This is a genomic window from Colwellia psychrerythraea 34H (assembly GCF_000012325.1).
Lineage (GTDB): Bacteria > Pseudomonadota > Gammaproteobacteria > Enterobacterales > Alteromonadaceae > Colwellia > Colwellia psychrerythraea_A.
Genome location: NC_003910.7, coordinates 2,076,173 through 2,191,515, shown reverse-complemented (window position 1 = coordinate 2,191,515; position 115,343 = coordinate 2,076,173). Strand labels below are relative to the sequence as shown.

Annotated in this window: 93 protein-coding genes and 8 pseudogenes (2 of these 101 running past the window's edge); 40 read left to right on the top strand and 61 right to left on the bottom strand. The window is 36.9% G+C overall.

The features are described 5' to 3' along the window. The 19 genes and pseudogenes from galU to CPS_RS09260 all read right to left on the bottom strand — a co-directional run. Positions 1-16 carry the start of a UTP--glucose-1-phosphate uridylyltransferase GalU gene (galU, locus tag CPS_RS09350; RefSeq protein ID WP_011042927.1) on the bottom strand. The gene continues 884 nt to the left of window position 1, outside the view, so 16 of the gene's 900 nt are visible here — the first part of the coding sequence; the start codon lies at positions 14-16; its stop codon lies off the left edge, out of view. Between the two features lie 32 nt (positions 17-48). Then, positions 49-1,082 (bottom strand): annotated as a pseudogene (locus CPS_RS09345) (nucleotide sugar dehydrogenase); the annotation flags it as partial. Between the two features lie 24 nt (positions 1,083-1,106). Then, on the bottom strand, positions 1,107-1,871 hold the full coding sequence (locus CPS_RS09340; RefSeq protein ID WP_011042926.1) for a glycosyltransferase: 765 nt from the start codon (positions 1,869-1,871) through the stop codon (positions 1,107-1,109). A gap of 40 nt (positions 1,872-1,911) precedes the next feature. Further along, positions 1,912-2,985 carry a glycosyltransferase gene (locus CPS_RS09335; protein WP_011042925.1) on the bottom strand — a complete coding sequence of 358 codons (1,074 nt, stop codon included), beginning with the start codon at positions 2,983-2,985 and terminating at the stop codon, positions 1,912-1,914. After that, entirely contained in the window at positions 2,982-4,217 is a 1,236-nt protein-coding gene (locus CPS_RS09330; protein WP_011042924.1) for a hypothetical protein, read from the bottom strand. Before CPS_RS09330 ends, CPS_RS09335 begins: the two co-directional genes overlap by 4 nt. Continuing rightward, positions 4,201-5,019 carry a glycosyltransferase family 2 protein gene (locus CPS_RS09325; RefSeq protein WP_011042923.1) on the bottom strand — a complete coding sequence of 273 codons (819 nt, stop codon included), beginning with the start codon at positions 5,017-5,019 and terminating at the stop codon, positions 4,201-4,203. Before CPS_RS09325 ends, CPS_RS09330 begins: the two co-directional genes overlap by 17 nt. A 60-nt stretch (positions 5,020-5,079) precedes the next feature. After that, positions 5,080-6,078 (bottom strand): hypothetical protein, encoded by a 999-nt coding sequence (locus CPS_RS09320; protein ID WP_011042922.1) that lies wholly within the window; start codon positions 6,076-6,078, stop codon positions 5,080-5,082. Beyond that, positions 6,068-7,315, bottom strand: coding sequence for an oligosaccharide flippase family protein (locus CPS_RS09315; RefSeq protein WP_011042921.1), 1,248 nt, complete (start codon positions 7,313-7,315; stop codon positions 6,068-6,070). Before CPS_RS09315 ends, CPS_RS09320 begins: the two co-directional genes overlap by 11 nt. A 23-nt stretch (positions 7,316-7,338) precedes the next feature. Further along, positions 7,339-8,862: a hypothetical protein gene (locus tag CPS_RS09310; protein ID WP_011042920.1), complete on the bottom strand. Its 1,524-nt coding sequence runs from the start codon at positions 8,860-8,862 to the stop codon at positions 7,339-7,341. Between the two features lie 390 nt (positions 8,863-9,252). Further along, entirely contained in the window at positions 9,253-10,311 is a 1,059-nt protein-coding gene (gene pseI, locus CPS_RS09305) for a pseudaminic acid synthase (protein WP_011042918.1), read from the bottom strand. After that, a complete protein-coding gene (locus tag CPS_RS09300; protein ID WP_011042917.1) occupies positions 10,301-10,960 on the bottom strand; it encodes a formyltransferase family protein in 660 nt (219 codons plus the stop codon). The genes pseI and CPS_RS09300 overlap by 11 nt, the downstream gene beginning before the upstream one ends. Position 10,961: 1 nt before the next feature. Then, the gene (gene pseG, locus CPS_RS09295; protein WP_011042916.1) at positions 10,962-12,065 is read right to left on the bottom strand and encodes a UDP-2,4-diacetamido-2,4,6-trideoxy-beta-L-altropyranose hydrolase; all 1,104 of its coding nucleotides are present in this window, start codon (positions 12,063-12,065) and stop codon (positions 10,962-10,964) included. Further along, entirely contained in the window at positions 12,058-12,753 is a 696-nt protein-coding gene (gene pseF, locus CPS_RS09290) for a pseudaminic acid cytidylyltransferase (RefSeq protein WP_011042915.1), read from the bottom strand. The genes pseG and pseF overlap by 8 nt, the downstream gene beginning before the upstream one ends. Beyond that, the gene (gene pseC / locus CPS_RS09285; protein ID WP_011042914.1) at positions 12,750-13,919 is read right to left on the bottom strand and encodes a UDP-4-amino-4,6-dideoxy-N-acetyl-beta-L-altrosamine transaminase; all 1,170 of its coding nucleotides are present in this window, start codon (positions 13,917-13,919) and stop codon (positions 12,750-12,752) included. Before pseC ends, pseF begins: the two co-directional genes overlap by 4 nt. A 23-nt stretch (positions 13,920-13,942) precedes the next feature. Continuing rightward, positions 13,943-14,956, bottom strand: coding sequence for a UDP-N-acetylglucosamine 4,6-dehydratase (inverting) (gene pseB, locus CPS_RS09280; protein ID WP_011042913.1), 1,014 nt, complete (start codon positions 14,954-14,956; stop codon positions 13,943-13,945). A gap of 205 nt (positions 14,957-15,161) precedes the next feature. Continuing rightward, positions 15,162-16,211 carry a UDP-N-acetylglucosamine--undecaprenyl-phosphate N-acetylglucosaminephosphotransferase gene (gene wecA / locus CPS_RS09275; RefSeq protein ID WP_011042912.1) on the bottom strand — a complete coding sequence of 350 codons (1,050 nt, stop codon included), beginning with the start codon at positions 16,209-16,211 and terminating at the stop codon, positions 15,162-15,164. A gap of 278 nt (positions 16,212-16,489) precedes the next feature. Beyond that, complete coding sequence (locus tag CPS_RS09270) at positions 16,490-17,458, bottom strand: Wzz/FepE/Etk N-terminal domain-containing protein (RefSeq protein WP_011042911.1); 969 nt, start codon at positions 17,456-17,458, stop codon at positions 16,490-16,492. 591 nt (positions 17,459-18,049) lie between these two features. Continuing rightward, entirely contained in the window at positions 18,050-18,610 is a 561-nt protein-coding gene (locus tag CPS_RS09265; protein ID WP_011042910.1) for a DUF6942 family protein, read from the bottom strand. A 757-nt stretch (positions 18,611-19,367) separates the two neighbouring features. Further along, positions 19,368-21,662, bottom strand: coding sequence for a TonB-dependent receptor (locus CPS_RS09260; protein ID WP_011042909.1), 2,295 nt, complete (start codon positions 21,660-21,662; stop codon positions 19,368-19,370). Between the two features lie 572 nt (positions 21,663-22,234). Between CPS_RS09260 and CPS_RS09255 the strand changes: the two genes are divergently transcribed. Together CPS_RS09255 and CPS_RS09250 are read left to right on the top strand one after the other, a co-directional pair. Further along, complete coding sequence (locus CPS_RS09255; protein WP_011042907.1) at positions 22,235-23,500, top strand: serine hydrolase domain-containing protein; 1,266 nt, start codon at positions 22,235-22,237, stop codon at positions 23,498-23,500. A 196-nt stretch (positions 23,501-23,696) separates the two neighbouring features. Further along, positions 23,697-24,413: a Crp/Fnr family transcriptional regulator gene (locus CPS_RS09250; RefSeq protein ID WP_011042906.1), complete on the top strand. Its 717-nt coding sequence runs from the start codon at positions 23,697-23,699 to the stop codon at positions 24,411-24,413. Between the two features lie 24 nt (positions 24,414-24,437). On the opposite strand, the gene CPS_RS09245 is transcribed toward CPS_RS09250, so the two are convergent. Continuing rightward, positions 24,438-25,247, bottom strand: coding sequence for a helix-turn-helix transcriptional regulator (locus tag CPS_RS09245; protein ID WP_011042905.1), 810 nt, complete (start codon positions 25,245-25,247; stop codon positions 24,438-24,440). Positions 25,248-25,346: 99 nt separating this feature from the next. Further along, the gene (locus tag CPS_RS09240; RefSeq protein ID WP_011042904.1) at positions 25,347-26,492 is read right to left on the bottom strand and encodes an alpha-hydroxy acid oxidase; all 1,146 of its coding nucleotides are present in this window, start codon (positions 26,490-26,492) and stop codon (positions 25,347-25,349) included. A 189-nt stretch (positions 26,493-26,681) separates the two neighbouring features. On the opposite strand from CPS_RS09240, the gene CPS_RS09235 reads away from it, so the two are divergent. From CPS_RS09235 to CPS_RS09220, 4 genes are all read left to right on the top strand, one after another. Beyond that, a complete protein-coding gene (locus tag CPS_RS09235; RefSeq protein ID WP_011042903.1) occupies positions 26,682-27,617 on the top strand; it encodes a 2-hydroxyacid dehydrogenase in 936 nt (311 codons plus the stop codon). A gap of 44 nt (positions 27,618-27,661) precedes the next feature. After that, on the top strand, positions 27,662-29,056 hold the full coding sequence (locus tag CPS_RS09230; RefSeq protein WP_011042902.1) for a GntP family permease: 1,395 nt from the start codon (positions 27,662-27,664) through the stop codon (positions 29,054-29,056). Positions 29,057-29,336: 280 nt separating this feature from the next. Next, positions 29,337-30,983: a dihydroxy-acid dehydratase gene (locus CPS_RS09225; protein WP_011042901.1), complete on the top strand. Its 1,647-nt coding sequence runs from the start codon at positions 29,337-29,339 to the stop codon at positions 30,981-30,983. A 73-nt stretch (positions 30,984-31,056) separates the two neighbouring features. Next, positions 31,057-34,530, top strand: coding sequence for an indolepyruvate ferredoxin oxidoreductase family protein (locus CPS_RS09220; protein WP_011042900.1), 3,474 nt, complete (start codon positions 31,057-31,059; stop codon positions 34,528-34,530). Between the two features lie 162 nt (positions 34,531-34,692). Here the strand turns inward: CPS_RS09220 and CPS_RS09215 are convergent, their stop codons facing one another. Together CPS_RS09215 and CPS_RS09210 are read right to left on the bottom strand one after the other, a co-directional pair. Next, positions 34,693-36,423, bottom strand: coding sequence for an amidohydrolase (locus CPS_RS09215; RefSeq protein WP_011042899.1), 1,731 nt, complete (start codon positions 36,421-36,423; stop codon positions 34,693-34,695). Positions 36,424-36,541: 118 nt separating this feature from the next. Beyond that, the gene (locus CPS_RS09210; protein WP_011042898.1) at positions 36,542-37,399 is read right to left on the bottom strand and encodes a hypothetical protein; all 858 of its coding nucleotides are present in this window, start codon (positions 37,397-37,399) and stop codon (positions 36,542-36,544) included. A gap of 687 nt (positions 37,400-38,086) precedes the next feature. Here CPS_RS09210 and CPS_RS09205 point away from each other — a divergent pair. From CPS_RS09205 to CPS_RS09195, 3 genes are all read left to right on the top strand, one after another. Then, the gene (locus CPS_RS09205; protein WP_011042896.1) at positions 38,087-39,844 is read left to right on the top strand and encodes an amidohydrolase; all 1,758 of its coding nucleotides are present in this window, start codon (positions 38,087-38,089) and stop codon (positions 39,842-39,844) included. 177 nt (positions 39,845-40,021) lie between these two features. Continuing rightward, positions 40,022-41,365 carry a metal-dependent hydrolase family protein gene (locus tag CPS_RS09200; RefSeq protein ID WP_041736869.1) on the top strand — a complete coding sequence of 448 codons (1,344 nt, stop codon included), beginning with the start codon at positions 40,022-40,024 and terminating at the stop codon, positions 41,363-41,365. Between the two features lie 481 nt (positions 41,366-41,846). Then, complete coding sequence (locus CPS_RS09195; RefSeq protein ID WP_011042892.1) at positions 41,847-42,734, top strand: PEP-CTERM sorting domain-containing protein; 888 nt, start codon at positions 41,847-41,849, stop codon at positions 42,732-42,734. 399 nt (positions 42,735-43,133) lie between these two features. On the opposite strand, the gene CPS_RS09190 is transcribed toward CPS_RS09195, so the two are convergent. Beyond that, complete coding sequence (locus CPS_RS09190; protein ID WP_011042891.1) at positions 43,134-43,553, bottom strand: hypothetical protein; 420 nt, start codon at positions 43,551-43,553, stop codon at positions 43,134-43,136. 141 nt (positions 43,554-43,694) lie between these two features. Between CPS_RS09190 and CPS_RS23280 the strand changes: the two are divergent. Together CPS_RS23280 and CPS_RS09185 are read left to right on the top strand one after the other, a co-directional pair. After that, positions 43,695-43,853, top strand: a pseudogene (locus CPS_RS23280) (transposase); the annotation flags it as partial. A 461-nt stretch (positions 43,854-44,314) separates the two neighbouring features. Further along, positions 44,315-44,863 (top strand): hypothetical protein, encoded by a 549-nt coding sequence (locus CPS_RS09185; RefSeq protein ID WP_011042890.1) that lies wholly within the window; start codon positions 44,315-44,317, stop codon positions 44,861-44,863. A 50-nt stretch (positions 44,864-44,913) separates the two neighbouring features. Here CPS_RS09185 and CPS_RS23275 read toward each other — a convergent pair. The 3 genes and pseudogenes from CPS_RS23275 to CPS_RS09175 all read right to left on the bottom strand — a co-directional run. Further along, positions 44,914-45,039 (bottom strand): annotated as a pseudogene (locus CPS_RS23275) (transposase); the annotation flags it as partial. 135 nt (positions 45,040-45,174) lie between these two features. Then, positions 45,175-45,720 carry a hypothetical protein gene (locus CPS_RS09180; RefSeq protein WP_238383601.1) on the bottom strand — a complete coding sequence of 182 codons (546 nt, stop codon included), beginning with the start codon at positions 45,718-45,720 and terminating at the stop codon, positions 45,175-45,177. A 166-nt stretch (positions 45,721-45,886) separates the two neighbouring features. Further along, positions 45,887-46,306, bottom strand: coding sequence for a hypothetical protein (locus CPS_RS09175; protein ID WP_011042887.1), 420 nt, complete (start codon positions 46,304-46,306; stop codon positions 45,887-45,889). Positions 46,307-46,482: 176 nt separating this feature from the next. Here CPS_RS09175 and CPS_RS23875 point away from each other — a divergent pair, with 176 nt between their 5' ends. The 4 genes and pseudogenes from CPS_RS23875 to CPS_RS24355 form a co-directional block, all read left to right on the top strand. Then, a complete protein-coding gene (locus tag CPS_RS23875; RefSeq protein ID WP_011042886.1) occupies positions 46,483-46,653 on the top strand; it encodes a hypothetical protein in 171 nt (56 codons plus the stop codon). 80 nt (positions 46,654-46,733) lie between these two features. Further along, complete coding sequence (locus tag CPS_RS09170) at positions 46,734-47,009, top strand: HU family DNA-binding protein (protein ID WP_011042885.1); 276 nt, start codon at positions 46,734-46,736, stop codon at positions 47,007-47,009. A gap of 226 nt (positions 47,010-47,235) precedes the next feature. After that, the gene (locus CPS_RS09165) at positions 47,236-47,832 is read left to right on the top strand and encodes a tyrosine-type recombinase/integrase (protein WP_011042884.1); all 597 of its coding nucleotides are present in this window, start codon (positions 47,236-47,238) and stop codon (positions 47,830-47,832) included. A 95-nt stretch (positions 47,833-47,927) separates the two neighbouring features. Next, positions 47,928-48,051, top strand: a pseudogene (locus CPS_RS24355) (IS982 family transposase); the annotation flags it as partial. 37 nt (positions 48,052-48,088) lie between these two features. On the opposite strand, the gene hisD reads toward CPS_RS24355, so the two are convergent. From hisD to CPS_RS09130, 7 genes are all read right to left on the bottom strand, one after another. Next, on the bottom strand, positions 48,089-49,429 hold the full coding sequence (gene hisD / locus CPS_RS09160) for a histidinol dehydrogenase (protein ID WP_011042883.1): 1,341 nt from the start codon (positions 49,427-49,429) through the stop codon (positions 48,089-48,091). 160 nt (positions 49,430-49,589) lie between these two features. Then, positions 49,590-49,829, bottom strand: a complete 240-nt coding sequence (locus CPS_RS09155) for a formate dehydrogenase subunit delta (protein ID WP_011042882.1) — start codon at positions 49,827-49,829, stop codon at positions 49,590-49,592. A gap of 33 nt (positions 49,830-49,862) precedes the next feature. Next, positions 49,863-50,723 (bottom strand): formate dehydrogenase accessory sulfurtransferase FdhD, encoded by an 861-nt coding sequence (gene fdhD / locus CPS_RS09150; RefSeq protein ID WP_202944306.1) that lies wholly within the window; start codon positions 50,721-50,723, stop codon positions 49,863-49,865. Continuing rightward, a complete protein-coding gene (gene fdhF / locus CPS_RS09145) occupies positions 50,710-53,613 on the bottom strand; it encodes a formate dehydrogenase subunit alpha (protein WP_011042880.1) in 2,904 nt (967 codons plus the stop codon). The genes fdhD and fdhF overlap by 14 nt, the downstream gene beginning before the upstream one ends. 2 nt (positions 53,614-53,615) lie before the next feature. Further along, the gene (locus tag CPS_RS09140; protein ID WP_011042879.1) at positions 53,616-55,220 is read right to left on the bottom strand and encodes a formate dehydrogenase beta subunit; all 1,605 of its coding nucleotides are present in this window, start codon (positions 55,218-55,220) and stop codon (positions 53,616-53,618) included. Between the two features lies 1 nt (position 55,221). Beyond that, positions 55,222-55,728, bottom strand: coding sequence for a formate dehydrogenase subunit gamma (locus CPS_RS09135; RefSeq protein ID WP_011042878.1), 507 nt, complete (start codon positions 55,726-55,728; stop codon positions 55,222-55,224). Positions 55,729-55,850: 122 nt separating this feature from the next. Further along, the gene (locus CPS_RS09130; protein WP_011042877.1) at positions 55,851-56,759 is read right to left on the bottom strand and encodes a LysR family transcriptional regulator; all 909 of its coding nucleotides are present in this window, start codon (positions 56,757-56,759) and stop codon (positions 55,851-55,853) included. Positions 56,760-56,989: 230 nt separating this feature from the next. On the opposite strand from CPS_RS09130, the gene CPS_RS09125 reads away from it, so the two are divergent. The 3 genes from CPS_RS09125 to aspA all read left to right on the top strand — a co-directional run bounded on the left by CPS_RS09125 (position 56,990) and on the right by aspA (position 61,791). Then, positions 56,990-58,393, top strand: a complete 1,404-nt coding sequence (locus CPS_RS09125) for an aminotransferase (RefSeq protein ID WP_011042876.1) — start codon at positions 56,990-56,992, stop codon at positions 58,391-58,393. Between the two features lie 98 nt (positions 58,394-58,491). Continuing rightward, positions 58,492-59,991, top strand: coding sequence for an aldehyde dehydrogenase (locus CPS_RS09120; protein WP_011042875.1), 1,500 nt, complete (start codon positions 58,492-58,494; stop codon positions 59,989-59,991). Between the two features lie 342 nt (positions 59,992-60,333). After that, positions 60,334-61,791: an aspartate ammonia-lyase gene (gene aspA, locus CPS_RS09115; protein ID WP_011042874.1), complete on the top strand. Its 1,458-nt coding sequence runs from the start codon at positions 60,334-60,336 to the stop codon at positions 61,789-61,791. 151 nt (positions 61,792-61,942) lie between these two features. Here aspA and CPS_RS24075 read toward each other — a convergent pair. Then, positions 61,943-62,125 (bottom strand): annotated as a pseudogene (locus CPS_RS24075) (IS982 family transposase); the annotation flags it as partial. A gap of 136 nt (positions 62,126-62,261) precedes the next feature. On the opposite strand from CPS_RS24075, the gene CPS_RS09110 reads away from it, so the two are divergent. The 3 genes from CPS_RS09110 to CPS_RS09100 all read left to right on the top strand — a co-directional run bounded on the left by CPS_RS09110 (position 62,262) and on the right by CPS_RS09100 (position 67,442). Then, a complete protein-coding gene (locus tag CPS_RS09110) occupies positions 62,262-63,503 on the top strand; it encodes a malic enzyme-like NAD(P)-binding protein (protein ID WP_011042873.1) in 1,242 nt (413 codons plus the stop codon). A 262-nt stretch (positions 63,504-63,765) separates the two neighbouring features. Then, positions 63,766-65,880: a methyl-accepting chemotaxis protein gene (locus CPS_RS09105; protein WP_011042872.1), complete on the top strand. Its 2,115-nt coding sequence runs from the start codon at positions 63,766-63,768 to the stop codon at positions 65,878-65,880. A 215-nt stretch (positions 65,881-66,095) separates the two neighbouring features. Continuing rightward, positions 66,096-67,442 carry a DUF3422 family protein gene (locus tag CPS_RS09100; protein ID WP_138140264.1) on the top strand — a complete coding sequence of 449 codons (1,347 nt, stop codon included), beginning with the start codon at positions 66,096-66,098 and terminating at the stop codon, positions 67,440-67,442. Between the two features lie 191 nt (positions 67,443-67,633). On the opposite strand, the gene CPS_RS09095 is transcribed toward CPS_RS09100, so the two are convergent. Then, positions 67,634-68,893: a flavin-containing monooxygenase gene (locus tag CPS_RS09095; RefSeq protein WP_011042870.1), complete on the bottom strand. Its 1,260-nt coding sequence runs from the start codon at positions 68,891-68,893 to the stop codon at positions 67,634-67,636. 582 nt (positions 68,894-69,475) lie between these two features. On the opposite strand from CPS_RS09095, the gene CPS_RS09090 reads away from it, so the two are divergent. The 5 genes from CPS_RS09090 to CPS_RS09070 are packed head-to-tail and all read left to right on the top strand — an operon-like array spanning position 69,476 to position 74,547. Next, complete coding sequence (locus tag CPS_RS09090; RefSeq protein ID WP_011042869.1) at positions 69,476-71,005, top strand: 4-hydroxyphenylacetate 3-hydroxylase family protein; 1,530 nt, start codon at positions 69,476-69,478, stop codon at positions 71,003-71,005. Beyond that, positions 71,005-71,415, top strand: a complete 411-nt coding sequence (locus tag CPS_RS09085; protein ID WP_011042868.1) for a RidA family protein — start codon at positions 71,005-71,007, stop codon at positions 71,413-71,415. Before CPS_RS09090 ends, CPS_RS09085 begins: the two co-directional genes overlap by 1 nt. Positions 71,416-71,458: 43 nt before the next feature. Then, positions 71,459-72,139 (top strand): DUF1028 domain-containing protein, encoded by a 681-nt coding sequence (locus CPS_RS09080; RefSeq protein WP_011042867.1) that lies wholly within the window; start codon positions 71,459-71,461, stop codon positions 72,137-72,139. Continuing rightward, a complete protein-coding gene (gene argE / locus CPS_RS09075; RefSeq protein ID WP_011042866.1) occupies positions 72,139-73,317 on the top strand; it encodes an acetylornithine deacetylase in 1,179 nt (392 codons plus the stop codon). The genes CPS_RS09080 and argE overlap by 1 nt, the downstream gene beginning before the upstream one ends. A 24-nt stretch (positions 73,318-73,341) precedes the next feature. Then, positions 73,342-74,547 (top strand): MFS transporter, encoded by a 1,206-nt coding sequence (locus CPS_RS09070; protein ID WP_049757826.1) that lies wholly within the window; start codon positions 73,342-73,344, stop codon positions 74,545-74,547. A gap of 105 nt (positions 74,548-74,652) precedes the next feature. On the opposite strand, the gene CPS_RS09065 is transcribed toward CPS_RS09070, so the two are convergent. Further along, entirely contained in the window at positions 74,653-75,249 is a 597-nt protein-coding gene (locus CPS_RS09065; RefSeq protein WP_011042864.1) for a GNAT family N-acetyltransferase, read from the bottom strand. A 640-nt stretch (positions 75,250-75,889) separates the two neighbouring features. Between CPS_RS09065 and CPS_RS09060 the strand changes: the two genes are divergently transcribed. Both CPS_RS09060 and CPS_RS09055 read left to right on the top strand, forming a co-directional pair. Next, the gene (locus tag CPS_RS09060; protein ID WP_011042863.1) at positions 75,890-76,585 is read left to right on the top strand and encodes a TorF family putative porin; all 696 of its coding nucleotides are present in this window, start codon (positions 75,890-75,892) and stop codon (positions 76,583-76,585) included. Between the two features lie 158 nt (positions 76,586-76,743). Next, entirely contained in the window at positions 76,744-78,183 is a 1,440-nt protein-coding gene (locus CPS_RS09055) for an APC family permease (protein WP_011042862.1), read from the top strand. 101 nt (positions 78,184-78,284) lie between these two features. Here the strand turns inward: CPS_RS09055 and CPS_RS24350 are convergent. Further along, positions 78,285-78,451, bottom strand: a pseudogene (locus tag CPS_RS24350) (IS5/IS1182 family transposase); the annotation flags it as partial. Between the two features lie 478 nt (positions 78,452-78,929). On the opposite strand from CPS_RS24350, the gene CPS_RS09050 reads away from it, so the two are divergent. The 5 genes from CPS_RS09050 (at position 78,930) to CPS_RS22860 (ending at position 84,736) form a co-directional block, all read left to right on the top strand. Further along, positions 78,930-80,000, top strand: a complete 1,071-nt coding sequence (locus CPS_RS09050) for an ABC transporter ATP-binding protein (RefSeq protein WP_011042861.1) — start codon at positions 78,930-78,932, stop codon at positions 79,998-80,000. Further along, on the top strand, positions 79,997-80,875 hold the full coding sequence (locus CPS_RS09045) for an ABC transporter permease (protein WP_011042860.1): 879 nt from the start codon (positions 79,997-79,999) through the stop codon (positions 80,873-80,875). Before CPS_RS09050 ends, CPS_RS09045 begins: the two co-directional genes overlap by 4 nt. Then, positions 80,872-81,681, top strand: coding sequence for an ABC transporter permease (locus CPS_RS09040; protein WP_011042859.1), 810 nt, complete (start codon positions 80,872-80,874; stop codon positions 81,679-81,681). Before CPS_RS09045 ends, CPS_RS09040 begins: the two co-directional genes overlap by 4 nt. A gap of 62 nt (positions 81,682-81,743) precedes the next feature. Then, positions 81,744-82,772, top strand: a complete 1,029-nt coding sequence (locus CPS_RS09035; protein ID WP_011042858.1) for an extracellular solute-binding protein — start codon at positions 81,744-81,746, stop codon at positions 82,770-82,772. Between the two features lie 200 nt (positions 82,773-82,972). Beyond that, a complete protein-coding gene (locus tag CPS_RS22860) occupies positions 82,973-84,736 on the top strand; it encodes an MOSC domain-containing protein (RefSeq protein WP_011042857.1) in 1,764 nt (587 codons plus the stop codon). 257 nt (positions 84,737-84,993) lie between these two features. Here CPS_RS22860 and CPS_RS24345 read toward each other — a convergent pair whose 3' ends face one another. From CPS_RS24345 to CPS_RS09010, 4 genes are read right to left on the bottom strand one after another with little or no spacing between them, the layout of a single operon-like run. Beyond that, complete coding sequence (locus tag CPS_RS24345; protein WP_011042856.1) at positions 84,994-85,272, bottom strand: DUF1214 domain-containing protein; 279 nt, start codon at positions 85,270-85,272, stop codon at positions 84,994-84,996. A 46-nt stretch (positions 85,273-85,318) separates the two neighbouring features. After that, entirely contained in the window at positions 85,319-85,945 is a 627-nt protein-coding gene (locus CPS_RS09020) for a response regulator (protein WP_011042855.1), read from the bottom strand. Further along, on the bottom strand, positions 85,938-87,767 hold the full coding sequence (locus CPS_RS09015; RefSeq protein ID WP_011042854.1) for a sensor histidine kinase: 1,830 nt from the start codon (positions 87,765-87,767) through the stop codon (positions 85,938-85,940). Before CPS_RS09015 ends, CPS_RS09020 begins: the two co-directional genes overlap by 8 nt. A 20-nt stretch (positions 87,768-87,787) precedes the next feature. Then, complete coding sequence (locus CPS_RS09010) at positions 87,788-88,984, bottom strand: ABC transporter substrate-binding protein (protein ID WP_011042853.1); 1,197 nt, start codon at positions 88,982-88,984, stop codon at positions 87,788-87,790. 181 nt (positions 88,985-89,165) lie between these two features. On the opposite strand from CPS_RS09010, the gene CPS_RS09005 reads away from it, so the two are divergent. The 3 genes from CPS_RS09005 to CPS_RS08995 all read left to right on the top strand — a co-directional run bounded on the left by CPS_RS09005 (position 89,166) and on the right by CPS_RS08995 (position 92,063). Next, positions 89,166-89,912 carry a carbon-nitrogen hydrolase family protein gene (locus tag CPS_RS09005; RefSeq protein WP_011042852.1) on the top strand — a complete coding sequence of 249 codons (747 nt, stop codon included), beginning with the start codon at positions 89,166-89,168 and terminating at the stop codon, positions 89,910-89,912. A gap of 13 nt (positions 89,913-89,925) precedes the next feature. Further along, a complete protein-coding gene (locus tag CPS_RS09000) occupies positions 89,926-91,254 on the top strand; it encodes an APC family permease (RefSeq protein ID WP_011042851.1) in 1,329 nt (442 codons plus the stop codon). Between the two features lie 104 nt (positions 91,255-91,358). Further along, the gene (locus CPS_RS08995) at positions 91,359-92,063 is read left to right on the top strand and encodes a TorF family putative porin (protein WP_011042850.1); all 705 of its coding nucleotides are present in this window, start codon (positions 91,359-91,361) and stop codon (positions 92,061-92,063) included. Positions 92,064-92,220: 157 nt separating this feature from the next. On the opposite strand, the gene CPS_RS24340 is transcribed toward CPS_RS08995, so the two are convergent. The 13 genes and pseudogenes from CPS_RS24340 to CPS_RS08940 form a co-directional block, all read right to left on the bottom strand. Further along, complete coding sequence (locus CPS_RS24340; protein ID WP_011042849.1) at positions 92,221-92,394, bottom strand: DUF3422 family protein; 174 nt, start codon at positions 92,392-92,394, stop codon at positions 92,221-92,223. Between the two features lie 236 nt (positions 92,395-92,630). Next, positions 92,631-93,986 (bottom strand): aminotransferase, encoded by a 1,356-nt coding sequence (locus CPS_RS08990; RefSeq protein WP_238383600.1) that lies wholly within the window; start codon positions 93,984-93,986, stop codon positions 92,631-92,633. Between the two features lie 185 nt (positions 93,987-94,171). Continuing rightward, a pseudogene (gabT, locus tag CPS_RS08985) lies at positions 94,172-95,451 on the bottom strand (4-aminobutyrate--2-oxoglutarate transaminase). Positions 95,452-95,509: 58 nt separating this feature from the next. After that, positions 95,510-96,982, bottom strand: coding sequence for an NAD-dependent succinate-semialdehyde dehydrogenase (locus tag CPS_RS08980; protein WP_011042846.1), 1,473 nt, complete (start codon positions 96,980-96,982; stop codon positions 95,510-95,512). Between the two features lie 568 nt (positions 96,983-97,550). Then, positions 97,551-97,676: a hypothetical protein gene (locus CPS_RS23270; RefSeq protein WP_238383610.1), complete on the bottom strand. Its 126-nt coding sequence runs from the start codon at positions 97,674-97,676 to the stop codon at positions 97,551-97,553. A gap of 241 nt (positions 97,677-97,917) precedes the next feature. Then, a pseudogene (locus CPS_RS22855) lies at positions 97,918-98,521 on the bottom strand (IS66 family transposase). Positions 98,522-98,651: 130 nt separating this feature from the next. Further along, positions 98,652-99,236: a hypothetical protein gene (locus CPS_RS08970; protein ID WP_011042845.1), complete on the bottom strand. Its 585-nt coding sequence runs from the start codon at positions 99,234-99,236 to the stop codon at positions 98,652-98,654. Positions 99,237-99,377: 141 nt separating this feature from the next. Next, the gene (locus CPS_RS08965; RefSeq protein WP_011042843.1) at positions 99,378-99,704 is read right to left on the bottom strand and encodes a hypothetical protein; all 327 of its coding nucleotides are present in this window, start codon (positions 99,702-99,704) and stop codon (positions 99,378-99,380) included. 45 nt (positions 99,705-99,749) lie between these two features. After that, positions 99,750-100,574: a YagK/YfjJ domain-containing protein gene (locus tag CPS_RS08960; RefSeq protein WP_011042842.1), complete on the bottom strand. Its 825-nt coding sequence runs from the start codon at positions 100,572-100,574 to the stop codon at positions 99,750-99,752. A 222-nt stretch (positions 100,575-100,796) separates the two neighbouring features. Beyond that, positions 100,797-101,015: a helix-turn-helix transcriptional regulator gene (locus CPS_RS08955; RefSeq protein WP_041736865.1), complete on the bottom strand. Its 219-nt coding sequence runs from the start codon at positions 101,013-101,015 to the stop codon at positions 100,797-100,799. Beyond that, complete coding sequence (locus CPS_RS08950) at positions 101,012-101,272, bottom strand: helix-turn-helix transcriptional regulator (RefSeq protein ID WP_011042841.1); 261 nt, start codon at positions 101,270-101,272, stop codon at positions 101,012-101,014. The genes CPS_RS08955 and CPS_RS08950 overlap by 4 nt, the downstream gene beginning before the upstream one ends. Before the next feature lie 74 nt (positions 101,273-101,346). Beyond that, a complete protein-coding gene (locus CPS_RS08945; RefSeq protein ID WP_011042840.1) occupies positions 101,347-102,153 on the bottom strand; it encodes a hypothetical protein in 807 nt (268 codons plus the stop codon). Between the two features lie 18 nt (positions 102,154-102,171). After that, positions 102,172-103,344 carry a tyrosine-type recombinase/integrase gene (locus CPS_RS08940; protein ID WP_011042839.1) on the bottom strand — a complete coding sequence of 391 codons (1,173 nt, stop codon included), beginning with the start codon at positions 103,342-103,344 and terminating at the stop codon, positions 102,172-102,174. Between the two features lie 132 nt (positions 103,345-103,476). Here CPS_RS08940 and sbcB point away from each other — a divergent pair, with 132 nt between their 5' ends. Next, a complete protein-coding gene (gene sbcB, locus CPS_RS08935; protein ID WP_011042838.1) occupies positions 103,477-104,940 on the top strand; it encodes an exodeoxyribonuclease I in 1,464 nt (487 codons plus the stop codon). 137 nt (positions 104,941-105,077) lie between these two features. Here the strand turns inward: sbcB and CPS_RS08930 are convergent, their stop codons facing one another. The 3 genes from CPS_RS08930 to CPS_RS08920 all read right to left on the bottom strand — a co-directional run bounded on the left by CPS_RS08930 (position 105,078) and on the right by CPS_RS08920 (position 109,802). Then, a complete protein-coding gene (locus CPS_RS08930; RefSeq protein ID WP_011042837.1) occupies positions 105,078-106,439 on the bottom strand; it encodes a sigma-54-dependent transcriptional regulator in 1,362 nt (453 codons plus the stop codon). Between the two features lie 175 nt (positions 106,440-106,614). Continuing rightward, positions 106,615-108,450: an ATP-binding protein gene (locus tag CPS_RS08925; RefSeq protein ID WP_011042836.1), complete on the bottom strand. Its 1,836-nt coding sequence runs from the start codon at positions 108,448-108,450 to the stop codon at positions 106,615-106,617. 308 nt (positions 108,451-108,758) lie between these two features. Further along, positions 108,759-109,802 (bottom strand): porin, encoded by a 1,044-nt coding sequence (locus CPS_RS08920; RefSeq protein WP_011042834.1) that lies wholly within the window; start codon positions 109,800-109,802, stop codon positions 108,759-108,761. Positions 109,803-110,324: 522 nt separating this feature from the next. Between CPS_RS08920 and CPS_RS08915 the strand changes: the two genes are divergently transcribed. Then, positions 110,325-111,776, top strand: coding sequence for an SLC13 family permease (locus CPS_RS08915; RefSeq protein WP_011042833.1), 1,452 nt, complete (start codon positions 110,325-110,327; stop codon positions 111,774-111,776). Positions 111,777-112,053: 277 nt separating this feature from the next. Here the strand turns inward: CPS_RS08915 and CPS_RS08910 are convergent, their stop codons facing one another. Next, positions 112,054-112,857 carry a hypothetical protein gene (locus tag CPS_RS08910; RefSeq protein ID WP_011042832.1) on the bottom strand — a complete coding sequence of 268 codons (804 nt, stop codon included), beginning with the start codon at positions 112,855-112,857 and terminating at the stop codon, positions 112,054-112,056. Positions 112,858-112,955: 98 nt separating this feature from the next. After that, on the bottom strand, positions 112,956-113,819 hold the full coding sequence (locus CPS_RS08905) for an NAD(P)-dependent oxidoreductase (protein ID WP_011042831.1): 864 nt from the start codon (positions 113,817-113,819) through the stop codon (positions 112,956-112,958). Positions 113,820-114,016: 197 nt separating this feature from the next. Here CPS_RS08905 and CPS_RS08900 point away from each other — a divergent pair, with 197 nt between their 5' ends. Next, entirely contained in the window at positions 114,017-114,499 is a 483-nt protein-coding gene (locus CPS_RS08900; RefSeq protein ID WP_011042830.1) for a glutathione peroxidase, read from the top strand. Between the two features lie 3 nt (positions 114,500-114,502). Further along, the gene (locus CPS_RS08895; protein WP_011042829.1) at positions 114,503-114,934 is read left to right on the top strand and encodes a MarR family winged helix-turn-helix transcriptional regulator; all 432 of its coding nucleotides are present in this window, start codon (positions 114,503-114,505) and stop codon (positions 114,932-114,934) included. Between the two features lie 151 nt (positions 114,935-115,085). Here the strand turns inward: CPS_RS08895 and lysC are convergent, their stop codons facing one another. Then, a protein-coding gene (gene lysC / locus CPS_RS08890; RefSeq protein WP_011042828.1) for a lysine-sensitive aspartokinase 3 crosses the window boundary here: on the bottom strand, positions 115,086-115,343 show its final stretch. Its footprint extends 1,113 nt past the window's final position; only the last 258 of its 1,371 coding nucleotides appear in the window; its start codon lies beyond the right edge, outside the window; its stop codon occupies positions 115,086-115,088.

Here is a 115,343-nt window from a genome sequence, read left to right as displayed (position 1 = left end):
TTATTTTGTTATTCATTAACTTTCCATATTAAAATATATTATGAGATTCTAATCACTACCGAACAAATCACGTGTATAAACTTTATCAGCTACATCACTTAGTTCATCAGCCATACGATTAGATACAATTACATCAGATGTTTTTTTAAACTCAGCCAAATCAGTAATCACACGAGAATGAAAAAATTCAGCCTCATTCAATTCAGGCTCATAAACAACAACTTCAATACCCTTGGCTTTAATGCGTTTCATGATGCCTTGAATACTAGATGCTCGGAAGTTGTCTGAACCGCTTTTCAAAATTAAACGGTACACACCAACAATTTTAGTATTTCGTTTAACGATAGAAGACGCCACATGATCTTTACGGGTAGTATTAGCATCAACAATGGCGCAAATCAATGAGTTAGGAACATCTTTATAGTTAGCACGTAATTGCTTAGTATCTTTAGGTAAACAATAGCCGCCGTAACCAAAAGAAGGGTTATTATAATGACCACCAATACAGAGATCTAACCCTACACCTTCAATAATATGCCTGCTATCCAATCCATGTGCTTCAGCATAAGTATCTAACTCATTAAAGTACGCAACACATATAGCTAAATAGGTATTTGAAAATAATTTAACAGCTTCATCTTCTGTTGAATCAGTGAACAAAATATCTATATCTTGCTTTATTACACCTTTTGCGAATAGATTAGCAAACACTTCAGCTCGCTCTGACTGCTCATCGACGATTATTCTTGAAGGATGTAAATTATCATAAAGCGCCTTATCTTCACGTAAAAATTAAGGGGAAACATTAGGTTATTACAACCCAGCTCTTCTTTAATACGTTCTGTATAACCAAAAGGCACTGTTGACTTTATAACCATTACTGCTGAAGGATTGATCTCTATTACGTCTTTAATTACAGTTTCTACAGATGAGGTATTAAAATAATTCGTTTCAGGGTCATAATCGGTAGATGTTGCTATTATTACATAATCAGCATCCCCATAAGCAGCAACTTTATCAAGCGTAGCTTTTAGGCTTAATTTCTTATTCAATAAATAATATTTAATTTCTACATCAGCAACGGATAAATTTATTATTAATTAAATTTATTTACGAAACACTGCTCGCCATGCATAAAAACAAAAACAAACAATAGACTCATAAAATGGTAATTTTTCAACTTCTCTATAAATTTGCCACTGCCTTTTAGCTTTCTTGAATTTATTTCTAGAGATAGAGTTTTTACAAACGCGATATTTAGTTAAAACTTTAGGGAAGTGGTGTGCAACCTCAACTTTTTTAAGTAATAACAACCAAGTGGCATAATCCTGACCAGTCCGAAGAAGAGGCATTTTAAATTCACCTACTAACTTAGAAGATAGAATAACTGTAGAACAGCCAATAGTGGCTTTCTTACGCAACATATCGTTATACGTTAATACTGGGGGTATATTGGCATCGACATACTTGCCTAAAGGAATTCCATTTTCGTTCATAAGCTCATAAGAAGTAAATGAAATTGCACTGTTATGCTCCGCAATGAAGTGTATGTGCTTTTCTAACTTGTTGTGTGCCCAAAGATCATCAGAGTCAATAAAAGCAATATACATCCCCTTAGCTTGTGAAATACATTTATTACGGCTAATAGCCGCTCCTTGATTAACTTCATTAATACTGTAAAAAATATTATTATACCTTTCAGAATAATCTCTTAAAATATCACTTGTATTATCGGTAGATGAATCATCCGTTATTATTAACTCCCAATTACCGTATGTTTGACAGCAAATAGAGTCTAAGGTTTCCCGAAGAAACTTTTCTGAATTATATGTTGCCATGATAATAGATACAGAAGGTTCATTTATATTCATTTATATTTCCAATTTGTACGATAGTTAATTAGAGTTAGTCTTACAGATCAAAATATTTCAAATAAACTTCATTATATTTATTTGCAATAACTTTAATATTATACGTTTTACTGTGTAAGATTAATGTCTGACTTTCAATCAATTTCAAGGCATTGATTTCAGCTGATTCAATATTCTCATAATAAAAGCTGATATCAAATTCGTTAGTATCTTTAGGTAATAAACTTTTTGATAAAAGGTCATCATCTCGAACAATTGGAGTTATATTAAATGATATTGCTTCGAGTAGGACATTTGGCATCCCTTCACTTTTTGAAAGAAAAATAATAAACCTTGAAATTTTATATATTACATTTAACTGTTCGGTTGTTAAATTTCCTAGAAAAGAAATATGCTCGCAATTGTTAATACTTTCCATACATTCCCTAGAGTAAAATTCATCCCCTTCTGAATTCTGAGTATTTAATGGTCCAATAATAAATAATTTATAGCCCCGAGATAAAAAAACATCCTTAAAAAACTGAATACCTAAAAGTGTGTTTTTTCTTGGTATTACAGCACCAACAATAATGATTATTCGTTGCTTTTCTTCCATTAGTTCGTTTGAGGTTGGACAATGTATCCCATTAGGTATTTTATCAATAGGAACAGTTAAACTATGCTGGATATTTTTATTATGTATTTGTGTAGTTAGAGAATTATTAAAAGTAATCTTTGATAAAAGAAAGCGATTGATAAATTTAGATTTACCATTCAAAAGTGTGTCGAAATCATCTTTCCCGTCTAATGTCGACTTTAATAGTATCTTCTTTTTCAATAAATATGCGGATATTAATGCATCCCTATGAAATCCATGTAAATGAACCAATTTGACTTTGTAACGAAGAAAAAAGTATATAAACTGTAACAGCCTTATTATTCCTCCCCCCCTAATATTTATTACTGAAAAATTTAAACGGTCATCCTTTACATGAATTTTACTAAACTTAAATTTAGAATTAGTGATTACGTTAAAAAATATGATGTTATGACGACCCAAAGATGATGCGAGTTTTTTTGCTTGGGAGGCTGCTCCACTATAAGAAAAATAATTATACACAATATAAGAAATCATAAAGTTCTCTTTTGATAAAAGGAAAATGGAAAATATAAAAACATCCAAAAGTATAATGAAAAAGGGAAGTTACGATGTAAATCATTCCCTAACGACATAAATAACATAGATAAAATAGAAAAAAAGATGAATTTATTTTCAGGAATAGATATTCGGTATACAGTTATATTCTTTTTCAACCTAACTAAAGAAAATAAAATAATCATTACCAATAAAAGCAAACCAATAACACCAAAATCAATCATAAAAGATATTAATGTATTCTCAACTAAAATCCCGCCCATACTTAGCGTAGGATTTGAGCTACCCACCCCTAAACCAAATAAAATCACACCTTGATTATTTAGGGTGTTAATTGCAACTTTCCAATGTTCAATTCTAGAGTTTTCAGTAAAAGCACTCAAGGAGGATAAGCCAGATACGCGATCAAGAAAAAAACCAAAAGAGTAAAGTATTTCATCGATATAAATTGTAAATATTACTGAGATCACGAGTATAAAAAAAATAAAATAATTTTTAAAATAATTAAATCGATTAATAAGCAAAAGTAAAAAAACCAAAATAAAGCATATTATTGACAAACGGCTCAAAGTAAGGGCACAACAAAAAAAATACAAACTAATTAACAAAAAAAATATTTGTTTATTCACTTTATGGGTTTCATTCATGTAATTGAGAGTAATTAAACCTAAGCAACATAGAACACCAAAATTAATGGGATTTAAAGCTAAGGAGATCAACCTACTACCAACAGCTAGTTGGTTATTACCTATTAATTGTTTCTCAATTCCATAAAATAATGTGATAACCCTTTCATCAAAAAACTCAACCACACCTACTATGGCAAACAAAAAGACTTGAATAGTAATTATTTTGATGAGAGTAGTGACATTTATAGTGTACATATGCCTTGCATTATATAAAAGTAATGCTATTAACATATAACCTAATTGATACCTAGCACCATCTAATATCAAAGAAGAGGATAGCAGGTTGTAAAAATGAAATGATATATAAATAAATGCAAGAGCTAATACTGCCCCCCACTTATAAATACGACCACTTTTAACAATTAGTAACAATAAAGAAACAATAATTGTAACTTGCGTTACTTCTTTTACTGCTGATATAAAAGGAAATCTAAATGCTAAAAAACTTATAAAAGGAGCTATTATAAATAAAATAAAAAAAAGAAAATCAATAATGTTAGCTAGCTTAATCTTTTCTAACATTTATGAATCCATTATATAAACTTACCAATTTTTTAAATTTGTTCTTTTTATTTTTAAACAAGAAATTTTTAACCCAAAATGCGAGTACAAAAACAAAACCAAAATGAAATACCTTATTAAAAGCTGCACCACGTGCTGCTAATTCCTTATCATTTACCATAAGCTTGCCTGATGAATCCTCAGGGTGAACAACTAGATACTCGGGGAAATACACTATTTTCTTTTTTAAATCTAAAAGGGCTGAAATAAATAATAACTCTTCGCAAGCAGGAAGGTTCGTGCCTAAACCAAAAGACTCATCAAATCTATAACTAAGATCTGAATCTTTTTCTCTTTTAAGTATTATCTCAACAGAGCTTACCGATATAGCAGCAATTTTTGATAGTAACTCTTGTTTGTTTGAGTACTTTTTATGCGGTTTTCCTCCAGGGCTTCTTACCCTAGAGATAATTACATCTGAATCAGGATTCCTTTCAATAAAAGAAAGTAGATTCAAAAAACAGTTTTTATCATAATAGATGTCATCATCTGCAATTATCAAATATTTTGACGTTGAGTGCTTTATAGCGATATTTCTACTTCTCGTCAACCCTATACCATCATCAACAATAACCTTTAATTTGGATTGGTTAATTTTTAATAAATTGTTTCGTTGCTCAACTAACTCAGGAGTATCTCCGAGATCTAAAAGCTGTTGAACAACAATAAAAGAGACACATTCAATTCCATTTAAACTGTCAATTATTTTTTGAACACCTTGAATCCTGTCTCGTACAGTAGACACTAGGATTTGAAATTCCATAACTTCCCCCAAGCTAACTTATTTAATTAACTTTACACACGATAACTCAAACTAATGATATTATAAAAAATCACATACTGATTTAGCATATATCCACTCCAACGGTCTACTTACCCAAGGTAAGGTCTTCCAGCCTCCTTCGCACTCCTTATAGACAACCTGTGCTGTTTGATATGTATATGGACCAAAATGTGCACACTGGAACTCAATTACAAATGCCTTTCCTTTAGATATAACTATATCTAAAGACGCATACGGAGTATTTAGCGATGTAAAAAAATTTTTTGATTTATCCAGTATTTCGAATGGACACTCTGAAACAGCCTCAAATAAGGAGGAACCACTTGCTCTAAAATCACCCTTTTTAACACCTCTTTTCAATACAAAAAAAAGTTCACCAAAAATCAATACCTTATAATCACATTCCAAATCAGGAACAAAATCTTGTAAAACTAATGGGGTACTGTTATACGCATACTTCGCCATCGAAGTATTAAAACGCCAACCATTTAATAAATTTTGTTTAATCCAAAGTTTTGACGATTTAATTAGACGATTTAATTGGGAGTTCATCAATTCAACTTTTTGTTTTTTTTTGTAGAATCCTTTACTATCCTTTGATATAAAAACTCCGTGACTTCCTGCCCCTGCTGACTCTTTATATACAGTGTTTTTGTCAAAAGAGGCTGCATCAGAAGATAAGTATTGTTCATTTAAGTCATCACACCCTAGCCGCTTTTTCATTAATGACTGAAACCCTTTATTTTCATGAGCCAGCAACAACTCATACCTTGGAATAATTGTAGCCCCCTGACTCTCAATAAAATAGGCTTTATCTTCTAGGATTTTTTTCAAACATGAATTTTGAAAACTACCTGTAAAAAAAACACTTTCAGTCGATATGTCAGTACACTCTAGCTCATCTAAACAAACAAAAACCGCATCAACATCAAAATCATAAAAGTATTTAATTATCAATCCCTTATCTAAGCTATCCCATGGATAAAGGCCTTGACCAACAAACCCCTCATGCTCAATAATATTTACTTTACGATTCATTTAATTTCCTTAAAACGTCTAATTTTTTTACCTTAAAAGATAACCACGTAGCGACAATCAACTTAAATAGCATTGCAAATACAGTTCCATACAACACTCCGAAAATGCCAAAGTAGTGTATAGAAATCAAACTTATAACAGCATTTAACATTAATGATCCCATTGATATCTTAGATAGAATCTTTGTTTTCTTTGAATAACCTAAATGGACTGAGAATATCATGTATAAACAGTGGAACAATTGGGAAAGTATTAGCAATTCAACATATACTGATGCATTTTTAAAGTTTTCTCCTACAAAATACTCAAAAAATAAATCTGTGAATAAATATAAAACAATTGCAACTGCTATAAGTAATAAAGAATATATAGTAGCCTTAGTCCTATTTCCTAAATCGAATGGGTCACTATAATATGCGCGTGACCATTCTTTAGATATGGCAATTCCCAAAATAGATAAAATGGAACTGTACTGAAGAGCTATTGCAAACTCCCCAACATCACTTAAAGTCATAAAAGTTGAAATGATTAGTCGGTCAGAAGCAGTTATTAATGTTGATATAATTACATGGGGGATCAACCCTAGACCGAAAGATAAAAAGTCACGCTCTCTATTTATTTTAACTTCCAAACTAGACTTTTCTTCAGAGCCATTATTAATCAAGAATTTTTTAAATATATATCGCCATGACCAGTATGAAAAAGCTAGATTTGCCGATAATAATCCTATAATCCTAGAAATCCAACCTAACTCAAGAAAAACCAAACATAATATTGTTGATGAGAATAAAATTACAGTAAAAGTGATTTCAACGACCGCATAATTAATACTGTTACTTTTACTAAGTAAACATTGCATATAAGTTTGATATAAAACCGCAAGAACCGCCGCTAAGTATAAACAAAACACAGCAATAATAAATTCACCACCAAGGTACCAGTATGAAACAATACAACTTCCAGCAATCAAAATTCCAACAAATAAACACCAACGAAAAACAATAGATAGAAGATTGTGTACATCATCAGTTAACATTTTCTCGTTTTCGAAAGTCCAACGAAAGAAATAGTTTGGGAAGCCGATAGATAAAATTGGTATTAATAGGTTATATGCAACAACATACAAGCTAACTATCCCGTAATCTTCTGGAGACAAATACAGTGTTAATATTGGTATAAATAAAAGTGGTAATGATTTATTAATCCCTGTTGAAAAAATATAAATAAATAGGTTCAATATGGCCAACTATCTGATTGAAATTAAGGAACAAGTTTTTTTAAGAAACGTGAAATACCACGAGTCAAATTAACAACTGACTCAGCTTTAGATGATATATTTTTACCTTCAAAAGCCTTATAATGAATAGAAGAAATTAATAAATTGTCCAGTAGACAATGGTATTTATAGACCTTATCATCATTTACCTCGTAACCTCCCAGAATCTTGGTAACAGCATCTAATAAGTTTTTCTTAGACTTTATTTTAAATATACCTGGCATATCTTCATACCAAGCACGACCAAAAATAAGAGTAGGAGTTCCCCTTAAAACACTTTCCCAACCTATTGTTCCACTTATAGTTATAGTTGCAGATGCAAAATCTATCAGCTCAAATGTATCAAGACTTGGTGAAACAAAAAAAACTCTATTAGATATTTTTTCTATATCTTTATAAAAACTTAGACTTCGTCCTGCTTCGCCTTCAAAATCAGGATGAAATTGAGTCGTATGCTCTTTAACTAAAATATTTACATTTTCTGGAAAAATTTCAGCTAAATTCTTAATTATCTGTCTCTGCTCTGCATACGCCCCCCCCGTTGGGCAACTTGTTTCCTCTGGTTGGTAGTGCAATGCTACTAAAATATAAGGGGATTTATCATTATATGGTTTAACCCTCTGTAAATAAGCTTTTTTTAGTTGTTTTTTATATTTCCCCCCCCGAATTTTTTCAAGCTTTAATTGAATTTGATTATAGGTACTATCTTCTGGTGACATATACCTTTTCACTCTATATGTATTGGCTACTGTGAAACTTTTATAGATCAAAAGTGTTTTTCGAAAGGTACTGTAAAATTTATGAGGTATTGAGTTCAATGATTTTATTCTTTCATTCTGCTTAACCATATAGTCAGGTATAGCGTCATCATAACTCCCTCTAACCAATTCTATTTTAGTTTTCATACTTTTAGGCAAAGTATCATCACATTTAACTTTATCCTCAATTTGAGAGTTAATAAATTGCTTCATATAATTGGAAGTAGATTTTACATCATCAATAATAAAACTTTTATCTCCAAAAGGGGTCATTTGAAACATTAAAAACTTACAATTACTGATGTGAGAAGCTATATATAGAGCATAATCAAATACCCTATGTGGCACTGATGGAGATATTATTAAATCCAAATTATAATGGTCGATAATTCCAACCCAAGTTTCAATTAAGGAAATAAACCAATAGTTTCGGTCGGTAAAAGGGAAATGAGATCCAAGAGGATCAAGGCGATCAATCATTCTAATACCATTATTGATTTCAAATGAATACTTTTTTATCGTTTCTTCATCGAGTGAATAAGGTTGTACATTACGAGGAAAACCGATCCCTTTCCAGGCATCTTCAACAGTTTGTATAAAAGTGTCAGGAGTAATATTAACTGAATTTAACTTCTTAATATCTTCTTCCCATGCTATAAAATATGATGGGTTTATATCACAATCTATTTGGAGATTTTTAGATACGTCGATCCAAACATCAGTGATACAACAGCAATACAATGCATTCATAATGAAAAACCTTAACTAACTCAATGATAAAACTGAGACTTTTTATGATTGGTGGAAAATTAAACATCTATATTTAATTTTTACTCTAACTCTTTCTCTTTCTTATTATCCCTTAAACAAATGAACAGAGAGCCTATCCATTAGAAAATGTATTGTTTGTTAGGGATTAATACAGTATTTAAAAATAACGATTTCCATTATTTATCCATTATAAGTTCTACTTTGAATACTTCGGCTAATGGTTGATCATATAGGCCAATATCAATGACAGAAAAATATTTAACTAGCAATAGTGCTAGAACATATTTATTCCCTATATTTAGCATTTATGCTATGAGTTGATCAGGCTTTCCGGTACCGGTTTATTCACTATTTTGATTTTCTTAGGCATTAGGTTATAAATATATTGCTTAGTGGAGTGCCTTTCGTTAAATGTTTAACTGCTAACTTCCCAATTACTGAAGAAAGGTGTTTAGGTGGTAATCCATACCCGGGGCGAATACTTTTAACATTATCGTGAGTAAATTCCTCACCCGCCTTAATATCCTTTACAACATACAAAGAGCGCCTGAAAACCAAGTTACCTTTTTCACTTTCCTTTCGCTCATAATTAATTTTACCTAAAGCTTGCCATGCGGTTCTACTGTCTTTACAAAGTTGCGTTAACTCAGGTTTTTCGAGAGAAAAGCTGTCATCAGGACCACCACCATTTCTATCAAGTGTGACATGTTTTTCGATTAAACATGCACCTAAAACAACAGACGTTATTGCTGTTGTATTATCGATAGTATGGTCAGACAATCCGGTCAATACATCAAAACGTCCAGCCATATCAGGGATAGTAGCCAAGTTGTAATCCTGCGCGGGAGCAGGATAGCCACTAACACAATGCAGAACTACCAATTCCGTACAACCTGCATTTTTTGCAGTAGTAACTGCTTCTTGAATTTCTTCTTTATTGGCCATACCGGTTGAAATAATCATCGGTTTACCTGTTTTAGCAACATACTCGATTAAAGGTAAATCTATCGCTTCAAACGAAGCTATTTTATATGCAGGGGCACCAAGCTCTTCTAGCAAATCAACGGCTGTAGTATCAAAGGGTGAGCTAAAAATAGTTATACCCAATTCTTTAGCTTTGGCAAATAACGGTTTATGCCATTCCCACGGCATATGTGCCTCGGTATATAAATCATAAAGCGTTCGACCGTTCCATAAACCACCTTCAATTTTGAAGTCAGGTTTATCACAATCTATGGTTAACGTATCTTGTGTGTACGTTTGCAGCTTAATAGCATCAGCACCACATTTTTTAGCCATTTCAAGTATTTCAAATGCCCTATTAATATCGCCGTTATGGTTAGCCGATAATTCTGCAATAATATAAGGAGGAAAATCTGGTCCTATCTTTTGGCCAGCTATTTCAATATATTTATTATTATTTTTCATTGCTTGGTTTTACCTTTTCTAATTTAATTGCATAACGCTGTCCATTTAATTCAAAAAATGCTGGAAAGCGTTCACTATCACATACTCTGAGCAAATTAAATTGACTAGCTATCGAGTCATTAGGGTTTATCCTGCTATCTTCTGGTAGACGTTTAGGAAAGTAATAAGACTCTACTTTCGTGTCTTGCTCATAAGGAGTAATTGAGTCGTGTCCATAAACTGCCTGTTGTATTAATTGAATTTCGGCAGTAAATAGCTTTTGGTTTATTTCATCAAACAGCTCGGTTCCATCTAAGTGTATTTGTGTCTTCAACCAAATACGACCAGAATCTACCTTATCTTCAGCTTCGAGTAAGCTTAGCGTCAATACGTTATTGCAGTAAACTATTTCCCAAATATGAGGACTCCATCCTCTGCCTTTCGGCAAGTCACTAGCATGTAATACTAAGCAGTGATCAAATCGACTACGAATTTCTTGATTAATAATATCGGTACAGGACACGAGAAACAAAAACTCTCCTGAGTTTCGTAACTCTTTAGTACTATTTACTATTTCAATATCAATGTCAGATTGGTTATCACACCATCCCTTCATAACTGAATAAACAGGATGATTTTTATTACTTACTATAATAGAGACTTTAAGCACTTTAATTTATCACTTCTTCTATAATTCTTTGACAGCCTAGACCATCACATAAAGTTTTGGATTTTTTGCTAATCGAGTTATACAATTCTACGTTATTAATTAATGAATTAAACAGTTCAAAAAAACGTGCCCTAGTTATATCCGCCACTAATCCTAAATCTAATATAGCTCCAACTTCTGCTAAATTTTTTGAAATTGTCTTTTGATTTTCTGCAAGTACGATCGATAAAGTAGGTAACGACATGACACAACGTTCCCAGGAAGTAGAGCCTGCTGCACCGATACATACATCATGATTGGCCATTAGCTCTGCCATATTATTTACATCGACAAGTAAAGAAGTGTTGTGCATATGTGAAATTGTTACTTTCAAATATTCTAAATTAGGGTTCGAGTTACTTGTAACGACCGTTATCACTATTTTTTTCTTGTATATGTTCCTGCTATTTTCAAGAAATGAGAGTAGTCTCGATGTAACGTTATTCTTATCAACACCACCTAGCGACAGCAATACCTTAATATCAGCTTTTGGCAAACTTCTTTGAAATGACGCTGGGGCTTCAGTAAATTCTTTACGTATTAAAGCATATTGTGGCCCGATCAATAATTGAGCCTCGTCGGGTACCAGTGATAGATAATCCACTTCTGTTTTACCAAAAGTTTGATCAACTAACCAAGTGCATGCATGCGGACGATCACTTAAATCATCTACCACTAAAGTTTTAGCATATTGTGATAATTGTTTTTCCCATGGCGCAGCAAGAGCATAATGGTCAACAAGTATGAATAAAGGTGATTTACCTATTTTTTGTATTTCTTGTTCAATAGCAGCTCGGCATAATTTAGCGTCATCATCTTCCGAACCATCAAGCCATTTTGAATGTAAATAGCTATTATCAGGTGGCGATGATGATTCAGGTAAATAAATCACCTTACCTTTCAACTGATTTATTTTCAGTTCAATCAGTTCATTAGGGAATTTAGTTAGCAACAATGAGCTAACATTATTAAAATATAGCCATTCAGCTAAAGCTAAACAGCGCATTACGTGTCCAATGCCTATTTCTTTACTAGCATCAGCCCTAATAACAAACCAATCAGTCATCACTTTCCTGCATGAGTACTTCAAATAGCAACTCTGCTCTCTTCCAGTCTTCTAATGTATCAATATCTTGTACACGGTATGTTGGTAGTAGAAAAGGCATTGATTTTGAGCTGTGAAAGAATGGTTTATTTTGTTTGAATGCACAAACATGCCCAAAATAGAATTGACCTGCGTCGTGATACGCTTTTTCCAAGTCTTGAGAGCGAGTATTTTCATGTTCACGTTTAAACATATTACATAAACCATTCTCATCTATTTTGATTGCTCTTTGAATGGGAAATGAAAATTCAGTTGCACTGAAAACGTAATCGATATTAATTGAAGAGAGTATATTAGAAGCCTGAATCAGATCGTGAACTTGCACGAAAGGCGCTGTCGCATATAAACAACAAAGCTGACAATCATCAGTCAAAGAAAGCTCATTAATTGAGTGCTTAATAACATCCATCGTAGTAGCAAAATCATCTGATACACTTTCTGGACGCAAAAATGGAACCTCAGCACCATATTTTTTGGCAACTTCAGCAATCTCACTATCGTCAGTTGAAACAATGACACGATCAAAACATTCTGATTTTAATGCCGCTTCAATTGAATAAGCAATTAATGGCTTACCGTGAAAATTTTTGATGTTTTTTCGTGGTATACGCTTACTTCCACCACGTGCAGGTATTATTGCAATTTTCATAATAATTTATTAAGTACTACGGTCAAAACTGCTACAACTTTATCTTGTTGCTCTTGAGTCATGGTATGAAACAAAGGAATACTTATTGCGTCAGTATAATAATTTTCAGACTCTATAAATTGACCTTCGACAAAACCAAGCTCTTTATAATACGGCTGTGTATGAACGGGTATATAATGCAAATTAACCCCAATACCTCTTAGACGTAATTGTTCAAAAACTTCTTTATGTGATAAAGCTATTTCATTTAATTTCAATCGAATAACATATAAATGACGACCTGAATATGAGTCATCACTTTGTTTAGGTGTAATTAAAGGAAGATCTTTAAGTAGTTGATCATAATTAGCGGCAAGCGTGTTACGCGTTGCAACAAAGTCGTGCAAACGTGACATTTGGCTTACACCTAATGCTGCTTGCATTTCTGTCATGCGGTAGTTAAAACCTAGTGCTATCTGTTCGTAGTACCAACCGCCATGACTTTGCTCTGTCATTAACGAAGCATCACGGGTGATACCATGGCTTCTTAATAACTCCATTTTCTGTGCTAAAGCTGGGTTATTGGTAGTGGCAACACCACCTTCAGCGGTAGTGACTATTTTAACCGGATGAAAACTAAAAATGGTAATGTCGCTATATTCACAATTACCGATTGGATTACTTTTATATTTGCCACCAATAGCATGTGATGCATCTTCGATGATCGAAAAACCATATTCTTTACCAAGTTTATGAATTTTATCCATTTCACAAGGTTGCCCACATAAGTGAACGGGAATTACAACTTTAGGTAATAGTAAATCATTAGCTTTAGCATGAATAAGTTTCTGCTCAAGCTTATCGGTGCACAAGTTATATGTATCACTATTGATATCAACAAAATCGATATTCGCACCACAATATAAGGCACAATTTGCCGAGGCAACAAAGGTAATAGGAGTAGTCCAAACAACATCCCCTAAACCAACGCCTAACGCTAAACAGGCAATATGTAATGCTGAAGTCGCAGAATTCACCGCTAAAGCATATTCAGCATTCACGGCTTTCTTTATTGATTCTTCAAATAAAGGCACTTGTGGGCCTTGTGTTAAAAAATCAGATTTTAACACATCAACAACAGCGTCAATGTCTTGCTGTGTAATTTCTTGCTTTCCGTAAGGGATCATACTCTTATCAACGCTCTAGTAACTTATACAGTAAAGTTTGGATCAACATGCTCAATAATTAAATTGCGTAATGATTCGACCGTTTCCCATTCTGTATTAGTACCAGAATTATACTTAAAACCAAACGGTACTTTCACTGCTTTATGATGCGTAATAAAATCATCGACCGAATGTGTAAATGAAACAGAAGGTAAAATGGCATAATACTTACCAAGATCGATGGTATTCAAAGAATCTGTATCAGTGATCATTTCTTCATGAAGTTTTTCACCTGGACGGATCCCAACATCGCGAGTTTCACAATCAGGGGCTATTGCCGTTGCGATATCTGTTATTTTATAAGAAGGTATTTTAGGAATGAAAATCTCACCACCCAAATGATGTTCAATTGCGTACATCACCATATTTACACCATCTTGCAATGAGATATTAAAGCGTGTCATTTCCATATGAGTGATAGGTAAAATCCCTTCTTTTTTCTTGTCTATAAAGAAAGGAATAACTGAACCACGTGAGCCCATAACGTTACCGTATCGAACTGCACTAAATTTTATATCTTTAGAGCCGCGTATATTATTAGCAGCGGCAAATAACTTATCTGATACTAACTTAGTTGCGCCATACAAATTAATAGGCGCACATGCTTTATCGGTTGATAACGCAACAACATCTTTAACTCCACACGCTAATGCCGCATGAATCACGTTTTCAGCACCATCAACATTTGTACGGATACATTCAGTTGGGTTATATTCAGCCGTATCAACTTGCTTAATAGCGGCAGCATGAATAATGACGTCTACACCCTCACAAGCTTGCGTGATCCGAGATCTGTCACGTACATCACCAATGAAAAAGCGAAGCTGGGGAAAGTCATATTCAGGGTATTTTTGCTTTATTATTGATTGCTTTAATTCATCTCGAGAAAAAATAATTATTTTTTTAACATCAGGATACCGGTCTAAAATGGTCTCAATAAATTTTTTACCAAAAGAGCCTGTGCCACCGGTAATTAATACTACTTTGTTATTTAACATAAAACATCCAATCTTTTTCGAGTAATTTAAATTAAGTTTTGTTGAATATTTTCAACAGATACACTCAGATAATTTCATCACCTGAGACAAATTTTGTCGTGATTGAGACACACTTTAGTTCGCCTAAAAACTATCTCAACCCTTTGTAACCAAAGAGACGCCAGCCTTCGCCAGTGCCTCGATATCTTTCTGCCAATAGGTTTATCTATTGCACTTTTTCAAATTTAGTTATTCTTCTTATAACCATTACATAACAAGCAAAGGTAACAATAAAACCTGTCAGCATAATAACATCCGGTATAGAAAAATATTCGCCAGCTAAACCTATTACCGACATAGCAGCGGCAGCTGATGATATAGCAACTAAAGCTTGCTTAGAGCTTAGTCCAGCACGCTGTACTATATGATGTAAGTGATCTCTGTCTGGTTTAAACGGTGATTTACCGTTTTTATATCTGCGAACAACAATTGCTAGCATGTCCATAAGGGGAATAGCACAAATCCATAATGCGGTTACTGGGCGAAATGAAGCTTGTTCACCTTGAGTAGCCATGGTTAATAACCAAATAACACTCAGGCCGACAAACATGCTGCCCGCGTCACCCATAAATATTTTTTTGCATTCTTTATTAAAGAACTTTTCAAAAAAACCTAAGTTATACATTAAATAAGGTACAGTGGCAGTCGCTAGTATTAAAGGGTAGCTTAGGTAATTTGTCTGACCACTCATGATAAATAAAATAGCAATTGAAGTGAAAGTATTAATACTTAAACTGCCAATCAGGCCATCAATACCGTCAATCATGTTGTAAGCATTTATAACTACGATAATACCTACATAAGTAAATACAATTCCTACTGGGCCTAACGTAACATCACCAAAGCCGAATAAGTTGCCTAAGTTTGAAATATAGCCACCAACACCGTATATCATTAAACTGGCAATTATAATTTGTCCAACAATACGTACTCGTACGCGCAGATCAAACTTGTCATCGAGAGCGCCAATAAACACCATCATTGCTGAAGCAATAAGGTACATACGAAGTTCTAGGGTATTAGGTAACCATAAAAGGCTGGCAGCAAGTACTGCTAAGAAGATTGAAATACCGCCAATAAGGGGAATGTGTCCGGCGTGCTGTTTACGCTCACAAGGTTTATCAACTAAGCCAATTTCTATTGCTACCGGATTGAAAAATTTAATGGCTAAGAATGCAAAGAAAAATGCAGTAACGGCTGTAGCAATGATGTACATATTAAATTCCGATGATTTTCGCTAAATTTGCTCTCGAAGAGCCTAAAGGTAATATTAGAATTAGATACAAGAAATGAAAATGTAAACATGTTCATTATAAATGTAATAATTTTAACGCCAAGATTATACTTGAATTTATGCCTTATTGCAGTAAAATATTGTTATCTATTTAATCGTTGGTAGAACTTCGAGAAATAACTATTGGATGTTTTTAGTCAGTACGGAGAAGTTTCCTCTGTACTGACTATTTGTACTTTGTATTTTCAGTGCCTTCACAACTACTTCTTTGCGAAGTAGCGAATTAATACAATCAATACTGATAATATACCACCAAGCATAGTACCTAAAACAGCTATTAATGCACGTTTTGGCTTATCTTTGAGATCAGGTACTTGAGCGGGATCTATGGTTTTCAGTATATATTCTTTTTTAACCATCGTCAGCATCATGTTTTTAGTTTGCTCTTCAATTAACTGGTAAAATACCGTTTCCATGGTGGAAACTTTAATATTAGCTAACTGTTTAGTTAAATAATCTATCGATGCTTTCGCTTCAATTTGATCTTGTTCACGCATAAATTCATTAATATCTTGAATTAACCACGTTAGCCATTGCTGTGCTATTTTTGGTGAATAAAATTCAATATCAATATTTACCATTGATGTAACTTTGTCTTGAGAAACTGTTAATAATTCAGACAACTTCTTATATGCTTCCCATGGAGAGGGCTCTGGCTTCTTCGGAACTTTTACTGCTCGTATCCACTTGTTATTAGCTTTATCATATAACTCTTCATTTAAGATTAAGGTATCACTTTCCATATCCCAGTTTTTTGATGCCATCAACGGTACTAATAAATTATGCTTGGTAATGAAGTTTTCGATAAACGAGCGAGATTTAATAATCTCCAGTGCAAGTGCAGTTTTATCACCACCGCCACCGCCAAGGTTAATACCAGCCATGCTAGCTAAACCGCCAAATTGTCCAGCAAGTGCGCCAAGGCCACCTGCACCACCTTTACTTGATGCAGGGGCTAATATTGCAGACGCTTTATAGATGTTGGGTTTAGATAGAGCAAAGAAAACAGAAGCTATGGCAAATGTCATGCTTATAATGATAATGGTAAATTTACCTGCCCAAATTGCGCGCCAAAGTTCGGCTAAGTCAATTTCATCATCTTGGTTTTGAGTGTTTTGTAGAAGTAATTGTTGTTGAAGTAATTGCTGTTGTAACAATTGTGCATTCACATCACTTGGTATCGCTTGAGTATTTTCTACTGATTTTGACACTTTTCACCATATCCGATTGGCATATGTTGACCGTATAGACTCAACGAACAACAAAAAATTTTCCGCATTATACGAATAATCGTAACAGAATTAAAGGGGGGAAGTAGCTCAGTTACCTTTTATTTTGGCTTCTTAGGCTGAGATGAAGGCTTGGTAGATTTAGTTCGTAAAACAAGCCTAAAATAATTAAAAAATGAGAATAATATAACTACCCCTGAGAATACCCTCGCTTCACTTCACTGAGAAGGTAAAAATATTTAAATTATGTGAATAAAGAATGGATTCCTGATCAAAAACTTCGGGAATGACGACTGTTTAATTTTTTACCCGTGATGTACATAAAAAATAGTTCAGAAAAAAAATCCGATCTGGCGAGAAACTCTTCCATAATCTTTATCTTAATTCAGGATTAGGTGATTATTGGATTGACAAGGTTATAAAGTTCATCAAATAACTAAATCTTTGACCTCTATTCTATTTGCCAGGAAAGAATATTCGCTGATTCACTACTCATAATGACCATATTTACTTTTAATCAATCTGTATTTTCTACTCAATGCCTTCTCTGATCCCACCTAAGTCACTTAATAATCCGGCCAAGCGTTCAATTTTGATATTACTCAGTTGGCGATAATCAAAATATGGACAGACGATAAGTCTGTTTTCTTTATCGATAGCAAATTCATCATCTAGCCAAATTAAATTAGCAACGAGGTTACTGCTATTGATTAATGCTTTAGCGTGGCCTTTACCACAAACAATATGCACTATTTTTTTATTTGGCATTTCTATATTCGACATTAATTGCGGCGGTGAGAATAACAAGGCTGTTTTACTTTGTGATTGTAATAAATATTTATCTCGATAATTTTGCCAAGTAGGTGTGTTTTCTGAATAGTCGAAATGTTTTTTATCTAAAGCGTAAAGTAACTTAGCATATACATTAAAAACTTTTCGCCAGCCATTACCACACGCTTGGTTAATCACGTTAATCTCACCTTCAACAAGTGAGGTAACTTCACACAAACTTTGATATTCAAGCATGTTAGGTTTATTTGCTATATAAACAGCAAAGCTGAAGTCTTTGTCACCAAAACCTATATTATTCATTATTTTCCCATTTTTTATCAATTTTGGTTATGTTCTATTGACTGATCTGTTTTGACCTATGTTCTCGTCTTTTTATTTAAAAGTCTCTATGGCGACTAAGTTTTGTTAGATTAGAGGGGTATTCACTCATCATCTTAATCAACTTCTAACAGTTGACCAATGCATGTACTTATTTCACAGAACAATATAGGCTATAATTATCCAATAGAAAGCTAGACTAATCATACAAATATATAAGTAATCTGAACATTATGGACATAAATACACAACCCACGATCCTTTGGCACGATTAATTGCAAAAACACATATCCAGCTGTTTTTATTCAATAAAAAAAAGACCCGTAATTATTTGATGCACTTTTTGATGCACGATATCAAAGCGGAAGGTTATATTGGAACAATATTGTTGAGTTTAATAATGGATGACAGCTCAATACACTTCATAATATTCTGAAAGTGTCATATCACCTGTACGAGATTGACTTTTTTCAAATTGTAAACTTTCATCTAAAATAGAATAAAAACCCTAAGACGCTAACGCCCCCAGAGTGAGATAGAAAAATTAAATAGCGCTTCAATCAATAAAAAGTAGGTGTTTTCCTATAGTAATTATGGATATTTAGATTAAACGTGAGCCGACACGTAAGTCAGCGTCACTAAATAATTAAGTAATAACGTTAAGTTTTTAGGTAAGAAGTAGTGATAGTTTTGAAAACTATCACTACTAAAAGTTTATTCAGTGGAAAGTTTGCTCGGTTTAGAAATTAAACTTGGCCTCAATACCATAAGTTCTAGGTTTTGCGTAGGCGCCAATGATACCACCAAAGAATTCTTTAAAACTATTTGTTAAGTGATCGCTATCCGTTAGGTTTCTGCCCCAAAGTGATACTTCCCAATCACCACTGTCGGTCAGTAAACTAATGCGCGCATTAACCATACTAAAACTTTCAGCTTTATCAAAGTCAACAGTTTCGCCTGTACTTGGAACAGTATAACCGTCATCATTGTTCACTAAGAAATATTGCTCGCCCGTGTAGTTGTAATCAACACGGTACATAATGCTTGACGATAATGCTGCAACTTCTTGATAATATTGAAGGCTAAGCGATGCTGCAACTTTTGGTGCATTCGGCAATTGATTACCTGATGCATCTGATCCATTTGCGCCACCACCAATAAAGCTGTCAAATGTCGCATCAAGCAAACCTAATGAACCGCTAATGTTGAAATTGTCAGTCATTTGGTAGTCAACTTCAAGCTCAAAACCTTGTGTAAGTACTTCTGCTGCATTGGTAATACTTAATGCAGTAGTACCGCCAACTAATTCAATATATTGGTTTACTTGGTAATCTTCATAGGCTGCATAAAATAATGACGCATTTAATCGTAAACTGTAATCCATTAATTCCGCTTTATAACCCAGCTCATAGCTCGTTACCGTTTCTTTATCAAAATCAATACCGTCTTCTATGACTTCATTTGACACGAAATCTAAGTTATAACCACCACTTTTAAAGCCCGTCGATACACGTGCATAAGTTTGGCTATTTTCTGACAATGAATAATTAATATTCAATGACGGAGATAAATGAGTATCAGTACGTTCATCAACTAAATGGGCTGTTCCCATTTTAAAACCGCCAGAATTATCACCATCAATTGACCAGTCAACTGCTTTCGTTTCTGATGAGTAACGCACACCAAAACCTAATACTAAGTCTTCGCTTAGATCATAACTGCCGTTAGAAAAAAGTGCGTAACTACTTGTGTCGACTTTACCATCAATAGAAACGACAGGAGAACTTGGGTCAATACCAGCCCAAGCGATTTCCGGACCGCCAATCGCAGCACGAACAGTAGTACTGTCTAAACTAAATAAATACGCACCCAAAATATATTTAAAGTCTCTACCGTCTGGTGAAATCAACTGAAATTCTTGGCTCGTTTGTTGATAAGCATCGGTATAAGGCGTATGCAACCAATCTACATATGAATGATCAGAGTCTATCGCTGTATCTATATTCGTATCACGGTAGGCGGTGATTGATTTAAATGCAAAGTCATTATCCATATCATAATCTAAGGTTAACGAGCTCCCCCAAATGGTGATGTCTTCAAAAACATCTCTATCTTGATAATTTTCATACTTACTATCTGCCGTACCACCTAACACATCGCCATAAATAGCTTCAAGCATGCCATCAAAAGGGTGACCTGTACCACCAAAGATAGGTGTCATGCCCATGTCTGAAAAAGCTGTAAGGTCTTGTTTTGAGTAATCGCCACTGAAACTTAACCGTAAGTTATCTGATAATTCAGAAATAAGGTTAACGCGACCAGCTAAGCTGTCTTGTCCGCCTGGCTTAGTATTAAGGTAAGTATTCTTCATATAGCCGTCTTCTTCTGACTTATTTAAGAATACTTTGGCTGCGGTTGTATCACTAAGCGGCAGATTCAATTTCAGGTTATATTCACGTAGATTATTGCTGCCTGCATTAATATTGACAGAGCCTTCAAATTCATCGGTAGGCTCTTGAGAAATCAAGTTAATGGCGCCAGCAATGGTATTTTTACCAAATAATGTTCCCTGAGGACCACGTAATACTTCAACGCGTTCTAAATCAACCAAGCCTTGGTTAACTGCTGGTGATTGACCTAAATAAACGCCATCAATATAAACACCAACACGGCTGTCGAAACCGATGTTTCTACTATTAGCACCAACACCACGAATTGTGATTTTTGCGTTAAAGTTTTTTCCGCCGGTCATGCTGATATTAGGCGCTATTTCACTAACGTCTTGAAGTTTTTTAACACCACGTTGTTTTAGCTCTTCATGACCAACATTGGTAACAGAAATAGGCACATCAATTAACCGCTCGATTCTTTTTTGCGATGTTATCGTGATTGTTTCTACTTTTTGCTTCTTTTTTACTTGCTCTACAACTTCTTCTTGTTCTACAACTTCTTCTTGTGCGAAGGCACTTTGAGATTGCAACGCCACTAATACCGCAGCGCTAAGCAATGAAAGCTTTATTGTATTGTTTTTCATAGTATTCCCCATTTTTTTAATTAAATCATTAATGATTTTTTATAATATTGTTTTCTAAATTGAATAAGTTGCAATGGTAATTTGTCTGTAACAATAACCGGAATGACTAGGAGCATCATGGCTATATATTCATATTCCCATTTCATATGAGCCAACAATGACTAACATTGTGTTGACAGAAATAAAAATTGAAAATAGTGAACTAAAATTAACTTAGCACGGCAATATAATTATGATTGTTAACTAGGTAACAATCACTCGCACTTTATTACACTTAATAAAGGTAATATTTATTAAAGGTGAACGAAAACACAAAACATTACCTTTAACTAAAGTTAAAAAATCACTTTAAGACCTGGAGTATAGGGTGGGATAAAAATTAAACTTATCGTTTTATTACATGTATTTTGTGGGATAAGTTAAGTTTGTGAATGTCACTGATATTCAATTGTTATTCAATTAACAATCTTATTTGAGCTTTTATGGGACAATCAAAATTAACTTAATAAAATAAAGGTAGGCCTGCTTTGCAAAATACTAAACATAAAAATTCAATAATTAAGTGTGCTTTGATGTCCGTTATAACAGTTTATATTTCACTTTCTGCTCCACTTCATGCAACAGAATTTGTCACTGAACTTAAGCATGGCTATTCAGCAGAAAAGGCCTATGCCCTACACAACGAATGGAGTTTACCAAAATTCCTAGTTCCTACGGAAACAGGAGCCTATTCTTACCTTCATCTGGGTGAATTTTTACCGCAAGCAATTATTTATAGAGAGGGTAAAGTTAGCTTACTAGAGCAAAAAACAGATAAAAAAGTTGGCCAAATCACCCTACCAAACAAAGAGGGTAAAAGCTTAACGTTAGAAAGTATGATTAATGATAAAGCATCACCCGTACAAGGTGTCATGGTTTTACACAAGGGAAAAGTAGTTTTTGAGCAATACTCTGGCATGCGAAAAAACGATAACCATGTATGGATGTCTAATGCTAAACCTGTCGCTAGTTTACTGATTGCTCAACTAGAAGAGGAAGGAAAAATAGACGTTAGTAAGCCGCTTTCAACTTATATGAAAAAAACAGTAGGAACCGCTTGGGAAAATATTAAGATTATTGACATTCTAAACATGCAAACTGGTTTAGATTTAGCAGAAAGCTATAAAAATCGTAAAAACCCCAACTCAAGTATCATGCAATTTTTTGCGGCTGAATTGGGTGCTCCTAATAGTAAAGGTATTAAACAAACACACAACCAAGCATTATTTTCTATAAAAGCGTTAAAAGAGCCCGGTCAGGCATTCGAATATTCATCTGCTAACACACAAATGTTAGGGTTGTTAATTGAGGCGGTTACAGGCAGAAAAATAGTTGATTTAATCTCTGAACGTATTTGGAGCCTTGCTGGGATGACAGGAGATGCAACAATAGCGCTATCCCCTCAAGGGAATGCAATCATTCATGGGCTCATTAGCTCAAGATTGGTCGACATGGCTCGATTTGGCTTACTGTATACGCCAAGCTGGAGTAAAACGGCTTCTGAGCAGGTGGTATCTAAAAGCGCTATAATCAAGATACAACAAGGTGGCAAAGCAGAAAATTATATAAAAGATCCTAGTGTAGCTAACATGCTAACTAAAAGGTTTGGAGAAAAACCTTTATTTAATAGTTATCAATGGGATGCTGTATTTTCCGATGGCGATTTCTATAAAGGTGGCATGAATGGACAAGGTATCTATGTTTCACCTGAAAAAGATGTGGTAGTCGCTTGGTTTGCTACCGGGTTTGCCGAAATTTCAATGGAATCTTTTGCCCGTAAAATCGCTTTATCTTATTAATATATATCAATAGGCTGTAAGCTGTTTCATTTGTGAATGTAGCTAAAGCCAATGAAAAAAGACATTATAAATAGTCCGAACTATTTCTTACCCCATAGAAATAGTTCGGATTACACACTAATATGATATTTTGCCCAAAATAACCTTATAATTCTACAAATGACATTTTCTTAATATATTCCAAAGGTATCAATCAATGCTTGTTATTCCTGATTTACATAATTGGCGTAAAAACCTACCTCCAATAGCCCTTGAGGAGATTCAGCAAACTTTAACATTGAAATCATATAAAACTAACGAATTTATCTATTCTGCGGGTGATGATTCGAATAAATGTTTTCAAGTAGTGTCGGGAGAGATTAAAGTTTGTAATTACTCTTTAGAAGGCAATGAATTGATTATTTCAAGTTTACATGCAAATGACTGTTTTGGTGAAATGGGGCTAATTACAGGTCAAAAAAGAATTAATTATGCAATAGCGATTAAAGATGTCACGGTAAATGTTATCAACAGTAGTGATTTTGATACCATTTGTTTGAAACACCCTCAAATTTTGATGTCGTTAAATAAATTCTTGTGCAACCGCCTACAAATGGCATTTGAAATGATGGAGGATGCATACTTATTACCTTTATATCAAAGGCTTGCAAAACTTTTAATCAAATTAGCGCTTAGTAATGGTGAGTCGAACCCTGATGGTCATATTATAATTAAAAATGTATCTCAAGAATCATTAGGGCTTATGATAGGTGCAACTAGGCAAAGTATTAGCCGAGAGCTAAAGAAGATGGAAGAGGAGGGAATGATCAGTTTCAAATACACTCAACTAATAATTCCTAATATAAAAGAAATGATTAATCAGTTCGAAAACATTTTAACTCACGAGCCGCTTGTTTCTTCATATTCAAAATGAATCATCAACTCTTAAATGTTTCCGTTATCTATTATCGGTTTTTGGGTGGGATATACCTATATCAAGCAAACCAAACTCTATCGCTTTGACTACTGCTTGAGTTTTACTACGTGCATTTAAACGCTTCATAACATTTTTAATATATTTTCTGATTGTTTCAGTTTTTAATCCTAAAATATCCGCAATCTCATTCGCAGTTTTACCTTGTGCCGACCAGTATAAGCAATCTTTTTCTCTTGCCGTTAGTTTTACAATAGAATATTTCATGCCATCTTCTCGCCACTGTAAATTATCAATACAGTGATAAACCAATTGATGAGCAAAAAGCATTAACCGAGCCTTATCGCTTGATTCAAGTTGATACCGAGTATTCTTCGAGAAAAAAGAAAGGCTCCAATATTCAGAAGGAGGTAATTGCACAGGAATAGAAATAAGATTTACAACATTATTTTTAATTAATGAATTTATCCACCTTTTTTCTACCAAGGTATATTCGTTTTTGTTTTCTTTTATAATATCCGTTAATAAAAACTGGTGCGGTATAGTTTGCTGTACCATAAATCGGCGAATGGGGTCAAACCGCCGATTAACATCGCTGTCTTTGCGGCTTGCCCTGTCAAAAGGCGCTAACCATGCTTTAAGTGATTTTTTATCTATGCCTTTCGATAGCCAACGTTGTATTTCTCCAGGCTCTCCTGAAGGTAACCAACCATTAATGGCATAAGCAAATAAAAAACCATCAAGTCCCAATGACTCCACAACATTGTCCATTAATAAGAGTAGATCGCCCTCATTTTGAATAGCGCTAAAATCATTAAATAACACACTATCCATCATCATTACTCTAGGTTATATTTTTCAGTTGTAGTCATTCATGCCCCCCATTTCAAACACTATATATCCGTTAGTTCTACTGGAGAAACAATACATTTTTTAGCTAAGTCGATCCCGGATCATGCTTGGATTTAACTGAGATAATTCAGTACAACCGAGTAAGGCCATGTCCCGTTCAACCTCAGATTTTAACAAGGTGATGGCATGCTCAACACCTGCTTGTCCACCTGCAGCTAAGCCGTAAACATAAGCACGTCCAATAGAACATACATTTGCGCCTAACGCTATCGCTTTGATAATATCGGAACCTCGACGAATACCACCATCAACAATAATTTCAATGTCATCACCAACGGCGGCTCTTATTTCTTGAATGATATCAATAGGTGCTGGCGCAGAGTCTAGTTGTCTGCCACCATGGTTTGATATAATAATACTGGTTGCGCCAATTTCAACGGCTCGTTTTGCATCATCAACTGAAATAATACCTTTAATAGCGAACTTCCCCCCCCAGTATTCAATCATATCTTTGGCATGTTGCCATGTTAGGTTTGGCTCAAGGAGCCCTTTCATGTACTGAAGAAATTGGGCAGTATCTTTCATCGGAGGGACACTTTCTAAATTGGCTAAATCACGCCCTTTATCTGTTACATAATTGAAAACCCAGCGTGGTTTACAAGCAAAATCTACTGCGCTCGACAAACTGAGTTTAGGAGGAATAGTTAAACCATTCACTAAATCTCGCTCTCTATTTCCTGCCACTATGGTATCTACTGTTAATACCAAAGCTTTATAACCTGCTTTTTTACAGCGATCGAGTAAACGCTTATTTTGTTCTTTATCTGTTAATACATAAACTTGAAATGCTTTATCTGACGTTGTAGCCTGCGCAACCTCTTCTAACGGCTTCCCTGAAAAAGTTGACAAGGTAAATAGCGTTTTCATTTTAGCCGCTGCCTTAACGCCAGCAATATCAGAATCAGGGTGAAAAAATCGAGACTGCCCTATCGGTGAAATATAAAAAGGCATCTCAATTTCACAACCAAAGACCTTACTTTTGATATTTATATCTCTAACATCTCTGAGCACATTAGGTATTAACTGATATCGGTCAAAAGCTGAGGTATTATTTGCGAGCGCTTTCTCATCATCAGACCCTCCAGCCATATAGTCAAAAATAGCTTTAGGAAGTCTTTTTTTAGCTAATTGGTGTAAGTTTTCAATATTAAAACATTTAGTAATCATTTGGTCATTCGCACAGTAGAATTATGGAACCAATAATATCTTAGCACCATAATCAGACAACCCCCCCATATAGGGGTGTAGTATTGTCGTTGTCATCCTTTAATATTAACCAGAATATCTAACGCACTTATTCAATATATGTACTTAACCTAATCAAGTGTTTAAAAAATAAATTAAAGAGGCTTTATAATGAAACCAATTTTAGTAATGACCCGGCCACTACCTTTTCCTGAATTAAAGGCAAATGGAGAAAGTATTGAAACTCGACTTTTTGAAGGCGATTTCAGCGTTTTTGCACAGGCGCAAGTAATTTGTTCAACGTCACTCGATGCTTTAGATCATAACTTTATCACCCAACTTCCTGAATCAATCAAACTTATCGCTAACATTGGCGTTGGTTATGACAATATTGATTTAGCTGCCGCTACCGCAAAGGGTATTGCCGTTACAAATACCCCTGTTGTTACCGAAGATACTGCCGATTTAGCTTTTTCATTAATTTTAGCCGCGAGCCGTCAGTTAACTGCCAATGAAAAATTTCTTCGTAATGGGCAATGGTCAGCCACCAACCCTATTGGTTGCTTAGGTAAGACAGTGCACGGTGCTAAACTTGGTATCATTGGTTTTGGTGAAATCGGTCAAGCGGTAGCCCGTCGTGCCAAGGCTTTCAATATGGAAATATTCTATCACGGACCACGTCGTAAAATAGATGCTGAAGTCTCGCTAGAAGCCGTCTACTTTGAGAACTTAACAGACATGTTAGCAGCGTCTGATATTATTTCTATCAATTGCCCGCTTAACGAAAATACGCATCACCTCATTAATGCAGATACTATAGCAACAATGAGACCAGACGCCATTTTGGTTAACACCGGGCGTGGACCTTTAATTGATGAATCAGCACTTGTGGGTGCCATGAAAAAGGGTCATTTATTTGCCGCGGGATTAGATGTTTTTGAACACGAACCAGAAATACATGACCAATTATTAACATTACCTAATGTAACACTGACTCCCCATATTGGTAGTGCCACAAGCCAGTGTCGTGGAGCTATGGCAGCCTGTGCTATTGGAAATATTTTAGCTCAAATGGAAGGTAGGATACTTTTAACCTCAGTCAATTAAGCTATAAGACATCATAAATATAATTAGAATAAAAAGGTTAATTCATGATAGAAAATTTAGGTTTGTTTGGTGCATTATTTTTACTCATTGTTCTTGCTTTACGTGGTGGAAATATTGTTTTTTCAGCATTACTTGCTTCACTAGTAGTTATTGTCACCAACCCGATTGCTTTAGCTGATAGCTTAAATCAATACTTTACTTTTGGTAAACTCGGCGCTTTTAGTTTTGCAGGCAAATTTTTTCTTTTATTTGCTTGTGGGGCCATGTTTGGTCGAGTCATGGGAGAAAGCAAAGCTGCCGCGAGCATTGCTTTCGCCTTAGCTGAAAAACTAGGCGCACAACGTACCCTTTGGATTGTTACTTTAGCTTGCGCCTTACTCACCTATAGTGGTGTAGTGGTATTTGTAGTTATTTTTGCTATTTACCCATTAGGTTTAAAATTAATAGAACAAGCAAATATTCCTAAAAGGTTACTTGTTGGCGCTATCGCATTAGGTAGTGGTACTTTTACCCTAACGGCTTTACCCGGTACTCCGTCAATACAAAATGTTATCGCCTCTTCGGCTTTAGGCACTGATTTATTTGCCGCACCATTGCTTGGTATCATTGCCACTATTATTATGTTCGGCGCTGGTATGTGGTATTTGGAAAAACAGCGTAAAATTGCGCAGGCTAATAATGAAGTATTCATTGATAACCAATCGCGTAATAACTCACCAGCCAATAAAGCTAAAGAGATAAATTCCGAAGACTTACCCCATTGGACATTAGCTCTCATACCTTTATTTTTTGTCATCGTTAGCATCCTTGCTCCGCGTATATTAATCGCTATATACGGTACAGAACTTACTCTAGGTCATGACACCTTTAATCAACTGATTAAATTTGCAACCACGCAACTTATTTTATGGCCAAGTATTTCACTGTTTATTGGTAGTCTTGTTGGTTTAATTATTTTCAAATCAGTACGAACTCAAGCTTTAAAAGTACTAGGCGATGGTACTCAAGATTCAATTTTACCCTTAATAAATACCGCAGCGGTTATTGGTTTTGGTGGCGTTGTTACTCAAACACAAGGCTTTGGTGATTTTGTCCAGTATTTACTGACAATTGATCTTCCTCCGTTGATGTCTATGTTTGTTTCAGTAAGTTTAAGCTCTGCCGTTGTTGGCTCATCTACAGGTGGGTTACAAATATTCTTACAAACCATGGCGCCTGCCTATTTAGAGATGGGTATCCCTGTCGACATATTGCATCGCATAGCCACGATTGCTAGCGGAGGAGTGGATTCGCTACCACATTGTGGTGCTGTAGTTGCGATGTTAACCATTACCGGTATGACACATAAGCAAGCTTATAAAGATATTTTTGTCCTTACGGTGATGATCCCTGTGGCTGCAACATTGGTCATTATTGGCTGTGCGGCTATCTATTTTTAGCCGCACAGCCTTGTTATTTTAACCATTACGGGTATGGCACATAATTACGCTTATAAAGATATTTTGTACTTACCCTTACGGTATTTTTTGTTGCCACAATGACCATTATTGGATGTGCTGCTTTCTCTTATCAGCATATCCTCCCTGCTTAGCTTATCACTCCCCTTATATAATGCGAGTTGTTACAAGATTCTTACTAATTGTTACGTAAGTTACGTTCTTCAACATAAAAAGATATTAAATTAAACTTAATCCAAATAATAATTTTAATAGGACCCTCATGACTAGCAAAAAGAATAGTGACGTTATTTATAAAAGTTCAAGTAATATCCTTAACGAAATGCGTGCAGGCCTTATTAAAGGCGCTGGGCAAGATATGGAACGCATTAAAAAGCGCCCTCTTATCGCTATCGCTAACTCACACAGTGAATTAACTACCGGTCATGCCCACTTAGCAGGACTAGGTGCAAAGGTAAAACAAGGAATTATTGCCGCTGGGGGTGAGTTTGCTGAATTTAATGTACCTGCACCTTGTGATGGTATCGCCATGGCGCATGATGGTATGCGCTACGTTTTAGCGCAACGCGATCTAATTGCTGATATTGTAGAAACCCATGTCCGCTCTCAGGCTTTTGATGCCGTAGTTTTTATCGCGGGTTGTGACAAAATCAACCCTGGCATGATGATGGCTATGGGTCGTTTAGATTTGCCGTCATTATTTTTAGCCGGTGGCCCTGGGCAAATGAATATTCGAAATACCCCTACATTCAATGGCAACATAGATCATGGTAACTATTTTAATAGCCCATTAGAGTTTAAAGAAACCTTTAATTGTGCGAGTTGTGGTGCTTGTGAGTTTATGGGAACCGCCAATACTTTCCAATGTTTAGCCGAAGCTTTAGGTATATGTTTACCGGGCAGCGCTAATATCCCTGCATGGCATTCAGATAAATTAGCGGCAGCACGTGCAACCGGTGAACATATTGTTCATTTGTTTAAGGAAGGTATCACGGCAAGACAGATCATGACAAAAGAGGCATTTAATAACGCTTTAGTCATGAATATGGCCATTGGCGGTTCAACTAATGCAGCACTTCATTTACCCGCAATTGCGCATTCCGCGGGTATAGAGATGGACATAAAAGCGTTTGAAACCGTTGATCATATACCAACACTTTTAGCGATTAGTCCAAATGGCCCTTACGGCGTACAAGACTTATGGGCTGCAGGCGGAATGCCAGCAGTAATGAAAGTGATGCAAAGCGATTTAGATACAAGCTGTCTCACGGTTACCGGTCTACCGCTTCAAGCAACCATTGATAATGCGACCATACTTAACCCAAAAGTTATTCCTGAGCGCTCGAAACCTAATCGTCAAGAGCCAGGCATTACCGTGTTACGCGGAAATTTAGCACCTGAAGGTTGTGTCATTAAACAGGCAGGTGTTAAACCTGAATTAATGTACACCTCTGGTCCAGCAATATGTTTTGACAGTGAAGATGATGCCATTAACATGATCCAAGACGGTAAGTTGAAAGAAGGTCAAGTCATCGTATTACGTTACATGGGACCAAAAGGTGCACCGGGCATGCCAGAAATGTTAGGAGCGACTTTAGCACTTAAAGTGGCCGGACTAAGTAGCGCGTCATTAATTACCGACGGCCGATTCTCAGGTGCAACGTCTGGGCCTTGTGTAGGTCACATAACTCCTGAAGCGTCTAACGGTGGATTTATCGCTTTTATTGAAGACGGTGACATAATTACAGTTGATATAAAAAATCGTTCTATTCACTGTGATGTTTCAGATGAAGAAATTGAAAAACGTAAACAAAACTGGGCTCCTACCATTAAACCTGTCGCTTTTGGTTTTATGGAGAGATACCGCAAACACGTTAAAACAGCTTCCGAAGGCGCAATCCTAGATTAAGACACAAGTAGCAAATTAACGCTGTACGCTAATAATAATATTATCATTAAACAATAATTTTAAAGGCAAAAAAATGAAAGATGTCAAGCTAACCGATAAGTTTATCATTAACAAAGGTCGTATTCTGATTTCGGGGACACAAGCATTAATCAAATTACCCACACTACAGAAAGAGCTCGATAAAAAAAGTGGCTTAAATACCGCGGGCTTTATCTCAGGTTATAGAGGTTCACCTCTAGGAAATTTTGATGCTCAGCTATATTCAAGCAAAAAATTATTGGATAAATATAATATTGTTTTCCAACCGGGCCTCAATGAAGATCTAGCTGCCACAGCAATTTGGGGGACTCAGCAACTCGATAACTTCGAAAACGATACTACTGTAGATGGCGTTTTCTCTCTTTGGTACGGCAAAGGTCCTGGTACTGACCGTTGTGGTGATGTTTTTAAACACGGTAATTTTTCTGGTACGCATAAAAATGGCGGTGTATTACTGGTTGCTGGAGATGATTCACCAGGCAAGTCATCTACTGTTGCTAACCAATCAGAATTAGCAATGATGGCAGGTTCTATTCCTGTTATTTATCCTTCAAATGTTGCCGAGTTTTTTGAATTTGGTTTATTTGGCTGGGCCTTATCTCGTTATACCGGCTTATGGTGTGGCTTTAAATCAGTCAATGAAACGGTAGAACAAACAGCTACCATTGATATTGATATTGACAGTTATAACTTTGTCACACCAGAAGGTGTCGATACACCTGATAGAGGTGTGCATTACAAACCTCGCGTTTATTCTCCTATGTTAGATGAAATGGACGTTGCTCGTTATAAATTACCGATGGCCAAAGCCTTTGCTTATGCCAATAGAATCGATAAAACCCCTTTCGCGGCGACGACTAAAAAGCTAGGACTTGTTACTGCGGGTAAATCTTACATGGACGTATTACGTGCCATTGAACTATTAGGTTTATCAAAAATTCAGGCGGAAGATTTAGGCTTAAGTATTTATAAAGTGGGCATGATTTACCCGTTAGAACCGCAGGGTTTCACTCAATTTGCTGAAAATCATCAACAGCTTTTCTTTATCGAAGAAAAAAAAGCGGTTATGGAAGCTCAGGCAACATCGATTCTTTATAACTTTGAAAACAGACCGAGTGTTGTCGGAAAACAAGATTTATCAGGTAACCAATTATTACCCGGTGATGTGCAATTAGAGCCAATTTCATTAGCATTATCTATTGCCGATCGCATGACTGAATTAGGCATGATCACGGATAAAGTTGAGGCCATTAGTAAAAATTTACAAATTTCACTTGGTCAAGCACCAAGTATGAACCCTGCAACAGCTCGTTCGCCTTATTTTTGTTCTGGCTGCCCGCATAGTCGTTCAACTAAACTGCCAGAAGGTAGTAAAGCCATGTCAGGGATCGGCTGTCATGCCATGGTACTTTGGACTGATCCAAACACACTTTCTAGCGCGCATATGGGTGGTGAAGGCGCTAGTTGGTATGGTTTGTCTCAATTTACTAAAACCAAACATATATTTCAAAATCTAGGTGATGGTACCTACTATCATTCGGGATTATTAGCCATACGTGGTGCAGTAGCCTCTAATGTTAACATCACCTATAAAATTCTTTACAACGATGCCGTTGCAATGACTGGTGGCCAACCTCACGATGGCCCTAACACCGTTGCTAGCATAGCAAAACAGACATTAGCTGAAGGTGCAAAAAAAGTTGTCATCGTTACCGATAAGCCAGAAGTACATAAAGCTGATTGTGAAATTCCTAAAAATGTAGAGATTAAGCATCGTAGTTTACTGAGTGAAGTACAGCTTGAATTTCGAGAGATTGAAGGAACATCGATTATTATCTACGAACAAACGTGTGCAACCGAAAAACGTCGTCGTCGAAAACGTGGTTTAATGGAAGATATTGCTAAACGTTCATTTATTAATAGTGCCGTCTGTGAAGGCTGTGGTGACTGTTCTGTAAAATCTAGTTGTATCAGTATATTACCTAACGAAACAGAGTTAGGACGCAAGCGTAAAATTGACCAATCTAATTGTAATAAGGATTTCACTTGTACTGAAGGATTTTGTCCATCATTTGTCACTGTATATGGCGGTGCACCAAGAAAACCTCAAGGTATCACCATCAGTGATGAATTATTTACTCACTTACCAACACCTAGCATTAACCCGCTAGAACAAGCCTATAACGTTATGGTAACAGGTATTGGCGGTACTGGTGTTATTACCATTGGCGCTATTTTATCAATGGCTGCACATATGGAAGGCCGTGCGGCATCCGTTTACGATATGACTGGTTTAGCGCAAAAAGGTGGCGCTGTTTACAGTCATTTAAAAATTGCTGACAACATAGAAGATCTCAATGCACAACGTATCGGTAAATGTGAATCAAATCTAGTCATTGGTTGTGATTTACTGGCCACTACAGGTCAAGATGCGATTCAAAGTATTGATAAAAGCCGCACGATAATACTTGCCAATAGCAACGTGAATCCTACGGTTCAGTTCCAATTCATGCCAGATATTGATTTTAATAGCCAGTTAGCAGAGAAAACCTTAAAAGACATTTCAGGTGTAGAGAACTATAACGGAATTAATGCCACAGATATTGCCTTCAATATATTAGGAGACACTATCGCGACCAACATGATGATGGTTGGTTACGCTTTCCAGAAAGGTTTAATTCCAGTATCAGCCCCTGCTATTGAAAAAGCGGTACATTTAAATGGTATTGCCATTCAACTTAATCTCAATGCATTTAATATCGGACGTTTATTAGCGAATAATCCGGAAAAAATTACCGAGTTATTAACCAAGGCAGGTAAAATTGCAAGTGAATTTATTCCGCTAGAAGATATCAACGAAATAAAAGCGCATCGTGTTAATTTGCTAACCGACTATCAAGACGCATCTTATTCACAACGCTATATTAGCTTAGTAGATAAAGTGATTGCAGCCGACAAAGCACAAAAGAATAGCGGTGAGTTATCTAAGGCCGTTGCCCGTGGTTTCTCTCGATTAATGGCTTATAAAGATGAATACGAAGTCGCCCGCTTATACACGAATGGGGGATTTGCTGAGCAACTTAAAAATCAATTTGAAGGAGACATTAACGTTAAGTTTAATTTAGCTCCACCTCTTTTCTCTAAACGTGACCCTATTACCGGTCATTTAAAGAAGAAAGAATTTGGTAGTTACATGATGAGCGCTTTTGGCTTACTGGCTAAATTTAAAGGTTTACGTGGTGGTACTTTCGATATATTTGGCTATACCGAAGAGCGAAAAATGGAGCGTCAATTAATCAGCGAATATGAGACTATGATTGAAGGTTTACTTAGTAAACTTAATGATAAGAACTATGATACCGCTGTTGAAATGGCACAAACTGCACAAAAAATGCGTGGTTATGGTCATGTGAAAGAAAATAACGTTGAGCAAACCAAACAAGCTTGGACTGCATTACAACAACAATTTAATAAACCTGAAGACGTTATTTTTAAACAGGCAGTGTGATAATAATTGATGTGCAGCTGAATAGGCTATTCAGCTGCGGAGTGACCAAACTCAATAGCGATTTTATTACTAGTCCATACTAAAATGATGAAGTAACACTAAAGGCAAGCGCACTCACTGAAGCACGTTTGTCTTTATTGAATACTGCAAGTTGTAGTATTACTAGTGTAAAGGCTTAGAGAGGGTTCCCCTAAATACCGTGGTGATGATGTCGATATCTTTGAGGGCTATGGGCTCTACTTTAAAAGGGTTTTCTGCAAGAATTGTGAAGTTTGCAGTTTTACCTTTCTTAATTGAACCTATCTTATGTTCTTGACTTAGCACCCGAGCGGCACCAATGGTAATAGCTTTCATGGCGGTATACATATCAAGTCGTTGTGCTTGAGAGAACTTACTTCCTTGAGAGGTAATGCGATTTACCGCTGTCCAAGCCAATGTTAAGGGCTCCATAGGAGCCATAGAAAAATCTGAATGAAAAGATAAATGAACACCTCTATCGGTTAATGATTTCATTCTCACTAAATTTTCACCACGTTCTTTGCCGAGTCCATGTTCAGCATATTTGTCTGCTAATGCCCATAAATAATAAGGGTTAACAGAGGCATCTATTTGTAAGTCTGCTACTTGTTGAGCTTGAGTGTCGTCAAAGTAGCCCATGTGATGCAAGGTGAATCGATGGTCTTTTCTTGGCGTTCTCTTTTGTGCTTTTGACACAAACCCCATTACCTCTTGTATGCCTAGGTCTCCATTAGCATGAGTATGGATTTTAAAATCACGATCCCAATAAAAATCGAGCTGTTGCTGAAATAAAGCTAATGGTGTGATCCATTCACCTTTATGACCATCGATGTAACCATCTTTCATTTGCATTAATTGAGAGTAAATGGCGCCATCCGCAAATAATTTCACTTGTTTAGGTAAAAATTGAATGTTGCTCGTATTGTATTTTTCGGGCAGTGAATTCATAAAAGTAAGCGCATTTTCATTGCTTCCTTTCATTCCATAAAGCTGAGTACCATTGGGAATTAAGAAGATATCAAAGGGAGGCTTGGTATCCATTTCTTGCTTTAAAAGGGTGTATTCTGTATCAAAACTTGAACTGGGAAAGCCAGGCTCTCCAATAGTTGTAATACCATTTTTTTCAACTAGCTCACTCATCATTGCTAGCCCCTGAAGGTATTTTTTTGGCGCTAATAGTTCAGATGCCATCATAGGGACAAGTGCAAACCATCCGCCTTCATAGAAATGTCCTTTCTCCCAATATACTTGGGGATTATTGGCAAAATCACTTTTTTTGATACCAAGTTTGCTAATGGCTGCATCGTTAAGAAAAATTTCGTGGAAGGAGCGATGAATTATCGCAATGGGTTTGTCTTTTGAAATATTATTCAGTATGTCGCGATTAAGCTCACCGTGCCAGAGTTGGTGATAACCCCAAATAAAATAAACCTCGTCTTTGTTGGCATTCTCATTTACTGACTTAGTTACTGCTTTTAAATATGAATCATGATCTTGAACCCCTTTCTTAACAGTATGTGGCAGTACCCAGTCATAGGGAGCAATAATCTCGTTAGGTAACATGATTGATGCAATAAGAGGGTGAACATGGGGTTCAACAAACCCTGGCATCATAGTTTTCCCTTTTAAATCGATAACCTTACTGGTGTCATTGGCATAAGTGAGTGCCTTTTCTTTATCACCAACATAGACTATTTTATCTTGATGGGTAACGACCGCCTCTGCGTAATTAAGCTGTTTACCCTCCATAGTGATAATGTCTCCACCATAGTAAATGTTGTTAGTAACAGGTTTATTATTTGTTTCAGCATATGTGTTGGCAGCAAATAAACATAATGACAAACTGACCCCATAAATATAGTGCTTAATCGACATTTGAGAATCCTTCTTATATTAAAGTAAGTCACCTTGTAGAGACGACAAGTTATAGCTACATTTCGGTAATCATTAATATTCCATAACAGTAGGCTATATAGTTTTTATTACTAATACCTTATTTCGGAAATAACATAGTGAAAATTAATCGAAAGCCAACACCTTCTGGACCATTGTCTGTGCTCTTTGCCCAATACCGGACACCACCACCAACACTGATTAATTGATCTCCTAATGAAATCACTTTGGTGATGGTCATGTTAATTGGTAGGGCTAGTTGCTTTGATTCCCAGTCATAAGTCGACTCAGTATTTAAAGCGAAGGTTGTTGCGGTAGGAGTTGTGTAACTCAAGAACGGTTGAAAGAAAGTAGCGTTCACATCAGCCTTATTATCAGAGCCTCCAACAGACCAGATATGGTTACCTAGGGCCCCATAAGTCCAAGGACCTTGTTGCTTTAATACAACAGCAGTAGGGCCTAAACCAAATTTATCCGCGGTTAACAAATCATCAGAGCCTGTGGGTAGTAGTAAAACAGGACCAGCCCCCCAAACCCAACCATTACTTGTCAAAGCTTTAGGTGAAAAGAAAACGCTTTGTACAATATCTCCAATGCCAGATTGACTACCTGCTCCAGAGTAAATATCACTTTGTTCAATCACAGGTAAAATAGTACGTGAAATAATATTCCAATCATCATGTATTGAAAATGGCACAACAGGCTGAATATTAAGAGTTGTGCGGCTGCCCTTGTCATCAATGCCTATGTTCTCATCATAATTTAATTGAAGTGGCATGCTAATTAAGGCGGCTACAGGATTACTTAATTCTTTTGCCAGAGATTCTTTATCTTGCTCTTCAACCACCGCAGAATAAGAAAAGGCACTATAAAGTACAGAAGTACAACTGATATAACTTAAGAGCATTAACTTGTATGTTTTATTTAGTACAGACTTAGTTGTGAAAGAGGAAAACATATTCATATCCTTGAAGGTTTATATAATTTAGACGATAAAAACTATTTAATTATAACCGTTACAGTCATCTTAACTTCTAGTGACTGCATGAAACAGTAGCGATAATAATAACGTTTGATTTACTGACTATTCTATCCATTTTTTGATTTTAATTTATCTTGCAATACATCAACAACGACTTTACACCTTGCTATTTGACACGTTTCTTATAGAGAAGGTACAACTAATCTCGATGCGTCTTACTTATTTTCACGCCTCACAATATGCATGCTCTGATCCTAAAATCACATTGTAGTTTGCTTTCGCCAGCGCTTGGTTTTCAATATTCCCTACACCTAGTATCAAAAGATAGTAACTAACCTCATTACCTAACTCAAGCCTAATGATGATCCAATAACTACGCTAACCTCCTAATTTTAGATAGAATTAATTTTAATTTAACATAAAAGCCTAATCAGTGTTTTTTAATTTATTGTAATCAAGGTTATACAATTCATTAACATTCGTATCGAAAGAATATATTATGAAAAGGTAGGTATATTTACTATTGATTTTATCTATGCAAAAAAAGTTTGGGAAGTTATAGGAGTAAGAAGATTAAGTCAGCAATATTTAGAAGGCTTACAAATAAAGTAAGGCATATTTTTAAAAATATCCTTATAGGAAAAACAATAAAGGAATTCACGAATGAAACTTTCACAAAAAATTAATAAGATATTTTATACCTTATTTCTAGCTGTTTTTATGTTCTCTTGCTCTGTAGATGAGAGTAAAGAGACACTTCCAAAGACACAAACTAGCCAATCAATTAGTTCGATTTATTATGGTGGCGATATTTTAACAATGGTAGGCGATAGTCCACACTATGTTGAAGCCGTTGTTGAAAGTGAAGGTCGTATTGTCTTTACAGGTGATAAATCTAAGGCTTTGAACTTTACAAAAAACACACTTAACCATGTAAATTTACAAGGTAAAACGATGTTACCTGGTTTTATTGATGGCCATGGGCATGTAGTAAATACCGGATTACAAAGTCTTTTAGCTAATTTATTACCTGCACCTGATGGCGGAGCGCAAAGCCATGCTGATATTGTTGATATAATGACAGCATGGTCGAATGATTCAAACAATCAAGAAGTCATAAATTCATTAGGTTGGATTATGGGATTAGGTTATGACGATGGGCAATTAGCAGAAAAAGCACATCCGAGCGCTGAAGTGTTAGATAAAATAAGTACAGAAATTCCTATTTTATTAATACATCAATCAGGCCATTTTGGGGCCATGAACTCAAAAGCTATCGAGTTATTAGGATTAACTGCGGCTTCTAAAGATCCCCAAGGCGGTGTTTATCGCAGAAACCCAGATGGAACGCCTAATGGCGTATTAGAAGAAAATGCTTTTTTCAATAGTTTTTATCCTATTCTGGGTAAAATGACACAAGAACTAAAAGATAAATCATTTATTGCTGGTCAGCTGTCATATGCTTCATTCGGTTATACAACAGCCCAAGATGGACGTAGCATGGCTGATGAAAGTGCAACCATGGCAAGAGCTTCACAAGCCAATAAGTTATTAATTGATGTTGTTTCTTATCCCGATATTATTGTTAACCGTAAATCATTAACAACTCAATATAATAGTGCGCAATATACCAATAAATATAGAATTGCTGGTGCAAAGTTAACATTAGATGGTTCGCCACAAGGTAAGACCGCATGGTTGTCAGAGCCTTACCATGCTCCTCCTTTTGGACAAAATGCACATTATGCCGGTTATGGAGTAATAACTAACGATGAAGCGGCAAAATATTTATCGGATGCTTTTGAAAATAATTGGCAAATTATTACCCATGCAAATGGTGATAAAGCAATTGATCAACTGGTGTATGCCATTAATATTGCCGCTAAGCAGCACGGTAACGAAGATCGTCGTCCAGTGCTTATACACGGTCAAACATTAAGAGCTGATCAAATTCAAAGTTTAGTAAAACTAAAAATCTTTCCATCACTGTTCCCTATGCATACCTTTTACTGGGGTGATTGGCATGTTGAATCTGTTTTAGGACATCCGAGGGCTGATTTTATATCACCTACTAAATCTGTACTTGAGGCAGGTTTAAAGTTTACATCTCATCATGATTCTCCTGTGACGAAACCAAGTTCATTACGAGTTTTAGATGCAACTGTGAATAGAACAACTCGCTCAGGTGTAATATTAGGGCCAAGTGAACGAGTATCACCTTATATTGCTTTAAAAGCTTTAACGGACTGGGCTGCTTACCAACATTTTGAAGAAAAAAATAAAGGTACGATAACGGTCGGTAAACAAGCTGATTTTGTTATTTTAGATAAAAACCCGCTCAAAATAGAGAAGGTAAACCTTGGTAAATTAAAGATATTACAAACGATTAGCTATGGTGAAACTGTGTATCAATCTGAATAAAATATTAGCAAGCTTCTGATTGCTAACCTGCTAATATCGGAATCATGGTTGCCGAATAATATGTATTATTCGGCAACTATTTAAATTGTAAAATAATGACCCGTTATGTTTGAATAATAGCTATATCAACAGGTTTTAAAATATCTCATAAATAACTTCATCAGAAAGGCATAAAAAATGAAAAGAAACATAATAATTACGATGAGTTTTTTATTGTTAATGGGAGTGATAACGCCCATTTCTGCAAGTGAAAAGCAATCTACTATATTACTCAAAAACGTTCATGTCTTTGATGGTATGAATGAAAAGCGCATGATGAATGCCAATGTACTAATCGAAAATAATATTATCAAGGAAATCACCCAGAAAAATATTAATGCTCCCGAGGCAACTCAAATTGATGGTAAAGGCCGAACGTTAATACCTGGATTGATTGATATGCATTGGCATTCCGCCTACTCCAGTATTCCTATGCAAAAAGGCCTTACCCTTGACCACGCATATCATTTGCTGATTGGTGCAAAAGCAAATGAAAAAGCACTTTTACGTGGCTTTACTACGGTGAGAGATGTTGGCGGTAATGTTTTTTCTTTAGCTAAACTGACTGATGAAGGGGTCTATAACGGCCCTCGTATCTTTCCGTCTGGGCCGGCAATAAGTCAAACTTCTGGGCATACAGACTTTAGACCAGGTACGGCAGTACCTGCTGAAACTAATGCCCCGCTGGTGTATATGGAGTCAATCGGCCATGTAATGGTGGCAGATGGCGTTCCTGAAGTATTAAAACGTACTCGAGAGGCACTTCGAATGGGTGCGACACAAATCAAAATTAATTCAGGTGGTGGAGTCTCATCTTCGTTCGATCCCCTTGATGTTACTCAATTTACGTTAGAGGAGACTAAAGCCGCAGTAGCTGCCGCTTCTGATTGGAATACGTATGTGGCCACACACACATTTACCGATGCTGCTACTCAACGAGCTTTAGAGGCTGGTGTAATAAGTATAGAGCACGGTCACTTATTGAGTGAAAAAACGCTACGTTTGATGAAGAAAAAAGGGGCTTACCTTAGCATTCAACCTATATTGGATGACGAAGATGCCATCGCATTTCCAGAAGGATCATTTAGTCGTCAGAAATATGTCGAAGTCACTAAAGGTACTGATCGTGTTTATCGTTTGGCTAAGAAAGTGGGCGTTAAAACAGTGTTCGGCACAGATACACTATTTGACCCTTTACTTGCAGAGAAGCAAGGAAAACAGTTAGCCAAATTATCAAAATGGCATTCACCTGTTGAAGCATTACGTCAGGCTACGTCAACGGCTGGGGAATTATTAGCTTTATCAGGCCAACGCAGCCCTTATCCTCAAGGTGCATTGGGAGTCATTAAAGTAGGTGCTTATGCAGACTTAATTTTAGTTGATGGTAATCCGTTGAAAAACCTTAATTTAGTTTCGAATCCAAAGGATAATTTTGATTTAATTATGAAAGATGGAAAAATATATAAGAATACTCTTAATTGATAACGATCAAAAATCGAATATCAACGACAGCAATGAGCTTAAACAAGCCCCACAAGTGAGCGAAAAACTTGGCTAATATCACCCTGAATATGCTCCTGAATATGCTCCTGAATATGCTCCTGAATTTGCAAAAGCTTAATGTCAGCTTTTGGCTAGTTGAAGAAGTCACTGGCTAAATGTTAACTAAGATACGAAAGCCGACAATTCAGATTTTTAATGTACTCATAGCTTTCTAGTCCAGATTAGAAGAATCACAAATTATAGTTTTTTGTTATCTATTTCAAATAAATTCGTCAATAAAAGTGTCATATTATTTTACATAAAAATAATCACTTACTCATAATAAAAACACAACCGATTAATTAATCGGCACTTTATGCTTTCGGTCTGATTGATGCATCCTGTATACCGTCAACTATGGAATGTAGTTATTAGACGTTACGTTCATAATTCAAAATAAGTGAGAAAAAAGGGACATTATATGAAATTCAAGATATTAAGAATTGCTATGGTAGGTGTCATTTTGTTTGCAAGTAGTTTGGTTAATTATGCAAGTGCAGGGGTAATGTACTGGAGCCTTTTCAACGTTGAGGAAGAAACCAGCATCTCATCTGCTTATGTGACATACAGTAATTTGGATGACATGTTAAACGATGCTAATAGAATTGACACCTTCTTACCTGACGATACCTTTGGTGGTTCTTTTGCAGCTAACGTTGTGGGGTCGGGTTCAGATGGTAATCTATTTTGGAGTCTTTTCAACGTAGAGGAAGAAACCAGCATCTCATCTGCTTATGTGACATACAGTAATTTGGATGACATGTTAAACGATGCTAATAGAGTTGACACCTTCTTACCTGACGATACCTTTGGTGGTTCTTTTGCAGCTAACGTTGTAGGGTCGGGTTCAGATGGTAATCTATTTTGGAGTCTTTTCAACGTTGAGGAAGAAACTAGCATCTCAGCTGCTTATGTGACATACAGTAATTTGCATGACATGTTAAACGATGCTAATAGAATTGACACCTTCTTACCTGACGATACCTTTGGTGGTTCTTTTGCAGCTAACGTTGTGGGGTCGGGTTCAGATGGTAATCTATTTTGGAGTCTTTTCAACGTAGAGGAAGAAACCAGCATCTCATCTGCTTATGTGACATACAGTAATTTGGATGACATGTTAAACGATGCTAATAGAATTGACACCTTCTTACCTGACGATACCTTTGGTGGCTCTTTTGCAGCTAACGTTGTGGGGTCGGGAGCATTCATGGTTCCAGATCCTAACCCTAATCCAATACCCGAGCCATCAGCGTTTGCACTTTTTCTTTCAGCTATTATTACGGTTAGCATTGTGAGAAGAAAACGATGAGTTATCTAAAATCAAAATGATGAGCATGGGAGCATCAGGAAATAATCTCAGAATGGTTCGGACGCCTAACAATCATTAAAAACGGACAGCTGAAGTGGCAGTGCAGGTTAATTAGAACGTTAGCGATTAGCTGCTTCTAGCACTTTGAAGTCATGCCAAAGCAATTATGTGAACGACCGCTGTGGCGGCTAACTCGCCAGTCCAGGGGGTCATAATCAGGATTGGTGGTTAGTGCCTCCTGTAAGCTCTTTATAGACGGTGGCGTTTAATTTATAAACGGCAACTTGGAGGAGCCGCCTGTTCTATAAATTCTGACATAATTCAAAAAATTTTAGTTTAGGTTATACCCTAACTTTAAATTTGTAAGATCTAATGCTGACTAATCCAACTAAGGTGTTTCTAATCTTTTAGTAACTGTAATTTTTTTAAAATTGCAGTATCGTATTGATTAGTATGCTTTTCAAATTCTCGGTTTAATTGTGTTACTACATGTTGAATATTATGTAGTGATAATTCTTTTTTCAATCGAGCTAAGTTTTCATCTAAAAGCGCAAGCTCACTTTGGTGCTGCTCTATATGTTGATCTACTATCTGGACAGGGAGATATTGACGTAATAACTGCTCCTCCTTAATCACATGTTCTAAGAATTGGCTAATAAATCTTTCTAGGATATTGATGACATGCAAATGACTTTCAGGATGTAGGGCTATATATCTTAACTTTTCAATATAAGTAAACAACAAATCATGATCTTCATGAATATGAGATATAGCGATATTTATTTTCCGATGGATTTTAGCGGGCACAACTCTTTTCATGATAAATTGCTCCGTTTAAAAAAGATATCTGATATCAATTTCACCTTAAAGCGTAGTATTAAATAAACTGTTTAGCTATTTTGAAATTATGAATTAATTTCGAATAACTTCGACTTTAACAAAGAATAGTTCATATTGTCTGGTAATGTTGCTGATTTCAAGAATGGAAAGCACTTAGCCGCCTGGATTGACTTAGTGCCTCGTCAGTTTTCAACGGGAGGAAAGCTAACATTACTCGGTATAAGCAAACGAGGGAATAAAGGCTTACGTGAGTTATTCGTTCACGGTGCAAGCCTGATTTGCAAATGATGATAAAGATGACACAACGGTTAGACCACTGGATTGAAAACCTGTGGGGCGGAACAGCAACTTTTTAAGTATGCTATGGTGCTTTTGAGGACAATCTAGCGCGGATCTCATCGTGGAGCTGGCGCTAATATATTGGTAACCCAAAAAGACACCGAATACATTAGCGCAAACCAACTACGTTATCGATATTATACTTGCAATATTGAGGCGGACCACACATTCGCCCCCAGAACGAGATATAGCTAGCTGGATATCAAATTATAGAGTGAATTTTGTGTCAAGTTATGTATTTGTTTATATAGCGTTACAAAGAAAACCACATTAAGAATGTAAATCACTCGTTTTCTCGATAAGTGAGTACTACGCTTATTTGTGTAAATTAAAAATCACGCTGTTTACAGGTAGAAAAAAGTAGTCTAAGCGAGTTCTTTGAGTGGAATAGGAGATATGACATGAGACGCGAGTACTTTCTAGCAGAGTCTTTGGAGGATGTAGATAAGGCGGCATCCATATTACATGATCAACTACATATCAATGAAAATAATATTCATGTGATCTGTAATGATAGAAAAGGTATTAAACAACATAACTTGCATGAGGGAAGCATTATAGAAAAATCAGATCTAGTGCGTGGTTTAGAGCACGGCGCATTGTTGGGGATAGCTATGGGGATAACCGGTTGCGCTATTCTGGTCGTTAATATGCCCTTTTGGGATGTAAGTGAACTGACCAAACAAGCGGCGGTAGCACTCACCTTATTTGGCTCATTGATGATAAGTAGTATTATTGGTGCACTCGTTGGTTTACTCCATGTTAATTATAAGATTTTCCGATTCAATGAAGATTTAGCAATCGGTAAGTATTTAATGTTGGTCGATTCAAATGAGCTTGGAGTAATCAAACAGGCATTAGAAAAACAGCCAGTCATCGACAAAGGGGAAGGCAGTAGCTTTATTTTTCCCTTTGATGAATACGAGGACCAACGGAGATTAACCGCTTAAGCATCTTTGTTGTTAAATTACCTCGATAATTATTCTTGATAAGAATTATACCCTTTACCAATCAAGCCATAGTGCCGAACACGGTGAAAACCATTGGGTGAAACATACAGTAAAAAGCGACGGATAAACTCACCCCGCAATAGCGTCATAATGCAGTGTCTATTTTGCTCCTTAACACAACGCTAAGTTTAACGGGTTGCCAAACTCGAAACGATCTATACAGAAAAGTAAAGAGTTTGGCAGTCTATGTTGAATCTCTGGTTAAGCATTAAGTAAACCTAATATTGTGTCACCAGTTTTGCATATGCTGTTCAATCTAGATCAATGATAAATAGACAGTCGAACACGATTGGATCACCGACAGTTCCAGTAAAGTTCGTCATGTCCACCATACCTGACAAGCGCGCAGTACCAGTCGCATTTTTGAACCGGCCTGTACTACCAATAATGGAATTTCCACCGATAGATGCTCCTGTAATGTGAGTAATGTTTTGCCCGTCAGGTGTCACTGTCGGATGTAATACAGGTTGTACTGTCGTACTGCCACGAGTAATTAGAGTTCCATTTGGCATATAGAAATAACTTGTGCCAACTAAAGCGAGGCCACTACCAATTGGTGTTATATTGGATAGACAGTCTGTGGCTGTTCCAATGACTTGTTGATTTTTCAGGTTAACCAATTCGACATCGAAACAGATTGCCGGATCATCTAGATTGTCACCATCAATGTCAGGAACTAAGCTCTCATACATGTCTCCAGAGCCAACTAAATTGAGAACCAAGTGCTTTCCCCCACCTTGATTTGCGCCAACATAAAATGATGAACTTAAACAGATAGATATGATAATAATCAACACGTTTTGATTCTTCATAATTTTTCTCCTACTGAGTTTAGAGGCATAGATTGATAAATGAAGCTGTCACTATGCCAAAAAACAGCCTAACGTCTTTGATAGTAGTAGCAGAAAGCTGGCCGTTCACTCTGTTTCCTTTGTGACCTGTATGTTATCTGCTATGAACTCGCTACATCCATCCAAGCTCTTTCATTGCCCAAGGAGCATTCCAAACTTTAGTCATTTCTAAGACTTTCGAATCGTCGCCCATTTTTATAATGTAGACATAATGTGTATGAGTTTCTTTGTTCGTTGGTGGCACAGGTCCACCTTCACCAGTATGCTTACCATGATACGTAGCGAAGAATATTGCTGTATTTGAACTTTCATTGTAGCTTGATGAATGTAGTTCATACGAACCTTCAGGAGATATAACCGTACCAAATCCGTGCATCCAATCACAGTACGCATGGACAGAGTTGATTTCGGCAAGTGGTTCGCTTTGAGCTGAGAATAAGGCACCTTCTTGTACATACTGCTTGCACCCTTCCCATCCGAGTGGAGCTTCACATGCTTCGAAGAATTTTATTGCTACGTCAAATGAGTTCATATTTCCTCCTAGCTCTTATTTACTATGGTAATTCTTGTATAAATATAGTTAATATTCCTTCAAAAATCACTTTTCAAAGAGCTAATCGAAATCATATCATATTAATATTGAGTGTTACTGTGCAGCCATGTTAATGACAGTGTCAATAACACTTTGACAAACAAAGGTAAAACTGGATGAGTGAGAAAGCAGTAAATATATGGACTTCTATCGCGGGTTACTTAGATTTTAGGGTAATACGCATTAGGATATGTATCGGCAAGTGGTTAATGTCTCTAAAGCATAAACTTGCCATAAAATCTATGGCGCTAAGTGCCCCTTTCCGAGATAAAGATGATCGCTACTAGTGCTTCAAGTAACGATTCCTGTTGCTCAATTCACTGATATTTCTTAGTATGTTGATGACAATAATAATTAAGGGTTAAAAATGAACAAAAGTGAATTGATAGCAAAAATTTCTGAAGGTGCAGACATTACTAAAGCTTCGGCTGGTCGTGCATTAGATAGTTTAATTGACTCTGTAACCACTGAATTAGCTAGTGGCGGTGATGTCGCATTAGTTGGTTTTGGTACTTACAAAGTTAATGACCGTGCTGCTCGTACTGGTCGCAACCCTCAAACAGGTGCAGAGATCCAAATTTCAGCTGCAAAAGTACCTGCTTTTAAAGCTGGCAAAGCATTAAAAGATGCTGTTAACGGTTAGCTATATCAGGTCACAATCTTCTTGTTAAAATGATAAAACGATTTGTGACCTACCTTTTTACGATATTCAATCATGAGCTGATTAAGGTGCTTTGTTTTCCTTATCGAGGTGAACTTACCCCAAGTTACCCTATAGTCAACAATAGAACTTTTAATTACCCTATATTTATAAACCCTCACCTTTAGTCTTTAATATTAGCTCAGCACTTTAAAGTTGGGAGTTAACCATGACAGCTTGGAATAAAGATAAACGTGTGGGCCAGAAAAAAGCATTTAAACTTGAAGAGATTTGGCGTATTCGAATAAGGTTAGAAATTGAAAATCAATTAGAGCAGCTAGCTCTATTTAATTTGGCTATTGATAGTAAACTTAGATCTTGTGATTTAATAAGCTTAAAAGTTCGCGATATTTCATCAGCCTCACTAATTCAATCTCGAGCAATGATTGAACAACAAAAAACTCACAAAGAAGTTCAATTTGAAATAACACCAAAGACTCAACAGTGTTTGAGCCAGTGGGTTTATTTAAAAAGACTATCATCCTCGGACTTTCTATTTCCTAGCCCAAGAAAACTAGGCCAACATATTTGCTATCACTACTATGCCAATATAGTCAAAAAATGGGTATCCACTCTAGGGTTAGATATCACCCAATATGGAACGCACTCGCTTAGACGTACCAAGGCATCCTTAATCTATGCAAAAACAAAGAATTTAAGGGCTATCCAGTTATTACTTGGTCATTCAAAACTACAAAGTACAATTGAATATTTAGGGGTTGAAATAGAAGATGCATTGTCTATTTCAGAAAGTACAGAAACTTGATTAAATGGTTAGCGCAACAGGAATCTGTGGCGCTTACGCCCCCTGAGCGAGTTATAAACTATAATTTAGTGGCCAAAAGAACTTAACCACTATAAATAGAAGATAGTCAACATAGAATTGAAACTGGATTTATGTTGAATCTAATATCTGGAATAGTGGCTGTTCGCCTAAAAATAAAAGCGACGCATTAAGTTATCGCTAAGAGAATTTTCTTTATAGCTGTTTAAACAAATACTCTTTTTAAGCAATTCTCAGGTCACTTAATTTTTTTTTCACTTTTAATGGCTTCGTCTCTTAGATGAGACACGGCATTGGCGTGTGCATCAAAACCTTCATACTTGGCGAATCTATATGTATGCGGTGCTAATTCTTCATAGCCTTCTCTTGTTAAGTATCCAATTGAACAGCTTTTCAAATAATCAAACACTGATAGTGGTGAGGCTGTTTTTGCTGCCATTGATGTTGGTAAAACAGCGTTAGGCCCTAAAGTATAATTGGCAATTGAAATAGGCGTGTTTTCGCCAAGCAAAATTTCACCTGCATTGATTATTTTTCCTAAGTGATCAAAAGGACTTTTACTCAATATCAACAAATGTTCAGCAGCATAATCATTACAAAAGTCTACCGCTTCTTCAAATGTTGAAGTAAGCACGATGCCGCCATTATCACCACTTAAAACAGTTGACGAAAAATCAACACGCAATCTATCCATATGTTGCCAATATTCATTTATCGCTACTTGAGCTTGCTCGGCTAGTTCTTTACTATTTGTTACCAAGAAGGCCGATGAATCAGGGCCATGCTCCGCTTCAACAAGTAAATCTAAAGCGGCTAATTTCGGATTGGCCGTATCGTCTGCTAATACAATAGCTTCACTAGGTCCTGCAGGAGTACCTGGGTGAATAATATCAGCGAGTAGTTTTTTGGCGGCAACGACAAATGGGCTACCTGGGCCAACAACTTTGTCACATTTAGGAACGGTATTTGTACCGTAAGCTACTGCGGCAATGCCTTGTGCACCACCACATTTAAATACTTTATCAATGCCTACTAGTTTAGCAACAACCAATGTAGCAGCATCTACTTTCCCATCAGTACCTGGAGGAGTAATTATAATTGCAGTCGGTACTCCGGCAACAATTGCAGGAACAGCAGTCATTATTGCAACACTTGGAAAAGATCCTTTACCTCTAGGGATATAGCATGCAACAGCATTAATAGGTGTAAAACGGTCGCCTGCGTAGCAGCCGGGTCTTATTTGTTTCATCCACATTTCTTCAGGCATTTGGGCTTCATGAAACTTTTTAATATTATCAATAGAATAGCTGAGAGTTTGAATAACTTCTTCATCAACTAGTGTGAATGCTTCGTCGAATTCAGCTTGTGTTACTTGAATTTGATCAGTGCTTACCTCTGCTTTATCGAACTTTTTAGCATACTCGGATAAAGCTTTGTCACCATTCAATTTTACATTTTCTATTATAGGCTTAACAATATCGATAAAGTTATCTAAGTTAGATTCTGTGCGTTGTAATAGTTTATTTCTTTGTTCCGCACTGAGATCTGATAGTCTGTGAATTTTTACTTTATGGGTCATGATAATACCTGTTTTATTAAAAGTATCCGTTTGAAACTTTTAAATAGTTATTTAATTACTTTACAAGGGTAATAATTTCTAAATATTTCACTTAAATGGTGTAAGTGTACTTTTTTACTTTATCAGTGAAGATAATTAAGCTGATTATGGCTATTAATAATTAATCCGAATAACTTGATTGAAGATTAGTTATTTGAGCTGCAGCTTTTTTAGATGTTTCGTTGAGTAACGTCCCATCATTTTGAAAATAGGTAATTAAGTCATCTTTCATCGACTTTGCCCAAAATAACTGAAGGTGATTAACTACCTTATAAACAGCTTGTTCTGAGGTTAAGTGTAAACCGATATTGTCAGAAATTTGGTTACACATTTTAATAACACTGGTTAATGTTGTTGTCATGATTTTATCTTCTTTATTATTTTATGTGTTAAGTTAATATTTAGTATAAGTAACTTGTCTTTGTGGGCTAGCAAAGCCAATTAAGTGCAAATTATGTTGCTGAGCCCATGTTATCGCTTTGCTTGTTGCGGCAGAAATACTGACTAAATGATTAAGACCTGAAGCAATAGTTTTATCAACCATTTCGTAGCTTGCTCGGCTTGATACTAGAATAAACCCTTGCTCATATTCACTATTTTCTAGATTTTTATTGGCCAAAGCTCCTAAAAGTTTATCTAGTGCATTATGACGCCCTACATCTTCTCTAATAGCGATAATATTTCCAGTATATTTTGAGCAATACGCAGCAGCATGTACTGAACCTGTTTTTTGATTTAATGTTTGCTGTTGACCAAATTGAGTTAGCGCACACTGAATTACCTTAAAACCTATTCTTTTACTTATAGTTAATTCTTTCCGATTTTTTATCGTTTGCTCAAGTGACTCTACCCCACATAATCCGCAGCCACTATTACCAAGTAAACTGCGACGTTTATGTTTAAGCGCCGAGAAAAGACGAGAACTAATGTTTAGTTCAACTTCTATTCCTTGTTCTGTGTACTTAATGTCATAATCTAATATATCTTTAGGTTTTTCGATAATACTTTCCGATAAGCTAAAACCAATAACAAAGTCGAATAAGTCACAAGGTGTGGCCATCATCACCGCATGTGAAATACCATTGTATATAATGGCAATGGCTTGCTCTTCAATGACCCAATCATTCTCTTTTACTATATTCAAACTGTCATCAGTTCTTATTTCTCGGGTAACCTCTTTTATACCAAGAAGCAGAGTTGTTTCTTGGGTTTTAATAAACCCTTGCATATCCACTAAACTCTTAGAGCTTAACACGAGCTTCATCCGATCTTTTTTTAGGTAGAAATTCGTTTTGTTTGATGGAAAATTCTTTATTTCGTAACTGCCAGTTTGAAGGAGAAGATACTTTTTCAACCTGCACCGCTGTTACCTTGTATTCAGGACAATTGGTCGCCCAATCTGAATTATCGGTAGTTACTACATTTGCACCACTTTCTGGATGGTGAAATGTTGTGTAAACAACACCCGGCTGCATACGCTCTGTAATTTTAGCTGTTAGTACTGTATTCCCAGCACGACTGCTAATACCTAAACTATCACCTCCTTGAATACCTCGTTCTTGGGCGTCGTGAGGATGAATTTCTAATTGATCTTTATCGTGCCACACCTGATTTTCAGTACGACGAGTTTGTGCACCAACATTATACTGAGATAAAATTCGACCGGTAGTTAGTAACAATGGAAACTTGCGGCTTGCCCGCTCATCAGTGGCAACATATTCAGTAAGCGCAAAGGTCGCTTTTCCAATAGGAAAATCATCAATATGCATTGTTGGTGTACCCAATGGATTACTATCATTGCAAGGCCACTGTATGCTACCCAACTCATCAAGCTTCTGGTAGCTGACACCTGAAAATGTCGGTGTTAGCTGAGCTATTTCATCCATTATTTCACTTGGATGCTGATAGTTCATTGGATAGCCTAATGCATTAGATAAAGCCATTGTTGCTTGCCAATCAGCTTTTTCTGCAAGTGGTGCCATCACCTTTCTGACACGATTAATGCGGCGTTCAGCATTAGTAAACGTACCGTCTTTCTCTAAAAATGATGAACCAGGTAGAAATACATGAGCAAATTTGGCTGTTTCATTTAAAAAGATATCTTGAACAATCAAACATTCTAATGATGTTAACGCAGCCTCAACATGATGGGTATTTGGATCTGATTGAGCAATATCTTCACCTTGACAATACATCCCTTTAAAGCTGCCATCAATGGCGGCATCAAACATATTTGGTATACGCAACCCTGGCTCATTATCAATATCTACTTGCCAGTGTTGTTCAAATTTAGATCTCAAAGCATCATTACTAACATGCTGGTAACCGGGTAATTCATGAGGGAAAGACCCCATATCACACGATCCTTGGACATTATTTTGGCCTCTGAGTGGATTAACGCCTACACCTTCTCGGCCAATATTTCCGGTCAATAGAGCTAAATTAGCAATCCCCATTACCATGCTTGAGCCTTGAGAGTGCTCAGTAACCCCTAAGCCATAATAAATGGCGCCGTTATCAACCTTGGCATACAAACGAGCCGCTTGACGTAATTGGTCAGCATCAACTCCAGTAATTGTTTCGGTGTTTTCAGGCGAGTGACGTACATCGCTAATAAAACTATACCATTGCTGATATGCTTGTGTTTCACATCGCTCTGCAATAAAGGCTTTATCTTCAAGTCCTTCATTGACAATAACATGGGCCATTGCATTAATGAACGCAACATTAGTACCTGGGCGTAAAGGTAAATGATGATCTAATTTGACGTGTGGGCTATTACCTAAATCAATTTTTCTTGGGTCGGCAATAATTAAATGAGCTCCTTGGCGTAAACGCTTTTTCAATAGTGAACCAAAAACAGGGTGAGCATCGGTTGGGTTAGCGCCAATAACAATGATAGTATCGGCTTCCATCACTGAGTCAAACGTTTGAGTGCCTGCAGACTCACCTAAAGTTGCCTTTAAGCCATAACCAGTAGGCGAATGACATACTCTGGCACATGTGTCAGTATTGTTATTACCAAAAGCCGCTCGAATAAGTTTCTGTACTAAGTAGGTTTCTTCATTGGTACAGCGTGAAGAAGTTATGCCGCCAATACTATCTTTACCGTGTTTTTTCTGTATCTCTTTGAGCCTTTTCGCGGCAAAACTAATGGCTTCATCCCAGCTGACTTCCTGCCAAGGTTGGTCTATAGAGTCTCGCACCATTGGACTAGTAATACGATCTTGATGGGTAGCATAACCAAAAGCAAAGCGTCCTTTAACACATGAATGACCATGGTTAGCTTGCCCATCTTTTGCTGGTACCATACGTATTACTTCTTCACCTTTCATATGCGCTTCGAATGAACAACCAACACCGCAGTATGCGCATGTGGTTGTAACACTATGTTCAGGCTGACCTTGGTCAATAACACTTTTTTCCATTAGTGTTGAAGTCGGGCATGCTTGAACACAAGCGCCACAAGAGACACAGTCAGAACTTAAAAAGTCATTATCAAGACCGGTAGAGACCTTAGAATCGAAACCGCGACCATCAATGGTTAGTGCAAAGGTACCTTGTACTTCTTCACAGGCACGGACACATCGTGAACAAACAATACATTTACTCGGTTCAAAGGTGAAATAGGGATTAGACGTGTCTTTAGCAACATCAAGGTGATTCTCGCCGTCAAAACCATAGCGCACTTCTCTTAAACCTACTGCACCGGCCATATCTTGCAGTTCACAATCGCCATTACTCGGGCAGGTTAAGCAATCAAGTGGATGATCGGAAATATATAGCTCCATAATATTTTTACGTAAACGGGCTATTTTTTTATTTTGGGTACTGACCTGCATATCGTGCTCTACTGGCGTAGTACAGGAGGCTGGCATACCTCGGCGACCTTCAATTTCTACAGCACATAAACGACAAGAACCAAATGACTCTAAGTTATCTGAGGCACATAATTTGGGAATGGTAATATTAAGCATTGCTGCAGCGCGTAGCACAGAAGTGCCTTTAGGTACTGAAATTTCCTGGCCATCAATAGTTAACGTGACTTGCACATCGGAGTATACCTCGGGTGTACCAAAATCGATTATATTTTGGCTGCGAGTTGACTGATTCTGTGCAGCCTTTGGATCATAAATATCAACCATTGTTATTGCTCCTTACCCATCGTTTTGTTAACTTCCGCAACTGTAGCGTCAGTGATGAAGTCATCGCTAAAATGCTGCATAACGCTACGAACAGGAATGGGTGTCATGCCTCCCATAGCACATAGGGAGCCATCAACCATGGTATCGCATAAATCTACTAATAATTCGTTGAGTGCTTCGATTGGTTCATCGTGTTCATGAGCTGTTATCATTTTATCAATAACTTCAACGCCTCTTGTTGACCCTATACGGCACGGAGTACACTTTCCGCAAGATTCCACACCACAAAATTCCATAGCAAAACGTGCTTGTTCAGTCATACTGACACTGTCATCAAAGACAACGATACCGCCATGGCCTAATACAGCACCAATTGATGAAAAGGCTTCATAATCGAGAGGAGTCTGCCATTGATATTTGGGCAAGTAAGCACCTAAGGGACCACCAACTTGAATGGCTTTCATTGTTTCACCAGTATAGGTTCCAGCACCAAAATCATTAACAAGATCGGCCAAGGTGGTACCAAAGGCAAGTTCGACTAAGCCGCCTTGTTTGATATTACCCGCTAACTGAAAAGGTAGGGTTCCGCGCGATCTGCCAACACCATAATCCTGATAGTATTGCGCTCCTTTGGCTAGAATCGTTGGTACTGTAGCTAAACTGATAACATTATTCACAGTAGTTGGTTGACCAAATAAACCTGTAATAGCAGGCAAAGGAGGTTTTGCTCTTACTAAACCACGTTTTCCTTCAAGGCTTTCCAGTAAAGAGGTTTCTTCACCACAAATATAAGCACCTGCTCCTATTCTAACTTCTAAGTCAAATTGATGTTGAGTACCTTGAATAGCGTCACCTAAGTAATTATCTTGATAAGCATTAGCGATGGCTTGTTCAAGTATTTTCTGTGCTTGCGGGTATTCTGAACGAAGATATATATATCCTTGCGTTGCACCTACTGCTATTCCGGCAATGATCATGCCTTCGATTAAACTAAAAGGATCGGCTTCCATTATTAGGCGGTCAGAATAAGTTCCTGAATCACCTTCATCGGCATTACAAACGATGTACTTTTTTTGGTCTGAAGAAGTTACTTTAGCATCAAGTACTGTTTGCCATTTTATGCCTGTTGGAAATGCGGCTCCGCCTCGACCACGTAATCCAGATATCTTCATTTCATCGACAATACCCTGAGCACTAAGTTTAAGAGCGTTAGATAAGCCAATAAATCCTTGATGTTTGATATAATCTTCTATGCTAAGCGGGTCAATAATACCCGCACGTTGAAAGGTTAACCGTTGTTGTTTAGCTAAATAGGGAATATTCTCTGTGAAGCCTAAATAAAGTGGATGTGTTGACTCACCATTTAGCATACCTTGAGCAAGTAATGATTCAATATCGTCTATTGATACGGGTCCATAAGCAACACGCCCTTGCTCTGTTTCTACTTCTAGCAAGGGTTCCAAATAAAACATGCCACGAGAGCCATTACGAATAAGGTTTATAGTTTGCTCATTTACTGAAGTTTGAAATTCAAGCGCCTTGGCTACATCGTCGGCTCCCATAGATAGTGCGGTCGTATCCATAGGTAAATATAGGGTAGTGGTCATGCTAAAGCTCCTCACCTAATGATATTTTATAAAGTGAGAGTTGCTCGCTTAACTTGGCAAATTTTTCACTATTCATACGGCCATAAACGTTATCAGCCACTTTAATCGAAGGAGAGCAAGCACAGTTGCCTAAACAGTACACAGGTTCTAGCGTAAAATTTTTATCGACGGTGGTTTGGCCAAAGTCTACTGCTAACTGGCTTTTTATAGCCTTTTCTAGTGCTTTTGAGCCCATTGCCTGACACGCTTCACCACGACAAATTTCAATAATATGCCGACCGGGCTTGTTTAACTGGAAATGAGCATAGAAAGTTATCACACCATAAATTTCAGCTTCAGTTTGCTGTAAACCTTGAGCAACTATAGCGATAGCTTTTTTAGGAATATAATCAAAGTGATGTTGAATATCATGCAAGATTGGTAATAAAGCACCAGGTAGCCCCACTTTTTTCTCAACTATTTCTGAAATAATTTGTTCAATAGATTTAACTTTTGAATTAGCGATCATTTTTCTATTCTCATTTTATAAAAACATAATAAATTGGTTGATATTCATAAGGTTGATACACCTTTCAAGTGTGCTGAAGTTGAGGGGTATTTAGCAAGTCGTTATTTTTAGCACCGTTCTTATTAGTTATTATCAACATTAAAATTTTTGATGCAAAACTCTAAAAAAGCCTCACACCTTTTTGGGAGTTTTATCCCTGAAACTTTAGAGATAACTACCGAAAGGGGCTTGGCATAATCAGCCAATGGAACACTAATTAATTCAGAGCCGTCGAAACAAGTGGTTGATTTTACTTTTGCGTTCATTAAAGCGTAACCTTCGCCATTAGCAACTAGACTACGAAGCATTTCTATACTCTTAGTGCGATGTTTAATAAAAGGATGTTTGTCATATTGCTCAAATAATGATTGAAAATATTTACTTGAATTGGGTAGATCTAATAAAATCAAAGGTTCATCTTGTAACGTCATTAAATTAATTTTTTTTCTTTTAGCCAACGGATGCTTAATTGATAACAAGACATGTGGGCTGATTTTAGCTAGCTCAGTTGATTCAATTTGACCATTATTATTTAAGTCATACATCAAGGCCATTTCAATTTTACCCGAAATAAGTGCCTCATTTATCTCTTCAATATTCCCTTCAAATAATTTGAAGTTAATATCAGGATAGAGTGTAGTAAATCCTTGAATTAACTTAGGGGCATAAATAGGGCCTAAACTTGCGTAGCAGCCAACATTTATCGTGCCTGAAATTAAGGTACTATGCTGAGTCATTTGAGCATTAATTTCTTCAGCATGGGATAACAAGTTACGACAATGAGATACCATCTCTTCACCTGCAGGCGTTAAAGAGACACCTTTAGCATGATGTCTAATTAAAAGTTGGGTATTTAACGTTTCTTCAAGTTGAGAAATTGCATTTGATATCGCAGGTTGCGATATAAATAGATTCTCACTTGCTTCTGTGACGTTGCCAGAATCGGCTACGGCAACAAAGTACCTGAGTTGCTTTAAGGTGTAATTAGTCATGTTTTAAAATCTACCAGTAAATAAAATTTATGTCCATCACTGATAGCATAGCTTATTGTTATGCAATAGAACAAATTAAGTTCTGAAGTGATAAAACACAACAGCATAACTTTTACTTATCTAATCCTGTAAAAAATACTATTTTACAAATGCAATTAAAAAAGACATAAATAAAGGGTAATTTCAATTCAACTACCATTAGGTATATAACAATTTTAACAGGTGAAGCCATGAAAGACTTTTCTAAATACAACACTAAAGAGTTATGGAATAACGATCTTAAGCATAATATGCACCCATTTACTGATTTTTCTTCTTTTAAAAAAGAAGGTTCGCTAATAATGGCGGAATCTGAAGGTGCTTATGTTTTTGATACTGATGGCCGTAAATATCTTGATGGTATTGCAGGTTTATGGTGCGTAAACATTGGTTATGGCAATGAAGAAATGGGCCAAGCGATGTTAGATCAAACTCGTCGTATTCCTTATTATTCTTCTTTTGGTCATTTAACAACACCGCCTGCTGTTGAATTATCAACAAAGCTGGCTAGTTTAGCACCAAAATCATTAAGCCATGTTTTTTATGGTACTGGCGGCTCAATGTCAAATGACACTGCAGTACGTATGGTCCACTTTTACTTTAATCGCATTGGTAAACCAAACAAGAAACAAATTATTACCAGAACAGATGGTTATCACGGTAGTACATATTTGTCGATGACCTTAACAGGTGTTGAATACGATCATATTGGCTTTGATTTAGCACCAGATCTTGTACATCGAGTTTCTGCACCGAATGTTTATCGTCGCCCAGCAGGCATGACAGTACCAGAGTACTGTGACTTCCTTGTTAACGAAGTAGAGCAAAAGATATTAAGCATTGGGCCTGAAAATGTCGCCATGTTTGTCGCTGAGCCAATTGCTGGAGCAGGTGGTGTTCTAGTTCCACCAGAAGGTTACCATCAACGAGTTGCCGCTGTATGCAAGAAATATGGTGTATTCATCTTATCAGATGAAGTCGTTACAGCGTTTGGTCGTTTAGGTGAAATGTTCTCTTCTGAAAAAATATTTGGTTTTACCCCTGATATTATAACGTGTGCTAAAGGACTGACTTCAGGCTATATCCCACTATCAGCAAATATGATCTCAGACGAAATTTATGACGTTATTAGTGTGCCTCAGGCTGAGGGCGCAAGCTTTACTCATGGTTTTACTTATTCAGGACATCCAGTAAGTTGTGCTGTAGGTCTTAAAAATATTGAAATTATGGAGCGCATGGACTTATGTGGCCATGTACGTGAAGTAGGTAAATACTTTGAGAACCAGCTAATTGAAAAACTTTCTAACTTACCATTGGTCGGTGATGTGCGTGGTAGTCACTTTATGATGTGTATTGAAAGTGTTGCCAATAAAGAGACTAAAGAGCTATTAGACCCGAACATTGCTATTGGTAATCGTATTGCAGATAAGTGTCAAGCAGTTGGCTTACTTGTTCGTCCATTAGCGCATAAAAATATTCTATCGCCACCATTAACGCTTTCTGTTGCTGAAGTTGACTTCATTGTTAGTACACTTCACAAAGCAATTATTGATGTACAAGATGATCTGGTTAAAGAAGGTTTATGGCACGGGTAGGTTTGTTTACTGTACTTAATGAACAGTAATTGGAGAATTATGGTGACAGAACTGGCATATGTAAAACCTGTTCTGCGCCTCAATGTTAGGATTAGCTCATGGAAAACTTAAATTCAGCCTATTGGCAAAAATTATCGCAAAATATTAAATTTCGTAACCAGGCCTTTATCAATGGTACTTTTACTGATAGCACGTCAAATGAAAGCTATCAAGTAATTAATCCAGCGACAGAGGAAGTACTTGCATCTGTCACAGCTTGCAATTCACAAGATGTAGATAGTGCGGTAGCTTGCGCAAGAGAAACTTTTGAATCAGGTGTTTGGGCTGATAAATCACCTTCAGAGCGTAAAGCGGTTATCTTAAAATTAGCGCAACTCATCCAAGATAATAAAGAAGAACTTGCTCTGCTTGAAACATTAGATATGGGCAAACCAGTGATGGATGCGCTTAATATCGATATCGGTGGCGCATCGGCTATTCTAGCTTGGTATGGTGAAGCAGCAGATAAAATTAATGATGAAATAGCACCAACAGGTCCAGGCTCACTTGCCACGATTACAAAAGAAGCAATAGGTGTTGTTGCTGCTATTGTTCCATGGAACTTTCCTCTTGATTTAGCTATTTGGAAGTTAGGACCTGCACTTGCTGCGGGTAATAGCGTCATCGTAAAACCAGCAGAACAGTCACCACACTCTGTACTGCGTTTAGCTGAACTTGCTATTGAAGCAGGTGTACCTGCAGGCGTGTTTAATGTAGTAACGGGTCACGGCGCAGTTGTAGGTAAAGCCTTAGGTTTACATGAAGATATTGATGTTCTTACTTTTACTGGCTCAACAGGAATAGGTAAACTATTTTTACAGTACAGCGCACAATCAAACATGAAAAGCGTTTGGTTAGAAACTGGCGGTAAAAGCCCTAACCTTGTTTTTGCTGATTGCGAAGATTTAGACAAAGCTGCTGATGGCGCAGCCATGGGGATTTTCTTTAACCAAGGTGAAGTTTGTTCTGCTAATTCTAGATTGTTAGTTGAAAGCTCAATTAAAGATGTCTTTGTAGAAAAAATGATAACCCGTGCCAAGCAAGTTATTATGGGTCATCCGCTTAATACTAATACCACTATGGGTCCTATTGTTAGTGATTTACAAGCGAGCCGAATCTTCTCAAAAATTGAAAAAGCTCAGCAAGAAGGTGCAACATTAGTTACTGGTGGTAAACGAGTAACAATTGATGGATCGTCTTTATATATTGAACCAACTATTTTTGATAACGTCGATAACAGCATGTCAATTGCACAAGATGAAGTTTTTGGTCCTGTACTGTCAGTGATCAGCTTCGATACCGAAGCTGAAGCTATAGCTATTGCCAATGATACACCATATGGTTTGGCAGCTTCCATTTGGACGGATAATTTGAGCCGAGCTCATCGAGTTGCCCGCAAGATTAAAGCCGGTACTATTTCAGTAAATACTGTAGATGCTTTAAGCCCAATGACACCTTTTGGTGGCTACAAACAATCGGGTATTGGACGAGATTTATCAATTCATGCCTTTGATAAATATACAGAAACTAAAACCACTTGGATAAAATTTTCTGAATAATAGTTATTTTACTAAAAGTAAATGAGTAATTTGAATAATAGCAATCGGTAACTTAAACGAACGATAGGTTTTCAAACTTTATCAGCGGTTGCTATTAGTTGAGAGAGCTCACAAGGTGTACTGATTATTATGCTGCCAAGAGCTGTATTTATATTCAGAATCACTATAGATGTTACCTATCTATTAGCAATTATTTTTAATGAAACCGAATTTTTTGAATAAATAAGCCCTTCGTCATGCATTAGACATTGGTTGCTAAGTTAGTTTCCATCACTTATACCTCGTGTTTGACGGCGGAGTATTCATTTTATTTGTAAACGTCATTTTGTAAGGAATTGATTGATGTCTAAGAAACAGGTTACTAAAGCTCAAACTATAACTGCGCCAAAAGAACGAATAGAAAAAGATTTACTAGGTGAAAGAAGTTTGCCTGTTGATGTCTATTATGGTGTACAAACATTACGGGCAACGGAAAACTTTAATATTACCTCTATTTGTGTAGGTGACTTTCCCGCCCTAGTTAAAGCCTTAGCTATGGTAAAAAAGGCCTGCGCTTTGGCTAATAAAAAATTAAACTTACTTGAAAATAACAAAGCAGAAGCTATAACACAGGCCTGTGACGAAGTTATCAGTGGTAAATTTGATAATCAATTTGTGGTCGATATGATCCAAGGAGGAGCTGGTACTTCAACCAACATGAACGCCAATGAAGTTATAGCAAATAGAGCATTAGAAATTCTTGGCCATGAAAAGGGCTGTTACGACATAATTAGTCCAAATAACCATGTTAATTTGTCACAATCTACCAATGATGTTTATCCAACAGCCTTACGTTTGGCATTAATTATGTCGACACCTGAGCTTTACGAGTCTATAGCTTTATTGGGTTATCAGTGCAAGCAAAAAGCCGTAGAATTTTCCAGTGTGATTAAAATGGGTCGAACGCAATTACAAGATGCCGTACCTATGACTTTGGGCCAAGAGTTTGAAGCATACTACGCCACACTGAAAGAAGATTTGGATATGTTAAAGGCGGTTACTGATAACTTTAGAGAAATCAATTTAGGCGCTACAGCGATAGGTACAGGAATTAATACTGACCCTGAATATTCAAGCTTAGTTATTGAAGAGTTATGCTGGATTGCCGACATACATTTCATTAGAGCAACCAACTTAATTGAAGCCACAAGTGATATGGGGGCATTTATTACCCTATCAAGTATGCTAAAAAGAACTGCCATAAAAGTTTCAAAAATGTGTAATGATCTACGTTTAATGAGCAGCGGTCCTAGAGCTGGCTTGAATGAGATTAACCTGCCAGCTATGCAACCAGGCTCATCAATCATGCCAGGCAAGGTAAACCCTGTTATCCCTGAAGTAGTAAATCAAGTCGCTTATGAAGTTATAGGCAATGACTTGGCTATAACTATGGCAGCAGAAGCCGGTCAACTGCAGTTAAACGTTATGGAGCCTGTAATTGCTTTTAATCTATTAAGATCCATCAAATTCTTAACCAACGCTTTTAATGCTCTTGCCACTCGCTGTATTTCAGGTATCACTGCTAACGAAGAGCATTGTAAATCAATGGTTTATAACAGTATTGGTATTGTTACCGCTATCAATCCTTATTTGGGTTATGAAGTATCGACCCGTATTGCAAAAGAGGCATTAGCAACAGGGGAGAATATTATCAATTTGATTAAACGAGATGGTTTATTAACTGAGAAGCAACTTGCTGATATTCTTAACCCTGAAAATATGACTCAGCCTAGACGACAATTTTCTTCCGATAAAAAATAGTAATATGATGATCTTGGTATACTTATAAATGGTTGTAATCTACTAGGGGAAGTAGGAGTAATTCTAATTAAAGCTATTCTAATATGAATAGAGCTCTAGTAATGGTGTATTAGAGTAACCAACCTGATACCTACCTAAGAACGACATTTTACTAAACCATCAGCATCTCAAACTCACTCAATGACAACTTAATATGTGGCTTTATTTTTTAGACAATAAGCCACTATTCATGAAATAACATTCAGCATAAAGCTTACTTCACTACGATGTCGACTATGCTCCACTTGTGAAACGTTTTTAGTTGATCATTTATCGAGAAAAGGTACCTAACTGATTGTTAAAAATACAAATAAACTTGTAAAACTGACCTGAGCCAAGTGCATAGTCATAGATAAATATAATAAAAATAACGATTGAATTTTTTCTGAATATTCATTTCAAACAATATACAAACACATTTGGGATCTACCATGACAAATTTTCGACAACGAGCGCTTGATTACCATGCTTTACCTACTCCGGGTAAAATTAGTGTTGCATTAACCACAGCTGCTGAAACGAGTGATGATCTGTCACTAGCTTATAGCCCAGGTGTTGCTGAACCAGTAAGAGAAATAGCCGCTAACCCTGATGATGTCTATAAGTACACTGCAAAAGGGAATACTGTTGCCGTTATCACTAACGGTACTGCTATTTTAGGTTTAGGTAATTTAGGCCCTATGGCATCTAAGCCCGTAATGGAAGGTAAGTCATTATTATTTAAACGCTTTGCAAATATCGACTCGTTTGATATTGAAGTAAAACACAAAACCGTTGAAGAGTTTGTAAATACAGTTTCGAATATTGCCGATAGTTTTGGAGGTATAAATCTTGAAGACATTAAAGCCCCAGAGTGTTTTGCTATTGAGAAAGCCCTAATTGAACGTTGTAAAATCCCTGTATTTCATGATGATCAACATGGTACTGCCATTGTTACCGCTGCGGCTATGATCAACGCATTAGATATTCAAGGCAAAGATATTAAATTGGCTAAAATTGTTTGTTTAGGGGCCGGTGCTGCTGCAATTGCCTGTATGGAACTATTGATCAAATGTGGTGCTCAGCGTGAAAAAATCTATATGCTTGATACTAAAGGCATAGTACATACTCGTCGTGATGACTTAAATGAATATAAAAAACTTTTTGCAAATAATACTGACAAGCGTACTTTAGATGACGCCATTGAAGGCGCTGATGTGTTTGTTGGTGTGTCTGGTCCTAATTTGTTGAGTCAAGAACAAGTTAAATTAATGGCGCCGAACCCAATTATTTTTGCTTGTTCAAATCCAGATCCTGAAATTAAACCTGAATTGGCGTTAGCCGCCCGTGCTGATGCAATTATCGCTACAGGTCGGTCTGATTATCCTAACCAAGTTAATAATGTGCTTTGTTTTCCTTTTATCTTCCGTGGTGCTTTAGATGTTCGTGCCCGTACTATCAACGATGAAATGAAAGTTGCAGCTGTACATGCTATTAGAGCAATAGCCAAAGAAGAAGTACCAAATGAAGTGTTAATTGCATCAGGTGAAACTGAGTTAACTTTTGGTCGAGACTATATTATTCCCAAGCCAATGGATTCGCGTTTATTGCCTGCTGTTGCTTTAGCCGTAGCAAAGGCGGCGGTAGATTCTGGTGTTGCAGCGCTCCCCTTCCCTGATAATTACATGCAGTAATAATAACCTTGGCAAAACATAAGTAGACTGGAGAGTAGTAGTTGTTAAATAAAACAATCTCTAATGAATTATTTGAAAGCGCTGTGCGACCTTTATATTTATTGGGTAAGATGGCTACTCACACATTCGTGAGAGCTTAATAACAGATTGCACAATAATACTCTCCCATCACTGTTACCTAATGTATTTCAAGTAAATTCGCCTGAGCGCAAATACATAAATTATCGATAAATTTTTTCATATAAAAAAAGGAATAGTCATCATGCTGTTAAGTAAAAGACATTCAATTCAAAAAAAAGTCACTGTATTATTTATTAGTATTGTTTTGCTATGTACTTTTGGCTTTGCAGTGCTGACCTCTCACACATTATCAGCTTTATCTGATGAGCAAATATCGTCAACTAAAAAATTAATACAAAGCTCTGTTCTTAAATCCATGAATGACGCAGGAAATTTATCCAGTGAACGTATCAGCAAACTGCTCAAACAAAGCTTTGCACCCGTGCTAGTTTTAGCTGAAACCTTATCTAAAACAGCTCAACCAAGTACACCTTTCAACAGAGATGTAGTAAGTAATTTAAATCGTTATACCTTAGAAGCAACGCCGACTATTAGTTCGATTTACACTCACTTTGAAATTGATGGTTATGATGGACTTGATAGCACTTTTGTTAATTTTGGACAACACTCAACACCAACAGGGAGCTTAGAAGTCTATTGGATAAAAGAGAATGGGCAAGCAAGCTTTTACTCGACAGATAATTCAGCAGATAAATATAACAGTGAAAAAGACGACAATGGTATTCGTAAATCAGAGTATTACTTATGCAGTAAAGATTCACTAAAACCTTGTGCGCTTGACCCTTATATGTATGAGATAGAGCCTGGACGGGAAGAGTTAATGACGACACTATCTGCACCAATCATTGTATCAAACCAATTTAGGGGGTTAGTCGGTGTTGATATTAATTTACCTGTCGTACAAAAATGGATTATAGAACAAGCAAAATCGTTATTTGAAGGCAATGTATCTATCAGTTTATTCAGTCAAAAAAATATGATTATTGCTTCAAGCCTTTACCCTGATAAATTGTCTAAAAAAGCTAGTGATGCTAATTCAGAACTTTCAGCGATATTAAGAGCTCCCAAGAACTCAATTATCTCTGGCTCTGACTGGCATGTTAAAGTGCCTGTTTTTATTAGTGAAGCAAATGTGACATGGACTCTTCTTATTTCTGTTCCTGAAAAAATAGCATTAGCCTCAGTGTTAGAAATGACAGAGAAAGCGAATGAGTCCTATAATAAAGCACTCACTGAGCTTCTATTCTTTTCACTCTTGTTCTTATTATGCGCATTATTTTTTGCTATCTGGCTTGCGAGATCAATAACCTCACCTATCAAATTACTTTCTTTTTCGATTCAAGAGTTGGCAGAGCGTGAAGGCGATCTGACCCAAAATGTAACGGTTGAAAGTCATGAAGAATTAATACTCTTGGCAGCTGGGTTCAATAATTTTATCAAAAAGTTAGCTGAAATGATTAGCTCATCTAAAAAGTTCTCCAATGAATTAGTCGATAAGTTTGGTGAGCTAGAAAACATTGCTCATGAAGTTGAAAGTGACACGCAAGAGCAACAACTTAATTTAGATAGTATTGCTACTGCGATGACTGAAATGGCCACCACGTCAGGTGAAGTTGCAAAGCTTGCTGTAGAAACAGCAAATGGTGGAAAGCATGCCAACTCACTTCTACAAGAAACTCAGAATATTTTAGAAGCTAGTGTTCAGAATGTTCAGGAGCTTGAACAAAACATCTCATTAACGAGTAAGCAAATGTCACAAGTTGCCGCTCACAGTTCAGATATAACAGGTATTGTTGAAACAATTAGATCTATTGCTGATCAAACCAATCTACTCGCATTAAATGCAGCGATAGAGGCAGCAAGAGCAGGAGAACAAGGCAGAGGCTTCGCTGTTGTTGCCGATGAGGTTAGAAATTTAGCCGCACGAACTCAAACATCGACTCAGGATATCAGTAATTTAATTGGAAACTTACAGTCGGATGTCGATAAAGCCGTTGAAACACTCGATGCAAACAAGGAATCGATTACCAGTACTGTTGATAAAACAAGTCTTAGCTTTGAACAACTTTCCCAAACATTGGAAAGTATAAAGCTCATGAGTGAAAGTACAGAACAAGTAGCAACAGCGGCCGAAGAGCAAAGCCAAGTTGCTGAGGATATAAACATTCGATTAGTTTCTGTATCTGATAGTAGTACAGGATTGGCTGAATTAGGACAACGATTACAAGAAAATAGTGCTTACTCTAAAGGAGTAGTTGAACGGATAGAATTAGAGCTAAATCGACTAAAATGCTAAAACCTCTTCCTCTATTATATTCACTTAAGAATAAATATTAAGGCTAACATGAGCTAGGTAAGTTTGCTTTCAAAGCTTGTACATTGAAGTATAGATATTTTGTATTTTTCAAAAGAATTTTTTAAAGTGTCTAATAATTTCACCACGCACATAGCCTGTGAAAAATCAGATATATCAAATAAAACAGAAATATAAATAGAATGGAGAGTCGTGCGTTGTTAACTAAATTAATATCTAATGAATTATCTGAAAGTGATGTACTACCTTCATCTTTATTGAGCAAAATAGCTACTCATCCATTACGTGAAAAGCTTTATAACGAATTGCACAATAGGCCTTTTCCGTCAATATCTTCCCCTGCTCAACTTACGCATATAGCAATTCAACACCAAGGGAAATTAAAGCAAGAAGAGCATGAATTTATTTCACTGTTATGTAATAAATTTCAAGTAAATTCTCCAGCGAAATCAATGCCGTGTTTTTATCAAGATTTTGGTTTATTTAGCCTTCGTTGGGAGCGTCATTTGGAGTATTCCACTTATACTTTTATTCACCAAGCTCCGTTAACGGATCAACCTTTCATTAAAAATGCTATCGATTATGTTCCCAGTAATTGGCTCGAAAAAATGCCAGGTCAAGTAATAGCTGCTGTGCATTTGATTATTGAACCTGAAAATATTGATCAAGAGATAACACACAAAGTTGAAAAATATTTTGACAATATGTCTTTGATAGCGAGCGCTCCCGTAAATTCACAGGCGAAAGTGTGGAGCTCATTTAAATTACATAACGACGGTTTTGGTCGTTTTCTGATATACCAACAAGACTTATCAGCTGCGCAGCTAGGTCGCTTAACACAACAATTATTACAGCTTGATACATACCGGTTGATGGCAACACTTGGTTTACCACTAGCTCGAGTTATTAATAGTGAACTTAATCAATTAGATTTACAACTGCAACAAGTTACCACCTATATAGCTTTGGGTACTGATAAAAGCGATAGGGAGCTACTTACACAAGTATCTAAAATAGCAGCGAAAGTGGAAGACTATCGTAGTCAAAGTACTTACCGCTTCTCTGCTACTAATGCTTATTACGATGTAGCATTACAACGGATGGAAGAGCTAAAAGAAGAAGAAATACCGGGATATATAACCTTGCAAGAATTTTTAATGCGTAGGATTACACCTGCAGTTAAAACCTGCCAAACGGCTTCGAACCACTTAGAAGATATTTCTAGAAGAGTCACCCGCGCTAGTGAGTTATTGCGCACACGCGTTGATATGGTATTACAAGAGCAAAATCAAACCTTATTAAAGTCAATGAACCACCGTGCACATGTGCAAATGCGACTGCAACAAACGGTTGAAGGCTTATCAGTTGCCGCGATAAGTTATTACGGCATGCAATTATTTGAAACCATGTTAACGTCTTTACCAACACTAGGTATTGACTATAACCATGAACTAGTGAGTGGCTTTGCGGTACCTATTGTTATTGGTATTGTTTTTGTTGTCACACGCTTAGTGCATAAGCGCTTAATGAAGGATTTAAAGTAATTCAGATATTAATGACGATACAGATTAGTAAAAATCACTGTAAGCCTTATGTTGAAATTCAAGGTGGCTTGGAACTTTGCCGTATTTTTTATCATTGTTAAAGTGAACTTTCAAAAGGAGTAGTTTTATTGCTATAAAAAAGGGTAAACCAGTTGGCCTACCCTTTTAGTTGTTACTTACTTATGTTCTTATTAACGTTGTGAAGCGTCTTGATAAGCAGAGTATGTACGTTGCGTGCTAATATGCCCAGCGATATGCTTAGCATCGTGCCAAACACCCCAGATGAAAGCAGAACCACGACGTGACAACCATGCTTGACCGACGAAATAAACACCCGGTTCAGTTGAAACACCACGTTGATGTGCTGGCTTACCATTTTCATCAAATGCATCAACATTTAACCAGCTGTAATCTAAGGCAAAGCCCGTTGCCCAAACAATTGAAGTAATTCCTTCTTTAGCTAAATCAAGCTCAAGAATTGGATTAGTCATACACTCAGGATCTGATAACACGTCTCTTGCGGTTGGTTCTTCTGGAAGATCTAAACCATTACGCTCGATGTAGGCATCAGCCGAATCAAGGAAATCCATGTAGTTTTTATTGCCGCGTTCAACATTAGTATTAAGATCTTTTTGGAATGTCACTTTGCCATTATTGAATTCTTTGGTCATACCAAGTAGCGTGATCCCTTGATGTGCAAGTGCACGAAAATCAACTGTACCGTTACCACCATGAGCCCCCGTTACCGCGATAGTAACATGCTCTGTTCCTGGTTCTAGAGACTCACGATCCCACTCACCTAAGACACCTAACCACCAACAGAAGTCGCGATTACGGTATGAACGTGGTGGACGATCATGTGGCCCAGTTGATAAGAATACTTTTCGACCTGAGCGCTGAAGTTCATCAGCAATCTGTACACCTGACGAGCCAGCACCTACAACTAATACTGCACCGTCTTCTAACTGCTCAGGGTTACGATAGTCTGCAGAATGGATCTGGGTAATTTTTTCGTTTTTAGCGATAGGTGGAATAACAGGTACTTGGAAAGGTCCTGTTGCAGAAACAACGCGCTTAGCTTCTATAGTGCCTTGAGAAGTTTCAATGATAAAGCCTTGACCGTTAGTATTACGCTCTACATTTTTAACCTCTATACCAGTACGGATAGGGGCATCAAACTTTTTGGCGTAATCAACAAGATAATCCGCAATTTTTTCTTTCGGTACAAAAGAGTCTGGATCATGTTCTTCAAACTCCAAACCTGGAAAACGATCGTGCCAAGCTGGACCATTAGCTACTAATGAATCCCAACGACCTGTGCGCCACTGCTCAGCAATACGGTTACGCTCTAGTACAAGATGTGGTACATCCTGCTTGCTTAAATGTTCACTCATCGCCACACCGGCCTGACCAGCACCTATAACAAGCGTATCTATTTTTTCAATTGTCATTTTTTTTCCTTATTATTTCTTTATCAGGGGCTGATGGTTAAGCCAAAATGTTTTCCACATTGAGTGGACTGTTGAGCCAGATGTCAATTGGGAGTAACACTAAATGACTTATTAGGTTACTTTAGTATTTTCACATCGTTACATTCACACCTTTATCCACCTAACAGTATTACGCTCGGTAAGAGGGCCAAAATGTCCTGTCTGGCTTGCAATCTTCCGCCTGACTTATCAAGTTTTTTAAAGGTTTTCTATCGCCCTTTTCAGATTGCCAATGAAGCATATTAATAAAAACTGTATTGGTAAAATATTATAAACTTAATGATTAAATAAAAAAAACTTATCCAATATCGACATTAATAAAATATTTAAAATCATCAACTTTTCAGATTGGTAGTCAAAAACGTCACAATAAAATAGCTATATATAAAGGTCTTTTAGCATGGATTTGTATAGATAAAATTTATCTTATCAATACATTTTAAAAATTTTATTTATTTTTAAATAGCTATAAAATATCGATATGACATAAAAATTCAATTTAATTATTAAAAAGCAGTCACAAGGTTAAACGGGAACACAAACATGATTAGAACTGGTGAAGAGTACCGTGAATCGATTAAAGATGGCCGTGAAGTTTATATCGAAGGTGATAAGGTTAAAGATGTTGCTACTCATCCTGCTTTTAAACCAATTATAGATGTTAGATCGAAAATTTATGACATGCAGCATAGCGCTTCAACAAAAGATGTGATGACCTATAAAGCAGATAATAGCGAAGAGTGTGCAATAGCTTTAAAGTTACCTCGCAGCCAACAAGACTGGTGGAATAAGAAAAATGCCACTGAAGTGATGATGAATGAAATTGGTGGTGTTGTTACCCGTGTGGGTGATGAAACTGCTGGCGAAATGTGGTCATTGTATGATGCGCAAACTGCTTTAAATGAAGTAAACCCTGAGTTTGCAGATAACATCAAAAATCATATCGATAATATTGTCATCAATGACCCTTTCCACGTAACTGCTAATACAGACCCAAAGGGTGATCGTTCTAAACCCCCACAAGCACAAGATCCAGACATGTTATTACATGTGGTGCGAGAAACTGACCGAGGTATTGTTGTTCGAGGGGCTAAATTTGAAACGGCTGCAGCTTATGCAAACCAAGCTTTTACCAAGCCCACAATAGCTAACTGGACAGCCGATACAAAATTTTCAGATTATGCCGTAGGCTTTATTTGCGATTTAGGCTCTGCAGGTATCAAAATTATTTGCCGAGATGGTTTTGCCGGTAAAAATCCTTTGGATTATCCAATTGCAACAAAATTTGATGAAGTTGAAGCGTTAGTTGTTTTTAATGATGTTGAAATCCCATGGGAAAACGTCCTGTTTTATCGTAATACTAAAGCAGCAATGTTTATCCGCTCAACTCTACACCGCTATTCAGCTTTTGCTTATATACAACGTAACTTGAAAGTCGCTGAATTATTAATAGGTGCATCAATACTTAATGTTCAACAAACGGGTACAGACAATCAACCTGCAGTACAAGAACGTTTAGCCAAATTGGCCTGTTATAGAGAGGGTATTGACGCCCATTTGATATCGTCAATAGCGATGGCTGAAGAAAGCCCAGGAGGCTTAACCATGCCAAACCAATCCTTGCTTTATGCTGGTCGAGTTTTTGCTTGTTCTCAACTTTATGAAATGGTCAATATTGCCCGTGAATTAGGTGGTGGACAGGTATGTTTAACTCCAAGTTTTGACACATTTAATCATAAAGAAATTAAGCCATGGCTAGATAAATTTTATAGTCTAAATGATCAATGGTCTGCTGAAGATCGACGTAAATTACTCGCCTATTCTCGTGATTTATGTAATTCCGATTACGCTGGTCATCGCTTAACGTTTCAAGAATTCGCTCAATCACCGCGTTTTGCCCATTTAGCATCGGTATATCATCATTTTGATTTTGACGGGCCTATAGATCTTGTGCGTCAAGCGGCTGGCTTAAGTGAATCACTTCAATCAAACAAACTAAAGAAAACAAATATAGCTGGCGGACATGGGGCTTTTTTAGGTACCACTGCCGATAACTTAAAGAGGAAAATATAATGGTTACACATGAAAGAATCCGTATGTTTAATACTAAAGAGACATACCCAAATCAAACTTTAGATAATGATCTTTGTCAGGCAGTTAAAGCCGGAAATACTATCTATGTTCGTGGTCAAATCGGAACAGATTTTAATGGTAATTTAGTTGGACTCGGTGACCCGGGAGAACAAGCTAAACAAGCAATGAAAAATGTTAAACAGTTACTTGAAGAAGCTGGTTCAGAGCTAAGTCATGTCGTTAAAACCACTACTTATATTACTGACCCACGTTATCGTGAGCCAGTTTACCAAGAAGTAGGAAAATGGTTTAAAGGTGTTTATCCTATTTCAACAGGCTTGGTTATTTCAGGCTTGGCTCAACCTGAGTGGTTGATGGAAATTGACGTTATTGCTGTTATTCCTGAATAATCAACATAACTAAATATTCACTTAATTTTATGGAGATAATGTCATGACATTTTCACTAATTGCCGTTTGTCCAACCACTAAACGTGTTGGTACAGTGGTCACGTCTTCGAGTATTTGCGTTGCCAGTAGATGTTCATTTGTAGCTGCAGGCGTAGGCGCAGCACAAAGTCAAAACATTACCGATCCTGATCTAGGCCCACAGATGTTAACAATGGCTCAGTCCGGCTTGAGTCCTAAAGAATTGATGGCTAAAATTGTTGCTGACACGCCAAATATTCAATGGCGTCAATTGGGTTTAGTTAACCTTGATGGTAAAACAGCGGTATTCACTGGTGATGAGTCACTGGGAATACATGCTACTGCTGAAGGTATTAACTGTGCCGCCATGGGTAATATGCTTCAAAGCACAGCAATACCACAAGCGATGGTATCTGCTTTTGAACAGACTCAAGGTGAATTTGCTGAGCGGTTACTTGCCGCACTTGAAGCGGGTTTAGCTGCTGGCGGTGAAGCCGGGCCTATACATTCAGCAGGCATGAAAGTAGCGGACAAAGCAAACTGGCCAGTAATTGACTTACGCGTTGATTGGGAAGATAAACCTGACCAAGCAATTAGCAAACTACGTGATACATGGAATGTGTATCATCCACAGATGCAAGCTTATATTACCCGTGCTGTGGATCCTGCTGAATCTGAATCTTATGGTGTTCCTGGAGATCCTTAATGAATATTACTCAACTTCAAACGCCAAAAAGTTTGGCGTTAATAGAAAAATTAATTAGTTTTGATACTACCAGTTATAAATCAAACTTAGACTTGATTGAGTATATACAAAATTATTTAAGTGAATACGGTATCAGCTCACAGTTAGCTTTTAATGAAGAAAAAACCAAAGCTAACCTATACGCAACTATCGGCCCACAAGATAAATCAGGGGTAATGCTGTCAGGTCATACTGATGTTGTACCTGTGACTGGCCAAGCATGGGATACCGACCCTTTTTGCGTAACGCACAAAGACGGTATGTTATTTGGCCGCGGTACATGTGATATGAAAGGCTTTATTGCAATTGTTTTAAGTTATTTGCCTGAAATGATTGCAGCAAAACTTGAAACCCCAGTACATTTAGCGTTTTCTTATGATGAAGAAATTGGCTGTGTAGGTGCTAGGCGTTTAGTAGAGATGATGTCAGGCATGCCAATTAAACCAGCGATGTGTATTGTTGGCGAGCCTACGAGCTTGCAAGTCGTTAATGCACATAAAGGTAAATTAGCACAACGTATAACAGTTAGTGGCTTAGAGGCACACTCTAGTTTGCCGCACTTAGGTGTTAATGCCATTGATTTTGCCGCAGATCTAATACTTTTCATTCGAGAGTTAGCACGTGAGTTAGCAGAAAATGGACCTTTTGAAGAAGGCTTTGATGTAACTTACACTACGTTGCATACCGGAAAAGTCGAAGGTGGCGTGGCGTTAAATATTGTTCCTAAACATTGCCAGTTTGATTTTGAAATACGTAATATTCCGGGACAAGACCCTCAACCTTTACTAGATAAAGTAATGGCTTATGCTAAAGACGTACTTGAGCCAAAAATGAAAGCAGTTGATGCTAACTGTAGCATTGAAATGTCACCGCTTTCTGGTTATCCCGGTATGTTTACTGAAGAAGAGAAAGAAGTCGTTGAGTTTGTGCAAACGCTAACGGAAGTTAAAGGCTTGAAAAAGATAACCTTTGGTACTGAAGGCGGATTATTTACCAATGCTCTACATATACCAACAGTGGTATGTGGCCCTGGCAGCATTGAGCAAGCACATAAACCTAATGAATTTATTGAGGTAGCACAGGTACTCGCTATGGAAAGTTTTATGGATAAACTGATCACAGCATTATCGCCATCATAATAATAATAAGTGTATTGAAATATAATGAAAGTTAATTTGCGCTCGGTATGGAGCTTACTCTTTGGTGTCGGGTTGATTGGCATAGCAGTAGGCTCACAAAACTCTTTATTAGGAATTAGAGCCTCGATTGAGGGGTTTTCTAATCAGCAAATTGGCTTTATTATGTCGGCATATTTCTTTGGTTTTATGGTGGGCTCAGCTAACACCATTAAAGCGATTAACCATGTAGGTCATGTTCGAGTTTTCGCGGCCTTGACCGCGTTACTCTCTATTACTATTTTATTGCACTCGTTAAATATTCACGTTATCTCGTGGACAATACTGAGGTTTTTAACCGGTCTTGCGGTCTCAGGTATTTGGGTAGTCTCTGAAAGTTGGTTAAATCAATCGGCTAATAACCAAAACCGAGGAAGTTTAATTTCCATTTATATGATGGTCATTAACTTAGGCATGACTAGCGGACAACTCATGCTGTCGGTGAGTGAACCTCAGTCATTTGTATTATACTCATTGATTTCTGTTATTGTCAGTATTGCTGCAATTCCTATATTAATGAGTAGTATCACGGCACCTAAAATAACGGAATGTCAGTCAATTAGTTTAATGCAGCTTTTTAAACTGACACCCGCGGGGACTGTTGGCATATTCATTACTGGTATGGTTAACGCCATTACGTTAGGGATGGGGGCGGTGTTTGCTAGCAAACTAGGAATGTCTATTGTTGAAATATCCTATTATATTGCTGCTATTTTGATGGGTGGTGTGTTGCTACAATGGCCTCTGGGCAAGTTATCAGATGTAACTGATCGACGTGTAGTGACTGCTATTGTGGCCTTATCTGCAGCAATAGTGGCTATAATTAGTATGCAGATGACTGTAAAATATTACTCCCTTTTAGTCATGCTAGCTTTCGTATTTGGGGGGCTAAGTCTGACACTTTATTCATTATTTAATGCTTTAGCAAACGACTTTCTCAATGAATCCCAAGTAATGTCTGCAAGTGGTGGTTTATTAATTATTAAAGGGTTAGGTGCAACACTTGGTCCCCTCTTTGTTTCCTTTATTATGGATATCTTTGGTTTAGCCGGTTTTTATTTAACGCTTGCAACTTTATGCTTGTTGATAAGTCTATTTTGCTTTTATCGCGTCATTTTCTATAAAATTAAACCTGGGCATAGTACTAATTTCAACATTCAACCAGTAACTCCAATCAATAGATTTGATAAATAGTAATCAAATAAATATGATGAGTGACGTATGCAAATAAAGCGCGATAACCAAACAAGTTATCACGCTTTAGTAAAGTTACACCTAAAGAGTGCTAATAGTGAAAAATTAAAATGTATTGAATTCAGAGAATATTTCCCTGTTAATTTTAGGCCATTCATCTTTTAAAAGACTAAACATAACATAGTCATACAAGTTACCATCCTCGTGACGAAAACACTTTCCCATAGTACCTTCCTCGGTTGCACCAAGCTTTAGAACGGCTTTTCTTGAGCGGGTATTGGTTGATTCAACACAAAAGGTAATGCGCTCAAATCCTAATTCACTAAAAAGATAATTTAAAAGCGCATGTTTACAGGCTTTATTTAGGCCAGTCCCTCTAAATTCTGAGCAGAACCAAGTCCACCCCATTTCAAGAGACATTACATCATAATCGAATAATGCAAGGCGTGTACTGCCTGCAATTTTTCCTGAAGCTTTATCAATAATAATAAATGGATAAGAAATATCCTTTTCACGTTCTGATACAGTTTCATTTATATAATTTTCAAAGTCTTTTCTATTCTTAATATTATTAGGCATGTGCAGCCACGTTTCTTCGTCGTATACAATATCGACAAGCCCTGCACTACTTTCATGAGTAAAAGGTACAAGCCTTACGCGCCTATTCTCAACTATAATATTTTGTCTAAATAAATCGCTCATTGTATTCTCTTTTAATTGTTGATTGTAAACTACACATCCTAATACTACGCATGTACGTTACTTATATTAAAAAATAATCACCCATTGATTTTATTGTTTTTTATTTCATGCCTATAAGATAAAAAATAATAACTAAGTTAATCTTCTCAGGCTAAAACTACCAATAACATTTTATTGCCTTATGCATGTGTTTTATTCATACAAAAGCCACATCCTTTTAAATAAGTTTTTATTGGCCGGGAAAAATATAAAGAAAAGCAAATACAGCTATTCTGCACTGATTTAAAATGCCCAGTATTACCACCGAAATAAAACGACAAGAACGTGGTTAATGAATTAACTATTATAAAAATGTAATTCAATGGGCACAAGTTTAGGGGTCTATCCGTAACTTGATAATAAGTTCCATCAACATTTTCTTTTAAGAATATACAACAGAGTCTGCAGCAAAAGAGTCTCGAACCTACGTATTAACTTTGTATAACTATTTTCTATCTAAAAAACACTTTAATACTATTTTATCTATCTGCCTTCAAAGCGTAGGTTGTAATAACTGCTAAGCAGGTTGTGCGTCTAGATTTTTTGTTAAACCAATAAGAATTAAGAACGCTTTACATTCATAATAAAAGAGTAATATAACATGATAAAAATAGCTCTGTTCACTTCCTTGATTAGTGCTTTTAGCATTAACACAATTGCTGCCGAAGTTTCTGGTTCGGTTTCATTCACTAACGATTATCGGTTTCGTGGCATCTCCCAAACGGCAGGTGATGCTGCTGTACAAGGGAGCCTCGACGTCTCGTTTGAAAATGGTGTATATGCCGGCGTTTGGGGGAGTAATGTCGACTTTGGGGATGAAGCCAACCTTGAAGTGGATTATTACGTTGGTTATGCTGGAAGTATTACCGAGGAGTTGGTTTATGACGCAACATTATTCTACTTTCAATACCCAGGATATGGCGCAGCTGATATAGATTTTTTTGAAGTCGACTTTGGTCTTCATTATAAAGATATCTCACTCTTATATAATGTATCAAATGATTATTTAAATTCTTCAGAGTCTGCACATAACGTAGCCTTAGATTATAGTTTGGCAATCACTGAAGATATTAATTTAGATCTTCATGCTGGATACTCTTTTGGCGATTATTGGGACGGGATACGAGATTTCAATGATTATCAGGATTATTCAATTGGTCTTTCTTCAAGTTTTGCAGGCATAGATGTGTCTATTGCCTACTTAATGAACACGATGGATACTAAGGCTGAAGAAATTTCTCATGGCGAATTCAGCAATGATGATACGGTTTTATTCACTGTTTCTCGAACCTTCTAAATAGCATTGTAGATCAAATATGATCGATAGAGGCAACTATCCCAGTTTTACTGGGTTTAGTTGACTTTAATTGAAAAGACATAATTAGTAATAATAAAAACTATATTACAAGGGACTGTTTTGACATTGCATAACCCTAATATAATAAGGAAAACATAATGAGCACCGCAACGAAAATACTAGCAGAAACAGCAGAGGACACTAATGCCCTCAACAAATCCTCCGGTGGGACCGGCCATCTTAAACGCGTTCTAGGTCTCCGTTCCCTGCTATCTGTAGCTATCGGTTTGGTAGTCACTCAAGGGGTAATGGTTTTAGCATTGCAAGGTCTCGGCATTGCAGGCATTGGTTTTTTTATCGCCATGGCAATCGCCTTCGTATTGGCGCTGTTCGCAGCCTTCAGTTTTGCTGAACTTTCCTTAATGATGCCACGTGCTGGTACCCTTAGTACCTATACCCAAGTAGCTATTGGACAATTCCCTGCGATTGTTGCTACATTTTCAGGATATGTCGTGGTCGCCATGTTTGCAGTAGCGGCAGAACTTCAATTGATAGGACTTATCCTGTCAGAAATATTCCCTAACTTCTTATCGCCGATGGCGCTGGGCTTGCTCATCCTCGGGATATTCGCCGTGCTCAATATCGTCGGTGTTGATATCTTCGCCAAGTTACAGACGGTGCTTGCTTTTACCATGGTTGTGTCTATCTCGGTACTTGGGGCTGCTGCTATCTTGGGCACCAATGAACCACAGCTGAGCAACCTAGACTTGTTCTCCGATTGGAATCCTATTGGCACTGAGGTATTCTCTCTGATTGCCTTAGCTATCTGGTTATTTGTCGGTGCAGAGTTCGTTTGCCCACTCGTTGAAGAAACTAAAAATCCTGAAAAAAACATCCCTAAAGCCATGTTTTATGGACTATTTACTATTCTTGGAGTCTACCTACTGTTTTGTATTGGTGCCTTCTTCTACATGCCACTTGAGCAGATGGCTAGCTCGTCACTCCCTCATCTAGATTATGCCGTCGCCGTGTTTGGTGATTCTGGTCTGGAAGTTCTAGCCATCGTTGCTATCACTGCTACCTGTAGTACAGTGAATACCACTCTGGCTTCAGTACCACGTATGTTGTACGGTATGGCGAAAAACAAGCAGGCATTCCCAATATTTAAGCGTCTAGATAGCCGTTTTAATACCCCAGCTATTGCAATATTATTCATGGCCGCCATCATAGGTGCTCCTTTGATCATCTTGGGTGACAAACCTGATACCGTTGTGATACTACTAATCGCCGCGTCAACCTGTTGGTTACTGGCCTATATTATTAGCCACATCGATGTTATCGTTCTAAGAAAACGGATGCCTGACGCAAATCGCCCTTTCAAAACTCCTTTTTACCCTATACCGCAAGTCCTTGGTATTATTGGTATGGGCTACGCCGCTTACTACAACTCACCGTCTCCGGAACTAACCCAACAGGTATTCCTTACGGCAGGAGCGGTATTGGCTGTGGTCTCTGTCATAGCAGCGCTCTGGGTCAAGTTATATATGAAAAAGGATCTATTTCAACCTGAAAGTATGGAAGATGTTCTTAAGGGTTAATACCTGATTGCACAGAGAATAGTCAGTAAAAATTTCGATTTAATATCATTAAAGTCGGTTAATCTTTCAAGTTCATAATTTTAGCACTCCATTGGCATCCATCATGCCAATGCGAGTGTAACTTCATAGTTTCTTTTTAATGATATCTTGTCGCTATATCTCGCTATGGCTTAAGTCGAATAAGAAACTTCTCAACTAAATGTCGGCATTTATATAAATACCAATCGATTCCATCATTACTTACCTTAGAGCTATTCTTTCTTCCAATAATTGGAACAGTGATTTTTATGATGTATTTACGTCCTAAACGTATCAATCTTATAACCTCAGACAGTAATGATATAGTCTAAATAGGGTAACTTATCTATAAGTTTTAGTGCTGTTTATTGACGTAAACCCTATCAGTTGTGATGTCTAATGCAATGGGTAAACCTATCCCTCTTCGACTCAATTTATATGTTCCAAAGCTCTCTTCTAGTACTTTTTGTAAACCAATATGATTTGAATCAGAAAATATAGGTAGCTATTCCATTCAGCGTACACCTAAATCTGAAAAATATTTCAACAGAACTTCCTTAAGTACCGGCTCGTTCCTGCATACATTTTTATTATACCAAAACACATAAATTAATATTTTACTAATACTACATGGAATCTTACTGTCTTAATGTATCAAAAGTGAACAGCTTAGGGTTTAAAACAAAGTTACCGTCGCTTTTTCAAGTAAAACACAGGAATCATAATCTATGAGTCACGCTATAAGTATAAAAAATGTCAGTAAATTTTACGGCGATTACCGCGCGATAAAAGATATCTCTTTTGACATACAAGACAATGAATTTTTCACCTTACTCGGCCCTAGTGGTTGTGGTAAAACAACCTTATTGAGAATGATTGCTGGTTTTGAGATACCAAGTGGCGGGGTAATTAAACTGCACGGCACAGATATTCAATCGCTGCCGGCCCATCAACGTCGTGTTAATACGGTGTTCCAAAATTACGCACTATTTCCACATATGACTTTAGCGCAAAATATTGGCTTCGGTTTGCAGATGCTTAAATGGAGTAAAGAAAAGATCGCAGCTCGGGTAGATGAAATGCTTGAGTTAGTTCACATGCGGTCATTTGCATCACGTATGCCTTCGGCACTTTCGGGAGGACAACAACAGCGAATCGCATTGGCTCGTGCGCTTGCACCTAAGCCAGAAGTACTACTTTTAGATGAACCCTTATCAGCTCTGGATTTAAAGTTACGCCAATCAATGCGCGATGAGTTACAGCAACTACAGCGCGATACAGGGATTACCTTTATTTTCGTCACCCACGATCAGGAAGAAGCGTTGGCGATGTCGGACAGAATCTGTGTGTTAGCTGAAGGCACTGTTCAGCAAATAAGCAGTCCTAATGAGATTTACGAAAATCCGAATAATAAGTTTGTTGCAGATTTTATTGGCGAAACCAATTTTATGCCTGTCACTATTAACAGTCATGACAAAGCAACGGTATCAGTTACAAACCCTCTCGGCATTGAGTTGAATGTGCCTAATAAGGGCTTTAGTCAAGGACAAGAAGCTACGATGTCCTTGCGTCCTGAAAAGATTTCAATCAACACCCCTGGATTAGAGGTGAATTTACAAGGCAAGATAGTACACCGAACCTATATGGGTGGTTATACCCACTATAAGGTACGCACTGAGAATGCCACAGAATTACGAATTTCTAAACGTAATACTATTAGTAACGATACTGAATATAACCTTGATCAACAAGTAGCCATTGGCTTTAGCAAAGCGTCTGTAAGGGTGTTAAGCCAATGAAAAAACTAAGTTGGAACTTTTGGGGCCTACTCCCTGCCTACCTAGTTATGTCACTATTGATGGTGTTACCGCTGTTAATAATTTTTTATGTTTCATTCATGACTTCTGACGCCTATGGCGGATATAAAGCAATCTTCTCACTGCAATCATACAGTCAAATTCTTTATACAGCAGATTGGGATGATAATTTAGTATTGAACTTTCAGTACCTTAAAATTATCGCTAGAACGTTATTTCTCTCTGGTGCAACAGCCGTGATCTGCCTGTTAGTTAGTTTCCCTGTTGCCTACTATATTTCGCGCCAGAGCAACAACATGAAAACTTTATTGCTCTATTTGGTCACCTTGCCATTTTGGGTCAGCATGGTAGTACGTGTATACGCTTGGGTACTCATTTTGAGCAATGATGGCGTACTGGAAAGCAGCTTGCGTTTCTTTGGCTTGGTTGGTGATATCGACAGTTTACTCTACAACAACGCTGCGATGATGGTGGGGATGGTATACACCTATATCCCGCTGATGATTTTGCCAATCTATGCCAGCATCGAAAAGTTAGATACCCGTTTGATTGAGGCTGCGAGTGACCTTTATAGCAGCAGGATGAACACCCTAAGAAGAATTATTCTGCCACTGTGCAAACCTGGCATAGTCGCTGGATTTATCTTAGTGCTAGTGCCTTGTCTAGGCACAGTACTTGAACCAATGCTACTAGGCGGTGGTAAGACAATGATGCTAGGTAATCTGATTCAAAACCAATTTGGCGTAGCGAGAAACTGGTCTTTCGGTGCCAGCTTAACGGTATTACTACTGTGTATTGTCTTATTTTTTTTAATGTTTCAAGCGCATCGAGCAAGTAAGTTGAGGGAGTTATCATGAATATTTTAGCTATGTTTAAGCCTAATCGAGACGCTAAACACTATCCAGGTTTTGGCGCTGTAGGTGTACTCTTTTTTACTTTTCTCTATTTTCCGATACTGGTGATTATTGCCTATTCATTCAATAGCAATCGTATTGTCTCAGTGTGGCAAGGATTCTCATGGCAGTGGTACGCCAGTGCGCTGCAAAATGAAGGGTTACTCAATTCGTTGCGAGTCTCATTGACCGTGGCGTTATTCGCCACTTTGATTGCGACTGTAATAGCGGTCTCCGCTGCACTCGTATTAGAACGAGGCCAGAACGTAAAACACGCTAAATTATCGCAAGGGGTCGTCAATCTGCCTTTGATGTTGCCTGAGATAGTTTTTGCTGTAGCAATTTTAATTTTGTTTTCTCAACTGGGTATTCAAAGCGGCATGTTAAAACTGATCTTAGCGCATAGCGCCTTTTGTATTCCTTTCGCTTTTTTACCTATACGCGCCAGGTTACAGGGAATGGACAACAATTTAGAGCAGGCAGCACAAGATTTATACGCGACACCTTTGGTCACATTTCGTCGTATTACTTTACCTTTAATTGCTCCCGGTATTTTTGCTGGGTCAATGCTCAGCTTTGTTATTTCGATGGATGATTTCATCACCAGTAATATCGTCTCAGGAGGTGGTGCGACAACATTACCTGTTTATATTTTTTCACTGGTAAAGCAGGGAGTATCGCCAGAACTCAATGCTATATCGACACTCATCATGGTGGCATCTTTGCTGATAGCCACTCCTTGTTGGTTAATTGCAAAACGGAGTAGATAAGTAAAGTAGTTACGTATAATTAGAATACCTACATAATTAATTAAAATAAAAGGAATAAATCTATGAAATATATTACAAAAGTCAGTTTATTAGCTTTGAGTATTTCTCTGACGACAGGAGCAAACGCAGAGAATAACCAACTTAATGTTTACACTTGGGCAGAGTCGATAGATCCAGTGTTGATCGAGAACTTTCAAAAAGAAACTGGCATCGAAATTACTTTGGACAGCTATACTTCGAATGAAGATTTACTGGCAAAGCTTAAATCTGGCAGCAGTGATTATGATGTTGTTTTCCCTAGCCAACATTTCGTTAAAATAATGATTCAAGAAGGTTTATTGAAAAACATTGATGCCAAAAATATGACGGCATTCAAACAAGTTGATGATAGGTGGAAGAATAAGTGGTGGGATAAAAGTTCAGAGTATTCTATTCCCTTTGTTTACGGTACCGCGGGCTATACAGTTAATCGTGATAAATATAAAGGCCCGGCAAATTCTTGGAAAGAATTTTTTGAGCCTACAGGCGCCGCAGCGGGAAATGTAGCTGTATTTAGTACTCCAGATGAAATAATTCCTGCAGCTCAACTGTACTTAGACATAGATTTTTGTACTGAAAAGAGAACGGATATGAAAAAAGTGTATCAGCTGTTAAAAAAACAGAAAGAATATGTGGCCGTTTACAGCTCAGATAACATCAGCTCACGCATCTCCAGCGGAGAGGTCGTAATGCACAATTGGTGGGATGGCGATTCAATGCGTGCACGTAAAAATAACAACGCACCAATTGAATACGCGCAACCTAAAGAAGGCTTAGTGGGTTGGTTGGACTCTATGGTAGTTCCTAGGAATTCACGTAATTCAGATAATGCTAAAACCTTCATTAACTGGATGAGTGAGAAAGACAATGCCACAATTGAGTACAATTATTATGCACATTCCTCTGCAGTAGCCATTGATGAGAGTAAAGCAATACATAAAAAGGAAAATTCACCTGAAATATTCCCAACAGCTTTCATTAAGTTTACCCGCGCTTGTTCGCCTGCAGCACAAAAGTTAGTGGATAAGGTATGGACCAAATTACTACAGTAAATTAAAAAACAGGTCATTTAAAATAGCCAAGATCATTAATTAAATTTTAAGCTTTCTTGGCTATTACGAATCCAACAAAAACGTGATCTCAGTAGTGAAAGTACCCCACGCCTTCAGCTGCAGCAGGTATTTCTGGCCTAATAAATACAACTTGCCGACAGATACTTACCCCTTATTCTTATCACTGAAGGAGTTTTCTCATGAATAAAATAACATCCATATATCAATACCCTGTAAAAGGATTCTCTGGAGAAAAGTTGAGTTCCGTCAGATTGCGTAAGAATAAAGGACTTCCAGAAGACCGAAAGTATGCTTTGAGTAGTGGTCAAATTAAAGTAAATGAAAACGGCTTTTGGTCTCCTTCCCAAGCTTTTCAAAGAATGAAAATTCGCCCAGATTTATCAATGTTTAAACTCGAACGAGATGAAGATAAATTGCAACTCATCACGCCTTTAGGAAAAGCATTACGGATTGAAGCTGGTGGAGAATCATCAGAACTTCTAAGTGAGACTTTTGGAAATAACACTACTATTCATCGCACAACATCAGGACAAGGTTACTGGGATCATAAAGATGCTTCAATCTCTATAATCAATATATCGACGGTAGAAGAAATATCAAGAAGATTAGGACAAGTCATTGATCCTCTGAGGTTTCGTGCCAATTTATATATTCGTTCTGAGCCGTGGTCAGAATTCAACTGGCTTGGTAAAAAGTTATTAATAGAGAACTGCGAACTTAACATAATTAGACCGATTGATAGATGTAGCAGCACTTCTGTTGATCTAAATACAGGAAAAAATGACCTGAATATGCCCGCTTTGTTGTCACGTTATTTTGGTCATTTATTCTGTGGCGTCTATGCCACTGTCTCTAATGGTGGCGAAATAAAGATAAACAACAAAATAAGAATCGGCTCCAATATGAATGATAGTGAACTAACAGCCTCTATTTTTCAAACAGCGTCTTCCAAATCATCCAACTGGCCTCGTCAAATCACAGTGAAAAAAATTATTCACGAAACTGAAGATATTTGTTCGATTTGGATGAACGACCCATTTATGAAGCTAGGTACTTTCAGTGCCTATAAACCCGGCCAATATATACACTTACATGGTCTTTCGAACAGCAATGTGTGGCGTTGTTATACAGTTTCTAAAATTAAAGAGGATAGCTTTAGAATCACTGTGAAACGTGATAACGGACTTGGCTCTCAGGCAATACACAACTTACTACCTGACGAAAAAGTGCAAATGTCTGGACCATTCGGTAATGTAACAATCAGACAGTCGAGTAATTCTATCTTTTTACTCAGTGCAGGTATTGGAATAACTGCTTCAGTATCAAAACTGCAAGGATTAATTGATATGAGCTACGACAAATCGATTCAGCTAATTCATGTTGCACGAACAAAACGAGATCTTGCCTTATGGGATGAAGTAATCAAACTAAGTGAACAGTTGCCACATATAAAAGTCAGCCTTTATCTAACTAAAGAAAAACATTCAACAAGTACATTTGTAGCCGGACGACCAAATCTACAGGCAATTTCGAGAGAAATTAAACTAGCAGGAAGTGACCTGCATATTTGTGGGTCCGAACAGTTTACAAAGGATATTTCAAATATGTTTAATGATAAATCTCGATTATTCGTAGATACTTTCTTTACACCAGTCACTGAAAATAAATTTCGTGAAATTAAAAAATGTGACCCAATCAAAGTAACGCTTGCTCGAAGTAATGTTACTAAATATTGGAAACCAGAAGATGGAACTCTACTTGAGTTTGCAGAGGCAAATGGAGCTATAATTTCTTCTCATTGCAGAGCAGGAATATGCAGTACATGCACTTGTAATATTATTAGTGGCTCAACTGCTAAAATTATTGGAACTAAATCGATTAATCGGAACAATACTCTATTATGTAGCAGTGTACCAAACGAAACTGTAGTTTTAGACATTTAATAGAACTTAGTGAAAATAATGTAATAATTTCACTTCTTAAAAACAAATGATCAAATGACCATATTGGTACTTAGTTGTTTGTCAGGATAAAGGTCGTTCTATATATTGCACACTTTCAACAGCCCAAGAAGCTATTGATGTTAATGCCCAAAACATCGGATAAACAGCCATTATTTAAGATATAAGAGACATCAAAAACGCTCATATCGTGAGCATTAATTCTATCTCGGTTTGTGCCCCATTATAACTTCAATTGTCTACATAACAGTCAATACTATAATGTGTAGACATGCACTCATTTTGTACGAATATCGCCCCCAAATACCTTCAAGGTATGAGCTTTCTGGTAGATAAATTCGAAGCATATAGTTCCAGTTCTTCATAATTGGTAAGAAATTAGATTGTGATTTATCACCGCCAAAATGAATCGTGACTGCGCCATCTTCGACAACTTTTGCCTTGCAACTATTAATGACATGTTTGTCAGATTCGTTTTGCTGAAAATAACCCTCTTCGTTATAAACGCTGATAACCAAAAAGCGCCATCACCAACGGGAACATCTTTTAGTGTAGTATCTACATTTAAATCAAGCCTTGTTCGATTGCATAACGAGTTAATTCAACCGAATTAGTTAGTCCTAATTTCTTCCTAATATTCGCTCTATGTGAGTCAATTGTTCGTTTGCTCAGATCTAAGCGCAAAGCAATGGCATCACTTCCAAGCCCATCTGCGATAAGAATAAGTACCTCTTCTTCTCTTTTTGTAAGTAGACTGTCCGTTTTTTGGCTGTCATCCTCCATCCATGCCATTTCTTGGGCCAAACTAGGGCTTACAAACTTCTGTCCATTACAAGCTCTATAAACGGCATTTTCCAAGTCCTCTGCTGCATCCAACTTAAGTACATACCCTTCAACTTTCGCAATAGCAGCTGCACGCTTAAAAATAGAAACTTCGGTGTGCATGGTAACCATGACAATTGCATTTTTGTATCCTCTTGCCCGTAATTTTTCTGCAAGTTGTAACCCACTTTCTCCTACTAAACCAATATCCAAAACAGCGACATCAGGTAGTTTTCCCATAATAAGGCGCTCACCTTCAATAGCATTACTTGCATCCCCAATAACCTCCACGTTCCCCGAGCTTTCAAGTAATAACCTTATACCTTGTCGGAACAAAGGGTGGTCATCTACGATAACTGCCTTAATCATTAATTGGTACCTCCAAAAATACCTGCACACCACTATCAATTGCGTTGTTAATACGCAACTGACCACCAATTAGTAAAGCTCTTTCTTGCATAGAGCTCAAACCATACCCTAAGTTTTCCACCTGTTTTTTTATGCCTTTACCATTATCCGAAATAGACATTATCAAGCGGTCTCTATCCCTTTGAATATCTATTGTAATTAAAGTACAGCAACTGTGCTTAATTGAGTTATTAAGTGCCTCCTGTCCGATACGATATAATTGATATGCATTTTCAGTGTTCATATCAGCCTTATCAGAATGAATTACTTTCATTTCTATTTGCGCAATTTCACAGAGATGACGTGCTAGTTCAATGATAGCTTCGCTAGGATTGCCATCATCCATCTCAATTGGTTTGAGGTTTCGAATAACCGATTTCAGTGTATTAGAGGTTTGATCCACCTCATTTTTTAGGGAAATACCAAGTTGAGGTTCAAAATTATTGATATTCATCGTAATGAAAAGTCTAATTGTAGCCAATCCTTGACCAACACCATCATGTATATCTCGCGTTAACCTTGCTCGCTCTATTTCTCGAATATTGACCAGACGACTAGACATAGCATGCATCGACAATGTCATTTTCTTAAAGTCTTGGGCTATTGAATATAATAAAAATATTGAAGATAGAATGGCACCTATATGATAAGGCGATATCGGCCATGAATTACCGCCCCACAAACCGTTAAAAGCCACTCCCAAAAACATTATCATTAATGCTGATACAATAGAGTAATTAGCCCCCCCTATGTTACGGCCTATAACGAGCTGATGAATAGTTGATATAACAACTAACAACATCACAATATAAATAATTAAATTAAACCATTTCTGAGCGAAAAAAATATCTGAGAAAATCAAAATGCATAATACGGAAACAGTTCCAAATATTTTTATGCTTTTTTCATTTCTTTTATAGTGAGAAATATTCAAATCGAACTTATCTGACACAATTTTTATAAAAACAACAAGTGATACTAAGTCTAAACAAGCACTCAGCGACAAGAGAAGTTCTCCGTCATACTCAGGTCCATTTAAAAATAAGGAAGTTGATGCTATAGATAGAGAGAGATAAAAAATAAAGAAGCCAAATAGTGTGTTTGATTTTTTATTATATTGATTAACATGAAGAAATATAATAAATAATATAAGCATAAACAGAAGAGCAATTGCCGACCCTTGGCTTGTTTTTATTGTAGAGTCAAAGTCTCTTGATTTGAGTGCTAAGGTTTCATAATCGCCAATTTCAACATAATCAGAGTCAAGAACTTGCCCTCTTTTACTTGAAGATAGTTTTATAAGTAATTCATTTTCCTTTGTGTAATTAAACCAACTAAACCACGTTTTATTTCTTGGTAATCGGTAAACCCGATATGAATTTTGAAAAAACAAGTCATAATCACCACTCCCTGAATCATCTACTCTAAACCCATTTATATAGACCTCATCGGTGCCCTTTAATGGTCCTACTGAAATGGCTAGGTTGCGTGTTCTATGGTGCCATCCAATGGTAAACTTTGCTCTATAAAATCGCTCCTCACCGAGTAATGACAGTCTCGTGCTTCCGTAAAATGACTCTGCACTATCCCAGTTAGCAGGTTTTTGTGAAACATTCTCTTTTTCATAAACTGACAATGTTTCCCACTCATAAATGTGAATTAATTGTGGATTTATAATTTCATTTAAAATGGTTGTATCACTCGCTAAGGAAGCCTGTGAGGTAAAAGTTAACAACAAGCTAATAAGTATTATTACTAACTGTTTTTGTTTATTATTAAACATAGCAACTCACATATCTAAGTTCAGAGTAAATCGGACATAAATAATTCCTCTTGCCACAGAGCAAGAAGAGTTCCGATACTCGGAGATAACTCATGAAAAACGCTTTTATTCCACACTCTTTTTACTTCATCTAATTGAAAGATTTCACGCTGCTTTTCAGAGTAAAGATCCTCAACTAGACGATTGGTTGACAAATTACATGCATAATCCGTCAAAGAAATGTCTAATGCAGCCTTAGTTGATACGAGGTGTTTTAATAGCTTTTTAGACAGTTCAATATTATTGTTTTTTGCCATCACCACTGTTTTTTCAACCCATATTATACTTTGCTTCAGACCATTAATCGGCTCAGGCACAACGGTTTTTATCTGCAAAAAACCTGCTTTTCTCAACGATAAAGATAAGTAGGTACCCGTTCCAATCATAGATTTAATAGAGCCATCTAATAGTGCTTTTTGTGCAAGGCTCAAGTCACGAATAAACACAGGATTATTTTTAAATAAAGCTCTAACAACCTTCCTTATTTCATCAAGTTCATGTGAATCAAGTTTTTTATAAGGATCAATGCCAGCATAGAGGGCAATAGGCATTATTGGCCAATCTCCCCAATCCATTATACCGATTTTTCCGTGGTACTTACGATCAAAAAAAGGAGCATATGATTCAAACTCCTTTTCATTAGTATATGCGGTATTTATAGTTGGGCCTATCCAACCCCATCTAGTGGGTATTCCTGATATTTTCCCATTTGAAATTGGTGACATAAAGCGGTCATAAAATTGGGTATATAAGTTTCCATATTCCTCCTTAAATTCGTCGAAATCTAATAAATGACATAGATCATTCTCCTCCATCAGTCTGGCCCATGGAGAATCAATCGATACGACATCGAAACTATTATATTTTTCCGATATTAATGAAGAAAATCCTGTAGGACTGTCGACAATAAGCTCAATGTCGAGTTGCACGTTATGCTGTTTTTCAAAAGGAGTTATAACTCGTGGGTTATTGTAACCTTCCCAACACATGTACCGCAGGACATGCTCAATATTTTTATTTGAGATAAGGAGCCCAAAACTCAATGGGGAAATGCCTAATGCTGATATCGCTGTAAATAATTTTAAATACTTCCTTCGAGTTAATGACAAAATTAATATCCTTAAATATTGTTCTACTCTTCTTAGGTAACTCTTTTTTAATACTAGTGGATGTAACATTACATTTCCACCTATAAAAAACCTCTTCAACAATAGGTATCAACACCTATTACGTAGGTATAAATACCTAGTCCATTGCATAACTGAACGATACAAACCTCTTCTTCCTCAAACTATATTTAATGGACAAGGCCAATAAAGATAAATTAAAAAGTATCTAATAAAACATACAGAGCTTTATATGCAAATAATAATTAATCAAATAAAAATCATCGATTATGATATATCGATAAACTCAAAAGCAATCATAGAATCGATAAATGACAATAAAATTTGTCAAGACTTTATGATATTCCCAGAGCTATCTCTCACTGGGTTTCCTACAAACCAAAACATTGACGCTCTATGGAAAGAGTCTGAAACGTACTTCCAGGAAATACTTTCAGCAAGTAGAAATACACAAGCAACAATAATCATTGGGCACATAGAAAAACACAACCAAAACTTCTATAACTCATGCTTTTTTATAAAAAATTCAAAAGTTATACATAACCACAGAAAATCTAAACTTTGGCTTGATGATGTAGGGATATTTTCAAGCGGTAGCCATCACTCAATTATTGATATTAATGGAACAAATTACGGTGCTCAAATTTGTTTTGAACTTGAGTTTCCTGAAGGATCACGGGCGCTATCAAAACAAGGAGCCGAGGTCATATTTATGCCTAATGGAAATATGCATCCATATGGAAATGTTCATTATGTACTTACTCAAGCCAGAGCCATAGAAAATCAATGCTTTGTTATTACATGTAACCGTGTTGGCTCGGGTCATGGGGGCGACTTTGTTGGCGAAAGCCTTGTCGTATCTCCTACAGGAGAAATAATTAAAAAACTAAGTTCAAACCAAGAAATAACAACAATAACAATAGATCTAAATGAAATAGAACAATCTAGAAATAACTATAACTATATTAATTTACTGTAGAGGCACATCCACTATGAAAGAAGATAAATTACAACTCACAAAATCTCTAAGCCTGTTTGGTTTAGTACTATTTGGTTTGGCATATATGACCCCCATGATTGTCTTTGGTACCTATGGCGTACTCTATGAAGAATCAGGAGGAAATGTTGCCAGCTCATATTTATTTGCATTAATCGCGATGTTATTTACGGCTGGAAGTTATGCCCTAATGGCACATAAATACCCCTCAGCAGGCTCGTCTTACACCTATGTTACCAAAGTCTTTGGTGACAGAATTGGTTTTCTTGTCGGTTGGACTATATTGCTCGACTATCTATTTCTACCAATGGTTATCTGGCTAATAGGTGGTATTTATCTAGAAGCGATGGCTCCAGGCATTCCTGAATGGTTTTGGATTCTTTCATTCATAGTCGTTACCTCTGTACTCAATCTAATTGGTGTCAATGTAGCCAAAAAGGTCAACCTTGTGCTAATGCTACTTCAGATCGTAGTTATCGTTGCTTTTTGTGCGTTAGCGGTGATGTACATAAATGCTTCAGGTGGTGTTATTGCAGCCCCAAGTACAGACAGTTTTACTGGTGGTAACTTCTCCCTTATATTTTCTGGTGCAGCTATTGCCTGTTATTCATTCCTAGGTTTTGATGCTGTATCAACCATGGCTGAAGAAACTGAAAACCCGAAAAAGAATGTGCCAAAAGCAATCATGTTAGTTACCTTAATTGGTGGAATTATCTTTGTAGCATCTTCTTATATACTTAATAGTGCCTTCCCTGATATAAGCGTTTTCGCAGCAGAGTCCGCAGCAGCAGATATTGCTAAGCAAGTTGGCGGCGTGATTTTTTCTTCTATTTTTGTTGCAACTCTTATTATCGCTCAATTTACGTCAGGTGTAAGTGCTCAAGCTAGTGCATCACGTTTAATGTATGTAATGGGTAGAGATGGCGTATTACCTAAAGGTATATTCGGCAAGTTACACGCTACATTTAAAACACCTTATATGACAATTTTAATGGTTGGTTTCATCGGGTTACTCGCGTTAAAAATGGATGTTGCAACTTCAACATCTTTCATTAACTTTGGTGCTTTCATCGCTTTTATCTTCGTTAACATGAGTGCATTCAGTGAGTTCTTTAAATTAGAAAAAAATGAGAGAACGCTAGGTGCAACCCTTATCCATATTGTATTCCCTTCAATAGGTACTATTGCAGTAATGAAGCTACTAATTAGCCTAGATAGTAATGCTGTAATGCTTGGTTGTATCTGGCTTGCGATTGGTTTGTGCTACTTAGCCTACTTAATTACAAAAGGTCAGAAACTTAAAATGGATATCAAAGAAAGTTAGAGCACTCATTATGACTAAAACATGATTTGTTAAAGCAACAAATCATGTTCCTCTTTTTCCCAAAAACACAAAAACTATAACAATATAAAACTAAAGGATAAATCATGAAATATATGAAAAAAATGATAAGCATCTCTGTATTGGCACTAACAACATTTGCTTCACAAGCCGAAGAGTTATCAAGCACTATTTCTTTCACTAACGATTACCGCTTTCGTGGTCTTTCTCAAACAGCAGGAGACGCAGCTGTTCAAGGAAGTATAGATCTTGCTTTTGAGAATGGCGTTTTTGTAGGCGTTTGGGGTAGTAATGTAGATTTTGGTCCAACTGAAAATGCAAGTTTAGAAGTTGATTACTATGTGGGATATGGCGGTAATATCAATGATCAAATAACTTATGACGCTACTTTGTTTTACTTCCAATATCCTGGTTATAATGGGGTGGACATTGATTATTTGGAACTTGACCTAGGGCTTCATTATAAAGGAATCTCATTACTCTATGCTGTATCTAATGATTGGGTAAACTCTGGTGAATCAGCTCAATATTTATCAGTTGATTATAGTTATCCTATTACTGAAGATATAAGTTTAGATTTACATGCAGGCTATACGTATGGGGAGTATTGGGATGGTATTCGCGATTTTAATGATTATAAAGACTACTCAATCGGCCTTTCAGGACAAGTTTACGGATTAGATCTAAGCGCAGCATACATTGCCACTTCAATGGAGTCAGGTGATGAAGTAGATACTGGTGCATTCCGAAATGATGATACTGTCCAACTAACTATCTCTAGAAGTTTTTAAGCACTATCTCTATTAAACGGTGACATTTTATTTTACATAATAAGGTTTACATCAACCTTATTATGTAAATAAATAATTTAAGGAAATTGTCACTTACTCTCCTAAAAATGACGCAAATGCATTGATGAGCTTAGTAATAAATTTATCAATGCATTACTCAAGTATAGCTACTAAACTCAATATGACGCTCCCATCGAATTTCAAACTCGCCAATTTTTTGGTAAAAACAAACTGAATCATTGGCAGGTAGACTTACACTATATCGTTGACAAACTTCTTGTAAGTGAATCAGTTCAGCTACATGGCTATCGCCATATTGGTGTAAAAACATAATTGTGATACACGCAAAGGTAATACTGAATTAGGAAATGGACGAGCATGTAAATCAGCATAATTTTGACTAAAATACGGATGTTTATTTAAATGCCTATATTGTTTGCTAAAAGAGGGGTCGGTGATCAATGAGCCTTAATTGTTTTTATCTTCATCTGTAAATTGATTCATAGCAATATTCATAAAATAATGCGCTAGAAAAATCTAACGCACAGAACTGAATAACTTATTTTATTAACGTACCAAGAGGCCTTCTCGAACAACAAAATCAAGTGTTTGATCTAAAGACTTAGCAGTTTTTTCAATCATTTCATCAATTTGAGATTTATTAACAATTAAAGGTGGACAAAAAGCCAGTGATGATCCCGCTACCGCTCTACATATCATGCCGTTATTCTGACAGGCCTGCATTGCGAAATTTCCTACCGTTCCATCAGGAAAAGCTTGTCCTGTTTTTTTATTTGCCACAAGCTCAATTGCACCAATCATGCCTTTGCCACGTACTTCACCCACTAATGGGTGATGGATAAATTCATGTAAGCGTTTTTGCATGTAAGCACCAATTTTTGCCGCATGGTCAAAAATATTTTCTCGCTGATAAATCTCGAGTGTTTTTAAGGCTACAGCGCAAGAGACAGGATGCCCTGAATAAGTATAGCCATGACCAAAAACCCCTACCTGAGCACTTTGTTCTACCATTGCATCATACATATCGCCACGGATCACCGAAGCGCTAATAGGCATATAAGCAGAAGATAACTGTTTAGCTAAGGTCATCATGGCTGGTTTTTCAATACCAACTGTTTTACAGCCAAAGTCATTACCTGTTCGGCCAAATGCCGTGATTACCTCATCAGCCCACAATAGAATGTCATACTTTTGTAAAACCGCTTGAACTTTCTGGTAATACCCTTCTGGTGGCACGATTACACCACTTGCACCAGTGATTGGTTCAACAATAAATGCAGCAATAGTGTCTGCACCTTCTAGTAGTATTAACTGCTCTAGGTTATTAACAATACGATCAATAAATTGAGCTTCGCTTTCATTAGGCAGTGCATTGCGATAATAATGTGGTGCATCGGTGCGCAATACACCAAGAGCATCAAAAGGGAGATTAAAATGGGTATGATTAGGTTTTAACCCCGTTAAAGAGGCTGATGCTACCGTGACGCCATGATAAGAGCGTTCGCGCGCAATAATTTTATATTTTTGTGGTTTACCAATAGCATTAAAATAATAACGTAACATCTTTATATGAGTATCATTGGCATCGCTGCCTGAATTACCAAAAAATATCTTAGCATTTTCTACTGGCACCATAGCTGACAGTTTTTCTGCCAAGTCAATGCCAACTTGATGCGTTTTTCCGCCAAACATATGAGAAAAGGACAACTTGCTCATTTGTTCACTGGCCGTTTCGATTAATTCATGATTGTTATAACCTAATGATGTGCACCATAAGCCCGCTAATGCTTCTAAGTATTGTTTACCATTACTGTCATACACATAAGCACCATCGCCACGTTCTATAATTAATGTTGCTGTGTGTTTAAAATTTGTTGTTGGATATATTATTGAATTCATCATTTTCCCCTACTTATTACAAGAATACTGCAAGCTATTAATGCAAGTAATCAATTTTGTGTAATAAGAAGCCAATCTTTCTATTGGTGAATGACTTCTTCATTATATGTATAAAAAACCTAACCTGCCTAGATAGGTTGTTCTTAATTAGGCGTAAAAAGGGCGGCAGGAAAGGCGAAAGTTAAATGTTATTTAGCAAGTTCATTAAAAAGTTCAGTGAACTTTGTTAAGCCTTCTTCAACTAATTCATTGCTTGTTGTTAGCGCAGGTAAAAAGCGAATAACATTACCATAAAAACCACAGGCTAATAGTACTAAACCATATTTTGCAGCATTAGCAATAATCGCTTGAGTTAATGTCGTGTTCGGTTGGCCTAAATCACCATTAGAGATTAACTCTATTGCGATCATCGCGCCCTTATTTCTCACATCAAAAATAAGATCAGGATATTGATTTTTTAACTCGGTTAACCTTTCATTAAAGATAGCACCAATCTCGTTTGAGCGCTGAACTAAGTCTTCCTCTTCAATGATTTCTAATACCGCTAGGCAGCAGCACAAGCAACAGGAGAGCCACCGTAAGTTCCACCTAGGCCACCCGGTAATGGAGCATCCATTATTTCACTTTTACCCACAACTGCAGCAATTGGGAAACCACCTGCAATCCCCTTTGCCATAGTCATTAAATCAGCTTCAACATTAGAATATTCCATATTGAACATTTTACCGGTACGGCCAAAACCAGATTGAATTTCATCGGCAATTAAAACAATGCCATGCTCGTCACAAATGTTACGCAAAGCAACTAAAAACTCTGTTGGTGCCGAATAAAAACCACCCTCACCTTGAACAGGTTCGATAATAATTGCCGCTACATCAGTCGGTGCAATATCAACTTTAAATAAATTTTCAACAGATTTTAGTGAGTCTTGAACAGAGATATCATGACATTCAATAGGAAACGGTGCGTGAAAAATATCACCAGGAAATGGTCCAAATAAATTTTTATAAGGTGTAATTTTACCGGTTAATGCCATCGTTAAATTAGTACGTCCATGGAAACCACCATTAAAGGCAATAACACCACGACGGCCTGTATGTGCACGAGCAATTTTTACGCAGTTCTCTACGGCTTCAGCGCCAGTAGAAACAAAAATAGCTTTCTTTTCTGAATCACCCGGAGCAATAGACGTAAGCTTTTCAGCTAATTCAACAGCAACTTCATAAGGGTTAACCATTACGCAAGTATGACTAAACTTATCAATTTGTGTTTTAACAGCGTCAATCACTTTAGGGTGGCTATGACCAGTATTACATACTGCAATTCCTGTACCAAAATCAACATAACGCTTACCTTCTACATCCCAAATTTCTGCATTTTTTGCATGATCAACATAAACGGGATAAACATTACCTTGTCCACGTGCGATTACTTTAGTTTTTCTCGTTTGTAATTTTGCATTTTTCATTTTAATAACCTAGTTATTTATATTTAAAATTTTATCAAAATACGTTGATATACAATGGCTATTTACCTAAGCCACCCATGCACAAGTATTTGATTTCTAAATAATCATCTAAGCCATATTTTGAGCCTTCACGGCCGTTACCTGATTGCTTAACGCCGCCAAAAGGTGCTGCCGCATTTGAAATCATGCCTTCGTTAATACCTACCATGCCATACTCTAACCCCTCTGCAACCCGCCAAATTCGGCCAATATCTCTCGCATAAAAATAAGAGGCTAAGCCATATTCAGTATCATTTGCCATAGCGATAACTTCATCTTCATCTTCAAAAGAAATAATCGGGGTAACAGGACCAAAAATTTCATTTTTGGCAATAGGCATATCATTTGTAACATTGGTTAAAATAGTCGGTTGATAAAAAGCATCACCTGCTTGGTCTCGCTCACCACCTAAAGCTAATATTGCACCTGCAGTAATTGAGTCTTTCACTAAAAGTTCAACATCGCAGACCGCATCACTTGAGATCATAGGACCAATACTAACGCCATCAGTTAAACCATCACCTATTGCTAATGCCGCAACTGCAGACGTGAATTTTTTAGTAAATTGTTCAATAACACCTTTTTGTACAAAAATACGATTAGTACAAACACATGTTTGACCTGCATTACGGTATTTTGAAACTAAGGCGCCCTGTACAGCCGCATCAATATCAGCGTCATCAAATACAATAAAAGGTGCATTACCACCAAGTTCCATTGAAACTTTTTTCACTGATGTAGCACATTGACTGATCAACGCTTTACCCACAGGGGTTGAGCCCGTAAAAGTGAACTTAGCAATATCAGGGTGTTGGGTTAATACTTTACCTATACCGTGAGCATCTTCACCAACTACCACATTAAAAACACCTGCTGGAATACCAGCACGCTCTGCAAGCTCAGCCATTGCTAAGGCAGAAAGTGGCGTTTGTGTTGCAGGACGAACAACAAAAGTACAACCCGCCGATAATGCAGCTGCAGCTTTACGTGCAATCATTGCATTTGGAAAGTTCCACGGGGTAACAGACGCAACAACACCTACTGGTTGTTTAATAACAATAATACGTTTGTCACCCGATGGAGCTGGAATAGTATCGCCATAAACGCGTTTACCTTCTTCAGCAAACCATTCAATAAACGCTGCACCGTAACCAATTTCGCCTTTAGCTTCAGCAAGAGGTTTACCTTGCTCTAAAGTTAAAATGCGTCCTAAATCATCTTGATTTTCCATAATCAAGTTAAACCAGTTTCTCATTAACGTAGCTCGTTCATTAGCAGATTTAGCTGACCACATTTTTAAAGCATCTTTTGCGGCTTTTACTGCAAGTTCGGTTTCAACAACACCTGCATTGCTCACTTGAGCAATCACCTTGCCATTGGCTGGGTTTGTCACTGAAATGTATGAATCACTACTATGCCAACGACCATTGATATACGAAAAACTTCTAACTAATTGGTTATCTTGTAAACCTAATTCCTGATGTTCTTGCATAATTAACCTCCGCTACTGAATATATTTATATTAAAAACTAAAATGAACAAAGGTTAAATACAAAACATTAAACACTATGTTTTAAGCAGACCAAACATTAAGGGAGAGGGATAAACCTACAACATCTTGAAGATAGCGCCTAAATGCCGCAATTAATTTGCTTTAAACATTGAAATATGACTCAGCTTTACTATATTAAGCTACTTCTCTAAACCAATGTGTTAATGCAGCCGCATTGGTCTTTTTATTCTTTGGATAAATTTCAAGATACGTACAATTTGGTAGGTGTACATCGAGAAGTTTTACTTTATCTTGAATCGTGACATCAGTACATGAACGAGCTTGCTGACATCGCCATTAGGCAAAATGTATAACAGCACCAAAATAATCATGAGCCGTTATGGTCAGACAACCATTATTCTCTAAATAGCGAATGTAAGTGTACATACTTGTTTCTAATATATTTTTTAGCTAATACAACTTGTGATGTTTGAATGTATGAATGTATGATTTCAGCATGGGATAACTCCTTTTAGCAAGAATATCCCGTATTATGTTGATACCATTTTTAGTGAATACCTTGGTTTATCATAGGATTAAAGATAGTTATGCAAAGCAACTTAACGGGGAACTGCACATAATTTCTGCCCGTAGTAAACGGCCGGACATCTCGTTCAGTGATGTTTTTATCAATGCCTAAGTGACCATCTTCAACGTACCTAATAAGTTTATGCCACTGGTTGAAGTTATATTTATCGCTTTGCCAATATAACTTCCCGCGGTCACTTTATCAGTGGCTTCATCAAGTCACTTTTTGAATTGTGTTAATATCGACAGTGCTTTTTCTTGCCATAGTTGATGCCGCGCTTGTGGGGATAACTTGTTGTTTTTCGCATGAGTTTCTATTTTATATAATTGACTGATAAAGCTAATGGCTATATGCGCACGGCCTTTATTTTCGACATTGCTTTTAATTCTTCATCATATTTACGCCTGGCGTGCGCCCAACAGCCCACAGGAATAACGCTTTCAATACCTTCATAAACACTGTAAATATCCTTGATAACCTGCGAGAAGGTCTTCTGTACGAGCACAACTACGACCCGCTTGATAGTCGTAAATAACCACTACTTGTTTGCTTACTTCATTACTACGATAGACCCTCATTTGTGAATTTCTTGGATTTTCACCTTCATCTAAGACTTGTACACGCCTTTCATCCGCGAATAAATTATGCACACTAAGCAAGTGGCGCTGCATTGCTTTCACTAATGTCTTAATGAGTATGCCGGCCTTAATGCACCAGTTGGCTAGCGTTCCTCTGGAGATGATTAAACAGCCGCGTTCAAAGATATCAACTAAGTGATAAAGTGGTAGTGCATCACAGTATTTGGCGGTAACAACAGCCGACAAGGTTTCGGAACTAGCCATGCTACCAGGAATAAGCTGGGCTAGTTTAGGTACAGTTATTATTTTACTAGTCAGCGCTTCATGCTCACAGTGTCGACAAGCGTATTTAAATTGCTTATGTTTTATCATTCTGATTTTAGCGGGAATGATTTTCAACGGAATCAAGGTAAATACTCTAAGTCGCTTTGTGCCCCATAGCGCCACAGAAAAATTAGCTAATCCTCATGTTTAATTAGTCAGTTATTTCGATGTTATTGTCCTATAAAGCAGGAAAATAACATCTCAATGGGCATTGTCCATTTCTAGTATTAGATAATGATACATTTACATCCGTATTATCTGTTAACAATAGAGGTGGATCCAACAATGAAAGCGTATTCGCTAAGCCAGACCACAACTTTGCAGCTTGTTCTACAAGTACCGCAACATCTCGTATTTCATTCAACCTATAAGGAGCTAATACACCATAGTCCCATCCATGAAATGCAATTGGTAAAACACAACGAGCGTTCCTTCTCCACTCACCCACAATAGGTACTCCTTTTTTAGATAGTACTTTTGTTACTATTTCATGTGTTTTAGTAGCAGCAGGTGAGTCGTACATTTTCACAAAACATAGGAGTTTAAAAGCTATCATAAACTCTTGTTCGAGGCCTTTTAAGCTCAATAAAGAGCAAACTGTTTCGTCAATAGGTCCTGAATTAAAGTTCATTTGCTTCTTATTGTTTTTTAAATCAAACCAAACACCTTTATCAAAAACTGTTTTAGCGTTATACGGTTCTAACTTTAGCTCTGGAACACAAACTCTATTCCAAGTACTCAATATACTGCCCCACTTATCCATATATACCTCATTATTATTTAGAGTTGATCAACGTGATCAAACATATAAAACTGATCACAAAAACCAACAAGACTTAACTGATTGAAAAAATTAGAATTAAAATGTTTTGATTGTTTGGTTAGCATTATAAATTTCAAGACTCTATTTCAATATACTTGATGCGTATGCCATCAGTACCTTGTGCCCTAAATTGTAATAAGCCTTACTTTTGTTTAAGTTTTCTTGGAAAAATATGGCACCTTTATATCTTTCTTTATGTTTCAAATATAATATTGAAGTAGAGCCCCAATATTCATCTTGTCTTTTAATTGCCTCCAACTGCTCCATACATAAAGCACGGTACTCAAATCTTCGTAACTCTTGATCAAGCGATACCCCATATAATACCTTTGCACGACCACCGTGCTTTAAAGCATTTTGATTACCTTTAGGAGCGCCAGCACCTTCACGTTTCCCACCTCTGGGCATAATAACTCCTAGTAAATTAGACATAATAAAAAAGCAAACCAGTGTTTACGGCGGTTTGAATATAATTATGGTTATATCAAAGTCTTCATTTATTATTTCATTTACTAAAGCTTTAATTTGATAACGTTGCACAAATTCATCAGATACGATTACAGGCGCTATATTACTTTTTGGTTGTCCTCGCCGTATTGCAGTTAAACTGTCATCAACTTCGCTCCCCTCATTAACTAAGCCGTTATTTCTATCTTGATTATTTTTTAAGGTAACCTCAGGTTCTACAAATAAGTAATCACACTCAGGTAAAAGCTTCGCATTTTTAATACGACTCATTAAATAGCTTTTAGCCGTGCCGTTTAGATTTTTAGAATGGTTTTTCACAAAGTAGCTAAGGCGATATATGCATGGATTAATGCTTCTTTTATCACCACGTTTAATCATGTAATAACACTTTTTTGGAAAGTGTACTGAACCTGAACTATGCCTTTTCCAAGCTGATGCACAATCTTTAGTTATTTTATCTGGGTAGCAAACTTTATGACCACTTAAGATAAATGCTAAATGATAATGCTGTTTTGCAGATATGTTTTGTTCTCTAACGCAAATATAACTAGCTTTGCACTGATATATCTTTTCTAAATGCTTTATATAGTTAGCCAGGAAGTTAGAAACTAACTGATTATTAGGTGAGTGTTCATTTACATGGAAATCTATTCTAAAGAGAAATACTTTTGAATAAGCAAAAAGCATAGATTCACATAGTTTAAATATATTATTTAAGGCTTTGCTGTTATAACCACTCTCTTTAAATGAGTAAATATTATAGCCATGACTTTTATATTTAAATTGATTTAATTTATGATTACTTGTCATTATCTGAATTAACTATCGTGATGATTTAATAAGTGCTTGTATTTGGAAATAAGTTGGCGTATATATTATTTAAATACCGCTTTAGATAAATACAACAACCTGCCTGTACATCATGTTTTTTAAGGGATAAAACCGATTAAACCATCTATAAAGAAAGCTAATTATTGGCTCAAAGTGGCTCATTTATGAATATAAAAAAACAGGCTGCGCCTGCTTTATTAATCACTTTTGTATTGTTATAGATTTGAGCCACTTTTGATAATCTGAAAAGTACCAATAAGATCTACCGCCTTGAATAAGGCTTGGTTTTGGGAACTTCCCTTCTCTGATCCAACGGTGGAGTGTTGGTTTAGATTTTTTGACTAAAGTTTGCAGCTCAGGTTTGCCTAAAATACATTTATCCTCAATATATTGCTCTATTGGAGCTTTATCATATTTCATTGCACAGATTCTCTTGATTGAATCCACTCTGAAATCTCGCTCATCAACCAAACATTTATATTTCCGCCAGCATAAAGTTTTCGACGTTTTGGAAATAGACCTTGCTGCTCTAATACCCAAGCTTGAGTTCTTCCCAAAGTTGTCAGTGCTTCGCGCTCTTTTTCTCTTATGAGATAGTCTGTAGGTATTGTTTGTGCTTCGAGAGTTTTCTCTCTAACCACATAATCTTGGGATGGTGTTTGTAATTGTTCAATCATGCTGTCTCTCGTTTAAGTGGGAATACGAGAGGAATTATTTACAATTGAAGTGGAGTTAATAACCCATGAGGGGGTCATGGGGTATTTATATATGGTTTAAGATATTTTGTATAATTAAGTGAGAAGTCACTAATACTTAAGCTTCGATAAGCTTTTTTAGCTGGCCCTTTGATGCTTTCACCTTTAAATATCCCTTTCAATACTACCTTAATCACTCTAGTAAACTTTTTACCTTCTCTACTCTCTGGATACATAATTCCATTTTCTAAACAAAGTATCTCTATTTTATCAATGACTAGGTTTGGCTTATAACCTCGATTTTCGAGCTTACTGTAAAATTCTCGTAAAATAATACTTGTAACTTTAAAAGCTGCCCAGTGATCTTTCATATATTGTTGATTTGATAGAACACCAGACTCAACTTGCTTTTTACCTGTTCTATAGTAGGTTTCCTGTAAAACTTCTTTGTTATATAAGCCAATTGCGTGACCTAAGTGATGAAAACTCATACAGAAAAGTTCATCTGTATTTTTAAGAACAACTAAGTTTTGAAGTACGCTATCTAAGTTATGAGCAGGGGAAGTTATACCAAGTGTCAGCTTTGTAAATAAAGAGTCTTTGATATTATTGTTATCTTTCACTATGTTCAAAACATTATTAACTAACCCTAATGATGTTGGAACTGACTGAGGAGGAACATCATTTAGTACATCCATATAATCAAAATCATTTACTAACTTAATACCAAGACTTGTTAATCTAATAACTTCTTTTCCAACCTCATTTAAATAATCTCTGACACTAGGGTCGCCCGAGCCATTACTTGAAAGAGGTGCATTTTCACAATTTATTAAGTGCTCTTTTTTGATATTTTTATACATACGTAATACCGTCTGAATTTAGTTTTTTAACAATAGTGTGACTTTCTGCCAATATAATTCATAAGCTTCGCGTTGCTCATCAATCCAATCATGTTTATTGTAACGAGTTAAAATCCCTCCTAATTCATGACCTAGCATTTTTTCAGTAACATGTAATTCAACTTTATGTTCACTTAATCTAGTGACTATCGTACGGCGAAAGTCATGAGGTACAAAATGTGGATATTTCAAATGATTATTCATGCGTTGCACAAAACGATTCACAGCGTGCGTAGTTAACGGCTTACCTTTTATATCGCCAGCGATTAAATATTCTCGGTCTTGGCCGTATATAAGATCGAGCTTATTAATTAGCTCAATTACTCCAGTACTCAATGGGCGACGAACTTGTTTTTTAGTCTTTGATCTTTCTGGAGGTAAAAGCCAAATGTTTTTATCTAAATCAAACTCATCCCTTCTCGCTTCACGGATTTCAGCATTTCTTGCACCCGTTAATAAAAGAAGTTGGATACAGGTTTTACATTGCGGTGTTGATTTGCTTGATTCTATTTGTCGCCATAAGCCAATGACCTCATCCCACTCTAAGCAACGTTCTCTTTTTTGTTGATGACTACCAATTGCTTTTATCGGGATATCAATTAAATGAGAATGTTTGATTTGACCTCTAGCTTTCGCCCAATTCGCTACAGCTTTAAATCGTTTTAAAACACTACCTGCATTAGCTGAGCTGGACTCCTTTTTAACCCAATCAAAGTAAGCGATCCAATCGGTATATTTATATCGTTCAATATCAATGTTTTTATAAGGTGTGACATATTTATTAAAAGTAGATTTATATAATGTTTGTGTTTTAGGCCGTAATTCTGTCATAACATACTTAGTCATGAATGCTTCACACATATCACCAAATAAATTGTGGCTCCGACTTTCATTCTGAACCACCCTTGGGTCTAGACCTTCATCTAAATTATGCCGATATTCATTAACTTTTTTTCTTGCATCAATTAGTTTCAAGCCTGGATATCGACCAAGTTTAATTCTTTGTTGCTTACCTTCCCATCTAAAGCGATAATTGAAAGTTATTAGTGCTTTAGGACTGACTCTTACAGATAAACCATCTCTATCGGCTAGTTCTGCCTCTCCATTATATGGTGCTTTTATTTTTCGTAGTTTGGTATCGGACAAAGCCATAATTATATTTGGTCACAAAGTAAAGTTATTTGATGCACAATTTAGTGCACTAAAAATTTTATCACAGTGAAACAAATATAAACACACTGAAACAGCAAACTCGGTGTAACCCTTGAGAATAAAGAGATAAACATGCAAGACAGAACATCTCAGAACAACACAGAACAACCATCAATCCTTTGGCACGATTATGAAACTTGGGGAATAAACCCAAAATTTGATAAACCGTCTCAATTCGCCGGCATTCGTACTGATCTCGATTTAAATATCATTGGCGAGCCTGAAATGTTTTATTGCACGCCGCCCGTTGATTACTTACCACATCCTGAAGCCTGTTTAGTTACAGGTATCACGCCACAAAAAGCGCAACGTGAAGGCTTGTCTGAGGCTGAATTTGCTGCACGTATTCATACTTTATTTACTCAGCCCAATACCTGTGTTGCTGGCTATAACAGTATTCGCTTTGATGATGAGGTGACTCGTTATCTGCTTTATCGTAACTTTTATGACCCTTATGCACGTGAATGGCAAAATGGAAATAGTCGCTGGGATATTATAGATATGGTTCGTGCTTGTTATGCACTTCGTCCTGAAGGCATTAATTGGCCAACCGTTAAGCGCGATGGTGAAGAAGTCATCAGTTTCCGTTTAGAGCTATTAACGGCAGCAAATGACATCAGTCATGAAGCGGCCCATGATGCGATGAGTGATGTTTACGCCACCATAGCAATGGCTAAATTGATCAAAGAAAAACAACCAAAACTTTATGATTTTATCTTTAACTTGAAGAATAAAAATCAAGTGAAAGATTTGATCAATACCGCAGAGATGACACCTATTGTGCATACTTCGAGCAAAGTATCATCAGCTCATGGCTGCACCAGTTGGTTTGCGCCAGTAAGTTACCACCCAGTTAATAAAAACGCGGTGATCTGTGTCGATTTAGCACGAGATATATCACCTTTATTAACGCTTAGCAGTGAAGAGATTAAAGCGCGTTTATATACCCGTTATGACGATTTAGCGCCAGATGAACTACCAATTCCAGTAAAACTTATTCATGTCAATAAATGCCCTGTTATAGCGCCAGCTAAAACGTTACTACCAGAAAACGCAGAGCGCTTAGCAATACCGCGCGATGTTTGCTTAGATAATTTAGCTCTATTGAGAAAGCATGCTGAACTAAGAGATAAATTAAGCGATGTTTTTGCCACATCAGACTTTGATAATGATGACGTAGATGCAGAGCAAGCGTTATATGGTGGCAGTTTCTTTAGTCATAGTGATAAAGCGCAAATGGATATTTTACGTGGTCTATCACCTGAGCAACTAGCTAATCATCCATTTCAATTTCAAGATGAGCGTTTAAGTGTATTACTGTTTCGCTATCGAGCAAGAAACTACCCGTACACGCTATCTACAGAAGAACAACAGAAATGGCAGCAGTATTGTCAGAACAAACTGCAATATGGCGGGAAAGGTATTTTATCACTTGATGAGTTCATGATGAAGATTGAAAATCTAGCCCATGAGCATGAAACTGATAAAGCAAAAATGTCGGTATTAAAAGCCTTGTATGAATTCTTGCAAGGGTAACTCTCTTTCAAAGTAACTATTACTATTGATTATTCTGCTATGACTCGAGCAGAATAATCAAAAGCTGCTCAGAACAGTTAACCTTAGCTATCAACTGAACTATTTACTAAAATGATTAACTGAATTATTAACCCAGTTTATTGGTAAGTTGTTCGCTCTAATTCATATTTTTTCATTTTATCGTAGAGTGTTTTTCTGGCTAAATTGAGCTCTTCCATGGTGTCTTTAATACAGCCTTCATTACTTGCCAACGCTTCCTCGATAAGAAACTTCTCAAAAAATTCAACCCGTTGAGTCAAGCCCATACTGCTGTTCATTGAATTAGCGCTGGTATTCTTTTTAAGATTAAACGCTGCCGCCTCACCCAATAAAATGTAACGCTCAGCCAAGTTACGTAATTCTCTTACATTGCCAGGCCAGCCATAACTTAACAGTTGTGCTTTATGCTCTTGTGATAATGGAATTAATTCTTTTTTATAACGCGCTGAAGCTATTCTAGCAAAGTGTAAAAAAAGCAAAGGCACATCTTCAATACGTTCTCTCAAGGGAGGAATATCTACTTTTACTAAATTCAAACGGTAATATAGATCTTCACGAAACAAACCTTGCTCGCATAACTCTAATAAATCTACCTTGGTCGCAGCAATCACTCTGACATCAAGCTCAACACCTTCGTTAGCACCTAAACGAACCACTTTTCTTTCTTCTAATACTCTTAAGAGTTTGACTTGTAAGGCCATTGGAGTACTTTCTATTTCATCAAGAAACAAGGTACCACCGTTAGCGTATTCAAACTTACCAATGCGTTTTTTATCAGCGCCCGTATAAGCGCCCTTCTCCGCACCAAATAGCTCACTTTCAATAATATTTTCTGGGATTGCACCACAGTTAAGTGCAACAAAATTACTATCTCTTCGAATACTATGGTCGTGTAAATAACGAGCGACTAACTCTTTTCCAGTACCGGTTTCACCATCGATCATTATATCTGCAGGTGCATCCATCACTTGATTGAGTATATTGCGCATTTGCACAATGTTAGGCGAATTCCCTAATATTCTGGGACCTGGTAAACAATGTGTTTCTATTTCTTTTTTGAGTTGCCTATTTTCAAGCACTAAAGAGCGTTTATCTAGCGCTCTTTTAACCGTATCAACTAGGTCATCATTATTAAATGGCTTTTCAATAAAGTCGTAAGCACCATTGCGCATTGCTTTTACTGCCATTGAAATATCACCAAAACCGGTGAGTAAAATCGTGGATAACTCTGAGTCAATATTTTTGACCTCAGCCATCAACTGATGTCCATCCATTTTAGGCATATTAATATCACTAATAACCACGCCAGGCCAAGTATCACTTAGCTGATTAAGTAATTGATGCGCTTGTGAAAAGGTTTGCACTTCAAAATTTCTTAATTCGAATGTTTGCTCAATAGCGCTTCGAATATGTTCTTCATCATCGATAACAAAGACAACACCCAATTTTTCCGTTTCCATATTAATTTCCTTACGTTATACCAATCCGCATAACTATCTGATCAATCTTTCTGGTTAAAACTGACGATAACTGCGTTGTTTTCAATCCCAATAGCCAGCTATTGCTCAATCAAACGCCTTGTTCTCACCAATTTTCCCTACACAATTTTTAATCATTTAATTAAGCGGAATGATATTACCTGTTTACAGGCAAGCTAATGGTAAAGATAGCGCCGCCATCTGGGTGGTTACTTACGTTAAGTTGACCTTGCATTGACTCAATAATTCGGTGCGAGATAGATAAACCTAAACCTAAGCCAAAGTTTTCTTTCGTGGTGAAAAAGGCTTCAAAAACTCTGTCGATATTATCAACTAAAATACCGGGTCCGTTGTCTCGTATTTCAATGATAACGTGTTCTTTAACGTCAGACACAGAAATAATTATTTGTTTGTGTTCTTGTTCACTAAGCGCTTGTATGGCATTACTTAATAAGTTAACCAGCACTTGTTCAAACCGAATAGCATCACCATAAACATGTACAGTTTCTAAGCAAGGTTTACTAGTAAATTCTACTCTAGCGGCTTTAGCTTGGTGTTTTACAATACTCATCGCCGCCATCAGACTCATTTGAACATCAACGGCAGTCGCAACACCGGTGCTTTTTTTAGAGAAGCTATTAAATTGACTGACAATATCACTGAGTCGATCCACTAAACCAATAATGAGTGACAGGTTGTTTTTTACTTTGTCTGTCATACTACGTTCTTGATACGCCAACGCATTTTCTGAATAGCTTCGTAAGGCTGTTAACGGTTGATTGATTTCATGGTTAATACTCGCTGACATACTACCTATGAGCGCCAGCTTTTCTGATTGAATTAGTTCATCCCGCATTTTATTCATTTGAGTTTGTGCTTGCTGACGTTGCGCTATTTCCTCATGTAATTTTACGTTACTCGCACTTAAGTCAGACGTACGTTCTTTAACTTTTTTTTCTAATAACTGTTGAGATTGCTTAAGTCTTCGCGCATTTTTAAGTCGTTCATTAGTAAATAACAGCAAAAACACCATCAATAAATAACCACTAGCACTGAGGATGATTAATAAGTTTTGCTGCTTTTTCATTGGTGCTACAGAGCTCCACAAATGAACTTGCCAATTAGCCGTTTTCATCAGTTTATTCAGCGCAAAAACTTCTTCAGACCCTGTATTTGAAGTAACTTCTAATAACTCGCTGCCAAGGTCATTTGGAAGATAGTGATTTGAGATATCTTCCACGTTAAGTGAGGATATCTCTTTATCGGTATAACGTTTTTCTGCAATTAAATTAAGCTGTTTTGCTTTAGATAAGTTACCAATAGTTTTTAACCGCCATTCTGGTCTATCTGAAATGAAGACCACATCATGGGGTGCAACGATTAAGAAGTTAAAGCTATCATTTAATACCGTTTTTTTATACTGTTCTTCAATATCTGCAATACTTATTTTTAAAGCAATAACACCGGCAATAACACCATCAACTACCACAGGGTAAGCATAATAAAAGCCCCGCTTACCACTACTTAACCCTACAGCATAGTAATGGGAAAGTTTACCTTTTAGCGCATCTTGAAAATAGGGTCTAAACATAAAGTTCATACCAACAAATGAATTAGGCAATTGCCAATTGCTGGCCCCAATAGTAATACCCTTTTTATCAATAAGGTAAATATCTGACGCCTGAGTCATCGTTCTAATATCTGCTAATAACTGATTGAGTTTGGTTATTTTTGATTGTTCGTTAGGTGAGATTAAGGCTTGCGACAGTAAGGGGTGTTTCGATAACACTTTGGGGATTCTGTCAAAGCGACCGAGAATATTGTCAATGTAACCCACTAAATTAGATAACTGCTGACTCGATTGTTGGTGCATTTGTTGATAGGCATTGCTCATACCTATCATTTGGGTCAGTTCAATAGTCAGGATTAGGCCAATCACTGCAACAGTGGCGACAATATAATTTTTACGCTCTGATTGTCCTTGATAGACCACAATTTTACCTTATGAATAAACTAATAGCAGTTTCATTAATTTTATCAGGTATTATACCCAAACTACCTGAAGATGCAGGTTTCAGCTGGAATTATAAATGCTTTTAGGCAAGGCATTGATTAAAGAGAATAGTTATTCTATTGTCGAAATCAATAACCCAGCATAAAGCGTTTCTAAACCAGCCCTTTGCTTAGGCTTCCTGAAACGAGCATCTTCAAATGGAACGGGTATATACATCAGCTATTTGATATGCAACAAACACTTGGTTCCATATCAAATATTGTATTTGGTTTCACTCAATTAGGTTGTTAAAAATCGAATCTTACACCTACTTGTGCTTCCGACATGTCTTCTCCTGTTGAAGGTAAACGTGTTGTATCATTATCTAACTGCTCAAATGATGCCCACATGCGAAACTTCTTAGAGAAGTAACGAATATATTCAACTTTAATAGAGCTAACATCGCCTTTTATGTCACAAGAGTTTACCGCATATCTAGCATGGACTTGATTGTTGTCTTGACGCCACTTGCCATATAAACCTACAGTTGAACGATCTTCATCAACACATGCGGTTACGCCGCCTACTTTACCAGATTCTTCTGCTGAGACTAACCTCACGTTACCAGAAGAGTTACCTTTATAAAGATCAAAATCTTCTTCAGCTAAATGATAAAAGGCTGATACGGTAAACGCTTTTGAAATATCATACCAAGCACGAAAGCCATATAAATTACCGGTATTTTCACCCTGTTGGTCTGCTGCTAATGCTGCTTGAAGTTTCAATTTTTGGTTTTTATATTGTGCTGCTACTTGGTATTGATCAATAGAATCACCATCTTGCTTCTCTGTTTGAATAGCTGCACCAAATTTCCAATTATTGTAAGTTTTTTGCCATTGCAGCATATCATCATCACGAATAGCGCCTTGACGTAATGAGTCTAATCCATCAGAAAAATAAGCACTGCGCACATACTGATGCCATATAATGGTTTGAGAGCCATAGGTAACAGTACCAAACTTTCCTTTAAGGCCAACATATATCTGTCGCATTCCGGCTTTTTGGTTTTGATTGAAATTAACGCCATCATCCCCGCGTAAACCATACTCAACTTTACCTACACCTGTTAAACCGTCAGCCAATTGAACTTCAGCCTTAACACCAATCCGACTTAAGTAATCTCTACCATTTGCAGCATCATCAGAAGTACCACTATCAACATAGTCGGCACCTAAACGGAGCGAGCCATAGAATGAACTCTCAACATCACTTGCATTTGCGCTTGCACAACTTAATAACAGTACGTTTAAAAAAAATAGTTTGCTTGTTTTATTCACTTGAACACGTTTCATGTATTTCCCCTTTATTTTAAGAAGTTATTATCTTTATAAATCGTCAACGATGATTACGTTAAGGCGACAGTTTGTTATCGCAATGTTCACGCCAATTTATTTGTAAAGCTCCAGATAAAAATAAATAATAAGATAACAATTACTTACATTAAAAATAAAAACTTCGCAGGGGCAATGTTTGGGGGGGATATCACCCCCAAGACTTACTAGCGTATATAGAAATCCCCCCATAATGAAAAAATAAGGTATTTAAAACCAAGAGATAAAGGAGGACGATCAGCCACTACTCCCCAAAATGAACAGGGCCATTAGCAATAAGTCTTTCAAGTTTCTTGCGGTATGCTAATTGGCGGCTTTCCACACATAGTCATTTTTTTATGGGTGGATATCGATACGTAACATAGGCTAATATAATGAGTTAAAAGTATAATTACCTTTATTAACAATAAGATGAAAACATGGCAGTGTCTTTGCAAAACATAAATTAGAACTATTATAAAAAACAACACTGTGAGGAAATTTATGACAGATATTCAAGACAAAGCAACGCCATTGCGTATGCTCGTATTAGGGCCAGCATTAATGCTGTTCACCTTATTAGTTCCTTCTCCCTTTGAAGGTATGTCTGCAGATGCATGGCACACCCTAGGTTTAGCATTGTGGATGGCCACTTGGTGGATATCTGAAGCAACCCCTGTTTCAGTTACCGCTTTTTTACCCTTAATCGTTGCGCCAATTGTTGGCATAGCACCCATTAAGGTAACAACATCGTCTTATGCACACCCTTTAATATTCCTTTTCCTTGGAGGATTTTTTATCTCCATAGCGATGGAACGATGGAACTTACATAAACGAATTGCCTTAAAAGCAATGTCGTTATGTAGCACTAAACCCAGCCACCAAATTGGCGGGTTAATGCTTGTCACTGCTTTCTTATCAATGTGGATGTCTAATACAGCAACCGCAGTCATGATGTTGCCTATCGCCTTATCTATTATCGAGATGGTTAAGCAGAAGCAAAATGGTAGTACCCCTGAAAACTTTTCAAAACCAATGTTATTAGCTATTGCTTTTTCTGCAAGTATTGGTGGCTTAGCGACCTTGATTGGTACTCCTCCTAATGCGCTGATGGCGGCTTATTTAGCTGATAGCTACAACATTGAAATCGGCTTTGCCCAATGGATGATTATCGGCGTACCGTTAAGTGCAGTATTGTTGGTATTGTGTTGGTTTATTCTTACCAAGGTTTGTTACCAAGTTAATGAAGGGGAACGAGTTGATACAAACAGTATGTTCCAAGAGAAACTTCAGGAATTAGGGAAAATGAACAAAGGCGAGAAACTCGTACTGTTTTTCTTTGCTTTTGCTGCTATCAGTTGGATATTTAGACCATTAATAGCCAAAATGACTGGGCTAGCTATATCGGATACCGGCATCGCTATGTTCGTGGCTTTGTTATTATTTGTTGTACCTGTTGACCGGAAAAAAGATATCCGTATTTTAGCTTGGGAAGACACTAAGAAGTTACCTTGGGGTGTATTGTTGCTTTTCGGTGGTGGATTAGCCTTAGCCAGTTTAATCAAAAAATCAGGACTAGCGGGTTACATAGCCACACAGCTTGAAGCAACGTCTAATATTCCTGTTATTGCTGCCGTTTTAGTCGTTACTATTACTATATTATTCTTGACTGAAGTAACAAGTAATACGGCAACAGCTGCTAGTTTCTTACCTTTATTAGGACCAATAGCTGTGACCTTAACTGATGGACCTTTAATGTTAGTTATCCCTGCCGCATTAGCTGCTAGTTGTGCCTTTATGATGCCAGTGGCAACACCGCCAAATGCTATCGTATTTAGCTCCGGAGAATTACGTATTGCCGACATGGCCAGAGCAGGTTTCTGGCTTAATATCGCAGCTATATTTATGATCGTTTTATTGATGTTAACTACAGTACCTATGGTCTTTAACTTATAAATAAAGTCTTTTAGATTCTCGATTTAAACACCAGATTAATAGTCTGGTGTTTAAACTACGCGCTACCTTATATAAGCAATCTCTACTAATATCAATCGGAAAAATATGCTAAACGATACTAGTTATCTCGTTACTAAAATTCAGAAAAAACTCTAAATCACCGCCCTCTACACTGCTCCTTTAGACTATCTACTTAAAGTACCTGCTAAAGTAATATCGCAATCAGCTACTCAATAAAAATATCAATCGCGGCGTAAATTTCATACTTCCCTCGTGATTAAAAAACACAGGTAACATGTTCTGCAACAGTCTGGGAAGCAATTTGTCCGAGTAAAGCCTGCTCAGACTCAGTTCCAGGTAACTCTGCAATATAAGGTAAAGCATCTGCTGTTTGACCACTAACGACTTGATACAACACCAAAGCGCTGAGTAAAGCCCCTAACTCCGTAGCATGATTTCCATCCGCTTGATAAAGATCCAAATCAGGCTCAATAGCTAACACTTTATTCCAACTTAATCCTACAGGGGCAATGCAACTAGACTCTTCATCGGCAATATCAACATGTATACTATGAACATAATCCGCTTCGAGAAGGTTTCCTCGTTGCGGATGTTCAGGATAGAGTATTGGCGTAGCTCCTTTCTTCTTAGCACGTTGAATCCATGTTCTTGTTGCTTCTGTTGAATAAAGGACTGATTGACTCTGCGAATATTTTTGTCCTTGCAAAATTATATGAGTCCAAGGCCTTGCCTCAACTAATTCGACCAAACTTTCTTTATCAACAATGACATCTAGAAAAGCACCTACGCGCTTATCAATGTTTATCTCTTTTTCTTTGAGACCATTTTGAAAGATTAAGGTCAAGAATTTTTGTATTGACTGTACGTGGCTATTGCCAATAACGAGTATTTGATACGTGTCGAGTGATCTATTATCTGGAATTGCCAAGTTTTCAGACACAATAACAGACTCTGGTGCTTTAGCATCTGGGACTACCTGTGCTTTGGCTTCTCCTTCACTACCACTGCCGCAAGCAGAAAGTAACCATAATAATGGTAAAGTAAATAAATTTAATTTCATCATTCCCTCGATAAAAAATTCAATAAGTTATACCCAAGTCACTTGAAGATATGTGTTTCAGGTAGCTTGGGCAATACAGTTAATTAGTCGGTTTAGTACTACTTCTTAAAACGAGAAATAAGGCTTGATGTATCCCATCGGCTCCCGCCATTGTCTTGTATCTCTTGGTAATAACCATCAAGTTGCTTAGTTACTGTTAAATCAGCACCTAATTTTTCAGCTTCTGCAAATGCGATAGCCAAATCTTTTCTTACCCAATCAACGGCAAAACCAAAATCAAATTCGCGCGCACACATCGTTTTACCTCGATTATCCATTTGCCAAGAGCCTGCAGCGCCCTTCCCAATAGTATCAAGTAATTTGTCAGTATCTAATCCTGCTTTTTGGGCAAAGTTCAATCCTTCAGCTAAGCCTTGCACTGTATTGACAAAACAAATCTGATTAACCATTTTAGCTAATTGTCCTGAGCCAACGGGACCCATGATTTGACTAAAGCGAGCAAATGCAGCCATAACAGGCTCAGCTTTAGCAAAAATACTCTCATCACCACCGACCATAACTGTCAGCACACCATTTTCGGCACCCGCTTGACCACCTGATACAGGTGCGTCTAAAAAGTATTGGCCATTTTTATCCGCAACAGCAGCAAGCTCAACAGCAAGCTCTGCAGATGCCGTGGTATGGTCGACAAAAATACTTCCTTTAGAAAGACCTGCGAAAATCCCTTCATCACCTAATGAGACTTGTCTAACGTCATCATCATTACCGACACAGGCAAATACAATGTCACACCCAGTAGCCGCTAGCGCAGGTGTTGTTGCAATATCACCACCAAACTCTTTTTGCCAAGCTAAGGCTTTATCCCTGTTTCGGTTATATACACAAACCTGATGACCTGCTTTAGTCAAATGTCCCGCCATTGGGTAACCCATAACGCCAAGACCAATAAATGCTACTTTCATGTTCCAACCTTTTAAGTCATTAATTTAATGCGATCAGTCTACTTCAGTTTTTTATTTTGCTCTAGCATCTTTTCAACACATCAATTTTACACTACAATGAACAAATAGATTGTGCACAATCAAATTGTAAGCCACTTAAGTGGTGGCAGTATAATTATCCCAGATAGCTTTACATTTACTTTAAAGGAAAAATTAAGATGAGTAATATTTATCAGTTTACAGTGAAGAATAATAAAGAAGAGACGATCGAATTAAATCAATTTACCGATAAAGTATTACTCATTGTTAATACCGCCAGTAACTGTGGTTTCACTCCACAATATCAAGGTTTACAATCACTACATGATTCGTTTCAAACAAATGGTTTTGAAGTATTAGCCTTTCCTTGTAATCAGTTTAAGCAACAAGAGAGTGGTAATAACGAAGAAATACAGCAATTTTGCGATTTACACTTCAATATAAAATTCCCTTTATTTGACAAAATCGACGTCAACGGAAGTAATGCCCACCCTCTTTTTAGTTTTCTAAAACAACAAGCTCCTGGCATTCTTGGTTCTAAATCCATTAAGTGGAATTTCACAAAGTTTTTAGTAAATCGTAAAGGTGAAGTCGTTAAACGTTATGCACCTACAACAAAACCAGAAGCCATTACCGCTGATATAGAAAAATTATTGGTATAATAGATGAGTGATAATTTACTGCTAGAAAAACAGTTATGTTTTCGACTTTATAGTTTAAATAAACTTATGTGTCGACTTTATGCGCCCGTTTTAAAAGAATTGGCATTAACCTACCCACAATATCTGGCTATGCTCGTTCTATGGCAAAACTCTGAAGGAATTTCAGTTAAAGACTTAGGTAATCGACTTGATTTAGATTCAGGCACACTCTCTCCTTTACTTAAAAGAATGGAAGCACAAGGGTTACTTGCTCGAGTTCGACAACCGTCAGATGAGCGGGTAGTTATCATCAAACTAACTAAAAAAGGGATGGGATTACAACAAAGTGCAGAACATATTCCTGGAAAAATGTTTGCTGTAACAGGTTTAACACCAGATAAATTACTCAACTTAAATCAAGAACTTGATCAGCTTATTGCTAATATCAGCGATTGAACGCTAAACAACCCAGAGAAAGAAAAGAAAGAATGAAGCGTTTATCATTCTTTCTTTATTTATTAATTTAACAATGACGTTAACAGTACATTACCGTCAGATAGAAAGTATCAAGCAAGGTGTCCTGAGCAATCTATTAAGAAAACTAGGCTTAAGCGAATAAGGTATTATGTAATTTCTCAACCACATAATTTGCCTCATCTTCATTCACTAAAAAGCATAAGTTATTGGCACTAGCGCCATGACAAATTAAACGGATATTCACATCATTAATCGTTTCAAAAATGCTTTGACCAATACCTTTAGCACACGTTAAACCATTCCCAATCACAGCAACTAGCGATAAACCATGCTCAACGCTAACTTCACATAACTGCTCTAATTCTGCCACCACGGCATTAGTAATTAA

Bases quoted from the DNA above. Each gene is read 5' to 3' on its own strand.
- CPS_RS09070 (WP_049757826.1), top strand. From the start codon at position 73,342: ATGAAAGTTAATTTGCGCTCGGTATGGAGCTTACTCTTTGGTGTCGGG.
- CPS_RS09055 (WP_011042862.1), top strand. From the start codon at position 76,744: ATGAGCACCGCAACGAAAATACTAGCAGAAACAGCAGAGGACACTAAT.
- CPS_RS09205 (WP_011042896.1), top strand. From the start codon at position 38,087: ATGAAACTTTCACAAAAAATTAATAAGATATTTTATACCTTATTTCTA.
- pseF (WP_011042915.1), bottom strand. From the start codon at position 12,753: ATGAAAATTGCAATAATACCTGCACGTGGTGGAAGTAAGCGTATACCA.
- CPS_RS08950 (WP_011042841.1), bottom strand. From the start codon at position 101,272: ATGATTGAACAATTACAAACACCATCCCAAGATTATGTGGTTAGAGAG.
- CPS_RS23875 (WP_011042886.1), top strand. From the start codon at position 46,483: ATGAGTGAGAAAGCAGTAAATATATGGACTTCTATCGCGGGTTACTTA.
- CPS_RS09045 (WP_011042860.1), top strand. From the start codon at position 79,997: ATGAAAAAACTAAGTTGGAACTTTTGGGGCCTACTCCCTGCCTACCTA.
- CPS_RS08910 (WP_011042832.1), bottom strand. From the start codon at position 112,857: ATGAAATTAAATTTATTTACTTTACCATTATTATGGTTACTTTCTGCT.
- CPS_RS09120 (WP_011042875.1), top strand. From the start codon at position 58,492: ATGGAAAACTTAAATTCAGCCTATTGGCAAAAATTATCGCAAAATATT.
- CPS_RS08945 (WP_011042840.1), bottom strand. From the start codon at position 102,153: ATGTATAAAAATATCAAAAAAGAGCACTTAATAAATTGTGAAAATGCA.
- CPS_RS08895 (WP_011042829.1), top strand. From the start codon at position 114,503: ATGAGTGATAATTTACTGCTAGAAAAACAGTTATGTTTTCGACTTTAT.
- CPS_RS09265 (WP_011042910.1), bottom strand. From the start codon at position 18,610: ATGAATAATATAGGTTTTGGTGACAAAGACTTCAGCTTTGCTGTTTAT.
- CPS_RS09040 (WP_011042859.1), top strand. From the start codon at position 80,872: ATGAATATTTTAGCTATGTTTAAGCCTAATCGAGACGCTAAACACTAT.
- CPS_RS08995 (WP_011042850.1), top strand. From the start codon at position 91,359: ATGAAATATATGAAAAAAATGATAAGCATCTCTGTATTGGCACTAACA.
- CPS_RS08955 (WP_041736865.1), bottom strand. From the start codon at position 101,015: ATGAAATATGATAAAGCTCCAATAGAGCAATATATTGAGGATAAATGT.
- CPS_RS08940 (WP_011042839.1), bottom strand. From the start codon at position 103,344: ATGGCTTTGTCCGATACCAAACTACGAAAAATAAAAGCACCATATAAT.
- CPS_RS09010 (WP_011042853.1), bottom strand. From the start codon at position 88,984: ATGTTACATCCACTAGTATTAAAAAAGAGTTACCTAAGAAGAGTAGAA.
- CPS_RS24340 (WP_011042849.1), bottom strand. From the start codon at position 92,394: ATGTTTTTACACCAATATGGCGATAGCCATGTAGCTGAACTGATTCAC.
- CPS_RS08920 (WP_011042834.1), bottom strand. From the start codon at position 109,802: ATGAAACGTGTTCAAGTGAATAAAACAAGCAAACTATTTTTTTTAAAC.
- CPS_RS08915 (WP_011042833.1), top strand. From the start codon at position 110,325: ATGACAGATATTCAAGACAAAGCAACGCCATTGCGTATGCTCGTATTA.
- CPS_RS09330 (WP_011042924.1), bottom strand. From the start codon at position 4,217: ATGTTAGAAAAGATTAAGCTAGCTAACATTATTGATTTTCTTTTTTTT.
- CPS_RS08970 (WP_011042845.1), bottom strand. From the start codon at position 99,236: ATGGATAAGTGGGGCAGTATATTGAGTACTTGGAATAGAGTTTGTGTT.
- CPS_RS09155 (WP_011042882.1), bottom strand. From the start codon at position 49,829: ATGACAACAACATTAACCAGTGTTATTAAAATGTGTAACCAAATTTCT.
- hisD (WP_011042883.1), bottom strand. From the start codon at position 49,429: ATGACCCATAAAGTAAAAATTCACAGACTATCAGATCTCAGTGCGGAA.
- CPS_RS09235 (WP_011042903.1), top strand. From the start codon at position 26,682: ATGAAACCAATTTTAGTAATGACCCGGCCACTACCTTTTCCTGAATTA.
- CPS_RS09225 (WP_011042901.1), top strand. From the start codon at position 29,337: ATGACTAGCAAAAAGAATAGTGACGTTATTTATAAAAGTTCAAGTAAT.
- CPS_RS09320 (WP_011042922.1), bottom strand. From the start codon at position 6,078: ATGAATCGTAAAGTAAATATTATTGAGCATGAGGGGTTTGTTGGTCAA.
- CPS_RS09140 (WP_011042879.1), bottom strand. From the start codon at position 55,220: ATGACCACTACCCTATATTTACCTATGGATACGACCGCACTATCTATG.
- CPS_RS09175 (WP_011042887.1), bottom strand. From the start codon at position 46,306: ATGAACTCATTTGACGTAGCAATAAAATTCTTCGAAGCATGTGAAGCT.
- argE (WP_011042866.1), top strand. From the start codon at position 72,139: ATGAATATTACTCAACTTCAAACGCCAAAAAGTTTGGCGTTAATAGAA.
- CPS_RS09035 (WP_011042858.1), top strand. From the start codon at position 81,744: ATGAAATATATTACAAAAGTCAGTTTATTAGCTTTGAGTATTTCTCTG.
- CPS_RS09210 (WP_011042898.1), bottom strand. From the start codon at position 37,399: ATGTTTTCCTCTTTCACAACTAAGTCTGTACTAAATAAAACATACAAG.
- CPS_RS09015 (WP_011042854.1), bottom strand. From the start codon at position 87,767: ATGTTTAATAATAAACAAAAACAGTTAGTAATAATACTTATTAGCTTG.
- CPS_RS09195 (WP_011042892.1), top strand. From the start codon at position 41,847: ATGAAATTCAAGATATTAAGAATTGCTATGGTAGGTGTCATTTTGTTT.
- CPS_RS09245 (WP_011042905.1), bottom strand. From the start codon at position 25,247: ATGGATAGTGTGTTATTTAATGATTTTAGCGCTATTCAAAATGAGGGC.
- CPS_RS09190 (WP_011042891.1), bottom strand. From the start codon at position 43,553: ATGAAAAGAGTTGTGCCCGCTAAAATCCATCGGAAAATAAATATCGCT.
- CPS_RS09005 (WP_011042852.1), top strand. From the start codon at position 89,166: ATGCAAATAATAATTAATCAAATAAAAATCATCGATTATGATATATCG.
- pseG (WP_011042916.1), bottom strand. From the start codon at position 12,065: ATGACTGATTGGTTTGTTATTAGGGCTGATGCTAGTAAAGAAATAGGC.
- CPS_RS09255 (WP_011042907.1), top strand. From the start codon at position 22,235: ATGTCCGTTATAACAGTTTATATTTCACTTTCTGCTCCACTTCATGCA.
- CPS_RS09060 (WP_011042863.1), top strand. From the start codon at position 75,890: ATGATAAAAATAGCTCTGTTCACTTCCTTGATTAGTGCTTTTAGCATT.
- CPS_RS08900 (WP_011042830.1), top strand. From the start codon at position 114,017: ATGAGTAATATTTATCAGTTTACAGTGAAGAATAATAAAGAAGAGACG.
- CPS_RS08960 (WP_011042842.1), bottom strand. From the start codon at position 100,574: ATGACAAGTAATCATAAATTAAATCAATTTAAATATAAAAGTCATGGC.
- CPS_RS08990 (WP_238383600.1), bottom strand. From the start codon at position 93,986: ATGATGAATTCAATAATATATCCAACAACAAATTTTAAACACACAGCA.
- CPS_RS09065 (WP_011042864.1), bottom strand. From the start codon at position 75,249: ATGAGCGATTTATTTAGACAAAATATTATAGTTGAGAATAGGCGCGTA.
- CPS_RS09095 (WP_011042870.1), bottom strand. From the start codon at position 68,893: ATGACAATTGAAAAAATAGATACGCTTGTTATAGGTGCTGGTCAGGCC.
- CPS_RS09220 (WP_011042900.1), top strand. From the start codon at position 31,057: ATGAAAGATGTCAAGCTAACCGATAAGTTTATCATTAACAAAGGTCGT.
- CPS_RS09325 (WP_011042923.1), bottom strand. From the start codon at position 5,019: ATGGAATTTCAAATCCTAGTGTCTACTGTACGAGACAGGATTCAAGGT.
- CPS_RS09335 (WP_011042925.1), bottom strand. From the start codon at position 2,985: ATGATTTCTTATATTGTGTATAATTATTTTTCTTATAGTGGAGCAGCC.
- CPS_RS22860 (WP_011042857.1), top strand. From the start codon at position 82,973: ATGAATAAAATAACATCCATATATCAATACCCTGTAAAAGGATTCTCT.
- CPS_RS09250 (WP_011042906.1), top strand. From the start codon at position 23,697: ATGCTTGTTATTCCTGATTTACATAATTGGCGTAAAAACCTACCTCCA.
- CPS_RS09020 (WP_011042855.1), bottom strand. From the start codon at position 85,945: ATGATTAAGGCAGTTATCGTAGATGACCACCCTTTGTTCCGACAAGGT.
- CPS_RS09200 (WP_041736869.1), top strand. From the start codon at position 40,022: ATGAAAAGAAACATAATAATTACGATGAGTTTTTTATTGTTAATGGGA.
- CPS_RS08980 (WP_011042846.1), bottom strand. From the start codon at position 96,982: ATGCAAGAACATCAGGAATTAGGTTTACAAGATAACCAATTAGTTAGA.
- wecA (WP_011042912.1), bottom strand. From the start codon at position 16,211: ATGTACATCATTGCTACAGCCGTTACTGCATTTTTCTTTGCATTCTTA.
- CPS_RS09090 (WP_011042869.1), top strand. From the start codon at position 69,476: ATGATTAGAACTGGTGAAGAGTACCGTGAATCGATTAAAGATGGCCGT.
- CPS_RS09185 (WP_011042890.1), top strand. From the start codon at position 44,315: ATGAGACGCGAGTACTTTCTAGCAGAGTCTTTGGAGGATGTAGATAAG.
- CPS_RS08965 (WP_011042843.1), bottom strand. From the start codon at position 99,704: ATGCCCAGAGGTGGGAAACGTGAAGGTGCTGGCGCTCCTAAAGGTAAT.
- CPS_RS08930 (WP_011042837.1), bottom strand. From the start codon at position 106,439: ATGGAAACGGAAAAATTGGGTGTTGTCTTTGTTATCGATGATGAAGAA.
- CPS_RS09080 (WP_011042867.1), top strand. From the start codon at position 71,459: ATGACATTTTCACTAATTGCCGTTTGTCCAACCACTAAACGTGTTGGT.
- CPS_RS09085 (WP_011042868.1), top strand. From the start codon at position 71,005: ATGGTTACACATGAAAGAATCCGTATGTTTAATACTAAAGAGACATAC.
- fdhF (WP_011042880.1), bottom strand. From the start codon at position 53,613: ATGGTTGATATTTATGATCCAAAGGCTGCACAGAATCAGTCAACTCGC.
- CPS_RS09260 (WP_011042909.1), bottom strand. From the start codon at position 21,662: ATGAAAAACAATACAATAAAGCTTTCATTGCTTAGCGCTGCGGTATTA.
- pseB (WP_011042913.1), bottom strand. From the start codon at position 14,956: ATGTTAAATAACAAAGTAGTATTAATTACCGGTGGCACAGGCTCTTTT.
- CPS_RS09110 (WP_011042873.1), top strand. From the start codon at position 62,262: ATGACAAATTTTCGACAACGAGCGCTTGATTACCATGCTTTACCTACT.
- CPS_RS09215 (WP_011042899.1), bottom strand. From the start codon at position 36,423: ATGTCGATTAAGCACTATATTTATGGGGTCAGTTTGTCATTATGTTTA.
- CPS_RS08905 (WP_011042831.1), bottom strand. From the start codon at position 113,819: ATGAAAGTAGCATTTATTGGTCTTGGCGTTATGGGTTACCCAATGGCG.
- CPS_RS09125 (WP_011042876.1), top strand. From the start codon at position 56,990: ATGAAAGACTTTTCTAAATACAACACTAAAGAGTTATGGAATAACGAT.
- CPS_RS09130 (WP_011042877.1), bottom strand. From the start codon at position 56,759: ATGACTAATTACACCTTAAAGCAACTCAGGTACTTTGTTGCCGTAGCC.
- CPS_RS09000 (WP_011042851.1), top strand. From the start codon at position 89,926: ATGAAAGAAGATAAATTACAACTCACAAAATCTCTAAGCCTGTTTGGT.
- pseC (WP_011042914.1), bottom strand. From the start codon at position 13,919: ATGATCCCTTACGGAAAGCAAGAAATTACACAGCAAGACATTGACGCT.
- CPS_RS09105 (WP_011042872.1), top strand. From the start codon at position 63,766: ATGCTGTTAAGTAAAAGACATTCAATTCAAAAAAAAGTCACTGTATTA.
- CPS_RS09165 (WP_011042884.1), top strand. From the start codon at position 47,236: ATGACAGCTTGGAATAAAGATAAACGTGTGGGCCAGAAAAAAGCATTT.
- CPS_RS09050 (WP_011042861.1), top strand. From the start codon at position 78,930: ATGAGTCACGCTATAAGTATAAAAAATGTCAGTAAATTTTACGGCGAT.
- CPS_RS09230 (WP_011042902.1), top strand. From the start codon at position 27,662: ATGATAGAAAATTTAGGTTTGTTTGGTGCATTATTTTTACTCATTGTT.
- CPS_RS09310 (WP_011042920.1), bottom strand. From the start codon at position 8,862: ATGAATGCATTGTATTGCTGTTGTATCACTGATGTTTGGATCGACGTA.
- CPS_RS09135 (WP_011042878.1), bottom strand. From the start codon at position 55,728: ATGATCGCTAATTCAAAAGTTAAATCTATTGAACAAATTATTTCAGAA.
- CPS_RS09240 (WP_011042904.1), bottom strand. From the start codon at position 26,492: ATGATTACTAAATGTTTTAATATTGAAAACTTACACCAATTAGCTAAA.
- pseI (WP_011042918.1), bottom strand. From the start codon at position 10,311: ATGAAAAATAATAATAAATATATTGAAATAGCTGGCCAAAAGATAGGA.
- CPS_RS09170 (WP_011042885.1), top strand. From the start codon at position 46,734: ATGAACAAAAGTGAATTGATAGCAAAAATTTCTGAAGGTGCAGACATT.
- sbcB (WP_011042838.1), top strand. From the start codon at position 103,477: ATGCAAGACAGAACATCTCAGAACAACACAGAACAACCATCAATCCTT.
- CPS_RS09340 (WP_011042926.1), bottom strand. From the start codon at position 1,871: ATGAATATAAATGAACCTTCTGTATCTATTATCATGGCAACATATAAT.
- aspA (WP_011042874.1), top strand. From the start codon at position 60,334: ATGTCTAAGAAACAGGTTACTAAAGCTCAAACTATAACTGCGCCAAAA.